General features: G+C 68.3%; 97 protein-coding genes (2 of these 97 running past the window's edge). 73 read left to right on the forward strand and 24 right to left on the reverse strand.

Annotation, left to right across the window (positions count from 1 at the left end):
- Positions 1–1,199, forward strand: partial view of an AAA family ATPase gene (locus tag ALI44B_RS01670; protein WP_077053047.1) — the 3' portion only. Its footprint begins 2,023 nt before the window's first position; the window shows 1,199 of its 3,222 coding nt (coding positions 2,024–3,222); the start codon falls outside the window, past its left edge; the stop codon is at positions 1,197–1,199.
- Between the two features lie 427 nt (positions 1,200–1,626).
- On the opposite strand, the gene ALI44B_RS01675 is transcribed toward ALI44B_RS01670, so the two are convergent.
- Positions 1,627–3,072, reverse strand: a complete 1,446-nt coding sequence (locus tag ALI44B_RS01675) for an MDR family MFS transporter (protein ID WP_077053048.1) — start codon at positions 3,070–3,072, stop codon at positions 1,627–1,629.
- A gap of 306 nt (positions 3,073–3,378) precedes the next feature.
- Between ALI44B_RS01675 and ALI44B_RS01680 the strand changes: the two genes are divergently transcribed.
- Positions 3,379–5,019 carry an MDR family MFS transporter gene (locus ALI44B_RS01680; RefSeq protein ID WP_083709401.1) on the forward strand — a complete coding sequence of 547 codons (1,641 nt, stop codon included), beginning with the start codon at positions 3,379–3,381 and terminating at the stop codon, positions 5,017–5,019.
- 92 nt (positions 5,020–5,111) lie between these two features.
- On the opposite strand, the gene ALI44B_RS01685 is transcribed toward ALI44B_RS01680, so the two are convergent.
- Complete coding sequence (locus ALI44B_RS01685) at positions 5,112–5,798, reverse strand: pyridoxine/pyridoxamine 5'-phosphate oxidase (RefSeq protein ID WP_077053049.1); 687 nt, start codon at positions 5,796–5,798, stop codon at positions 5,112–5,114.
- Between the two features lie 101 nt (positions 5,799–5,899).
- On the opposite strand from ALI44B_RS01685, the gene ALI44B_RS01690 reads away from it, so the two are divergent.
- A complete protein-coding gene (locus tag ALI44B_RS01690) occupies positions 5,900–6,169 on the forward strand; it encodes a hypothetical protein (protein WP_077053050.1) in 270 nt (89 codons plus the stop codon).
- 13 nt (positions 6,170–6,182) lie between these two features.
- On the opposite strand, the gene ALI44B_RS01695 is transcribed toward ALI44B_RS01690, so the two are convergent.
- From ALI44B_RS01695 to ALI44B_RS01720, 6 genes are all read right to left on the reverse strand, one after another.
- Positions 6,183–6,854: a GAP family protein gene (locus ALI44B_RS01695; protein WP_077053051.1), complete on the reverse strand. Its 672-nt coding sequence runs from the start codon at positions 6,852–6,854 to the stop codon at positions 6,183–6,185.
- Between the two features lie 191 nt (positions 6,855–7,045).
- Positions 7,046–8,722, reverse strand: a complete 1,677-nt coding sequence (locus ALI44B_RS01700; protein WP_077053052.1) for a glycosyl hydrolase family 18 protein — start codon at positions 8,720–8,722, stop codon at positions 7,046–7,048.
- Between the two features lie 153 nt (positions 8,723–8,875).
- Complete coding sequence (locus ALI44B_RS01705; RefSeq protein WP_083709403.1) at positions 8,876–10,888, reverse strand: helix-turn-helix domain-containing protein; 2,013 nt, start codon at positions 10,886–10,888, stop codon at positions 8,876–8,878.
- Between the two features lie 211 nt (positions 10,889–11,099).
- Complete coding sequence (locus ALI44B_RS01710; RefSeq protein WP_077053054.1) at positions 11,100–11,633, reverse strand: metallophosphoesterase family protein; 534 nt, start codon at positions 11,631–11,633, stop codon at positions 11,100–11,102.
- Positions 11,630–12,616 (reverse strand): carbohydrate ABC transporter permease, encoded by a 987-nt coding sequence (locus tag ALI44B_RS01715; protein WP_496507421.1) that lies wholly within the window; start codon positions 12,614–12,616, stop codon positions 11,630–11,632. Before ALI44B_RS01715 ends, ALI44B_RS01710 begins: the two co-directional genes overlap by 4 nt.
- Positions 12,613–13,629, reverse strand: a complete 1,017-nt coding sequence (locus ALI44B_RS01720; protein ID WP_083709404.1) for a carbohydrate ABC transporter permease — start codon at positions 13,627–13,629, stop codon at positions 12,613–12,615. The genes ALI44B_RS01715 and ALI44B_RS01720 overlap by 4 nt, the downstream gene beginning before the upstream one ends.
- A gap of 355 nt (positions 13,630–13,984) precedes the next feature.
- Here ALI44B_RS01720 and ALI44B_RS01725 point away from each other — a divergent pair, with 355 nt between their 5' ends.
- From ALI44B_RS01725 to ALI44B_RS01780, 12 genes are all read left to right on the forward strand, one after another.
- Positions 13,985–14,599 (forward strand): hypothetical protein, encoded by a 615-nt coding sequence (locus tag ALI44B_RS01725; protein WP_077053056.1) that lies wholly within the window; start codon positions 13,985–13,987, stop codon positions 14,597–14,599.
- A 2-nt stretch (positions 14,600–14,601) separates the two neighbouring features.
- Positions 14,602–16,578 (forward strand): serine/threonine protein kinase, encoded by a 1,977-nt coding sequence (locus ALI44B_RS01730; protein ID WP_077053057.1) that lies wholly within the window; start codon positions 14,602–14,604, stop codon positions 16,576–16,578.
- A 142-nt stretch (positions 16,579–16,720) separates the two neighbouring features.
- Positions 16,721–17,845, forward strand: a complete 1,125-nt coding sequence (pstC, locus tag ALI44B_RS01735) for a phosphate ABC transporter permease subunit PstC (protein WP_083709406.1) — start codon at positions 16,721–16,723, stop codon at positions 17,843–17,845.
- Between the two features lie 2 nt (positions 17,846–17,847).
- A complete protein-coding gene (pstA, locus tag ALI44B_RS01740) occupies positions 17,848–19,242 on the forward strand; it encodes a phosphate ABC transporter permease PstA (RefSeq protein WP_238591978.1) in 1,395 nt (464 codons plus the stop codon).
- On the forward strand, positions 19,239–20,891 hold the full coding sequence (gene pstS / locus ALI44B_RS01745; protein WP_143458932.1) for a phosphate ABC transporter substrate-binding protein PstS: 1,653 nt from the start codon (positions 19,239–19,241) through the stop codon (positions 20,889–20,891). Before pstA ends, pstS begins: the two co-directional genes overlap by 4 nt.
- A 169-nt stretch (positions 20,892–21,060) precedes the next feature.
- Entirely contained in the window at positions 21,061–23,688 is a 2,628-nt protein-coding gene (locus tag ALI44B_RS01750; protein WP_077053058.1) for a hypothetical protein, read from the forward strand.
- 109 nt (positions 23,689–23,797) lie between these two features.
- Entirely contained in the window at positions 23,798–24,880 is a 1,083-nt protein-coding gene (locus tag ALI44B_RS01755; RefSeq protein ID WP_077053059.1) for a hypothetical protein, read from the forward strand.
- A 30-nt stretch (positions 24,881–24,910) separates the two neighbouring features.
- Positions 24,911–25,969: a hypothetical protein gene (locus tag ALI44B_RS01760; protein ID WP_077053060.1), complete on the forward strand. Its 1,059-nt coding sequence runs from the start codon at positions 24,911–24,913 to the stop codon at positions 25,967–25,969.
- A 188-nt stretch (positions 25,970–26,157) separates the two neighbouring features.
- The gene (locus ALI44B_RS01765) at positions 26,158–27,360 is read left to right on the forward strand and encodes a WxL protein peptidoglycan domain-containing protein (protein WP_077053061.1); all 1,203 of its coding nucleotides are present in this window, start codon (positions 26,158–26,160) and stop codon (positions 27,358–27,360) included.
- Between the two features lies 1 nt (position 27,361).
- Positions 27,362–28,339, forward strand: coding sequence for a hypothetical protein (locus tag ALI44B_RS01770; protein ID WP_077053062.1), 978 nt, complete (start codon positions 27,362–27,364; stop codon positions 28,337–28,339).
- A complete protein-coding gene (locus tag ALI44B_RS01775; RefSeq protein ID WP_083709407.1) occupies positions 28,336–29,397 on the forward strand; it encodes a sortase in 1,062 nt (353 codons plus the stop codon). Before ALI44B_RS01770 ends, ALI44B_RS01775 begins: the two co-directional genes overlap by 4 nt.
- 457 nt (positions 29,398–29,854) lie before the next feature.
- Positions 29,855–30,667: a phosphate ABC transporter ATP-binding protein gene (locus ALI44B_RS01780; protein WP_077053894.1), complete on the forward strand. Its 813-nt coding sequence runs from the start codon at positions 29,855–29,857 to the stop codon at positions 30,665–30,667.
- Positions 30,668–30,677: 10 nt separating this feature from the next.
- Here the strand turns inward: ALI44B_RS01780 and ALI44B_RS01785 are convergent, their stop codons facing one another.
- Positions 30,678–31,901, reverse strand: a complete 1,224-nt coding sequence (locus ALI44B_RS01785; protein ID WP_077053063.1) for a hypothetical protein — start codon at positions 31,899–31,901, stop codon at positions 30,678–30,680.
- A 197-nt stretch (positions 31,902–32,098) separates the two neighbouring features.
- Here ALI44B_RS01785 and ALI44B_RS01790 point away from each other — a divergent pair, with 197 nt between their 5' ends.
- Both ALI44B_RS01790 and ALI44B_RS01795 read left to right on the forward strand, forming a co-directional pair.
- Positions 32,099–32,521 (forward strand): MerR family transcriptional regulator, encoded by a 423-nt coding sequence (locus ALI44B_RS01790; protein ID WP_077053064.1) that lies wholly within the window; start codon positions 32,099–32,101, stop codon positions 32,519–32,521.
- On the forward strand, positions 32,518–33,510 hold the full coding sequence (locus ALI44B_RS01795; protein WP_077053065.1) for an aldo/keto reductase: 993 nt from the start codon (positions 32,518–32,520) through the stop codon (positions 33,508–33,510). The genes ALI44B_RS01790 and ALI44B_RS01795 overlap by 4 nt, the downstream gene beginning before the upstream one ends.
- Before the next feature lie 162 nt (positions 33,511–33,672).
- On the opposite strand, the gene ALI44B_RS01800 is transcribed toward ALI44B_RS01795, so the two are convergent.
- Both ALI44B_RS01800 and ALI44B_RS01805 read right to left on the reverse strand, forming a co-directional pair.
- Positions 33,673–35,538: a DUF2207 domain-containing protein gene (locus ALI44B_RS01800; RefSeq protein ID WP_143458938.1), complete on the reverse strand. Its 1,866-nt coding sequence runs from the start codon at positions 35,536–35,538 to the stop codon at positions 33,673–33,675.
- Positions 35,539–35,547: 9 nt separating this feature from the next.
- Positions 35,548–36,270 carry a DNA-3-methyladenine glycosylase I gene (locus ALI44B_RS01805; protein ID WP_077053066.1) on the reverse strand — a complete coding sequence of 241 codons (723 nt, stop codon included), beginning with the start codon at positions 36,268–36,270 and terminating at the stop codon, positions 35,548–35,550.
- Between the two features lie 88 nt (positions 36,271–36,358).
- Between ALI44B_RS01805 and ALI44B_RS01810 the strand changes: the two genes are divergently transcribed.
- The 12 genes from ALI44B_RS01810 to ALI44B_RS01865 all read left to right on the forward strand — a co-directional run bounded on the left by ALI44B_RS01810 (position 36,359) and on the right by ALI44B_RS01865 (position 53,178).
- Positions 36,359–36,751: a VOC family protein gene (locus ALI44B_RS01810; protein WP_077053067.1), complete on the forward strand. Its 393-nt coding sequence runs from the start codon at positions 36,359–36,361 to the stop codon at positions 36,749–36,751.
- A 256-nt stretch (positions 36,752–37,007) separates the two neighbouring features.
- A complete protein-coding gene (locus tag ALI44B_RS01815) occupies positions 37,008–37,796 on the forward strand; it encodes a DeoR/GlpR family DNA-binding transcription regulator (protein WP_077053068.1) in 789 nt (262 codons plus the stop codon).
- Complete coding sequence (locus tag ALI44B_RS01820) at positions 37,793–38,845, forward strand: 1-phosphofructokinase family hexose kinase (RefSeq protein ID WP_077053069.1); 1,053 nt, start codon at positions 37,793–37,795, stop codon at positions 38,843–38,845. The genes ALI44B_RS01815 and ALI44B_RS01820 overlap by 4 nt, the downstream gene beginning before the upstream one ends.
- A 13-nt stretch (positions 38,846–38,858) precedes the next feature.
- Complete coding sequence (locus ALI44B_RS01825) at positions 38,859–41,030, forward strand: PTS fructose transporter subunit IIABC (protein ID WP_077053070.1); 2,172 nt, start codon at positions 38,859–38,861, stop codon at positions 41,028–41,030.
- 63 nt (positions 41,031–41,093) lie between these two features.
- Positions 41,094–42,908, forward strand: a complete 1,815-nt coding sequence (ptsP, locus tag ALI44B_RS01830) for a phosphoenolpyruvate--protein phosphotransferase (protein WP_083709410.1) — start codon at positions 41,094–41,096, stop codon at positions 42,906–42,908.
- A gap of 46 nt (positions 42,909–42,954) precedes the next feature.
- On the forward strand, positions 42,955–43,224 hold the full coding sequence (locus ALI44B_RS01835) for an HPr family phosphocarrier protein (protein ID WP_077053071.1): 270 nt from the start codon (positions 42,955–42,957) through the stop codon (positions 43,222–43,224).
- Positions 43,225–43,364: 140 nt separating this feature from the next.
- Positions 43,365–45,215 carry a BCCT family transporter gene (locus ALI44B_RS01840; RefSeq protein WP_083709412.1) on the forward strand — a complete coding sequence of 617 codons (1,851 nt, stop codon included), beginning with the start codon at positions 43,365–43,367 and terminating at the stop codon, positions 45,213–45,215.
- 218 nt (positions 45,216–45,433) lie between these two features.
- Positions 45,434–46,381, forward strand: coding sequence for a J domain-containing protein (locus tag ALI44B_RS01845; RefSeq protein ID WP_077053072.1), 948 nt, complete (start codon positions 45,434–45,436; stop codon positions 46,379–46,381).
- A gap of 261 nt (positions 46,382–46,642) precedes the next feature.
- Complete coding sequence (locus ALI44B_RS16270; protein ID WP_238591987.1) at positions 46,643–49,030, forward strand: S8 family peptidase; 2,388 nt, start codon at positions 46,643–46,645, stop codon at positions 49,028–49,030.
- Positions 49,031–49,283: 253 nt separating this feature from the next.
- Positions 49,284–51,008 carry a long-chain-fatty-acid--CoA ligase gene (locus ALI44B_RS01855; RefSeq protein WP_077053074.1) on the forward strand — a complete coding sequence of 575 codons (1,725 nt, stop codon included), beginning with the start codon at positions 49,284–49,286 and terminating at the stop codon, positions 51,006–51,008.
- Between the two features lie 96 nt (positions 51,009–51,104).
- Positions 51,105–51,542, forward strand: coding sequence for a Fur family transcriptional regulator (locus tag ALI44B_RS01860; protein WP_077053075.1), 438 nt, complete (start codon positions 51,105–51,107; stop codon positions 51,540–51,542).
- A gap of 139 nt (positions 51,543–51,681) precedes the next feature.
- A complete protein-coding gene (locus ALI44B_RS01865) occupies positions 51,682–53,178 on the forward strand; it encodes a catalase (protein ID WP_077053076.1) in 1,497 nt (498 codons plus the stop codon).
- 103 nt (positions 53,179–53,281) lie between these two features.
- On the opposite strand, the gene ALI44B_RS01870 is transcribed toward ALI44B_RS01865, so the two are convergent.
- Together ALI44B_RS01870 and ALI44B_RS01875 are read right to left on the reverse strand one after the other, a co-directional pair.
- Positions 53,282–53,653 (reverse strand): RNA-binding S4 domain-containing protein, encoded by a 372-nt coding sequence (locus tag ALI44B_RS01870; protein ID WP_077053077.1) that lies wholly within the window; start codon positions 53,651–53,653, stop codon positions 53,282–53,284.
- Positions 53,654–53,657: 4 nt separating this feature from the next.
- Positions 53,658–54,551, reverse strand: a complete 894-nt coding sequence (locus ALI44B_RS01875) for an SGNH/GDSL hydrolase family protein (RefSeq protein ID WP_083709414.1) — start codon at positions 54,549–54,551, stop codon at positions 53,658–53,660.
- 72 nt (positions 54,552–54,623) lie between these two features.
- Here ALI44B_RS01875 and pgsA point away from each other — a divergent pair, with 72 nt between their 5' ends.
- The 5 genes from pgsA to ALI44B_RS01900 all read left to right on the forward strand — a co-directional run bounded on the left by pgsA (position 54,624) and on the right by ALI44B_RS01900 (position 57,660).
- Positions 54,624–55,235: a CDP-diacylglycerol--glycerol-3-phosphate 3-phosphatidyltransferase gene (gene pgsA / locus ALI44B_RS01880; protein WP_077053079.1), complete on the forward strand. Its 612-nt coding sequence runs from the start codon at positions 54,624–54,626 to the stop codon at positions 55,233–55,235.
- A 73-nt stretch (positions 55,236–55,308) separates the two neighbouring features.
- Positions 55,309–55,809 carry an FHA domain-containing protein gene (locus tag ALI44B_RS01885; protein ID WP_077053897.1) on the forward strand — a complete coding sequence of 167 codons (501 nt, stop codon included), beginning with the start codon at positions 55,309–55,311 and terminating at the stop codon, positions 55,807–55,809.
- Entirely contained in the window at positions 55,809–56,549 is a 741-nt protein-coding gene (gene ftsR, locus ALI44B_RS01890; protein ID WP_077053080.1) for a transcriptional regulator FtsR, read from the forward strand. The genes ALI44B_RS01885 and ftsR overlap by 1 nt, the downstream gene beginning before the upstream one ends.
- Before the next feature lie 230 nt (positions 56,550–56,779).
- Positions 56,780–57,262, forward strand: a complete 483-nt coding sequence (locus tag ALI44B_RS01895) for a MerR family transcriptional regulator (RefSeq protein ID WP_234991099.1) — start codon at positions 56,780–56,782, stop codon at positions 57,260–57,262.
- Positions 57,263–57,270: 8 nt separating this feature from the next.
- Complete coding sequence (locus tag ALI44B_RS01900) at positions 57,271–57,660, forward strand: VOC family protein (protein WP_077053081.1); 390 nt, start codon at positions 57,271–57,273, stop codon at positions 57,658–57,660.
- A 121-nt stretch (positions 57,661–57,781) separates the two neighbouring features.
- On the opposite strand, the gene ALI44B_RS01905 is transcribed toward ALI44B_RS01900, so the two are convergent.
- Complete coding sequence (locus ALI44B_RS01905; protein ID WP_077053082.1) at positions 57,782–58,600, reverse strand: ParA family protein; 819 nt, start codon at positions 58,598–58,600, stop codon at positions 57,782–57,784.
- Positions 58,601–58,686: 86 nt separating this feature from the next.
- On the opposite strand from ALI44B_RS01905, the gene ALI44B_RS01910 reads away from it, so the two are divergent.
- Both ALI44B_RS01910 and def read left to right on the forward strand, forming a co-directional pair.
- Entirely contained in the window at positions 58,687–62,094 is a 3,408-nt protein-coding gene (locus ALI44B_RS01910; protein WP_077053083.1) for a pyruvate carboxylase, read from the forward strand.
- Positions 62,095–62,167: 73 nt separating this feature from the next.
- Positions 62,168–62,659 (forward strand): peptide deformylase, encoded by a 492-nt coding sequence (def, locus tag ALI44B_RS01915; protein WP_077053084.1) that lies wholly within the window; start codon positions 62,168–62,170, stop codon positions 62,657–62,659.
- 125 nt (positions 62,660–62,784) lie between these two features.
- Here def and ALI44B_RS01920 read toward each other — a convergent pair whose 3' ends face one another.
- A complete protein-coding gene (locus ALI44B_RS01920; protein ID WP_238591989.1) occupies positions 62,785–64,635 on the reverse strand; it encodes an AMP-dependent synthetase/ligase in 1,851 nt (616 codons plus the stop codon).
- A 163-nt stretch (positions 64,636–64,798) separates the two neighbouring features.
- Between ALI44B_RS01920 and ALI44B_RS01925 the strand changes: the two genes are divergently transcribed.
- The 3 genes from ALI44B_RS01925 (at position 64,799) to ALI44B_RS01935 (ending at position 67,906) form a co-directional block, all read left to right on the forward strand.
- On the forward strand, positions 64,799–65,773 hold the full coding sequence (locus ALI44B_RS01925; protein WP_077053085.1) for an ROK family glucokinase: 975 nt from the start codon (positions 64,799–64,801) through the stop codon (positions 65,771–65,773).
- A gap of 10 nt (positions 65,774–65,783) precedes the next feature.
- On the forward strand, positions 65,784–66,473 hold the full coding sequence (locus ALI44B_RS01930; protein WP_077053086.1) for a lysophospholipid acyltransferase family protein: 690 nt from the start codon (positions 65,784–65,786) through the stop codon (positions 66,471–66,473).
- 65 nt (positions 66,474–66,538) lie between these two features.
- Positions 66,539–67,906 (forward strand): class II 3-deoxy-7-phosphoheptulonate synthase, encoded by a 1,368-nt coding sequence (locus ALI44B_RS01935; RefSeq protein WP_077053087.1) that lies wholly within the window; start codon positions 66,539–66,541, stop codon positions 67,904–67,906.
- A gap of 62 nt (positions 67,907–67,968) precedes the next feature.
- Here ALI44B_RS01935 and pknB read toward each other — a convergent pair whose 3' ends face one another.
- Positions 67,969–69,900, reverse strand: coding sequence for a Stk1 family PASTA domain-containing Ser/Thr kinase (gene pknB, locus ALI44B_RS01940; protein ID WP_202969352.1), 1,932 nt, complete (start codon positions 69,898–69,900; stop codon positions 67,969–67,971).
- 95 nt (positions 69,901–69,995) lie between these two features.
- Positions 69,996–71,348: a LysM peptidoglycan-binding domain-containing protein gene (locus tag ALI44B_RS01945; RefSeq protein ID WP_286140725.1), complete on the reverse strand. Its 1,353-nt coding sequence runs from the start codon at positions 71,346–71,348 to the stop codon at positions 69,996–69,998.
- Between the two features lie 188 nt (positions 71,349–71,536).
- Between ALI44B_RS01945 and ALI44B_RS01950 the strand changes: the two genes are divergently transcribed.
- Positions 71,537–71,878 carry an Rv2175c family DNA-binding protein gene (locus ALI44B_RS01950; RefSeq protein ID WP_077053088.1) on the forward strand — a complete coding sequence of 114 codons (342 nt, stop codon included), beginning with the start codon at positions 71,537–71,539 and terminating at the stop codon, positions 71,876–71,878.
- A gap of 109 nt (positions 71,879–71,987) precedes the next feature.
- On the opposite strand, the gene ALI44B_RS01955 is transcribed toward ALI44B_RS01950, so the two are convergent.
- The gene (locus ALI44B_RS01955) at positions 71,988–73,094 is read right to left on the reverse strand and encodes a polyprenyl synthetase family protein (RefSeq protein ID WP_077053089.1); all 1,107 of its coding nucleotides are present in this window, start codon (positions 73,092–73,094) and stop codon (positions 71,988–71,990) included.
- A gap of 101 nt (positions 73,095–73,195) precedes the next feature.
- Here ALI44B_RS01955 and ALI44B_RS01960 point away from each other — a divergent pair, with 101 nt between their 5' ends.
- The 24 genes from ALI44B_RS01960 to ALI44B_RS02075 all read left to right on the forward strand — a co-directional run bounded on the left by ALI44B_RS01960 (position 73,196) and on the right by ALI44B_RS02075 (position 101,293).
- Positions 73,196–73,597 carry an SCO2097 family morphological protein gene (locus tag ALI44B_RS01960; protein WP_077053090.1) on the forward strand — a complete coding sequence of 134 codons (402 nt, stop codon included), beginning with the start codon at positions 73,196–73,198 and terminating at the stop codon, positions 73,595–73,597.
- Between the two features lie 448 nt (positions 73,598–74,045).
- Complete coding sequence (gene mraZ / locus ALI44B_RS01965; RefSeq protein WP_077053091.1) at positions 74,046–74,477, forward strand: division/cell wall cluster transcriptional repressor MraZ; 432 nt, start codon at positions 74,046–74,048, stop codon at positions 74,475–74,477.
- Positions 74,478–74,576: 99 nt separating this feature from the next.
- Positions 74,577–75,533, forward strand: coding sequence for a 16S rRNA (cytosine(1402)-N(4))-methyltransferase RsmH (gene rsmH / locus ALI44B_RS01970; protein WP_077053092.1), 957 nt, complete (start codon positions 74,577–74,579; stop codon positions 75,531–75,533).
- Positions 75,530–76,144 carry a cell division protein FtsL gene (gene ftsL / locus ALI44B_RS01975; RefSeq protein WP_077053093.1) on the forward strand — a complete coding sequence of 205 codons (615 nt, stop codon included), beginning with the start codon at positions 75,530–75,532 and terminating at the stop codon, positions 76,142–76,144. Before rsmH ends, ftsL begins: the two co-directional genes overlap by 4 nt.
- A 140-nt stretch (positions 76,145–76,284) precedes the next feature.
- A complete protein-coding gene (locus ALI44B_RS01980) occupies positions 76,285–78,063 on the forward strand; it encodes a peptidoglycan D,D-transpeptidase FtsI family protein (RefSeq protein WP_077053094.1) in 1,779 nt (592 codons plus the stop codon).
- 120 nt (positions 78,064–78,183) lie between these two features.
- Positions 78,184–79,599 carry a UDP-N-acetylmuramoyl-tripeptide--D-alanyl-D-alanine ligase gene (locus ALI44B_RS01985; RefSeq protein WP_077053095.1) on the forward strand — a complete coding sequence of 472 codons (1,416 nt, stop codon included), beginning with the start codon at positions 78,184–78,186 and terminating at the stop codon, positions 79,597–79,599.
- The gene (gene mraY, locus ALI44B_RS01990; protein WP_077053096.1) at positions 79,593–80,696 is read left to right on the forward strand and encodes a phospho-N-acetylmuramoyl-pentapeptide-transferase; all 1,104 of its coding nucleotides are present in this window, start codon (positions 79,593–79,595) and stop codon (positions 80,694–80,696) included. The genes ALI44B_RS01985 and mraY overlap by 7 nt, the downstream gene beginning before the upstream one ends.
- Positions 80,681–82,225, forward strand: coding sequence for a UDP-N-acetylmuramoyl-L-alanine--D-glutamate ligase (murD, locus tag ALI44B_RS01995; protein WP_077053097.1), 1,545 nt, complete (start codon positions 80,681–80,683; stop codon positions 82,223–82,225). The genes mraY and murD overlap by 16 nt, the downstream gene beginning before the upstream one ends.
- Positions 82,188–83,426: a putative lipid II flippase FtsW gene (gene ftsW, locus ALI44B_RS02000; protein ID WP_077053098.1), complete on the forward strand. Its 1,239-nt coding sequence runs from the start codon at positions 82,188–82,190 to the stop codon at positions 83,424–83,426. The genes murD and ftsW overlap by 38 nt, the downstream gene beginning before the upstream one ends.
- A complete protein-coding gene (locus ALI44B_RS02005; protein ID WP_077053099.1) occupies positions 83,423–84,493 on the forward strand; it encodes a UDP-N-acetylglucosamine--N-acetylmuramyl-(pentapeptide) pyrophosphoryl-undecaprenol N-acetylglucosamine transferase in 1,071 nt (356 codons plus the stop codon). The genes ftsW and ALI44B_RS02005 overlap by 4 nt, the downstream gene beginning before the upstream one ends.
- Before the next feature lie 78 nt (positions 84,494–84,571).
- Complete coding sequence (gene murC, locus ALI44B_RS02010; protein ID WP_077053100.1) at positions 84,572–85,972, forward strand: UDP-N-acetylmuramate--L-alanine ligase; 1,401 nt, start codon at positions 84,572–84,574, stop codon at positions 85,970–85,972.
- 8 nt (positions 85,973–85,980) lie between these two features.
- Entirely contained in the window at positions 85,981–87,105 is a 1,125-nt protein-coding gene (locus tag ALI44B_RS02015; RefSeq protein WP_077053101.1) for a cell division protein FtsQ/DivIB, read from the forward strand.
- Between the two features lie 141 nt (positions 87,106–87,246).
- On the forward strand, positions 87,247–88,449 hold the full coding sequence (ftsZ, locus tag ALI44B_RS02020) for a cell division protein FtsZ (RefSeq protein ID WP_077053102.1): 1,203 nt from the start codon (positions 87,247–87,249) through the stop codon (positions 88,447–88,449).
- Between the two features lie 2 nt (positions 88,450–88,451).
- A complete protein-coding gene (locus ALI44B_RS02025) occupies positions 88,452–89,174 on the forward strand; it encodes a YggS family pyridoxal phosphate-dependent enzyme (protein ID WP_077053103.1) in 723 nt (240 codons plus the stop codon).
- Positions 89,175–89,210: 36 nt separating this feature from the next.
- Positions 89,211–89,702, forward strand: a complete 492-nt coding sequence (locus ALI44B_RS02030; protein WP_077053104.1) for a cell division protein SepF — start codon at positions 89,211–89,213, stop codon at positions 89,700–89,702.
- 7 nt (positions 89,703–89,709) lie between these two features.
- The gene (locus ALI44B_RS02035; protein ID WP_077053105.1) at positions 89,710–90,012 is read left to right on the forward strand and encodes a YggT family protein; all 303 of its coding nucleotides are present in this window, start codon (positions 89,710–89,712) and stop codon (positions 90,010–90,012) included.
- Between the two features lie 117 nt (positions 90,013–90,129).
- On the forward strand, positions 90,130–90,732 hold the full coding sequence (locus ALI44B_RS02040; RefSeq protein ID WP_077053106.1) for a DivIVA domain-containing protein: 603 nt from the start codon (positions 90,130–90,132) through the stop codon (positions 90,730–90,732).
- Between the two features lie 5 nt (positions 90,733–90,737).
- A complete protein-coding gene (gene lspA, locus ALI44B_RS02045) occupies positions 90,738–91,334 on the forward strand; it encodes a signal peptidase II (RefSeq protein ID WP_238591996.1) in 597 nt (198 codons plus the stop codon).
- Between the two features lie 7 nt (positions 91,335–91,341).
- Positions 91,342–92,265: an RluA family pseudouridine synthase gene (locus tag ALI44B_RS02050; RefSeq protein WP_077053107.1), complete on the forward strand. Its 924-nt coding sequence runs from the start codon at positions 91,342–91,344 to the stop codon at positions 92,263–92,265.
- Between the two features lie 115 nt (positions 92,266–92,380).
- Complete coding sequence (gene dnaE, locus ALI44B_RS02055; protein ID WP_077053108.1) at positions 92,381–95,896, forward strand: DNA polymerase III subunit alpha; 3,516 nt, start codon at positions 92,381–92,383, stop codon at positions 95,894–95,896.
- Between the two features lie 84 nt (positions 95,897–95,980).
- Complete coding sequence (locus ALI44B_RS02060; RefSeq protein WP_077053109.1) at positions 95,981–97,972, forward strand: hypothetical protein; 1,992 nt, start codon at positions 95,981–95,983, stop codon at positions 97,970–97,972.
- A gap of 263 nt (positions 97,973–98,235) precedes the next feature.
- The gene (gene hisD, locus ALI44B_RS02065; RefSeq protein ID WP_083709643.1) at positions 98,236–99,612 is read left to right on the forward strand and encodes a histidinol dehydrogenase; all 1,377 of its coding nucleotides are present in this window, start codon (positions 98,236–98,238) and stop codon (positions 99,610–99,612) included.
- 7 nt (positions 99,613–99,619) lie between these two features.
- Positions 99,620–100,105, forward strand: coding sequence for a transcriptional regulator NrdR (gene nrdR, locus ALI44B_RS02070; RefSeq protein ID WP_077053110.1), 486 nt, complete (start codon positions 99,620–99,622; stop codon positions 100,103–100,105).
- Positions 100,106–100,255: 150 nt separating this feature from the next.
- The gene (locus ALI44B_RS02075; RefSeq protein ID WP_077053111.1) at positions 100,256–101,293 is read left to right on the forward strand and encodes a quinone-dependent dihydroorotate dehydrogenase; all 1,038 of its coding nucleotides are present in this window, start codon (positions 100,256–100,258) and stop codon (positions 101,291–101,293) included.
- Between the two features lie 194 nt (positions 101,294–101,487).
- Here the strand turns inward: ALI44B_RS02075 and ALI44B_RS02080 are convergent, their stop codons facing one another.
- Positions 101,488–102,096, reverse strand: a complete 609-nt coding sequence (locus ALI44B_RS02080) for a DUF3043 domain-containing protein (RefSeq protein WP_077053112.1) — start codon at positions 102,094–102,096, stop codon at positions 101,488–101,490.
- 38 nt (positions 102,097–102,134) lie between these two features.
- Between ALI44B_RS02080 and ALI44B_RS02085 the strand changes: the two genes are divergently transcribed.
- The 5 genes from ALI44B_RS02085 to ALI44B_RS02105 all read left to right on the forward strand — a co-directional run bounded on the left by ALI44B_RS02085 (position 102,135) and on the right by ALI44B_RS02105 (position 107,311).
- The gene (locus ALI44B_RS02085; protein WP_077053113.1) at positions 102,135–103,559 is read left to right on the forward strand and encodes a dipeptidase; all 1,425 of its coding nucleotides are present in this window, start codon (positions 102,135–102,137) and stop codon (positions 103,557–103,559) included.
- Between the two features lie 99 nt (positions 103,560–103,658).
- Positions 103,659–104,045 carry an iron-sulfur cluster insertion protein ErpA gene (gene erpA, locus ALI44B_RS02090; protein WP_077053114.1) on the forward strand — a complete coding sequence of 129 codons (387 nt, stop codon included), beginning with the start codon at positions 103,659–103,661 and terminating at the stop codon, positions 104,043–104,045.
- 203 nt (positions 104,046–104,248) lie between these two features.
- On the forward strand, positions 104,249–105,151 hold the full coding sequence (ctaC, locus tag ALI44B_RS02095; protein WP_077053115.1) for an aa3-type cytochrome oxidase subunit II: 903 nt from the start codon (positions 104,249–104,251) through the stop codon (positions 105,149–105,151).
- A gap of 3 nt (positions 105,152–105,154) precedes the next feature.
- Positions 105,155–106,885 carry an aa3-type cytochrome oxidase subunit I gene (gene ctaD, locus ALI44B_RS02100; RefSeq protein ID WP_077053116.1) on the forward strand — a complete coding sequence of 577 codons (1,731 nt, stop codon included), beginning with the start codon at positions 105,155–105,157 and terminating at the stop codon, positions 106,883–106,885.
- 3 nt (positions 106,886–106,888) lie between these two features.
- Positions 106,889–107,311, forward strand: a complete 423-nt coding sequence (locus tag ALI44B_RS02105) for a cytochrome c oxidase subunit 4 (protein ID WP_077053117.1) — start codon at positions 106,889–106,891, stop codon at positions 107,309–107,311.
- Positions 107,312–107,376: 65 nt separating this feature from the next.
- Here ALI44B_RS02105 and ALI44B_RS02110 read toward each other — a convergent pair whose 3' ends face one another.
- Positions 107,377–107,688, reverse strand: coding sequence for a winged helix-turn-helix transcriptional regulator (locus ALI44B_RS02110; RefSeq protein WP_238592000.1), 312 nt, complete (start codon positions 107,686–107,688; stop codon positions 107,377–107,379).
- Positions 107,689–107,720: 32 nt separating this feature from the next.
- Between ALI44B_RS02110 and ALI44B_RS02115 the strand changes: the two genes are divergently transcribed.
- Positions 107,721–108,059 (forward strand): nuclear transport factor 2 family protein, encoded by a 339-nt coding sequence (locus ALI44B_RS02115; protein ID WP_202969353.1) that lies wholly within the window; start codon positions 107,721–107,723, stop codon positions 108,057–108,059.
- A gap of 257 nt (positions 108,060–108,316) precedes the next feature.
- Here the strand turns inward: ALI44B_RS02115 and qcrB are convergent, their stop codons facing one another.
- Genes qcrB through ctaE form a run of 4 tightly spaced genes read right to left on the reverse strand, consistent with a single transcriptional unit; the run spans position 108,317 to position 112,591 of the window.
- Complete coding sequence (qcrB, locus tag ALI44B_RS02120; protein ID WP_083709416.1) at positions 108,317–109,948, reverse strand: cytochrome bc1 complex cytochrome b subunit; 1,632 nt, start codon at positions 109,946–109,948, stop codon at positions 108,317–108,319.
- Entirely contained in the window at positions 109,945–111,018 is a 1,074-nt protein-coding gene (gene qcrA, locus ALI44B_RS02125) for a cytochrome bc1 complex Rieske iron-sulfur subunit (RefSeq protein ID WP_077053120.1), read from the reverse strand. Before qcrA ends, qcrB begins: the two co-directional genes overlap by 4 nt.
- Positions 111,019–111,066: 48 nt before the next feature.
- Positions 111,067–111,882 (reverse strand): cytochrome bc1 complex diheme cytochrome c subunit, encoded by an 816-nt coding sequence (gene qcrC, locus ALI44B_RS02130; RefSeq protein WP_077053121.1) that lies wholly within the window; start codon positions 111,880–111,882, stop codon positions 111,067–111,069.
- Positions 111,883–111,904: 22 nt separating this feature from the next.
- On the reverse strand, positions 111,905–112,591 hold the full coding sequence (gene ctaE, locus ALI44B_RS02135; RefSeq protein WP_079727668.1) for an aa3-type cytochrome oxidase subunit III: 687 nt from the start codon (positions 112,589–112,591) through the stop codon (positions 111,905–111,907).
- A gap of 96 nt (positions 112,592–112,687) precedes the next feature.
- Between ctaE and trpD the strand changes: the two genes are divergently transcribed.
- The 3 genes from trpD to dhaL all read left to right on the forward strand — a co-directional run.
- Complete coding sequence (gene trpD, locus ALI44B_RS02140) at positions 112,688–113,743, forward strand: anthranilate phosphoribosyltransferase (protein ID WP_077053123.1); 1,056 nt, start codon at positions 112,688–112,690, stop codon at positions 113,741–113,743.
- A gap of 109 nt (positions 113,744–113,852) precedes the next feature.
- The gene (gene dhaK / locus ALI44B_RS02145) at positions 113,853–114,854 is read left to right on the forward strand and encodes a dihydroxyacetone kinase subunit DhaK (protein WP_077053124.1); all 1,002 of its coding nucleotides are present in this window, start codon (positions 113,853–113,855) and stop codon (positions 114,852–114,854) included.
- 21 nt (positions 114,855–114,875) lie between these two features.
- Positions 114,876–115,343, forward strand: the 5' portion of a protein-coding gene (dhaL, locus tag ALI44B_RS02150) for a dihydroxyacetone kinase subunit DhaL (RefSeq protein WP_077053125.1). It continues 168 nt past the right edge of the window; 468 of the gene's 636 nt are visible here — the first part of the coding sequence; it begins with the start codon at positions 114,876–114,878; its stop codon lies off the right edge, out of view.

Below are 115,343 nucleotides of genomic sequence, written 5' to 3' on the forward strand. Positions count from 1 at the left end.
ACACCGAGGCAGCAGCCGCATCCGAACAGCTGCACCTCGAGCGGGCGGTCGTGGCCGACACGCTCGCCGGGCTGAAGAGCCGACTGGCCGAGGCTCGAGACCGCGTCACCAGCCAGCGCGGCAGCTTCGACACGGTCGCCGACCGTGCGGATAGCATCCGGCAGACCGTGTCGGTCGCCGCGCGGTTCCTCACGGCCGCTGAAACCGCCGAAGCCGCAGAACAGGCGCTCCAACAGGCCCGCGCCGCCGTGGCACGGGCACTGGCCGACAGCGACTTCTCCTCACTCGACGAGCTGCGCGCCGCGCACCTCGAACCGGGGGAGCAGGCCGCCCACACGGCAACGGTTCGTCAGCACGACGCCGGCCTGGCCGCCGCCGAAGCGACCCTCGCCGAGCCCGAGCTGCTGGGGTTGCCCGACGAACCGATCGATGTCGGAGTCGTCAACGAGGAACGGGACCGGGCTCGCGAACGCGTGGCTCAGGCATCCGATGTGCACGCCGCGGTGCGGGAGCGCCAGCGCACGCTCGACGCCATCGTCGCCGAAGCGAGCGAGACCCTGCGCACCGGGGGCGAGCAGCTCGCCGCCTACACCACCATCAGGGGCCTGGCCAACGCCGTCGAAGGCAAGGAGCCGAACGACAAGCGCATGCACCTCGAGGCGTATGTGCTCGCGGCCGAACTCGAAGAGATCATCGCCGCCGCCAACGCGCGCCTGCACACCATGACGAGCGGGCGGTTCCGGCTGGAGCACGACGACTCACGCGCCTACCGCGGGGCATCGTCCGGGCTCGGGCTCGCCATCCGTGACGAATACACCGGCAGGGCCCGGGCCACGGCGTCGCTGTCGGGCGGCGAGACGTTCCTCGCCTCCCTCGCCCTGGCGCTCGGCCTCGCCGAGATCGTGACGAGTCGCGCCGGCGGGATCACGCTCGAAACGCTCTTCGTCGACGAAGGGTTCGGATCGCTCGACCGCGAGACGCTCGACATCACGCTGTCCACCCTCGACAGCCTGCGCACGGGCGGGCGCACCGTCGGCCTCATCTCCCACGTCGACGCCATGAAAGAACAGATCCCGTCGCGGCTGCGCATCACGTCGGGGCCGACGGGCGCCAGCACCGTGCGGCAAGACGCCGTCGTCAGCCCGTTCGACAGCGCGATCGGTCTTGTTTCGGCTGAGCGGACGGCAGCCGGAGCGTGACCTCGCGCCGACGAGGCGGACTCCCCGGCGGGAAGCGGTCCGGGCCCGCGGACCCGCGGAGGGGACAGAGGGAAGGCGAGAACCGCAGAGCCGGCCCCGGGCACGTGAGAATCGCAGAGCCGGCCCCGGAAGGGCGAGAACCGCAGAGGTGACCCACCCCTGGGATGCGAGAACCTCCGAAGCGGCCCCGGGAACGCAAGAACCGCAGAAGCCAGGGCCCCTGCGGTTCTCGAAATGTGCGAAAGAGTCTTAGTCGGACTTGCTCTTCGACGCGGCCTTCGACTTCTTCTCGGTGCGCTTCTCTTTCAGAGTCTTTGCGGCGGCCGTCTTGGCGCCGGACTTCTTGGGGGACTTGTCGGCCATGGTGGACCTCTCCGTAGCGGAGCCAGAAAGGCTCGTCCCGCCAAGAATACGCGCAAACGCGTCCCTAAGCGGGATCGCCCGCCGGAATGTGCTCAATGTCCTCGACACGCGCCCTCGGCATCAACACGGCCGCCACGACGGTGGCCGCGGCGCACACGAGAACCGCGACGAACACGGCACCCGACGCCGACTCCACGACCGAGGGCACATTGTCGCCATTCGGCGTGGCCGCGAAGATCGCGTTCGCGATCGCCCCGAAGATCGCAACACCCACCGCGCTGCCGATCGAGCGCGCGAACATGTTCGTCCCCGTCACCACACCCCGCTCGTTCCACGGCACGCTCGACTGTGCGGCGATCAACGACGGCGTCGCGACGAGTCCGAGGCCGAGACCCACGACGAAGCATCCGACGGCCGTGACGATGAGGTTCGGTGCGCCCGCAAACGCGACCAGGACGGCCGCCCCGGCGACGGCGAAGACCATGCCGATGAGAACCGTGCGACGGAACCCGATGCGCAGATACAGGCGACCCGAGAGCGACGCCGAGATGGGCCATCCGATCGTCAAAGCAGCGAGCGCCAGCCCCGAGACGAGCGGCGAGACGCCGATCGAACCCTCGAGATAGGTCGGCACATACGACGTCAGCCCGATGAGGATGGCGCCCACGCCGAGCGACACGAACGTGGTCGTGAGCAAGAGGCGGCGCGAAAACACCCAGAGGGGCAGGATGGGTTCGGCGGCACGACGCTCGACGAGCACGAAGGCTGCGAGCAACACGGCGCCGAGACCGAACGCGGCGAGGCTCTGCGGCGAGTTCCACGCCCACGCCTGACCGCCCTCGAGAACCGCGAGGATGACGGCACTCAGGCCGAACGTCAACAGCACGGCACCGGCGTAGTCGACCCGGTGGCGACGGCGCTCGATGTTTTCGTGGAAGTGACGCCACAGCATCCACCCGGCGATGAGGCACAGCGGAACGTTGACGAAGAAGATCCAGCGCCACGACACGAACTCGCTGAAGACGCCGCCGAGCGTGGGGCCGACGACCGACGAGATGGCCCACACGCTCGCGAGGTAGCCCTGCGTCTTGGCGCGTTCGGCCACCGTATAGATATCGCCCGCGATGGTGATGGCCATGGGCTGCACGGCACCGGCGCCGAGGCCCTGCACGGCGCGGAACGCGATGAGGGCCGGCATGCTCCAGGCGAAACCGCACAGGATCGAGCCGAGCAGGAAAAGGCCGACGCCGATGAGGATGAGGGGTTTGCGGCCCACCGTGTCGGCGAGCTTCGCATAGAGCGGCACGCTGACCGCCTGTGCCAAGAGGTAGATCGAGAACAACCAGGGGAAGAGCGCGAAGCCCCCGAGGTCGCCGACGATGGACGGCACCGCGGTCGCGAGGATGGTCGAGTCGATGGCGACGAGACCCGTGCTCAGCATGAGGGCGATGAGGATTGGGCCGCGCTCAGACCGGAAGCCCACGCCCGAACGATCAACGGTGTGCGTCATGAAACTCCTCGGGTAGTGGACCGGCGACAACCTTTCTCGCAACATGCCGGGGCATGCGGTTCATTCCCGTTCGAGGAAAACCCGTGCGCTCGGCGCACCGTCACGAGAAGTTAATCCCGATGTCGGCGGAATAGAGCACACTGGAGAGAACGTTGACCATCCCTGACCGGTGTCCCACTGCCCCAGGCGGCGGAACGACGTTCGATTCTCCGCGAAGCTGCGCCCACGCCGGCTTCCCGAGCCGCGTGACGCGGCCCACCCCTCACCGTGAACACTTTGTGACACGCCGTTGACAGGAAAACACACATGACCGAACGCACACTCTCATCCGAGAGCGGCGCGACGCCCGAAAACGGCCCCGCCTCAAGCACCTCCGAACGCACCTCCGACCTCACCGCCGGCCAGGCCGGTTCCGCACCGGCGCCCGCCGGCCCCACCGATGCCGGCCCCGCCCGCGCCTCGGCCTCGGCTACCGCAACGTCGAACACGGATGATGCCGCCACCCAGGCGCGCAACCGCGTCGTCATCGGCGTGCTCATCGTCTCGGCCTTCGTCGTCATCCTCAACGAGACCATCATGGGTGTCGCGCTGCCGACGCTCGACCGCGACCTCGGCATCCCCGTCTCGACGGGCCAGTGGCTCACGACCGGCTTCATGCTCACCATGGCCGTCGTCATCCCGATCACCGGGTTCCTGCTGCAGCGTTTCAACACGCGGCCCGTCTTCATCGCCGCCATGACGCTCTTCAGCATCGGCACGCTCATCGCCGCGATGGCCCCGGGCTTCGAGATCCTGCTCGCCGGCCGCATCGTGCAGGCCACGGGCACGGCCATCATGATGCCGCTGCTCATGACCACGGTCATGACCATCGTTCCGCCCGCCTCCCGCGGTCGCATGATGGGCAACATCTCGATCGTCATCTCGGTCGCCCCCGCCGTCGGCCCCACGATCTCGGGCATCATCCTCAACACGCTCAGCTGGCGGTGGATGTTCATCATCGTGCTGCCCATCGCCGTCGCCGCCCTCATCATCGGTTCGCTGCTCATCAAGAACGTGACCACCCCGCGCAAGATGCCCCTCGACGTGCTCTCGGTCGTCCTGTCGGCCTTCGCGTTTGGCGGGCTCGTCTACGGCCTCAACGCCCTCGGCGAGGGTGCCAACGCCGAGGCCGCAGAGGGCGGTTCCGCCAGCGCCATGCCGTCGTGGCTGCCGCTCGTCGTCGGCATTGCGGCGCTCGGCCTGTTCATCTGGCGCCAGATCGCGCTGCAGAAGAAGGATGACGCGCTGCTCGACCTGCGCACGTTCCGCTCGAAGAACTTCACCATCTCGATCATCCTCATGGCCGTCAGCATGATGGCGATGTTCGGCAGCATCATCGTGTTGCCCATCTACCTGCAGAGCGTTCTGCAGCTCGAACCGCTCGAGACCGGTCTGCTGCTCCTGCCCGGTGGCCTCGTGATGGGTATCGCGAGCCCGTTCGTCGGCCGGCTCTACGACAAGTTCGGCCCCACGCCGCTCATCGTGCCGGCCTCGGCGCTCGTGAGCCTCGTGTTCTGGGGGCTCAGCATGGCCACCGAGAGCACGCCGTTCTTCCTCATCCTGAGCGCCCACATCGCGCTGAGCATCGGCCTCGCGTTCCTCTTCACGCCGCTGCTGACATCGGCGCTCGGCTCGGTGCGCCCGCAGCTCTACTCGCACGCCAGCGCGATCGTCGGCACCGTGCAGCAGCTCGCCGGTGGCGCGGGAACCGTGCTCTTCATCGGCATGATGACGGCTCAGACCATCGCGCTGTCGACGGCCGGAGCATCCGAGGTCGTCGCGGGCGCCGGGGGAGCGCGTGCCGCGTTCCTGACGGGCGCGATCATCTCGCTGTTCGCCGTCGCCGCCGCGTTCTTCGTGCGCAAGCCCGCCGATGTGATCGGTGACGACAAGCCGGTCATGCACTAAGCGACCAGTCACGAAGAGGGGGTCATCGCCGGAAAGGGCGGTGGCCCCCTCTTTCGTTGCACTAACGAGAGCTCAGGGCAGACACGCCCGCCTCAGGGCCAGAGCCGCTCCGTGTGGAACGCGTGGACGACGATTGCGTCGCCCGCGGCGCGGTAGCGCAGCCGCAGGTGTGAGCGGTCGCGGGACGCCTGCCAGAACTCGATCGTTTCGGGCACGACCCTGTAGATCGTCCACGTGGGTGAGACCAGGTCAGGGTCCTCCTCGATGCGCTGGCGCACCTCGTCGAGGGCGCGACGCGGCTCGTCGGGGTCGTCGATCACGTCGCTCTGGCGCCCGAGGAACGATTCGGCGCGGCCGCCCGTGCCGCGCGACAGGAAGCTCTCGGCGTTTTCCTCGGCCGAACCTTTGACCACCCGGCCGCGCACGCGCACCTGGCGCCCCCGGGCCGGCCAGTAGAACGTCAGTGCGGCCGCGCCTCTGGCCGCCAGCTGCTGGCCCTTGGGGCTCGACGAGCTCGTTCCGAACGACCAGCCCTCGGGCGTTGCGTCGCGCAAGATCAGCACGCGGGCATCGGGTGAGCCGTCGGCATCCACCGTCGACAGTGTCATGGCGTTGGGATCGGCGACACCCGCGTCGACGGCATCCGCGAGCCATTCGGCGAAGAGCTCGAGCGGGTCGGCGGGCGCGGTGCCGGGATCGAAGGCGGGCGGGGTTGCGCCGAACACGGTGACGCGGCCGAGGATCGATCGGATGTCGGGGCTACCCGGAGTCTTCGTCATCCCCTCACCCTGCCACAGACTGTGCCGAGCGAGCCGGAACCACTCGCCGACCGCCGTCAAGGGGGCTGACGCACGACACCCTGGAATGAGAATCTCTGAGCATGTCGATGTTCGAGCCCCTGCTTCCGAAGTCCGATGACCACGATTCCGCACCCGCGGCGGCGGAACCGGGCCCCGGTGCGCCGGGCGTTCCGGACGCGGAAGAGCCCGATGTCCTGCCCGAGAACACGGAGGACACGGAGCACGTGGAGGATAGCGAAAACGCGCTCGACGATGCCCCTGGCCCAGGCGGCGCACACGGCGATTCTCCCTTCCGCACGCCGCGACCGGGCGAAAGCCTTTCGGTCGACGAACTCGACGACCGGAACTGAGCACAACTCGCCGTCAGAACGACGAAATGCCCTTGCCCACCATGACGACGCCGATGACGAGCAGCAGCACGGCCATGACGGTCGAGTTGTTGTGCACGAGCCACGCGCGCAGTTTCTCGAGCGGGCCGGCCATGCGACTCGAGGCGACCAGATAGCCGATGACGGGCACCGCGACCGTACAGGCCGCGATGACGGTGAAGACGACGATCGCGACGGTCGATTCGCCGGCACCGAGCGCCGCGCCGCCGATGGTCACACCCGCCCCCACGCTCATCAGCAGGTTCTTGGGGTTGAGCGCCGAGAGCGCGAAGCCGAGCAGCAGCCCGCGCGCGGGCGTCATCGAGTCGATGGCGGACATCCACTTGGGCAGGGGCGGCTCGCCGTCGCCCGTGGGCCGCGAGCGCCACTGCTTCGTGGCGAGCAGCAGGAGCAGGAGGCCGAGGATGATCTTGATGACGCCGGCGATGGGCTTCGACGCATCCTCGTCGCTCTCGGGCAACAGCGACGACAGCAGCGTGAATGCGATGACGGCTATGACGACGCCGAGCACCCAGCCGAGCAGAAATCCGACGCTCGTCGTGCGCGCCTTGGGCGACAACAGCATGAGGATGGCGGCGATGATCGGCACGGGGCTGATCGCGATGCCGAGGGCCAGTGGCAGGATCTCGCCGATGACGGAAGCCATGTGTTTCTCCTCGCGGCCAGTGTGAACGTGACGTGGTGTGCACCAGTATGTCGCTGCGCCGAAGCGCGCACTAGGACGAATTCCGGCCGGCCGGTCGCGGGCCCGGAATGCCGCGGGTGCTACGAGACACGAGGATGCTGCCCGACGGCGTGTCGGGCAGCATCCTCAATCGGTGTCTTCGTGCGCGGCGGTTAGGAGATCACCTTCCAGGGACCCCATTCCTCGGTGCCGGGGATGTTGTTCTGCGTCCACCACTTCGCCTCGTACCGCACACCCTTGTAGGTGACGCGGTTGCCGGCGACGTAGACCTTCGTCGCATCCCACGCGTCGGTCGCGGGCGGCGTCGTCGGGGTGGGCGTCGGCGTGGGCGTCGGGTTCGTGGTCGAAGGGGCCGTCGGCGTCGGAGTCGGCGTGGGACTCGGTGTCGGTGTCACCGGGGGAGTCGTCGGCGTCGTCCCCCCGACGGGCCCGGCCGCCGCCTGACGCAGCGCGGTCGTGAGCGTCTGGATGAGGGTGCCGTCGCGGTTGCCCGACAACTCCCACCACATGCCGCCACCGAGTTTGTTCTTGACGATGTAGTCGGCCTTGAGCTTCACGGTCTGCGGGTTGTCGTAGCTCCACCACTGATTGCCGTCGGATCGCCAGGCGGCGCCGATGGCGGCGTCGTAGTGATCGGTGCCGAGGTTCTTCAGCTTGTCGTAGTCCTCGTTGCCGGCCTCGTAGGTTCCGGGGGCCGCGCCGGTCGCGGGGCTCCAGGGCTTGCCCGAGGGAACGCCCTGCCAGCCGCGGCCGTAGGTGGCGAGTCCGAGGCCGAGTTGGGCCGGTTTGATGCCCTTGGACGTGTAGGCCTTGACGGCTTTGTCGACGCTGAAGCGCTGGGCTGCCGGCCGGGGGTCTGCGGGGTCGTCGTAGAGGTTGCCCTGGTGGCCCGTGAGGGTCGGGTCCCAGGCGCCCCAGAGGTCATACCCTTGGATGTTGCCGTAGTCGAGGTAGGTGAAGTTCTCGGGGTTGTTCCATCCACCCGCGGCGATGTCGGCCGGGTTGGCGGGCAGGAAGGCGCTCAACGTGTAGTGCTTGCCGGTGGTCGAGCCGTAGGCATCCAGCTGCGTGCGGAACTCCTTCAGCAGCAGCCGGAAGTTGTTGGCGTCGTTGACGGTGTCGACGCCGTTGCCCTCGAGGCCGCTATATGTGCCCGGCCACTCCCAGTCGATGTCGATGCCGTCGAATACGCCGGCGGCTGCGCCCGGGCCTCCGCGCCCGTCGATGAGCGGCAGGTTGCCCTTGATGTAGAGATCGATGCACGAGGAGACGAGCTTCTGTCGGGATGCTTGCGTGGCGGCGGCGCGTGAGAAGTTCTTCGACCACGTCCACCCGCCGAGCGAGATGATGGGCTTCAGCCCGGGGTTCTTGGCCTTCAGCTGCTTGAGCTGGTTGAACGACCCGGCGAGGGGCTGGTCCCACGTGTCTGCCACACCGGCCACCGAGTTCTGGGCCGTGTAACCCATTCCGTAGTCGGCGTAGGCGTCGCCCGCGCCATCCGAACCGTTCGGCCCCGTGCCCTGGGCCTTGTTGGCCATGAAGCAGGTGAGGTTGTTGTTGTCGATGTTGCCGAACGAGTAGTTGATGGCCGTGAGGTTACCGGCGGCGCCCGAGTCCTGCAGGGCCTTGAGCTTGAAGTCGCGGCCGTAGACGCCCCACTGGGCGAAATAGCCGACGTTGCGGTATCCGTTGATGGTGCCGTTCGTGGTGGCGGCTTCGGCGGCGGGCGGTGCCGGAAGCGCGAACAGCGTCGAGGTGACGAGGAGGCCGGAGGCGAGTGCCCCCACCGCCCCGAGCACGCGTTTCAGGGTGGAACGTCGAGGTGTCATCGGTAAACCCTTTTCAGGTTGCGGGATGAGGGGTGGATGCACTGGGGTTCGGCCGCGCATCCGCCCGGGTTGTGATGACGATAGGTGGGGGCCGGTGCCGGGCACATGAGGGATTCCCGCATACTCGTCGGAGCCCGTGATCAAGTGGATGCCTCAGCTACGGGTTTCTACGTAGCCGCCCCGGTGCACGAGCAAACTGAGCTGCGTGCGCGAGTGCACGTTCAGTTTCTGGAAGACGCGGCCGAGGTGCACCTCGACCGTGCGCACCGAGAGGTGCATGCGCCCCGCGATCTCGCGGTTGCTGGCCCCGCCGACGACGAGCCGGGCCACTTCTGCTTCGCGAGCCGTGAGGGCGGCGAGCCAGGCGGGCTCGTCGTCGGGGAAGAGGCGCTGCACGGTGGCGAGAGGATGCGCCGTCTCACCGGCTTCATCGAGCGGTTGAGCGCCGGCGACCGCCCGACCGCCGCTGCGGGATGCGTGGGGTGATGTGTCGTCGAACCGCGTCGGATGTTCGGGCGTCGGCCCCGGCCGGCCTGCCAGACCCACACGCCGGGGAAGATGAAGAACGCTCGGTGTTGCGTCGTCGCCCGTGCGCTCTATCGGGGCCGAAGCGTCGAGCTGGCGCACGAAGGTTCCGCCGAAGGGCAGGTGCAGGGGCAGGCGGGACAGCAGGGGGTCACCCGGATCGGAAACCGGCCCCCGCCGCGGCGGCGCGTCCGACACTGCCGTATGGGGGGTGCTCTCGTTGCCGGCTTGCTCGACGATCCAGTGGGCCACCCGCAGGTGTGCTTCGACGAGCGGGGTGGCGCTACCGCGGGTTCCTCCGTCCCGGGCCGCTTCCCGGTCGAGCGGCGCCAGAGACAGGATGCTGTCGGCGAGCGCGTGCGCGGCATCCCGGGCACCGGCGGCCCCGCGCCTCGAGAGCGCGGAGAACGCGTCGACCAGCGAGAGGCCCGCCGCGACCGTCGGATCTGACGACCTCGCCGGGGCCTCGGACCAACCTGCCTCTGACCAACCTGCCTCGGCGCTTCCCGCAGCGCCCGAACCGGCCACACCGCACGCCGCCAACCACACCCAGACGCCCGAGACGATGTCGTTCGCCGGGCCGGCGCTCGCCGCATCCGTCGAGCCCATCTGCCGGGTCAGCTCGCGGGCGCGCTCGCCGAATGCCCGGGCAGACGCCGCGTCGTCCCGTTCGGCGTGCAGGGCGGCGGCCGTCGCGAGGCCGAGGACGATGCCGCGACCGTATGCCGGTGTGAGTCCTCGACCCGTTTCGGCTCTCCAGCGGGCTTCGAGGCGGTCGAGGTCGGCGTGCGGCACGTGCCCGTCGGCCGCGCCCACCGAGAAGATGAAGGCGGCGAGCGCGGATGCCTCGAGCATGACGTCGCCCGACCGCAGGACGGCGCCTAACCACTCGCGTGCCTCGCGGGCGTGCCCCGAGTGAAGCGCCGAGAGCCCGGCCCGCAGCTGCGCGATGGTGCGCAGGCGTCCGGGCTCCGACTGGCTGGCGGCCTCTCGGGCGACGCGGTAGGCGAAGACGCTGTCGCCGCGGCGCAGGGCCCGGCGGCTGAGGCCGAGGAGGCGCGGGACGACGTCGGGCAGCCCGCCGAGGGCGGCGAGGGAGCGATGCCAGGCGGCTTCGTACGGGGAGGATTCGGCGAGGGCCGCCGCGAGACGAGTGTGGGCGTCGGTGCGTTCAGCGACGTTTGCGGTGGCGTGGGCGACGATTCGCACGCGGGGATCGCTCAGGCGGTAGCGACGGGAGACGAACGAGACGAGGCCGTCGAACGTTCCGTCGAAGAGTCCGTCGAGCGTCAGACCGCTGGCGGCCGCGAGCACCTCCGTGCGGTCGGAGATCGACACGCTCGCAATGAGGAGGGCGCGGCGATGGGCGGCCGGGAGATTGCCCAGGCGCGGCGCCAGTCGGTCGGTCAGGGACTGCGCCGCGGGCAGGGGATCGGGGAGGGGCGCGTGGCCGGCGCGCTGCGCGGGTGTGAGAAGCGACCAGACTGCCGCGGTATCAGCGGCGCCGGTGAGGGTGCGGGTGCCGGTGCCAGCGACAGTCCCGGGCCCCGCGCCAGCGCCGTCCGTGTCGGTGTCTGCCTCGCCGCGCAGCGCGTGCGCCACGCAGGCCCGCACCCAGGCCGTTTCGGCGTTACTCGCCATCTGAGCCCCGATCGTGTCGTGAACCCGGTGCCCGCCACCGTTCCCGGTATGTTACCCATCCTTACAAACCCGTGTCACCCATTCGGGGGAAGCGTGTTGCAACCGAAACATCCGGCCCCGTCCGCACGACGAGCCCGCACGGCGAGGGCAACGGCGAGGGCAGCGACGAGGGCACCGGCGGCTGCGAGGGTGACGGCGACGGCGGCACCGATCAGGGTTCGGGCACCTCGGCGCTGAAATCCCGTTCGACGGTGCGCACCTCGACATCGGTCAGCACACCGTCCTCGACGGTCGCAATCATCAGCGTGCACCGCGGCTGCCGGCGACGATCGGTGGGCGACCCGGGGTTGAGCAGCCGCATACCGCGCGGCGACACCGAGTCCCAGGGGATGTGGCTATGCCCGAAGATGAGCACATCCACATCGGGGAACGCGACATCCGCTCGCTTCTCCCGCCCGGTCGTCGCACCGGTCTCGTGAATGACGGCGAACCGCAGCCCGTCGAGCTCGAAGCGCGCCACCTCGGGCAGTCGCTCCCGCAGCACGCCGTGGTCGTTGTTGCCGTACACGCCGACGAAGCGCGGCGAGAGGCGTTCGAGCACGTCGAGGGTCGCGACATCCACCCAATCGCCCGCGTGCACGACGAGGTCGACCTCATCGATGGCCTCGACGACCGCACGCGGCAATCGCGGGGCCCGGGCCGGGATATGCGTGTCGCTGATGAGAAGGATTCTGTGACGCGTCATCCCTTGCGGCCCTGTGTGGCGATGCCCTCGACGAAGTAGCGCTGCCCGAACGAGAAGATGATGAGCATCGGCAGGGTAATGAGCAGGGCCGCGACCATGACGTATTGGTAGTCGCCCTGGCCGCCGTTCGTGGGCGAGTACTTGGTCATGGCGTAGGCGAGGCCGAGGGGCGCCGTGAACTGCTCGACCGACCCGGCGTTCAGGTAGATGAGCGCGGCCTGCAGGTTGTTCCACGACGACTGGAACTCGAAGATGAACACGATGATGAACGACGGGATGCTGAGGGGCATGGCGATCTTCGTGAACAACTGCCAGTTCGACGCCCCGTCGAGCCGGGCGGCCTCGAACAGTTCGCGGGGCAGCCCCAAGTAGAACTGCCGCTGCAGGAAGATGTAGAACGCCGACCCGAAGAGGTTCATGCCGAAGAGCGGAACCCACGTGCCGATGAGGCCCAGCTCCTTCCAGATGAGGTACTGGGGGATCATGGTGACGGCGCCCGGCAGCATCATGGTGGCGAGCACCAGGCCGAAGAGCAGGCCGCGACCCGGGAAGCGGAAGTAGGCGAACCCGAACGCCACGGCCGAACTCGAGATCGCGACGAGGGCGGCGGCGAGCAGGGCGATGATGAGCGAGTTGCCGAGCCAGTTGAGCAGCGGCAGCTGGTTCCACACCTCGGCGTAGTTGTCGAACGTGAGGGTCTTGGGGATCAGCGCATTGTCGAACACCTCGCCGCGCGGCTTGAGGCTCGCGGCCAGCAGCCACACGAACGGGTAGAGGAACAGCAGCGCGAAGATGACGAGCACGGCGCCGAGCAGCAGGCGGCCGACGAGGGTCTGCGGTCCACTGCGGCGCGGGCCGGTCAGGCGGCGGCGACGGCCGTTTCGGGATGACTCGGGCCCCGCGTTCTGGGCGATGGCGGGATCGGCGAGCGCTCCGGCGGCGAGTTTCGCGGCATCCGGGCTGGACTGGGTGACGCTCATCAGCGGTCATCTCCCTCGTAGTAGACGAATCGGTTGCCGAATTTCACCTGCACGAGCGTGATGAGCAGGATGATGACGAACAGCAGCCAGGCCATGGCGGCCGCGAAACCGAAGTTGAATTGACGGAACGCCTGCTGGAAGAGGTAGACGGCGTAGAAGAGCGACGATTCGGGCGACGAACTCGACTGGTCGCGCCAGAAGAGCAGATACGCCTGGTCGAAGACTTGGAAGGCCGCGATCGTCAACACGATGACGTTGAAGAAGATGGCGCCCGAGATCATGGGCACCGTGATGCGGAAGAACGTGCGGATGGGGCCGGCGCCGTCGAGCGAGGCCACCTCATAGAGTTCGCGCGGCACGTTCTTCAGCGCGGCGAGGAAGATGACCATGGTTCCGGCCACGCCCCACAGGGTCATGATGACGATGGACGGTTTCACCCAGGCGGGGTCGATGAGCCACTGCGGCCCCTCGATGCCGAAGATGCCGAGGAACTGGTTGATGGCGCCCGTGTTGCCGTTCAGCAGGAGGAGGAACACGGCGGCCGTCGCCACGGTGGGCGTCATCTTGGGCAGGTAATACAGGGTGCGGAAGAACCCGGCGCCGCGGCCGACCTTGTCGAGCAGCAGGGCGAGCACGAGCGCGAAGGCGATCTCGAGCGGCACGGCCATGACGGCGTAGAAGAGCGTGTTGGCGAGCGAGACGCCCACCTTGGGGTCGGTGAAGAGGGCCTCGTAGTTGGCGAGCCCGACGGGGGTCGAGGTGTTGGCCGCCAGGTTGTAGCGGCTGAACGAAATGACCAGGCTGTAGGCCATGGCGCCGACCGTGAAGATGAGGAATCCGATCACCCAGGGGGCGATGAACAGATAGCCCGAGATGGCTTCGCGGCGGTTGAAGCGATCGCGGTGCGGTTTGGGTTTCTTGCCCGCGCGGCGACCGGCGCTCTGTGAGGTTTTCTCACTGTCCGGGCCGTCGGGTTCTTTTCCTGTCGGGCTGGTCTTCGGTGTGACGACCGTCATGGGTTCTCCTGGGTGTGCTGTGGCGGCGCTCAGGCGCCAATGCCGATTCAACGAATGTAGAAGCGCTTCTCCTCGGTGACAAGGGAGTGCTTCTCCGGAGAAGTCGTTCTAGACTGTTGCTCCCTAACGGGGGGCAAGCCTCGTGCCAATCCGTGATAGCCCCGCTCCCGAACGGGTGACACGGCCGCACGACCGCTCATATTCCGGACACGTCGCCTTCACCTTTCGGATGTCTATGCGCAACCTGTGAGCCCGAGAGTGCGAACACGGGCCGAAGCGCAGCCGCTCCGGCCGGTCATCCACCGCGCGCCCGACGCCCGGATCCTCGTTCGTTCCCACTCGCCCCGGGGGAGTCATGGCGCCAGGCGCTCGCATCGTGTTCACCTCGTTCGCCGCGCGTACCGACCCCATGCTGGCCGCCTGGTCGAGGTTCCAGGCAGAGCTCGACGGCGTGGATGCGCGAGGCCGGCGTTCCGGCGACACCCCAGAGCCCTTCGGCACGACGTCCGCACGAGTGATGGCGGAACCCGACGTCCGCGCCCCGATCGATGCCCGCGCCCACGCCGACACCCGCACGCAGCTCGATGCCCGCTCGCAGACCGATGCCCGGACGAAAGCCGCCCGCGGGCTCGCCGAACCCGCCGTCGTCTGGCGCCTCCTCGCACCCAACAACCGCGAACTCGCGCGCAGCGCGCACCTCTACCGCACCATCGTCGACGCCGAGCGTCACGCCGTGCAGCTGCAGAACTCGTCCGAGGACCTCGAGGTGTCCCTCGTGCTCGGCCCTCGGCCCGGCATGCGCGGCTGGGTAGCCTCGCACCGCGGGGTCGTCGTGCTCACGTGCGGCCGGTGGTACGGGGGAGCAGCCGCCAACAGTGAGTCCGCGGCCGCCGCCGTGCAGCTCGTCGCCTCGGCCGCCATCGCGCGCTCGCCGGGGTCCGCTGCGGCCACCCTGGTCGGATCGGCCTAGGCGTGTTGCTGTCGGGGCGCTGGAAGCTGGGGGAGTTGCTCGGGACGGGCGGCTCGGCATCCGTGTATGCCGCCACCGTGTATACCGGCACCCAGGAGGTCGGCACCGAGGAGGCCAGCACCGTTGCGACCGGCACCGTTGCGACCGGCACACCGAACCCCGCAGCCCGCGTTGCCATCAAGGTGTTACACCCGCACCTCTCGGCCGACGAAGCGTTGCGGGAGGCATTCTTCGCCGAAGCCCGCGCGACAGAGGGGCTCACACACCCGGGAGTGGTGTCGGCCATCGCAACGGGCGTGCACCGCTCGGACGACGAGGAGCGCGCCTGGATCGCCTTCCCGTTCCGAGAGGGACGTTCGCTCGCCGAAACCGTGACCGAGGGCGGCCCCCTCACCGTGCCCGACGCCCTGGCGCTCGCCGCCGACCTCGCCCGCGCCACCGCCGCGGTGCACGCCACAGGCCTCGTGCACCGCGACATCTCACCCGCCAACGTGCTCGTGCACCGCCGCCCCGACGGCACCCTCGACGTGAGCCTCATCGACTTCGGCCTCGCCGACACACCGGGCAAGCCCTCGACGGGCAGCGACGTGCTGCGCTCGACGGCCGACCCGGATGCCCCGCACGGCGTGCTCGGCAACGCCGACTACGTCTCACCCGAACAATCCATCGCCGCCCCCGTCGACGAACGCGGCGACGTCTACCAGCTCTCGGCCGTGCTCTTCTTCGCCCTCGTCGGACACGCGCCCTACGTCAGGCCCACCCCCGAACGCACCATGGCCGCCCACCGCGAGGCGCTCCCACCCGTGCCCTCGGCCGAGAACAGCCGCATCCCCGGCGAGGTCGACCGCGTCGTCGTGCGCGGCCTCGCCAAACATCCTGACGACCGGTGGCAGAGTGCGACGGCGCTCGCCGAGGCCCTCGAGCGCATCCGGGTGCGGCGCGGCTGGGCGGCGGCTGGCGCGGCTGGCATGGCTGGCGCTACGGGCGCGGCGGATGCCTCGGTGACGAAGCGTCTGCCGGCTGCCGTGGCCGGGCTGGGCGGCGCTGCTCTGGGTGCCGCCGCTGCGACGACCGTTCTCGGCACGAACCGCGGCCTTCCCGGTGCGCCGACCACCTCCCTGCGGCCGGCCACGGCGACCGGCTCGACTGCTGCCTCGACTGCCGCCTCGACTGCCGCCTTCCGAACGCCCGTCCGACCCCTCGACGCGACGACCGCCGCCGCCGAACCGGACGACTCGGGCCGCCTGCTCTGGCCTTGGGTGGCCGGGCTCGTGGTGCTGGCCACCGTCACGGCCATCTGGGTGGGCGCGGCCACGGGGGCGCCATCGTCCTCCGAGGCCGGGGAGTCGCCGGCCCCGAGCGCCACGGCAGCCCCCGCACCCGCGCCGACGGCATCGACGCCCGCGCCCCTGCCATCCGATGTGCCCGCCCCGGCGCCCGCAGCCACGGCGACCGTGCCCGAACTCGCGGGTGTCTCGCTAGCCGCCGCCGAACGCCTGTTGACGGCGGCCGGGCTGCTGCCCGGTGCCGTCTCTCGTCAGGATTCGCCGCTCGCCGCCGACGCCGTGCTGTCCACCGGATCGCCGGCGGGTGCCGCCGTGCCCGAGGGAACCGCCATCGATCTCGTCGTGGCCTCCGGGTCGAACGCCGTCCCGCCCGTCACGGGTCTCACCTCGCAGGCGGCCGTCCAGGCTGTGCAGGCCGCCGGTTTCGCGGTGCGCCTCGACAGCCGCGCCGTGACCTCGCCGTCGCAGGCCGACATCGTGCTCGAGGCGTCGCCGGGCGAGGGATCTCGCCAGGCCACCGGGTCGGTCGTCAGCCTGGTCGTCGGGCACAGTGCTCCGCAGCCCGGAACGCAGCCGGGCACCTCTCCGACGGCACCCGCAAACCCGGGCAACCCGAAACCGGCGAACCCGCCCGCCACGACGGCCCCGACATCCGGCGCCCAGGCACCACCCCAAAGCGGGGGACGAGGCTGATGTTTCCGGGCCTCGCGCGCCTGTTCCTCGTCTCGGGGCAATGGCTCCTTCACCTTGTCGATGCCCGCCGTTCACCGAACGACCGGATCGTGTGCTTGCGGCGCGATGCCGGAACACCGAACACCCCCCACCGAAAGTGCTCATGAAACGAGACGACGACTTCGTCACCATCGAAGAGGTGCTGCTGGCCGACGCCCGCACCGACGTGCTGGTGGCCGGCGCGAACGAGAAGCCCGCCTCGGATGCTGCGGCTCAACCTGCCGCGACCGGCACGCCGACCGGCGAGCCCGGTAAATCCTCCGGCCGCCGCTCCCTCGCCACGGCGCTCTCCGGCCCCGACCAGGCGCTCCGCATCGTCGGCTACTCGGCCGGTGCCACGACCGTCGGCATCATGCTGCTCGTGGGCCTCTTCCTGGCCGTGCGCGCCGGTGACGCCCTGCGCGTGGCGGGCCCGTCGTTCCTCGTCGAGCAGGCCTGGTCGCCCGAGACGCAGAAGTTCGGCATGGCGGCCATCCTCTTCGGCACGTTCTCGATCGCCCTCGTCGCCATGGTCATCTCCGTGCCGCTCGCGCTCGGAACCGCCCTGCTGATCTCCGAGATCGTGCCGCCCAAGGTGCGCCAGTTCCTCGTCACGATGGTCGACCTCATGGCCGCCGTGCCGAGTGTCGTGTTCGGATTGTGGGGCGCCTTCTTCTTGCAGGCCGCGATCATCCCGGTCTCGCAGTGGATCTCGACCTACCTCGCGTTCATCCCGATCTTCCGCGTGGATGACGCGTCGGGCAACACCCTCACCGAACCGGCCGCGTTCACGGGGTCGGCGTTCATCGCCGGCATCGTGGTGGCGTTCATGGTGGTGCCCACCCAGACGTCGGTGATGCGCGAAGCTTTCTCGCAGGCACCGCCGGGGGAGCGCGAAGGTGCATTCGCGCTCGGTTCCACCCGCTGGGGGATGATCAAGGCCGTCGTTCTGCCATTCGGGCGGGGCGGCATGATCGGTGGCACGATGCTCGGCCTCGGCCGCGCGCTCGGCGAAACGATCGCGGTGTACATGATCATCTCCCCGGTGTTCACCATCAACTGGGAGGTGCTGAAGACGGGCACCAACTCGGTGTCGGCCCTCATCGCCCTGCGCTACGGCGAGTCGAGCGAATTCGGGCTGTCGGCGCTCATGGCCGCGGGTCTCGTGCTGTTCCTCATCACGCTCGTCATCAACTTCACGGCGTCGTCGATCGTCGCCCGGTCGCGCTCCGGCGCAGAGACGAGCTGATCGTGAGCGATCTTCTGACCAGACCCTCGGATGCTCTCGCCGACGACGCGGGCCACGAACCCGTCGCCGCGCACGCACGCACGTTCATCCCCGACGCCACGGGTGTCGAGATCGGCGAGCGCCGCCGCATCCGCCAGTCCACGATCGACGACAAGTTCAACCTGCTGGGGTCGCTCCTCGCGGGCGGCGCCATCGCGAGCCTGCTCTTCGGCTGGTTCACCCCCATGACGGGTGCGATCGGCTGGGGCGTCGTCGCCTTCCTCGCGTTCATCGGCCTCTACGCGCTGCTCGTCTCGCTGCGCGCCGACCGCCAGCAGGTGCGCGACCGCGTCATGACCACGCTGCTTTACAGCGCCGGCATCACGCTCTTCGCCGTGCTCGTCTTCATCGCCGTCTACACGCTGGCGCGCGGCAGCGAGGCCCTGCCCCACCTCAACTTCTTCACGCAGACCATGGAGCTCGCCGGGCCGCTCGATCCGCTGAGCATGGGTGGAATCATCCACGCCATCGTCGGCACGCTCATCCAGATCAGCATCGCGCTGGCCATCACGGTGCCGCTCGGCGTGACCACGGCCGTGTTCCTCAACGAGGTCGGCGGGCCCTTCGCGCGGTTCGTGCGCACCATCGCCGACGCCATGACGGCCCTGCCCTCGATCGTCGCGGGCCTCTTCGTCTATGCCGCCATCATCACCCTGATCACGCACCAGCGCTCGGGTTTCGCCGCGTCGCTCGCCATCACCGTCATGATGCTGCCCATCGTCATCCGCGCCTCGGATGTCGTGCTGCGCCTCGTCGCGGGCAACCTCCGTGAGGCGTCCTACGCTCTCGGCGCGTCGCGCGTGCGCACCATCTGGCACGTCGTGCTGCCGACCGCGAAGTCCGGACTCGTCACGGCCGTCATCCTCGGCACCGCCCGCGGCATCGGCGAGACCTCGCCCGTGCTGCTCACGTCGGGCGTCACGGCCGTCATGAACACGAACCCCTTCGAGGGCCCGATGATCTCGCTGCCGCTGCAGGTCTTCGACTTCGTGCGCTCGCCCGAGCCCAACATGATCGCGCGTGGCTTCGGCACGGCGGCCGTGCTCATCGTGCTCGTGCTGGCGCTGTTCTTCGTGGCGCGCATCATTGGCGGGCGCGGCCCGGGCGTCTTGACCGATCGGCAGCGACGCGCGGCGGCCGCGGCATCGGTGCGCGACACGCAGCGCATGGCCCACCAGATGGCCGACCGCGAGATCGAGCGGCGCGCGGCGTCGCCCGTGTACACGTTCGTGCCCGAGATGGTCGACGAGCAGGCGCCGCGCGCCCACACACCCCGCACGTTCGTCAACCCGAACTTCCCGGCGGCCACTCCGGCCGCCGCCCCGCAGAACCCCGAGCAGAAGGAGTCGTCGCTGTGACGCGCTTCACCCGCACCATCCGCATTCTCGTCGCCGGCCTCGCCGCCGCCTTCCTCCTCATCGGGCTGATCGGCGGGCAGGGTGCCGCCCCGGCCCTCGCCGCCTCCTGGACCCCCATCACGGGTTCGGGTTCGACGTGGTCACAGAACGCCCTCGACCAGTGGCGCAAGAACGTGGCCTCGAACTACAGCATGACCATCAACTACTCGGGTGTCGGCTCATCGGCCGGCCGCCAGGACTTCATCAACCAGCGCGTCGACTACGCCGTCTCCGAGATCCCGTTCCAGTCGAAGCCCGAGGATGGCTCGGCCCCCGAGAAGCCCACGACCGGGTTCGCCTACATGCCCATCGTGGCCGGCGGAACATCCTTCATGTACAATCTCAAGATCGCGGGCAAGAAGGTCACCAACCTGCGCCTCGGCGGCGAGACCGTCACCAAGATCTTCACGGGCGTCATCACCAACTGGAACGATCCGCAGATCGCGCAGGACAACCCGGGCCTCGCCATGCCCGACAAGAAGATCATCCCCGTCGTGCGTTCCGACGGCTCCGGCTCGACCGCGCAGTTCACGCTCTGGATGTCGAAGCAGTACCCGGGCCTCTGGGATGCCTTCTGCAAGGTCGCCGGTCGCACGACGCCCTGCGGCCTCACGTCGCAGTACCCCGTCACGGGCAACGCCAAGGGCCAGAACGGTTCGCTCGGCGTCTCGGGCTTCGTCAAGCAGGGCTACGGCGAGGGTGCCATCACCTACGTCGAGTACTCCTATGCCATGAAGTCGGGCTTCCCCGTGGCCAAGGTGCTGAACAAGGCCGGCTACTACGTCGAGCCCACGGCATCCTCGGTCGCGGTCGCCCTCATGCAGGCGCAGATCAACACCAACCAGGGTTCGGCCGACTACCTCACGCAGATCCTCGACGGCGTCTACAACAACGGCGACAAGCGCACCTACCCGCTCTCGAGCTACTCCTACATGATCGTGCCGACGGCGACCACCAACTCGGTCACGGTCGAGAAGGGCAAGACGCTCGGTGCGTTCGCCAACTACATGCTGTGCGAGGGCCAACAGCAGGCCTCGGCGCTCGGCTATTCGCCGCTGCCCATGAACCTCGTGCTCGCCGGTTTCGAGCAGATCAAGCGCATCCCGGGTGCGGATGCCTCGGGCGTCGACATCAACAAGTGCAACAACCCCACCTTCAAGCCCGGTGACTCGCCGGGCAACAACCAGCTCGCGGCCACCGCGGCCCAGCCGGCGGACTGCGACAAGCAGGGCCCGAACCAGTGCACGACGGGCACGGCGGGCGCCAAGGAAGACACCGCGACGACGGGTGGCGGAACGGGCGGCTCGGCAACGGGCGGCGCGGGCGGCACCACGGGTGCGGGCGGCGCGGGTGCGGCCACCGACGGGGGAGCGGGAGCCGGCACGGATGCCGGAACCGCGGGTGGCGCGACGGGTGAAGTCGTCTACGACGCCAACGGAGCCCTGGTTTCGGGTGGCGGAACGGGCGGCTCGGCCGTAGCGACGGCGTTCGACCTGCCCGACGAGGGCTGGGGCTGGGCCCAGAACGGCATGCTGGCGGCCGGCATCCTGCTGCTCGGCGCCATCGTCCTGCCGCCGTTCCTGTCGCGCCGGTTGAAGCGCGCCCGCTAGGCCCTACGACGCTGTCGCGGGTGTGCCCCCTGGTCGGGGGGAGGCACCCGCGGCAAGCGTCAGCCTGCGGAGATGGCTCGTTCCGCACGCGTTCATCTCGCGGACACGAACCGCCCATAATTTCGTTCTCATCGGCCCCGTTCTGGCCACAGCATCTGGAGTACACCCCGTGACACACACCCGCATAGCCGCCGCCCGGCGCCTCGTCTCGCGCCGCACCCGCGCCGCTCAGACATCCCCGCGCACGGGTCTCTTCACCCGAGGATCGCTCGGTTTCGGAGCGGTCGTCGGCCTCGCGGTCACGGGTGTGCTGCTGCTGTCGAACACCATCGCGCCGGTCTCGAGCGCCCACGCCGACGCCAAGGGCCCCGTGACCATCGCGGCCGCCGAGCAGGACATCGACATCGCCAACGCGCCGTTCCCCGACCTGAAGGTCACGGTCTCGCAGACCGACGAACTCGTGGCGCAGGGCGTGACCGTCAGCTGGACCGGCGGCAAGCAGTCCACGGTTCCCTCGGGCGACACGGGCGGCGAGAACTTCCTACAGATCATGCAGTGCTGGGGCGACGACCCCGCGTCGAGCATCCCGGTGCCCGACCGCACGACGTGCCAGTACGGCGCCTTCAACGCCCCGGGTGCCACGCGCGACAACGCCATGGACGACAAGAACGTCGACGCGGCCGATCAGCAGTACACGGTTCCCGGCCAGGGCGTCCTCCGCCCCGCTTACTCGTCCATCCCGTTCCGCTCGGTCGACGGCAAGGTCGTGTCGAGCATCGTCGACGGCAAACAGGTCGACGTCAACGTGAACCAGAACGAGTTCTTCGGTCCCTACACCTCCAACGAGGTCAAGTGGGCCGGCTCGGGTTCGGGCGGCAACGGCTCGGCCAAGTTCGAGGTGCAGACGGCGCTGCAATCATCCGGTCTCGGCTGCGGTAACCCCGTCGCGCAGGCCGACGGCTCGAAGAAGGGCAAGGCCTGCTGGCTCGTCGTCGTGCCGCGCGGAACCCACGACGCGGGCGAACAGCACGTCACCAAGTCGGGCCTCTTCGCCGACAACTGGAAGCACCGCATCGCGTTCCGCATGGACTTCAAGCCCCTCGGCATCTCGTGCGAGCTCGGCCAGGCCGAACGCCAGCTCTCGGGCTCGGAGCTCGTCGCGGGCGCCGTGGCCTCGTGGCAGCCGACCCTCTGCGGTGCGCAGGGTGGCGCGACCTACACGATGAGCGCGGGCACCGAATCCGATGCCCTGCAAGCGGCCAGCCTGTCCCCGGATGCCTCGGCCCTCGCCCTGACCTCCCGCCCCCTCGCCGGGCCCGACGGTGAAAAGGTCGAAGATTCACTCGCCTATGCGCCCGTCGCCCTCGCCGGCGTCTCGGTGTCGTTCGCCATCGACCGCCAGCCCGTCGACAACGGCACCACGCCGCCCGCCGCCCTGGCCAAAACGGGTCTGCCCTACGACAGCATGAAGCTCACGCCGCGCCTCGTGGCCAAGCTGCTCACCAACTCCTACCTCGACGCGTTGCCGACGCTCGCCGACAAGAAGCACCTCGGTTTCGAGAGCACCGCGAAACCCGGCAAGAACGCGCGCAACCTCACGTTCGACCCCGACTTCCTCGCGATCAACGACGCCGACTGGAAAAACGAGTCGCTCGTCAGCCCGTCGCTCTCCGACCTGCTCGTACCCCAGGGTCGATCGGATGCCCTCTACCAGCTGTGGCGCTACGTGATGGCGGATGCCGACGCCCGGGCCTTCCTCGAGGGCACCCCCGACCCTTACGGCATGGTCGTCAACCCCTACAGCTCGACCTCCAGCACGAAGAACCCCACGGGCACGGGTCTCAGCTACCCGCGCGACGACGCGCCGAAGGCCGACCCCGTCGAGCAGCCCGCATCGCCGACGACGGGTGGCGTGGTCAACCTCGTCACGTGGCGGCCCTACACGAACGACCTCGACACGGGCGCCTACCTGACGCTGCGGGGCGACGGTCAGACGCTCGGGGCCTGGGACCCGCAGTCCGCTCCGCCGAAGTACGGCAAGAGCATCCGCAACCTCACGGGGTACCAGCGCGTGCTCGGGCTGACCGACACGGCGTCGGCCGCCAAGTACCAAGTGGTGCAGGCATCCCTGCTGAACCCCGCCGGCCAGTTCGTCTCGCCCACGAGCGAGTCGCTGACCGCGGCCGCCGCGGCCATGACGCCAACGGCCACGCAGGCGCAGGTCTACGAATACGACCCCGCCGGCGAGCAGGCGAAGGGCGCGCCGACGGCCTACCCGCTCGCGATGCCGGTCTACGCCGCCGCGGCCCCGTCGATCGCCGACGAGGCCCAGCGCGCCGACTACGCCGCGTTCATCCGCTACGCCGCCACGACGGGTCAGAACCCCGGCACCGACAACGGAACGCTCCCCGCTGGCTACGCGCCCATCCCGGCCGGGTGGCAGGATCAGGCCGTGCGCGCCGCCGCCGCCATCCAATCGGGTGGGTGGCCGCCCGCCGAAGCCCCTACCGGTGCCGGCTCGGACGGCAGCCCGACCCTCGACGGCTCGGGCCTGGGGGATGGCGCACCCACGGGTTCGTTCGCCAACACCGGCTCGACGGGCGGCTCGGTCGATGCGGCCTCCGCGAGCACCGACCCCTCCGCCACGGGCGACCTGGCCGCCGACCTGCGCGGTCCCATCACGCCCGACGACCCCGCCCTCGGCTCGATCGGCTTCGCCGTTCCCGTCGGCGTGCTCACGGGGCTGGCCTCCGCTCTCGCGGTGCCGCTCCTCTCCCGCCTCAGACGTCGGTTCTGATGCCCACACTCTTGGACCCCGTCGAACAACCCGCCGCCGGCGGAATCGACGCCGAGTCGGCCCTGCTTCTCCGAGCATCGGTCGGTAAACCCTCCCGAAAGGAAACGCAGTGAAGACGAAGAAGGCTGTTGCGCTTTGCGCAGCCCTGGGCGTGGCCGTCGCTGGTCTCGCGCTCGCTACACCCGCCAACGCCGACCCGGTGTCGAACAGCTACGTGCTGGCCGGCTCGGACACCCTGCAGGATGCCGGTAACGCCCTCGCCAACGGCACCACGATCACGGGTTCCAACGTGCGCGTCACCGCCGGTGGCAACACGATCGGATCGTTCGACGCATTCGGTTCCGCCGCCATCCAGGCCAAGTCGGGTGGAGCCTACTTCGCTCGTCCCGCCGGCTCCGGTGACGGCGTCAAGGCGCTCAGTCGCTCGATCGACGGTGGCAACTTCAGCGTCTCGGGCAACACCACGCCCGCTGTCGCTATCCCCGGCCAGGTCGACATCGCTCGTTCCTCCTCGGGCCCCGGCGCGCTGGCGAACAACAACGGCGCCCTCGCCTACATCCCGTTCGGCCGCGACGCCGTCTCCTACGCCTACCAGGGTGCCGGCCTCGACCAGCTGAGCGCCGCGACGCTCAAGCAGGTCTACGAGTGCACCGTCACGTCGGTCGGCGGCGTGCCCGTCACACCCGTTCTTCCGCAGGCCGCCTCCGGCACGCGCAAGTTCTTCCTGACCGCCATCGGAAACCCCACGCTCGGCTCCTGCGTGCAGCAGCCCGGTTTCGCCGAGAACGACGGCACCGTACTCACCGGCGACGGCCAGATCATCCCCTTCTCGGTCGCCAGCTGGGTGGCCCAGAAGTCGGGCGCCGGCCAGAACCGCACCGGCAACGCCGTGCTCGGTTCGACGCAGGGCTCGGTCGCACCGACCACCGGCACCGGTGCCGCGATCGCCCCGAACGCCCCCTTCTACGCCAACACCACGTGGGGTCGTGACACCTACGTCGTCGTCGAGCAGGCCCGCATCGACTCGACGAACGCCAAGTACGACGCAAACCTCGCGGCCCTCGTCGACAGCACCAAGACGAAGAGCCTCACCAACTTCAACTCCGGCGCGGCCACCTCGGGCGCTGTCAAGAAGAAGTTCGGCTTCCTCGCTCCTTCCAGCACCGTCCCCCTGCGCGCCAACCTCTCCTAACCCGCTCCACCTCTGCCCAGAAAGGCAATCATGTTGAACAAAACCGCCATCCGCGTCGCCGCGGTGGGCGTCATGGCCGCGTCGCTCATCGGAGCATCGGTCACGGCAGCTTCGGCTGCACCCGGACTCAACGGCTCCGACGCCGAGGTCTACATCTACGACGCCGGTGAAGAGACGCGTTTCGCCCCCGGCACCGTCCACGACTGGGATGCCGAGCTCATCGGTGTCGGTTCCGCCACCGACGCTTACGGCCGCTTCCAGTGCTCGTCCGACACCGAGACCACGCGCACGTTCATCGCGCCGCGTGGCCAGGAGCGCACCATCAGCGCCTGGACCGCCTACGCCGACGGTGGCTTCATCCCCGGCAGCAACAAGGAAGTTCAGCAGTTCGCGGCGAAGCTGAGCGGCCAGGTCCTCGGCTCTGCCGCTCAGGTCAAGGCCAACGGTGGCGAGTACTCGCTCGGTATGGCGTGCCTCATCTACAACGGTGTCGCCCTCGCCAAGTCGGGTGTGTTCTACGCTCCCATCACGGTCGAAAAGGGAACCGGCAACTGGACGGTCCAGGAGCCCACGGGCACCACGACCCCCACCGAGCCGCCCGCCGGCGCCCAGACCGGTGACATCGACCTCGAGGCCGTCGTTCCGGCCCCGACCGATGGCGCCCTCAGCCTGAACGTTCCCGCCGGCGCCAAGGCGACCATCGGCAACGCGACGGTCGTCGACGGTGTCTCGACCGCCACGGGCACCCTGCCCGCCTTCACGGTGGCCGACGCCCGCGCGGCATCGAAGCCCGGCTGGGACCTCACGGCGACGGTCGCGGACTTCACCAACGCCGCCGCCAACGCCACGATCGACAAGAAGCAGCTCGGCCTCAAGCCGTCCGCGTCGGTCGCAGCGCCCGCCGGCATCTCGCTGGGCGCCGAGCAGAAGGCCGGTTCGTCGGTCTACCCCGCCGCCTTCGCGACGAGCGCAGCCGGCACCGCCGTGGCCAACCTCACGCTGGGAGGCGAGCTCACGTTCGTCGCCCCGAGTGACAAGCCCGCGGGAACCTACACCTCGAAGATGACGCTCACGCTCGTCTCGAAGTAGCCCCACCGGGGTGCGGGGGTGGCTCTTGGAGCCGCCCCCGTACCTGCGTTTCTAGCACCCGCGCATTCCGCGCATCCCGCACCTCCGCCCCCGCACTGGGGGCACCTTGTAGCCTCCGGCCCGTGGCCGTTAACGTCTGGTTCAACATCCGGCCAGACCGAGGCCAACTCCGTTTGGACGAATGTACTGTGCCCATTTTTGCCCGTAGCCGACGCACGTCACGCGCCGCCTCCACGATCGTTCTGCTGCTCGCGCTGCTGGGCGGTTCGCTGTCGACGGGGGTCGTCTCAGCTCACGCCGATGACACCGACGGCATCTCCGGAACGCCCTCCGACGGGCAGGGTCAAGACGACCGCTCACGTTTCAGCTACCAGGCATCCCCGGGGCAGCACCTCGAAGACTCGTACCTCGTGCGCAACACGGGCACGACACCGCAGACCATGCAGGTGTTCGCGACCGACGCCTACAACACCGAGGACGGCTCCTACGGGCTGCTCGACACGGATGCCGCGGTGACCGACGCCGGCAACTGGGTCACGTTCGAGGGCGGCCAGAAGAAGATGAGCATCCCTCTCGACCCCGGCGCCTCTCAGGTCGTTCCGTTCACGGTCGACGTCCCCGCCGACGCCCGCCCCGGAGACCATGCCGCGGGCATCGTCATCTCGGTGCAATCCGCCGAGGGCCAGGTGCTCGTCGACCGCCGCGTCGCCACCCGCGTCTACGTGCGCGTGCCCGGCGACCTGCAGCCCGCCCTGACGATCTCGTCGCTCGAGGCCCGCTACAACCCATCGATCAACCCCTTCGACGGCAGCACCACGCTCACCTTCACGCTCAAGAACGCGGGCAACGTGGCCCTCGGAGCGAACCTCGTCATGGGCGTCAACGGCCTCTTCGGCATGACCCTCGGCGAGGTGAAGCGGCAGGAACTCACCGAGATGCTGCCGGGTTCGACCCGCACGGTCACGGTCGACGTGAAGGGTGTCGGGCAATACGCCTACCTCAACCCCTACGTGAAGCTCGCGGCCGTCATCGACGCGGATGCCCTGAACCCCGGTCCCTTGCCCGCGACCAGCCGCGACACCGTGACGATCGCGTGGCCCATCTGGCTTCTCGTCCTGGCCGCGATCGCGCTGCTCGTGTGGCTGTGGCTGCGCTGGCGCCGACGCAGCGATGCGAAGAATGCCGCCGCCTGGATCGCCTACACCGAAGAAGAGGCGCGCCGGAAGGCCGAGGCCGACCGCGGCGCCGCGCCGGCGGCTGGCGGCACGCCCGCGTCACCTCCCGCCACGGCACCCGCCGCTTCTCAGGCCGCTTCTCCCGCCGCTTCTCATGCCGCCTCGAGCACCGCGGGTCCGCCCGCCAGCCCGCTTCACCCGGAAGGACGCCGCTGAGATGCGCACGCCCCAGACCTCGACATCGCGTCGTCTTTCTCGCACCCGCATGGGCGGAGTGCTCACGAGACGCGTGACCGTGTCGCTGTCGGCCGCCGGCTTGGCGACGGCGCTGCTCGTCGCTCCGGCGGTGTCGGCGACCGCCGCGACCGCCGCGACCGCTGTGTCCTCGGAGGAAGTGTCCTCGACTGCAGTGTCGCCTATGGCCCCGTCCGCAACGAGCCTGCGCGCGCTGTCCGTGCCCACCCCGACGCCCAGCCCGGGCAGCGGTATCGGCCTGCAGGTCGACCTCCCGGCGCCCACGCAGCCCCCCGCGACCGATGCCCCCGGCAACACGGGAGGCGAGGGCACCTCGGGCGACGGCGGGCTCGGCACGGGCTCGGGCGACGGCACCGGCACGGGCGGCGGCTTCGGCGGCGGCTCGTCGGGCTCCGGCTCCGGCGGAACGGGCGGCGCGACATCCGATCTGCCCGGTTCGACCGCGCCCACCAGCACCGACCCCGTGACCGCGGCCGACGAGGTCGACCTCGGCGGCGGCCTCTTCGCGGGCGGCATCTCGACCTCGTACATCCCGTCGCTCAACCCCTTCACGGGCGAGGTCGACGTGAAGGTGGGCGTGCGCAACGCCTCGAAGAGCACCATCGACCTGTCGGCCGACTTCTGGCTGGGCGGGCCGTTCGGCAACCGTCTCGGCGCAAGCGGACAGGTCACCGTCACGGGCCTCAAGCCGGGGGAGAAGCGCATCGTCTCGGCCGTCGTCCCGGGAGCCGGTCAGTGGGGCATCGTCAACGCGCACGCGACCATCACGCCGCCGGCTCAGATCGACGGTGTCGACACGAAGAAGGTCCAGCGCGACGCCATGGTCGTCATCCCCCCGCTCTATCTCATGGGCCTCGCCCTGTTCGTGCTGCTCGGCCTCGCCGCCTGGCGCATCGTCGGCTACATCACCACCACCGTCGCGGAGAAGAAGTTCGCATGACCATCGCCGAAGAGCGCCCCGACGCCATCGAAGCCCCGCGCACCGACCTGCTGATCGGCCCGGGCGGGCCGCTGGGGGCCGGTGACGACATCCACGACCGATCGGGCGCCGCTGCCGGTCGTGCGCCGAAGGCTCCGCGCGCGGCCCGGCCGCCCCGGCCGCCCAAGCCCCCGCGTCGCGCTCCGCGGCCCCCGCGCCAGCTCGCGCCCCTCAGCCGCAACCAGGCGATCGCGCGCGGTGTCCTCTCGATGCTCGCCGCGCTCCTCCTGGGCTTCGCCATCAACCTCATGATCCTGAGCCACCTGCAACACCAGGTGAACCAGCAGAAGCTTCAGGATGCCTTCCGCGTGCAACTCTCGACATCGGTCGCGCCCGTCTCCGAGGGCGACTCCGATGGCGCGCTGCTCGCGGACGGCGCTCCCGTCGCCCGCATCGACATCCCGGCGCTCGGCCTGAGCGAGGTCGTCTCCGAGGGTTCCTCATCGGGTGTGCTGCAGTCGGGGCCCGGCCACCGCCGCGACACCGTGCTGCCCGGCCAGCAGGGCATCAGCGTCGTCATGGGCCGCGCCAGCTCCTACGGCGGCCCGTTCGGCGGCATCCAGCGTCTCGCACCGGGCGACCGCATCACGGTCGTCACGGGCCAGGGCGCCAACATCTTCGAGGTCATCGGCACGCGCTACGCGGGCGATCCCGCACCCGCGCCGCCCGCGGCCGGCCAGAGCCGACTCATCCTCGAGACCGCGCGCGGGGCCGCCTTCATTCCGTCGGGTGTCGTGCGCGTCGACGCACAGCTCGTGGGCGATGCGCAGCCCGCCGGAAAACGCCAGACCACAGCGATCTCGCTGCCGCCCAGCCACAAAGAGCTCGCGACCGACACGTCCACGGTGTGGGCCCTCGTCTTCGCGGGCCAGTTCTTCCTGGCGATCTCGCTGGGCGCCGTGTGGTCGTTCCGCCGCCTGGGTGCCCGCAAGACCTGGGTCGTGGCCGCGCCGCTCTTCGTGCTCGGCGGCCTTCTCGTCGCCGACCAGGTGACGCGCCTTCTTCCCAACCTCCTCTGACGAGTTCGACCCGAGAGAGAAACGCATGACAGACAACACGCCCGACCAGCAGCGCACCGAGATCCTCCCCACCCGCACGAGCCGTTCGCGGCGAGCACGGTCCTCGGATGTCGCGGCCTCCGTCGCGCCGCAGCCCGTGCCCGTTGCGCCACACGCCGCGCCGCAGGCCGTGGGCGTGGCGTCAGGGTCCGCGCCGTCGGGGGCGCAGCCCGGCTCGCCCTTCGCTCCTCAGCCCACGGGTTCGGCGCCCTACGCCTCCGGTGTGGACTCGGTGACGACCGTGCACCCGGCCACCTACGAGGCGTCCAACCCGTTCCTGGCCAACACGCCGTTCGGCGGCCCGTCGGCCACGCTGACTACGCCCCACGGTGCGGCCCCGGGAGCCGCACCGGCTTACGCCCCGGCCTACACAACGCCCGGCGCCCCGCCCATCCCGGCCGGTTTCGAGCAGACCGCCCTGCACCCCTTCGCGGGTCTCGACCCCGCCCGCGCGCCCCTCGCCGAACTCGACGCCCGCAACATCTCGGCGTGGTTCGGCGACCACCAGGTGCTCGATCGCGTATCCCTCACGATGCCCGCGGGCGTCGTCACGGCACTCATCGGCCCGTCCGGATGCGGCAAGTCCACGTTCCTGCGCATCCTCAACCGCATGCACGAGCTCATCCCGTCGGCCAGCCTCGCGGGCGAGGTGCTCATCGACGGTGAGGACATCTACGACACCGGACGGCGCCTCGTCGATGCCCGCAAGAGCATCGGCATGGTGTTCCAGAAGCCCAACCCGTTCCCGGCCATGTCGATCTACGACAACGTCATCGCGGGCCTCACACTCACGGGAACACGGTCGAGCCGTGACGAACGTGACTACCTCGTCGAAAGCTGCCTCACGAAGGCGGGCCTCTGGAAAGAGGTTCGCGACCGTCTGCGCGCGCCCGGCGGCGGCTTGTCCGGTGGTCAGCAGCAGCGCCTCTGCATCGCGCGTTCTCTCGCCGTGAAGCCCCGCGTGCTGCTCATGGACGAGCCCTGCTCGGCCCTCGACCCCACGTCGACGCGCGTCATCGAAGAGACCATGCTCGAACTGGTCAACGACGTCACCATCGTCATCGTCACGCACAACATGCAGCAGGCGCAGCGCGTCTCGGGTCAGTGCGCGTTCTTCCTCGCGACACAGGGCCAGCCCGGCGCCATCGTCGAGCACGGCGACACCGAGGCCATGTTCGACAGCCCCCTCGACTCGCGCACGTTCGACTACGTCAACGGCCGCTTCGGATAACCCCGGACGATCAGGCGGCGTTTTCGTCGCCGCGATCTCGCCGCCGCGGCCACGCGACGTCTGCGACGAGCGCAACGAGAAGAAGCGCCTGCACCCAGACGGTGTCCGTGCTGCTCGTGACGATCTTCGTCACGAGCAGCACGGCGCTGAGGGCGACGAAGATCAGCGCCGCCACCGCGATGTACGCCCCGGATCGCCGCTGCCGGTGCCCCACCCATCCGGTCGGGGGCTGCGGTGCCGCGGGTGACGAGCGGTCGCCCGACAGTTCCTCGCTCATAGCGCGGCGGATGGTCGACCAGGTCGAGGATGGCTGGGTGATCGTCGCACCCGGCAACTCGTCGACGCCGGTCCGCCCCTCGGCCACGTCGGCAAGCGCCGGGGGAGTAGACAGGATCTCGGCCAGCCGTGCGAAGGTGCGCTCGTCGCTCTCGTCCCGGCGAAACAGGATGCGCAGCTGCTGGGCGCGGTCGGCGTCGAGGCGCAACGCATCTGACCAGTCGGCGGCGTCGAGGTCGGTGTCGTCGAGCCGGTCGAGGTAGTCCGTGACCGCGAGGCCGTCCACGTCGCGCAGATGCGGCGCGGGGTCGAGGCGGCGCCAGTTTAGGTCCCACGTGTGCAGCAGCACATCCCGTTTCACGCCGATGGCGGCCACGCGGCTGCCGCCCTGCCGCCACATGGCCACCGAGCCGGCGGCCGCCCAGACGCCCGATTCGAAGACGTCGTCGGCCGAGCCGGTCGGGGCGAACAGCCCGGTGTCGCCGTCGCGCACGAGGTGCAGCGGCTGTCCGGCACGGCGCGCCAAGATGCCGCCTATCTCGCCGAATTCGGGGGTCCACCAGACGAAGTTCTCGAGCACGCCCGTGGCGGGCGGGCAGGTCCGCTCGTCGTCCTCGCTTTCGTCGCCCAGGTGGTACTCGACCTCGTCGAAGTACACCGTGCCGCTCAGGGCCCGTGCCAGCGCGATCTTCACGGTCGTCGCCGAGACGGGCCGCCACGTCAGCGTCACGCCGTCGGCCACCGCCTGCAGCGGTTCGTCGTCCTCCGACACGAGGATGGTGCCGTGCACGAATCCGGTGCCGTTGCCGTTCACCTCGTCGGTGACGCGCGCGGGCAGCCGCAGGTCCGTGAGGGCGGCCACGAATCGGTCGAAATCGGATGCCTGCTCGATCGGTGCGCGCAGCGTCAGGGGTCGCGCCGGGGCGATGTTCGGTGCCGAGGCCGGTTCGTCCGTCATCCGGGCCCCCTCCGTCGTCGTGCCGTGCGCACCCGCGTGGTGCCCGTCTTCCAGCCTAGGTCGGCGGCTTGTCGCGGGCGCCCCGCGGACTACCCCCAGTAGACGGGCTACACACGGGAGGCGTCGCTCTGAGTGCCAACCGGGAATGTTCGACCCCGGCTTGACCTGGAGCGCACTCCAGGGAGCAAGCTGGACCCGTGAGCACAACTGAACTGGCCCCTCCCGCGGCCGATCTGGACGCCGACATCCCCAGCGAGGGTTTGACGATCGGCCAGGTCGCCGCCCGCACGGGGCTCAGCATCGACACCCTGCGTTACTACGAGAAGGAGGGCTTGACGCTCTCCTCGCCGGAGCGCTCGGTGTCGGGCCAGCGCCGCTATTACGCGGCCGACCTGCGGTGGATCGGCAGCCTCGTGATGCTGCGGCGCACGGGCATGCCCATTCGCGACATCCGGCGTTTCGTCGCCCTGTCGCGCGTGCCCGACAACGAGTCCGAGCGGCTCGAGATGTTAGAGGGCCACCGGTTGAGCGTGCTCCACGAACTGCGGGAGGTTCAGAATCACCTCGCCGCCATCGAACGCAAGATCGCGTTCTATCGAGAGAAAGTAGATCACGCATGAAGACTGTTGCACTGGGAAGCCAGGGCCTCGTCGTTCCCGTCGAGGGTTTCGGCGCCATGGGGATGAGCGCGTTCTATGGGCCGCGCGACGATGTCGAGTCGATCGCCACCCTGAACCGCGCCGTCGACTTGGGCGTCACGTTCATCGACACGGCCGAGATCTATGGCCCGTTCCTCAACGAGCAGCTCATCGCCACAGCGCTGGGTTCGCGCCGCGACGAGATCCAGATCGCCACGAAGTTCGGCAGCGAGGTGGTGGTGGGCGAGAACGGCCCCGAGCGCCGCGCCGTCAACGGTTCGCCCGAGTATGCGCGCACGGCTCTCGAGCGTTCGCTGAAGCACCTGAACACGGATGTCATCGACCTCTACTACCTGCACCGCGTCGACCCGAACGTCCCCATCGAGGACACTGTCGGTGCCATGGCCGAGTTCGTGGCCGAGGGCAAGGTGCGTTACATCGGCCTGTCCGAGGCGGCGCCCGACACGATCCGCCGCGCCCACGCCGTGCACCCGATCACGGCGCTCCAGACCGAGTATTCGTTGTTCGAGCGTGAGCCCGAGGCCAACGGCGTGCTCGACACGGTGCGCGAATTGGGCATCGGTTTCGTCGCCTATTCGCCGCTCGGACGCGGTTTCCTGTCGGGTCAGATCCGCAGCGTCGCCGACTTCCCGGACGACGACTTCCGCAAGAACCTGCCGCGTTTCAGCGAGGAGAACATCCAGGGCAACCTGCGGGTGGTCGATCGCCTGACCGAGCTGGCAGAGGCCAAGGATGTCACGCCGTCGCAGCTGGCCCTGGCGTGGTTGTTCGCGCAGAACGTCGTGCCGATCCCGGGCACGAAGCGCCGCACGTTCCTCGAGGAGAACGCCGCAGCGGCCGAGATCGTGTTGTCGCCGGAGGAGCTGAAATCCATCGAGGATGTCGCGCCGCGCGGTGCGGCGGCCGGCACCCGTTACGACGCCGCCGGTATGGCTTCGACCTACCGCTAGCCCCGGCGCGCCCCAGCCCAGCGCAGCTCGGTCCGGCCCGGCGCCGCCCTGCGGCGCGATACAGGCCACGCGTTAACCCTCACCGGCCCCGCTCTTCGATACATCGCCGAAGAGCGGGGCCGGTTTGCGCGTGGTCTGGACGGACGGGGGAGAATGCGCGGTTTAGCGCCCGCCTCCGCCTCCGCCGCCCCCGCCACCCCCGGCGAAGCCTCCGCCCATGGAGCCGCCGAACGAGCTGCTTCCTCCGGACGACGACCAGGCGCTCGACCCGGCGACCGTGGTGGCGCTCATGCTGGCGATGTTGGCGTGGAACAGGGCGGCGTTGAATCCGGCGTTCGAGGCATACCAATCGGGTGCGTAGCCGGCCTGGGCGTAGTAGGCGCTGAGCGCGTCGGCCCAATTTTCTTCGACATCCCACAGCACGGCATAGGGCAGCAGCTTCTCGTACACCTTGAGCACCTGCCGGTTGTCGCCCACGTCGACGCGCTCGGCTCCCTGCGGGCTCTGCAGCACACGGAACCGGTCGGCCTCGGCGAGCGTCAGGTACTCCTTCATGCCGAGCAGGTAGTCGCGGCGTTCGGCGCCTTCGGCCGTGAGCGCTTCGCGCGGGGAGGTGAGCACGATCGTGAGGATGAAGAGGATGACACCGCCGAACCCGCCAATGACGGTCCATGCGTTGCTGCCGTAGCTGGCGAGACCGGCGATCATGATGACCGCGCCCGCGACGGCGATGATTCCGGCCCCGATGCGGAGGAGCGCCGCCCCGGCCACGTGGGCGCGGCGCCGATAACCGGCGGCCTTGGCCTTCGAAGCGGCTTTCGACTGCAGCGCGTTGAGCGCGGTCGTCAGCGACTCGCTCTTCACCCCGAGATCGCACACGGCCCCGGGCACGAGGTCGCCGAAGAGGATGCGCAGGGTGGTGAGGTCGGTCTCGGTCGCCCCGTCGGCGCCGATGTATTCGACGAGGAACCCGTCGCCCGTGCCGTGCTCGTTCTGCGCGTCGCGGTCTTGGATGATGCGCACATTGCGCCGCACGGCCAGGCGGATGATCTGGGCCGACGTGGCCTTGGATTCCTTGCCGATGAGGTTGCTGGCGGTGTAGAGGTCGAGATCTTCGGGCTCGCTGTACTGCGGGATGATCGTGCCGCGGCCGGCGTTGTCGCGCGTGCTGCGACGGCGCAGCAGACCGGCGATGCCCGCCACGACCACTCCGATTCCGGTGACGGTGCCCGGAACGACGGTGAAGACGGGCAGCGTGGCCGGGCGGACGGGCTGCGTGAACGTGCCCTTGTCGAAACCGATGGCCACGGTGAATGTGCTCGACGGCTGAAGCTGCTGGGGTGCGATCGTGAAGGTCGTGCCACTGCCCGTCGCCTGTTCGGTGAGCGCGCAGTCGTCGGTCGAACCCTGGTTGCCGACGTAGCAGGCGCTATTGCCCGTGAGGCTGTCCACGAGGCCGGGAGCGATTTCCACGGTCGCGGATGCCTCGGCGAACGGTTGCGCGAATCCCGTGCCCGGCATATCCCAGTAGAACTCGTCGGCGTCGGTGTTCTCGAAGGTGCCGACCACGTTCTTCTGCGTGTAGTGGATGACGTAGGTCTGCTGTCCGCGCACATAGTCGTCGGTGCCGAGCGCGAGCGTGACGAACCCGTCTTCGCTGTCGAGCTCGTAGGGCACGTCTTGGCCGCTCGCGTCGACCACGGATTCGACGGTCGTATCGAGCGGCACGCCCTCATACGTCTCGGGGATCGCTCGGATGATGCCCTTGTTCTGGTCGAAGTCGGGGAATTCGGCGACGAAGGTCTCGGTGGCGTCGAGCGTGGAGTACCCGTCGGCGTCCTGATCGACCAGATATCGCGCGTCGAACTGGGAGAACGTGAAGTTCGAGACGTTGTCGTCGTCATCGGAGGCGTGCAGGCCGCCAGCCATGGCCGATGTCGCGCCCGCCAGGGCGAGCACACCGCCGGCGGTCACGGCGATGAGGGCGGTCAGGCGGGCACGGAATCCGGTTTCACGTCGTCGTCTCACGCTGTCAGCCTAGGTCGGGATGGCGCTCGTGTGCGGAGTTGCAGCGCTCTCAGGCCCAGATTTCCCCCTCGCGGGGGAGTCAGACGCCGGGAGCCAGACGCCCGAGCTCCCTCGGCGGTGGGAGTCGACGAGGTGGGTGTCGACGATGCCCACGGCCTCCATGAGGGCGTGCATGGTGGTGGGGCCGACGAAGGCGAAACCCTTCTTCTTGAGCGCCTTCGACAGGGCGATGGATTCGGCCGACGTCGTGGGCACCTCGGCCATCGTGGCGGGGCGGGGAGTCTCGGCGGGCCGGAACGACCAGACGAAGTCGACGAGCCCTCCCTCGTCACGCAGCGCGATGGTCGCCCGCGCGTTGGTGATCGCGGCGAGAATCTTCAGGCGGTTGCGCACGATGGATGCGTCTTGCATGAGCCGTTCGACATCGTGCTCGTCGTAGAGCGCGACCGCGTCGGGGTCGAAATCCTCGAAGGCCGCCCGAAAGCCCGGCCGTTTGCGCAGGATCGTCGCCCACGACAGCCCCGACTGGAACGCCTCGAGCGTCAACCGCTCGTAGAGCCCGCGCTCGTCGCGCACGGGCATGCCCCACTCGGTGTCGTAGTACTCGCGCATGAGCGGATCGACCGACGCCCAATAGGGACGGAGCAGCCCATCCTCACCCGCAACGACACCGGCTCGCGGCGAGCTGGCGGGTGGGGTGGACGGGGCGGCAGACGATTCGGCGGAGGGCATGTTTCGAGCCTAGGGCGAACCCTCGACATCCCGACCGGTGAGTGCCAATCTGTGGATAACCAGGAAGATTTCGAGCGAGGGAGAACCCATGTTCACTACCGAGGCGGCTTTCAGTGGCTTCAGCGTCGACGACATCGACGCCGCCGAGACGTTCTATCGCGACATCCTCGGCCTCGCGGTCGAACGCACCGAGATGCACACCCTCATGGTGCAACTCCCGGGTGGCGGCGAGCACGTCATCTATCCCAAACCCACGCATGTGCCCGCCGAGTTCACGGTGTTGAACTTCGCCGTGCACGACGTCGACCGGGCGGTGACCGAGCTCAACGACCTCGGCGTGGTGACGAAGATCTATGCCGACGACGAGTTGTCCGGCGTCCGCACGGACGAGCGCGGTGTGGCAAAGGGTTTCGGCCCGGACATCGCGTGGTTCCGCGATCCCGCCGGCAACGTGCTCTCGGTCATCAAGGCCGACCGTTGAGGCGCCCAGAAACGCCCCGTCGAGCGCGGCCGGTCTGAGCCGCCCGGCACCTCGCGCCCCGGCCCGTCGTCTTCGGATGGCGGGCCTTTTTCGATCCCGGTGATGTGGGTTTATGTCTGACTATCTGTGTTTGTGTTGCATTCGAGGAATCTTCGTGCCTACAATCATCCCCAACGCAGATCGAGCGGCTCGGCCCATCGAAACCGCCCGGTCACCCGCAGCTCCGACGCACACGACACACCGTCAAGGACGACACATGTATCAAGCAGAGCGACACGCACTCATCACCGACGTGCTGCACACCGCGGGCCGCGTCTCGGTCTCCGGTCTCTCCCGCCGCTTCGACGTCACCGCCGAGACCGTGCGTCGCGACCTCGACCAGCTCGAAGCCGCCGGCCTGCTGCGCCGCGTGCACGGGGGAGCCGTCACGGCCGACCGCACGACCGTGGCCGAGTCGAGCATCGCCGTGCGGCAGGAGCAGCGGAGCGAAGCCAAGGACGCCATCGCCCACGCCGCCTTCCGCATGCTGCCGCCCACGTTCTCGGGTTCGATCGTGCTCGACGCGGGCACGACAACGGGCCGCCTCGCCGAACTTCTGGCCGAATGGACCCCCGTCTCCGAATCGCAGACCCTCACGGTCATCACCAACTCGGTGCCCATCGCGGCCGTGCTGCACCAGAGCCCGCACCTCGAGCTGCACCTCGTCGGCGGTCGCGTGCGCGGCATCACGAGCGCCGCGGTCGGCACGTCGACAGTCGACGAGCTGTCGCGCATCCGCCCCGATATCGCCTTCATCGGCGCCAACGGTCTGAGCGCCGACTTCGGCCTCTCCACGCCCGACGAACTCGAGGGTGCCGTCAAGGCCGCCATCGTCCGCGGCGCCCGACGTGTCGTGGCGCTCGTCGACTCGACGAAGGTGGGCGAGGAGGCGCTCTTCCGTTTCGCCGACCTCGACCACCTCGACACCCTCATCACGGATGCCGCGCTGCCCGCCGATCTCGACGACGCGCTGGGCCTCGCCGACGTAGAAACGGTGCTCGCATGATCGTCACGCTCACGGCCAACCCGTCCCTCGACCGCACGGTCGAGTTGGGCGCCCCCCTCGCCCGCGGTGACGTGCAGCGCGCGCTGACCTCGCACCAGGAGCCGGGCGGCAAGGGCGTCAACGTCTCCCGCGCCGTGCAGGCCTCGGGCCTCGACACCGTCGCGGTGTTGCCGGGCGACGACGACGATGCGCTCGTCGTCGCCGTGCGGGCGCTCGGCATCGAGGTCGCGAACGTGCCCGTCGGCGCGCCGCTCCGTTCCAACCTCACGCTGACCGAACCCGACGGAACGACGACGAAAATCAACGAGCCCGGGCCGCGGTTGAGCGTCGAGGCGCGCGCCGAGCTCGTGGCGCTCGTGGCCGGGCACGCCGCATCCGCTCGCTGGCTCGTTCTGGCCGGCTCGGTGCCCCCCGGTGCGGGCGACGACTTCTATGTCGACGTGCTGAGCGCCGTGGATGCCGCGCCCACCCGTCCCTTCGTCGCGGTCGACGGCTCGGGCGCCCCGTTCGAGGCGCTCGTCTCCTCGGGCCACCGCATCGACCTCATCAAACCGAACGCCGCCGAACTGGCCGAGGTCACGGGGGAGGGCGACGAGGACTCCTTTGAGGCCGACCCCGCCGCAGCGGCCGCCGCCGCCTGGCGACTCATCGAATCCTCGGCGTCGGCACCGTCCCGCGACGGTCACGTGCACACCCCCGGATTCTCGCCCGACGGCACCCCGCGCTGCGACGACCACGGGGGCGTGCGAGCCGTCCTCTGCACGCTCGGTTCGCGCGGCGCCGTGCTCGTCACGCGCGACGGCTCGTGGTTCGCCCCCGCCCCGCGCATCACGGCGCGCTCGACGGTCGGCGCCGGCGACTCGTCGCTGGCCGGTTTCCTCTACGCCCTCACGAACGGCGCCTCGGCCCCCGAAGCGCTCGCCCAGGCGGTCGCGCACGGCGCGGCGGCCGCATCCCTGCCCGGTTCGACCGTGCCCTCACCCGAACAGACCCACCCCGGCGACATCGTCGTCAGCCCGATTCCGCGCATCGCCGCCGGACTCCAGTAAGGAGATTGTCCCCATGTCCGATCTGATCACACCGTCCCTGGTGCTGCTCGACGTGAACCTCGGTGCCGAGCGTTCCGAGGTCATCCGCGCCCTCGCCGCGCTCGTCGTCGACGCCGGTCGCGCGTCCGACGTCGACGCCCTCTACGCCGATGCGTGGGAGCGCGAGGGCAAGACCGACACCGGCATCCCGGGCGGCATCGCTATCCCGCACTGCCGCTCGACGGCCGTCAATACGCCGACCCTCGCCATGGCCCGCCCGAACCCCGCCGTCGACTTCGGCGCCAAGGACGGTCCCGCCGACCTCATCTTCTTCATCGCGGCGCCCGACGGTGCCGACCAGACCCACCTCGCGCTGCTGTCGAAGCTGGCCCGGTCGCTCATCAAGAAGGACTTCACGGCAGCCCTGCGCCAGGCCGAAACGCCCGCCGAGATCGTGTCGCTCGTCGAGGGTGCCGTCGCTGACAAGCCCGCAGCGAGCCCGGATGCCGCAGCCGCGGCATCCGCGTCACCCGCTGCCGCATCGACCGCCGCCGCATCGAACTCGGGACCGGCGCACGCGGCCCCCGCCGCGGCCGCCACCTCGACCGACCAGGCCGCGCCCGCTTCTGCCCCGGCGGCTGCCACGACGGCCCCCGCCGAGAAGCCCCTCCTCGTCGGTGTCACGGCCTGCCCCACGGGTATCGCGCACACTTACATGGCCGCCGACTCCCTCGTCGCCGCGGCCGAACGCGCGGGTGTCGAGTTGCACATCGAGACGCAGGGCTCGTCGGCCGCCACGCCGCTCGACCCGAAACTCATCGAGCGCGCCTCGGCCGTCGTCTTCGCGGTCGACGTCGACGTGCGCGACCGGGCTCGCTTCGCCGGCAAACCGGTCATCCAGGCGCCCGTCAAGCGCGGCATCGACGAACCCGACGAGATGGTCGCAGAGGCTCTCGCCGCCGCCACCGACCCGAACGCGCGACGCGTCCCGGGTGCCGGCGCCGGTGCCGCCGGTTCCGACGCCTCCGCCGACCAGGGCGGCATCGACGAGCACTTCGGCCAGAAGCTCAAGCGCTGGCTGCTCACGGGTGTCAGCTACATGATCCCGTTCGTCGCGGGCGGTGGCCTGTTGATGGCCCTCGGTTTCCTCTTCGGCGGATACCAGATCAGCGATGTCGCGAAAGACATCATCGTGCAGAACAGCGTCTTCAACCTGCCCGAGCAGGGCCTGCTCTACTACCTGGGCGCAGTCTTCTTCGCCATCGGCAACGCGTCGATCGCGTTCCTCGTGCCGGCCCTCGCGGGTTACATCGCCTACGCCATCGCCGACCGTCCGGGCATCGCGCCCGGTTTCACGGCCGGTGCCGTATCGCTCCTCATGGGCGCCGGTTTCATCGGTGGTCTCGCGGGTGGTCTGCTGGCCGGTGGCATCGCCTACGCCCTCGGACGCCTCAAGGTGGCCCGCTGGCTGCGCGGCCTCATGCCCGTCGTCATCATCCCGCTCGTCGGTTCGATCGTGGCGTCCGGCCTCATGGTCGTGGTGCTGGGCGGCCCGATCGCCGCGCTCACGACGGGCCTGAACACGTGGCTCAGCTCGCTGACCGGTGCGTCGGCCGTCGTGCTCGGAATCATCCTCGGCGCCATGATGGCCGTCGACCTGGGTGGCCCCATCAACAAGGTCGCCTACTCCTTCGCCGTCGCGGGTCTCGGCGCCGGCAGCCTGTCGAACGAAGCCCCCTGGCAGATCATGGCCACCGTCATGGCGGCCGGTATGGTTCCGCCGCTCGCTCTCGCTCTCGCCACTGTGCTCGACCGCAAGCTCTTCACGGCCGTCGAACGCGAGAACGGCAAGGCGGCCTGGGCGCTCGGTCTGGCCTTCATCTCCGAGGGCGCGATTCCGTTCGCGGCCGTCGACCCCCTGCGCGTCATCCCGGCCTCCATCCTCGGGGCGTCGACCACGGGTGCCATCATCATGGCCACGGGTGTCACATCGCAGGCCCCCCACGGCGGTGTGTTCGTGTTCTTCGCCATCGGCAACTTCGGCATGTTCCTGGTCGCCGTCCTGGTGGGCATGATCGTCTCGGCGCTGGCCGTCATCGCGCTGAAGCGGTGGGTGCGCAAGCGTCCCACGGTGGCAGCGGATGGCACGGGCGCGGGTGTCTCGGCCGCCTCCGGCTCCGTGCGCGAACCGGCCCCCGCGGCCTAAACTCCTAGGGCGGATGCCGCGAGCCGCTGCATCCGCCCGCACCACTCTTGCGAGGACCCGACTATGAGCAACACGACCATTCCATCCGCGGCATCAGCGTCGGCATCCGGCGCCGCCGACGCAACCGCCGCCCCCGAGTCCGCCGCGTCGGGCTCCGAGATCACGGGTGTGGGCGTCAGCCCCGGCCGCGTCATCGGTCCGGTCGCCCGCATGGCCCCTCCCGTCGAGGCCCCCGATCCGGCCGAGAAGGCCGCTCCGGGTCGCAGCATCGACGACGAATACGCCCGCATCACGGATGCCGCAGCCACCGTCCAGGCCGAGCTCACGGCCCGCGCCGCCACCGTCTCGGGCGACGCGCGCGACGTGCTCGAGGCGACGGCGCTCATGGCCTCCGACCCTACGCTCGCCAAGGCGGCGAAGAAGTTGCTCGACGACGGCCGCAGCGCCGAACGCGCCGTCTGGGAGGCGGGAACGTCCATCGCCGAACAGTTTGCGGCCCTCGGCGGCTACATGGGGGAGCGCGCGCAAGACGTCTACGACGTGCGCGCCCGCCTGGTGGCGGCCCTCCGCGGAGTCTCGGCACCCGGCCTGCCGAACCCCGGCCACCCCTACGTGCTCGTCGCCGTCGACCTCGCCCCGGCCGACACGGCAACGCTCGATCCGGCCCAGGTCATCGCGCTCGTCACGAGCGACGGCGGCCCCCAGTCGCACACCGCCATCCTGGCGCGCGCCCTCGGCATCCCCGCCGTCGTCGCGGCGTCGCAGGCCACGACACTGGCCGACGGCAGCGAGGTCTACGTCGACGGAACCCGTGGCCGCGTCATCCTCGACCCGTCCGATGCCGAACGCGCCGACGCCGAGCTCGCGGCCCGCCAGTCCGAGGCCCTCGTGCCCTTCGACGGTACGGGCCGCCTGTCCGACGGCCACGAAGTCGCCTTGCTCGCCAACATCGGCGGCGTGAAGGATGCGGCGGCGGCGGTCGACGCCAACGCGCAGGGCGTCGGCCTGTTCCGCACCGAGTTCCTCTTCCTCGGCCGTGACACCGAACCCTCCGTCGAGGAGCAGGTGTCCGACTACCGCGCCGTCTTCGCCGCGTTCCCCGGCAAGAAGGTCGTGTTGCGCACGCTCGACGCGGGCGCCGACAAACCCCTCGCCTTCCTCACGAACGACGACGAGCCCAACCCGGCGCTCGGCATCCGTGGCTACCGCACCTCGCTCGAGAAGCGTCAGGTGCTCGTCAACCAGTTGCGCGCCATCCAGACCGCGCGCGAGGCCGAGAACGCGGATGTCTGGGTCATGGCCCCCATGATCGCCACGGCCGATGAGGCCGCCGACTTCGTGGGTCTCTGCCGCGAGGCGGGGCTCCCCACCAACGGCGTCATGATCGAGGTTCCGTCGGCCGCTCTGACCGCCGCGCACATCTTCGCCACCGCCGACTTCGTGAGCCTCGGCACCAACGACCTCACGCAGTACACGATGGCCGCCGACCGTCAGCTCGGCTCCCTCTCCGCGCTCAACGACCCGTGGCAGCCCGCCGTTCTGCAGCTCGTGCAGCACGTGGGCCAGGCGGGTCGCGCAGCGGTTGGCACCGCAACGGGTGCGGGCTCGGCGTCAGATTCCGCCCCCTCGGGCAAACCGGTCGGCGTGTGCGGCGAGGCCGCGGCCGATCCGGCCCTCGCGGTCGTGCTCGTTGGGCTCGGCGTCACCACGCTCTCGATGACGTCCCGCGCCATCCAGGCCGTCTCCACGGTGCTGCGCTCGGTCACGCTCGACGAGGCGCAGACCATCGCGGCCGCCGTCGTCGGCGCGCCGACAGCCGCCGAAGCCCGCCGCATCGCGCGCGAGCACCTCCCCATTCTCGAGACGCTCGGTCTCTGACCACTCGTCCGCAGCATCCGCACCATCCGCACCTGAGGAGAACACCATGGCCGAACGCCAAGCCACCATCGCCAGCCGCGTGGGACTGCACGCCCGCCCCGCGTCGCTCTTCATCGACGCCGTCAACCGCCAGCCGGTCGAGGTCACGATCGCCGCCAAGGGCAGCGACGACCTCGACGCGTCGAGCATCCTCTCGATCATGAGCCTGGGCGCCGCCAACGGCGACGTCGTCACGCTGAAGGCCGAGGGCAACGGCGCCGAAGCCGCACTCGAGGAGCTCGCGCAGCTGCTCGAAACCGACCTCGACGCCGAATAGCCCGTTCCGCCCCGGACTCTTCGCAGTCCGGGGCGCTCCCGCACCGCCGCGAAGCCCCCACGCCGCACGCCCCACTCGCGACGCGCCGCGGCATCCCGCCCCGATGTGACGTGCGCCGCCCCGATTGTTAGGCTCCTCTGATGCCCTCGAACACGACGACTCCTGACCAGAAGACGCCGCCCTCGATCCATCGGTGGGTGTTCTGGCCCGCCGCGGCGATCGTGATCGTGTTCGTGGCGTTCGCCATGCTCGCACCGACCGCCGCCGAATCGGCTTTCGGGGCCATCCAGTCGAGCATCGTCGCCAACTTCGGTTGGTACTACGTGCTCATCGCCACGATCTTCGTGGTCTTCAGCCTCTGGGTCGGTTTCTCCCGCTACGGCGACATCAAACTGGGTCAGGATGACGACAAACCCGAGTTCTCGCTCGGCTCCTGGTTCTCGCTCCTCTTCGCCGCCGGTATGGGCATCGGCCTCGTCTTCTACGGCGTCAGCGAGCCACTCAGCCACTTCGCGAGCCCGCGCCCCGGAGTCACCGGCACCGAGACGCAACTCGCTCAGTCGGCGATGTCCCAGACGTTCTTGCACTGGGGCGTGCACGCGTGGTCGATCTACGTCGTGATCGGCCTGGCGCTGGCCTACGCCATCCACCGCCGCAAGCGCCCCATGTCGATCCGGTGGACCCTCGAACCGTTGCTCGGCAAACGCGTGCGCGGCGGCTGGGGCAACGCCATCGACGTGGTCGCCCTCGTCGGCACGCTCTTCGGTGTCGCGACGTCGCTCGGCCTCGGCGTGCTGCAGATCGCGGCGGGTCTCGAGAGCACGGGCGTGGTCGAACCGTCGCAGCTGCTCGAGATCGGCCTCATCGTCGTCATCACGGGCGTCGTGTTGTTCTCGGTGCTGTCTGGTGTGAACAAAGGTATGAAGTGGTTGTCCAACTTCAACCTCATCCTGGCGGCCCTCCTCGTGCTCTTCCTCCTGATCGTCGGGCCGACCCAGTTCCTGCTGCGCGATTTCGTGCAGTCGATGGGTGGCTACATCCAGAACTTCGTGGCGCTGTCGTTCAACACGAGCGCCTATTCGGGTGCCGAGGGCGAGGCTTGGCAGGCCGCGTGGACCACGTTCTACTGGGGCTGGTGGATCTCGTGGGCGCCCTTCGTCGGCATCTTCATCGCGCGCATCTCGCGTGGCCGCACCGTGTGCCAGTTCGTCGCGGGTGTCATCCTGGTGCCCACGATCATCACGTGCCTGTGGTTCAGCGTCTTGGGCGGCACGGCCATCTACTCCGAGCTGCAAGGCCCCGGTGGTCTCGTCGGTGCCGACGGCCAGGTGGATGTCGAGGGTTCCCTCTTCGAGATGCTCGGCCAGTTGCCCGCGGGCTCCGTCCTGACGGTCGGCGCCATCCTCCTCATCGGAATCTTCTTCGTCACGTCCGCCGACTCCGGCTCCCTCGTCATGGGCATGATCGCCTCGGGCGGCCAGGTCGAGCCGAAGCGCTGGGTGCGCGTGTTCTTCACGCTCACGACCGCCCTGCTCGCCATCGCCCTGCTGCTCTCGGGCGGGCTCAACGCGCTCAAGACGGCGGCCATCATCATCGCGCTGCCGTTCAGCGTGATCATGCTCCTGATGTGTTGGTCGACCGCTCTGGCCTTCGGTCGCGAACAGCGCGCCTACGAGCGCGCGCGCCGCGCCCAGTTCGTCGACCACATCGGCGAGTACTACGGACTCGAGGTCGAGGCGCCGATCGAGCGCGAGCCGGCCGGTTTCTTGAGCGGGTTACTCCGACGACTCCCGGTGCCCGGGCGCGGCAGCGTGCACGGTGCGGGTTCGGCTCCTGCCCCCGTTCCGAGTGGCTCGGACGTCGTTTCGGCCGCGAGCCCACACGCCGGCGGCGAGAGTGCTCACGACAATGTCGATGCGGGGGACGCCTCGCCGGCCGACGCCGCCGCTTCGGGGGCGTCCGATCCGGATAACTCGCCGCACCGCGACTAGGCATCCCGCAACCGCACGTTCGCTGCAAGCATCCTGAGAACCGGATGCCGAGGGCCCTCCTGTCACCGGGCCGCCAGTTTCGCCCGGTATCGTTTTTCGCGAGCGCCGCGGCGGCCGAGCGGCTCTCACGGCCCCCGTCTCTGCGGCACGCACCGCGCGCATCCTCGACGAAGCCCATCCGGAAAGCCAGCCGCGCACCCACCCCGGAGGACGACCTGATGCCCGAGTCACCCGCTCAGGTCACGCCCTACCAGGTGCTCGGCGTCGCGCCGACGGCCGACCACGACGAGTTGCGCCGGGCCTACCGCCGCAAACTGCGCGAGACACATCCCGACACCGGGGGAGACGCCGTGCGGTTCGCGGCCGTGCAGCGCGCCTGGCAGAAGGTGGGCGACCCCGCCGATCGCGCCGCCTACGACCGCGGTGCCTCGTCGCCGAGCGGTTCGGCCGCTTGGCCAACCGACGGTTCGTCGTCCACGTGGGCGTCGGGCTCGGGCAGCACCAGCCGCCAGCAGCACACGCGTCCCCGGGCCCGCCTCTACGGCCACCCGGGCGGCGCCGCGCGCGAGACCTACCTGCGCCTCATCCGCGAGTGGGCCGGCCGTGGGCCCGACCTCCCCGACCCCTACGATCCCGCGCTCGTGCGCTCGGCGCCGCTCGAGATCCGCCTCACACTTGCGAAGGCGATCGCCGAGGAGGAGACCTCGGTCGTGCTCGCCGACCTCGGCATCGGGTTCACCGTGTGGAACGATGTCGACCCCGGCCGCGACGAAGACAAGATCGACCACGTCGTGCTCGGCCCCACGGGTCTCTACGCCCTGCGTTCGGAAGATCGCGGCGGCAGCGTGTCCGTATCGCGCGGAGAGGTCACGGGCGAGAACTTCGGCGACCGAGAGCAGCCTGTGCGCTCCCTCGTGCGCTCGGCGCGCGCGCTCGGGCGCACGGCCCGGGTCAAGTTCACGGGCGTCGCCATCATCGTGCCCGACGGCTCGCTCGAGAGCGAGTTCGAAGAGGTCGGCCGCGCGCGTTCTCCCGAGGCCTTCGTGCTCGGTCGGTCGCGCCTCCCGCATTTCCTGCGAGCCGGATCGGCCGACACGCCGATCGTGGGCGGCACCGAATCGTTCGAGGTGCGCACGCGCCTGCAGGCGGCCGTGCGCTTCGTCTGATCGTCGGCGAGGTCGCCAGTCGCCCGACCGACGGTCGGATTCCGAGCCGCTCCCACCCGACATCCGCGGGCTCCCGCGGGGCTCGCATGAGCGGAATTCGCTGGTTCGTCGCAGCATCCGAGCATCATTCCGGTATGACACCCAACCGGGGGTGAACATCCGTCTCGCTTCGTGAAGAATTCGCAACACATCCGTAACACGATGCCCCCTATTGTGGGGGGATGCCGCGCACGGTGTGCGGCTCTTCCGAGGGGAACATCAGTGAAGATTGAACGAAAATCTCGGCTCGCCTCAGGCGCGCTGACTTTTGCGGTGGCGGGGGCCCTGTGCCTGGCACCGGCAACGGGCGCCTTCGCCGGCACGGCGACCACCGGCGCACAACTGACCACCACCGCAGCCGCCGCCCCGACCGCCGTCGCGGTCAAGGACGGCGAACTCATGAACTACGTCGTCAACACCGCGACGGGGGCTGAGGGCATCGCCGCCGCAACAGCCGCCGTCACGGCAGCCGGCGGCACGGTCGTCATGACCTATCCCGAGATCGGCGTCACGGTCGCGCAGTCGACGAGCGCCGCCTTCCAGGGCACGGTGCAGGCCGCGGCCGGCATCGAGTCCGCCGGTCCCACGCGCACGGCCCCCGTTACCGAGGGTGCCGCTACCGGCACGCCCGGAACGCTGTCGATCCACCAGCCGAGTGTCGAAGACGCCATTCCCGGCATCCCGACCGAGGGCAACCAGTGGGATCAGGTCGCCATCGGCTCGATCAGCGCCCACGGTGCCGAGACGGGCGACGGCGTTCTCGTCGGCGTCGTCGACTCCGGCATCGACATCACCAACCCCGACCTGGCCAATCAGGTGGATGCCGCGGCATCCGTCGGCTGCACCACCAACGGTGTGCCCAACACGGCGCAGTCCGCCTGGGTCCCCACCACGAGCGACCACGGAACGCACGTCGCCGGCACCATCGCGGCCGCCGACAACGGCGCGGGTGTCGTGGGTGTCGCCCCCGGCGCCAAGCTCGCCTCAGTGAAGGTCGTCAGCGATGACGGCTTCATCTACCCCGAATACGCCATCTGCGGCTTCATGTGGTCCGCAACCCACGGCATCGACGTGGCGAACCACAGCTACTACGTCGACCCGTGGCAGTTCTGGTGCACCGACGCCGCCGACCAGAAGGCCGGCCTCGAGGCCGTCCGTCGCGCGGTCGAGTACTCCACCGACCAGGGCGTCCTGAACGTGGCCGCCGCCGGCAACTCGGACTACGACCTCGCCAATAAGACGATCGACACCGACAGCCCCAACGACACCACGCCCGTGCCCGACCGCCCGATCAACGCCGGGTGCCTCGACATCCCGACCGAGGTCGAGGGTGTCGTCTCGGTCGCGTCGCTCGCCCTGACGCCGTCGACCGGCGCCATCTCGAAGTCCTCCTTCTCGAACTACGGCCGTGACAAGATCGACGTCGCCGCCCCCGGTTCGGGCATCTGGTCGACCATCACCGAGAACGCGGCCGGCGACATCTACGGCAGCAAGAACGGCACGTCGATGGCATCCCCGCACGTCGCCGGTGTCGCCGCTCTCCTCGCGGCCACCAACCCGTCCGCGACGCCCGCCCAGCTCGAGCAGCTGCTGAAGAGCCAGGCCACGCCGCTCGCCTGCCCCACGGGTGACGCGCGCTGCGCCGAGCCCCGCGACTTCTACGGTGCGGGCATGGTCAACGCGTCCGCCGCCGCCGGTGTCGCACCGGGTGCGGCCACCGAGGCGAGCATCGGCGTCCAGTCGAAGCGCGTCAAGCCCGGCACGCTCTTCGGTGTCGTCGCCGACGGCTTCCAGCCCGACGAGCAGGTCACCTTCACGGTCGGCACGCAGGTCGCCAAGACCGTCGCCGCCGATGCGCTCGGTCGCGTCAACACCTCGGTCAACCTGCCCGCGGGTGCGGCCGACGGCGAATACCCGCTGACCGCAACGGGCACCTCGGGCAAGACGGCGACCGTCACCATGACGGCGTTCACGCTCGCGGCTCCCACGCTGGCCGCCCCGACGGTCGACCAGGTCGTCACGGCCGATTCCGTCACCGTGACCGGAAAGGGTGCCCCCGGCGCCACGGTCCAGGTCGAGCTGTACGACTCGGTCAAGTTCCCCGAGGGACCCGTCACGCGCAAGGCCCAGGCCACTCCGGCCGCCGCCAAGAGCTCGTCGTCGACCTCGGCCGACCAGGCCGCCGCCGACGTCCCCTTCGACCCGGCAGCCGGCTGGGTCTTCGGGCAGACGACCGCGGGTGCCGACGGCTCCTTCTCGGTGACCTTCACGGGTCTCCCCGACGGTGACTTCCTGGCCTACGCCCTGCAGACCGACGGTTCGCAGGTCTCGGCCTACTCGGCGGGTGTCGCCTTCTCGGTCGACACGGCCGTTGTCGCCCCCGAGCCCACGCCGGTGCCCACCGACGGTGCCACGCCTCTGCCGACCGCCCCGGGTGTCGACCCGGCGCCGGCAGCCGGCACCCCGGTGGCCTCGAACGGCTCGGGCTCCCTCCCGGCAACGGGTGCGGATGTCTCGCTCCTCGTCGGGGGAGCGGGCCTGCTCGCCGTCCTCGGCCTGCTGTTCGCCGGTTTCGCGCGTCGCCGTTCCGCGGAGCGCACGAAGGCCTGACCACGAACGCCCGAGAGGGGCGGCGGTCGCGGAGACCCTGACGTCGTGCTGACTCCGCAATCGCACCCCACTCGAGGCTGATCACCGAAGGGGTGTTCCGGATTCTTTCCGGAACACCCCTTCGTCGTGTCACCCCGCCCACAAACCCTCGCCGCGCAACCCCCCTGTGGCGCACAGGGTTCGGCCAGCCGATACCCAGATAATTGGCGAAGCGCATCCCCTGGCGCGACCCGACCCGCAAGGAGGCCCGTCCGTGTCCGATTGGTTGAGCGAAAAGCCCTGGCTCTCGTCTTATGCACCCGACGTCCCGCATCTCATCGACGAGCCCGACGGTTCCCTCGTCGACATGGTGTTCCGCAGCGTGCACCGTTACGACCAGGCCACGGCGCTCGAGTTCTTCGGCCGCACCACGAGCTATCGCGAACTCGGTCGCCAGATCGATCACGCCGCCGAGGGCCTGCGCCGACTCGGCGTGCAGAAGGGTGACCGGGTGGCCATCATCCTGCCCAACTGCCCGCAGCACGTCGTCGCCTTCTACGCCATCCTGCGCCTCGGCGCCATCGTCATCGAGCACAACCCGCTCTACACGGCGCGCGAGCTGCGCCACCAATTCGAAGACCACAATGCCCGCGTCGTGATCGCGTGGCAGCAGGTCGTCGACACGCTCGCCACGTTCCCCGCCGACCTGGCCCTCGACGCCGTCATCTCGGTCGACATCACCACCGAGATGCCGCAGTCGCAGCGCCTGGCGCTCAAGCTGCCCATCAAGAAGGCGCGTGAAGCCCGGGCCAAGCTCGGCACGGCGCCCACCACCAAGAACCACATCGCGTGGGATCGGCTGCTGTCGAAGGGGTCGCTGAAGCGCAAGCATCCGAAGCCCGCCGTCGACGACCTGGCGGTGCTGCAATACACCTCGGGCACCACGGGCCGCCCCAAGGGCGCCATGCTCACGCACCGCAACCTGTACTCGAATGCCATGCAGGGCCGCGCCTGGGTGCCGGGCCTCACCGAGGGTGGCGAGGTGTTCTACGCCGTGCTGCCCATGTTCCACGCCTACGGACTCACTCTGTGCCTCACTTTCGCCATGAGCATCGGCGCGCGACTCGTTCTCCTGCCCACCTTCACGACCGATCTCGTGCTCGAGGCCGCCAAGAAGAACCCGCCCACGTTCCTGCCCGCCGTGCCGCCCATCTACGATCAGCTGGCGCGCACGGCCGAGCACCGCGGCATCGACCTCTCGAGCGTGCGCTTCGCGATCTCGGGCGCCATGAGCCTGCCCGTGCAGACCGTCGAGCGCTGGGAGAGCGTCACGGGCGGCCTGCTCGTCGAGGGTTACGGCATGACCGAGACGTCGCCCGTCGCGCTCGGCAACCCCATCGGCCCGAGCCGCCGCCCCGGCACGGTCGGCGTGCCTTTTCCGAGCACTGAGATCCGCGTCGTCGACCCGGCCGATCCGAGTGCCGACCGGCCGCAGGGCGAGGAGGGCGAGCTGTTGCTGCGCGGCCCCCAGGTCTTCCAGGGCTACTGGAACCGCCCCGACGAGACGGCCGAGACGCTCCTGGCCGACGGCTGGCTGCGCACGGGTGACATCGTGCACGTCTCCGACGACGGTTTCGTCACGATCGTCGACCGCGTCAAAGAGCTCATCGTCACGGGTGGCTTCAATGTGTCGCCCTCCGAGGTCGAAGAGGTGCTCATACAGCATCCCGACGTGGTGAAGGTGGCCGTGGTCGGCCTGCCGCGCGCCAGCGGTGGCGAGGATGTCTCGGCCGCCGTCGTGCTGAAGCCCGGCGCCGTGCTCGACACGGGTGGGTTGCGCGACTTCGCCCGCCGCACACTCGTGTCCTACAAGGTGCCCAAGCGCATCGTGCAGGTCGAGGAGTTGCCCACGTCGCTCATCGGCAAGGTGCTGCGCCGCAAGGTGAGAGAAGATCTCATCTCCGCGGGCAAGCGCTCGAAGGCCTCGCGCGACAGCTGATCCTGTTTCATCCCCGGCGCTGGTCGGGACGGCACCGACACGCCGCCCCGACCAGCGCTTTTTTGAATCATTCAAAATAACTGTTAGCGTCGTCTCATGACCGATTCGGAGCGACTGCAACAGGCTGGCCTGCGTGTCACCGCCCCGCGGCTCGCCACCCTCGAGGTGCTCCGCGAGCCGGGCCACCTCACGGCCGAAGAGGTCTACCAGCGCGTCGCCGAGACGCTGCCGGGCACCAGCCTGCAGGCCGTCTACAACGTGCTCGCGGCCTTCACCGAGGCCGAGCTGGTGCGGCGCGTCGAATTCCCAGGTTCGCCCTGGCGCTACGAGTCCCGCGTCGGAGACAACCACCACCACGTGGTCTGTTCGGGCTGCGGAGCCGTGGCCGACATCGATTGCGTCGTCGGGCACGCACCGTGCCTCACACCCTCCGACGCGAGCGGCTTCGTGCTGACGCGAGCCGAGGTCACCTTCGAGGGCCTGTGCGCCGCGTGCGCCGCCGCCACCGATCGAGAGTCGCTCGCCTCGGCGTGACGCGAAGCATCCTCGATTCAGTGGTTCTTCACCGCAACCCATCAGCTTGCGGCTACCGCCCGCTGACAGCCTGAAATCACCCGAAACCTTCCACGCCGCCATCTGGTCGCGCGTGCCACCCCACACACAAGGAGAATCCGTGACCGAGAAGTTCACCACCACGAATTCCGGAGCCCCCGTCGCCAGCGACCAGCACTCGCAGGCTGTCGGCGCCGACGGCGTCATTCCGCTGCACGACCACTACCTCATCGAGAAGCTCGCCCAGTTCAACCGCGAGCGCGTCCCCGAGCGCGTCGTGCACGCCAAGGGTGGCGGCGCCTTCGGCGTCTTCGAGACCACGCACGACGTGAGCGCCTACACGCGGGCCAGCCTGTTCCAGCCCGGTGCCCGCACCGAGATGCTCGCACGCTTCTCGACCGTCGCCGGCGAGCAGGGCAGCCCCGACACGTGGCGAGACCCCCGCGGTTTCGCGCTCAAGTTCTACACCGACGAGGGCAACTACGACCTCGTCGGCAACAACACGCCCACGTTCTTCCTGCGCGACGGCATCAAGTTCCCCGACTTCATCCGCTCGCAGAAGCGCCTGCCGGGTTCGCACCTGCGCGACCACAACATGCAGTGGGACTTCTGGACGCTGTCTCCCGAAACCGCCCACCAGGTGACCTGGCTCATGGGCGACCGCGGCCTGCCCGCCTCGTGGCGCAACATGGATGGCTTCGGCTCGCACACCTACCAGTGGATCAACTCCGCGGGCGAGAAGTTCTGGGTCAAGTACCACTTCCGCACCAACCAGGGCCACAAGGTGTTGTCGCAGGCCGACGCCGACCAGATCGCGGGCGAGGACGCCGACTTCCACATCCGCGACCTGCACACGGCCATCGAGGCCGGCGACTTCCCGAGCTGGACGCTGTCGGTGCAGATCATGCCCTACGCCGATGCCGCGACCTACCGGTTCAACCCGTTCGACCTCACGAAGGTGTGGCCGAAGGGCGACTACCCGCTCATTGAGGTCGGCACCATGACGCTCAACCGCAACCCCGAGAACTACTTCGCGCAGATCGAGCAGGCCACCTTCGCGCCCTCGAACTTCGTGCCCGGCATCGCGGCGAGCCCCGACAAGATGCTCCTCGCGCGCATCTTCAGCTATGCCGACGCGCACCGCTACCGCGTGGGCACCAACCACGCGCAGCTGCCCGTGAACGCGCCCAAGTCGCCCGTGCACACCTACTCGAAGGAAGGCGCCATGCGCTACGACTTCGCGTCGGCAGACACCCCGGTCTACGCGCCGAACTCCTTCGGTGGCGCCCACGCCGACCCGGCCCGCGCGGCCGAGAGCGACGGCTGGCAGAACGACGGCGTGCTCATGCGTTCGGCCGCCACGCTGCACGCCGAGGACGACGACTTCGGCCAGGCCGGCACCCTTGTGCGCGATGTGATGGATGACGAGCAGCGCGAGCGTCTCGCCCACAACATCGCGGGCCACGTGTCCAAGGTCACCATGCCGGGTCTGCGCGAGCGCGTGCTGCAGTACTGGACGAACGTCGACCAGAACCTGGCCCGTCGTGTGGCGACCCTGCTCGAGCCGAGTGCACCCGGTGCCGACGAGACGCCCGAGAGCGCTGGCATCCCCAACTAGCACTGCCGTGGCGCGCCCGCCGCGCCGCATCCCGATCTCCTGTGCAGGAGCGAAGCCCGGGCCGACCTCGTCGGCTCGGGCTTCTGTCGTCCTGCCGCGCCGCCTAGTGCCCGCGCAACCGCTCGATCTCGCGCCGATCGCGCTTCGTCGGGCGCCCGGCCCCGCGGTCGCGCTCACCCACGCTCGCGCGCTCTTCGCGCGGCAGCGGGGGAGGCGTGCGGTCGATCATGGCCTCCTGCGCAACGGGCGCGCCCACGCGCTTCACGAGCAGGCGCTGCACGATGACGGTGCGGTCGCCCTCGCCCGTGCGCACGCGGATCTCGTCGCCCGGGCGCACGAGCGCCGCAGCCTTGGCCCGATCGCCGTTCAAACGCACGTGTCCGGCCCGGCACGCCGTCGTCGCGGCCGATCGCGTCTTGAACACGCGCACGGCCCACAGCCACGCGTCGATGCGGGCGCTCGTGAGCTCGGCCATCCGATCAGCCCTCGGAGGGGTCTTTGATGGCGTTCAGCACGGTCGCCGCGGTCAGCGCCGAACCCTCGAGCGAGGGATGCAAGTGGTCGGGCAGCAACAGCCCGATAGCGTTGCCCGTCGCCTCGTAGGCGCTGTGCACGTCGATCGCGAGCACGGTCGGGTTGGCGTGCAGCCAGCCGGTGACCGTGTCGATGACCTGCGCGTGTGCCGAAGCCCACTCGTCGAAGCGCGGGTTCTCGAGGATGGCCGCATACCCGACGCTCGTGGGCCACTGCCGGTTGATGGTGCCGAGCAGCTCGGTCAGCTGCGGGCCCACATCGGCCGGGTTGCGCACGTTGTTGAGCCCGTGGTTCACGATGACGACATCGGGTTTCTCGGGCGCCATGACGGCGAGATGTGCGAGCGAGTAGGCGGGCGTCTTGCCGCGTGCCGAACCGTTCCAGACGATGAGCGGCGCACCCGGCGCTCCGGCGTTGTGCAGCACCTCGGGCAGGTAGCCGACGAGCTGGTTGTCCCACGGGTGCACGATGAGCGGGCGACTCTGTTCGGTCGCGATCTGGCGCATGGCGACATCCACCCATTCGCCCGGCTCGTCACCCGTCGAATCGCCCAGCACGGTCACCACGAAGGGGCGGTCGGTTTCGGCGATGCGGTTCCAGGCCTGGCCGAAGCCGATGGTCTGCAGGGCGCCCTCGGATGCCGCCACCACGGCGTCCGGCCCACCCGCCGCCGTCGTTGCCGCCGGCCCCTTCGCCGCGACGCCCACGAGCACGCTCGCGACGAGCCCGGCACCCAGGATGCCGAGTGCGGTGGCCTTGAAGACGGGGGTGCGCGTCGCCCAGCGCGACGCCAAGCGAGGAAGCACCCGTCGGGTCGGGCGCTCGGGAGTGCGGGTCATTCACACAGAGTACGTCGCGCGTGGTGCGTTCGCGACCTGAGCACACACGCCTCAAGGCTCTACAATCGAGGGATGGCTGAGGGCGAGAAGTTCGAGCAGGGGACCACCGAGGTGGGTGACCGCATCCTCACTCTCCCCAACCTCCTGAGCTTCCTTCGGTTAGCTCTCGTTCCGGTCTTCCTCCTGCTGCTCGTCGAGGGCGAAGACATCTGGGCTCTCGTCGTGCTCGCGGTCTCGGGCATCACCGACTTCCTCGACGGCTTCCTGGCCCGCAAGCTCAACCAGGTCTCGCGTCTTGGGCAGTTGCTCGACCCGGCCGCCGACCGCCTCTACATCCTGGCTGCGCTGCTCGGCTTGGCCATCCGTTCGCTCATTCCCTGGTGGCTCGTCGCGGTCATCCTGGCTCGGGATGTCATGCTCATCGTCGTCGCCATCCTGCTCGCCCGGCGGGGTCACGGTGCCTTCCCTGTGAACTGGGTAGGAAAGTTCGCGACCGCCTGCCTCATGGTCGGGTTCCCGGTGCTCATGCTCGCGGCGGCTCTGCCCGATGTGGCACCCTGGGTTCAGCCGTTCGGCCTGATTTTCTCCATCGTCGGAGCAGTGCTTTACTGGTGGGCCGGGCTGCTTTATCTCAGGCAGACCATCGCACTCTCCCGAAATCCGCAGACACGAACGACAGTCTGATCGGATACGCTTGAATCCGAGGAGGTTCCAGGTGTCACATCACGAGGATAAGAACCCGCAGACCAGTGTTTACCTGCGCGTGCCCGCCCCCGAGGGGCGTTCCGGGCAGGGCGTAGACGGCGACACGACGGCGAGTTTCAGCGCTGAGTTCGGCGCGGCACTGGCCGCCATCGACGCCGGCGTCACCTCAGAAGAGACAGAGGCCATCGCGGCCCTTCCGGCCGGTTCGGCTCTGCTCATCGTGCGCCGCGGTCCCAACGCGGGGGCACGCTTCCTGCTCGACGCCGATGTCACGACGGTCGGCCGTCACCCCGACGCCGACATCTTCCTCGACGATGTCACGGTCTCCCGCCGTCACGCCGAGTTCGTGCGTCACGAGGGCAAGCTCGAGATCCGCGACCTCAACTCGCTCAACGGCACTTATTACGACGGCAAGCGCATCGACTCCGCCATCCTCGTTGATGGTGGCGAGGTGCAGGTCGGCAAGTTCCGCCTCACCTACTACCCGTCGCGACTGGATGTCATCAAGGGCGATGCCAACACGTCCGGCGCCGCCCATACGTCGGACGCTTGATGTCGGCCGCCCCGGCAGCGCAGGGGAAGCCGTCGCCGCAGGGCAAGCCCGCGTCACCGTCGAAGGCGGCCGGCGGGCCTCTGCTCAGCATCGGCCAGGTGCTCGCGCGCCTCACGACCGAGTTTCCCGACCTGACGAACTCGAAGCTGCGCTTCCTCGAAGAGCAGGGTTTGGTCTCGCCGTCGCGCACCAAATCGGGCTACCGCAAATTCTCGCCCGTCGATGTCGAGCGGCTGCGACTCATCCTGTCGATGCAGCGCGACCACTACTTGCCGCTCAAGGTCATCCGGCAATACCTCGCCGACCTCGATGAGGGCCGCGCACCCGTCTTCCCCGGCGGCACGCCGCTCGCGCCCGTCTCGACCATCATCCCGGCCGGCCGCCGTTACAGCCGTGAAGATCTGCTGCGCGACACGGGCGCCTCGGCCGCGCTGTTCACCGCCGCGGTGAGCGCCAACCTTATCCAGCCCGCCGAGTTCCACGGCGAAGAGGCCATTTCGGTGCTGCGCGCGCTCGTCGCCCTGCAGCGCTATGGCATCGAGCCCCGCCACCTGCGCGGCTATCGCGGGGCTGCCGAGCGCGAGGTCGGCATGGTCGAAAGCGCCCTGCTCCCGCTCTCCACGCGCCAAGACGCCGCCAGCCGTGCCAAGGCGCAAGAGCTGTCGGGCGAGATCGCCGGGCAGCTCGAGGTCGTGAGGTCGAGCCTCATCCGGGCGGCCCTCACACGCTTCGATCGATAGCGATTTATCACAGAAGCATCACGGTGACTCGACACGCCGGAACGCAGAATGCGGATGTCGTTGTACTCGGGTGCCCGCATGGGTAGCGTTGTCTCAGCGGAACAAACCCCGCGACATCTTCAGAAGGGCTCACGGTGATCGATATCAGCGCCAACGGCGACCGTGCCGACGACGGCGGGTCGTCGAACGACGACGCTCGCTACGGTCTCGGGCTGCTCTTCACCGACGGCATGCCCGAGCGCGACGATCAGGCGGGTTACCGCGGCGCCGTTGCCGCCCGCGCCGCCGGCATCAGCTACCGTCAGCTCGACTACTGGGCACGCACGGGACTCGTCGAGCCCACCATCCGCGGTGCTGCGGGTTCGGGTTCACAGCGGCTCTACGGCTTCCGCGACATCCTCGTGTTGAAGCTCGTCAAGCGCCTGCTCGACACGGGCATCTCGCTGCAGCAGATCCGCACGGCCGTCAACCAGCTGCGCGAGTCCGGCGTCAACGACCTGGCCCAGACCACGCTCATGTCCGATGGCGCCAGCGTCTACCTGTGCACGTCGAACGATGAGGTCATCGACCTCGTCAGCCGCGGCCAGGGCGTTTTCGGCATCGCGGTCGGCAAGGTGCTGCGCGAGGTCGAGACGACGCTCGTCGAGTTCGACCCGCAGACGCTCGATCCCTCCGACGAGCTCGCCGCGCGCCGCGCCGCCCGGAGCGCTTAGGCCTCACGATGTCAGCGGATGCCTGGCCTCCCGCCATCTCCGCCATCACCCTGTTCGTCGACGACCTCGTCGACTCGATCGAGTTCTATCGCACGGCCTTCGGCCTCGAGGTCATGTTCCTCGACGACGACTCGGCCGTCTTCTCGTTCAACAACACGCTCATCAACCTGCTCAAGGTCGAAGCGGCCGAGGAGCTCGTCCATCCGGCCGAGGTGGGCACGTCGAACGACAACCCACGCATGCAGTTCACGATCCCGGTCGACGACGTCGACGAGCGGTGCGCTGAACTCGTGTCGCGGGGAGTGGTACTCCTCAACGGGCCCATGGATCGCCCCTGGGGCATTCGCACGGCCAGCTTCCGCGACCCGAGCGGTTACGTCTGGGAGATCGCGCGCTAAGCAGACTCAGGCTCTCAGCTAGATCTGTGCGGGCCGTCGATGCGCTCGACTGAGCAGCCCCACCCGGTCGAGCAGACTCCGCGCAGCTGAGCGAGCCGACCGTGTTGGCGGGGCGCTGTGGTTACTTGGCCGAAGCGGGAAGCTCGGCGTATTCGCCCACGCGGCCGGTGCGCAGCACGCGGTCGAGCAACAGGTCGAAGTTGTGCGCCATCTCTTGAGCGCTGTCGCCGGGCCAGATGTGCAGCGGCTTGGCCGCGCCCTGGGCCTGCTGCAGCGAGGTGCGCTCGGGCAGCTGCGGGCTGAGCACGAGCGGGCCGAACATGTCGCGCAGCTCTTTGATGCGGAACTGGTGCTCGAGCGACTGCGAACGCACGCGGTTGACGATGATGCCGAGGGGCTGAAGGCGCGGGCTGAGGCCGCGGCGGATCTCTTCGATCGCGCGCAGGGCGCGGTCGGCGGCGGCCACGGAGAAGAGGCCGGGCTCGGTGACGACCGACACGCGGTCGCTCGCGGCCCAGGCTGTGCGCGTGAGCGCGTTGAGAGAGGGAGCGCAGTCGATCAGCACGAGGTCGTAGTCGGCTTCGACGTGCGCGAGCGCCTCTTCGAGCTTCCAGATGTCGCGGATCGAGGGGTGCGGGCCGTCGAAGTTGATGGCCGACGGGCTGCCGATCATGACGTCGATCGTGCCGGGGTGGGTCTTCGTCCAGCCGGAAGGGGCAATGGCCTGACGGACCACCTTCTCCTTGGGCGAGGCGAGAACGTCGGCGACGTTCAGGCGGCCCGCGAGGGCGATATCCATGCCCGTGGACACGTCGGACTGGGGGTCGAGGTCGACGACAAGGGTTCGCACGCCGCGCGCGAACGCCGCGGAGGCCAAGCCGAGGCTGACCGTAGTCTTGCCGACGCCTCCCTTGAGGCTCGATACGCTGAGTACATGCACAATCGTCTACGTTACCTTTACTAGGCTGAGAGAACCTAAACGTTCGCTGTGCGCTGTCGCCCCCGGAAGCCCCCCGAAAGGTCTGCATGTTTAAGAAGATTCTTGTCGCCAACCGCGGAGAAATCGCGATCAGGGCATTCCGTGCGGCCTATGAGCTGGGCGCCGGCACCGTCGCCGTCTTCCCCTACGAAGACCGCAACTCGCTGCACCGCTTGAAGGCCGACGAGGCCTACCAGATCGGTGAGCCCGGGCATCCCGTGCGTGCCTACCTCGATGTGGCCGAGATCATCCGGGTCGCCAAGGAGTCGGGCGCCGACGCCATCTACCCGGGCTACGGCTTCCTCTCCGAGAACCCCGACCTGGCCGAACAGGCCGCGGCCAACGGCATCACGTTCATCGGTCCGGGCTCCTCCGTGCTCGAGATGGCCGGCAACAAGGTCACGGCCAAAGAGCACGCCATCGCCGCGGGCGTTCCCGTGCTGGCATCCACCCCTGCCTCGAAAGACATCGACGAATTGCTGGCCGGTGCGGATGCCGTGGGCTTCCCGCTCTTCGCCAAGGCCGTCGCGGGTGGTGGCGGGCGCGGTATGCGTCGCGTGGCCACCAAGGACGAGCTGGCCCCCGCCCTGGCCGAGGCCATGCGCGAGGCCGACAGCGCGTTCGGCGACCCGACCATGTTCCTCGAGCAGGCCGTTCTGCGCCCGCGTCACATCGAGGTGCAGATCCTGGCCGATGCCCAGGGCGGTACCGTGCACCTGTTCGAGCGCGACTGCTCGGTGCAGCGCCGCAACCAGAAGGTCGTCGAGATCGCTCCGGCCCCGAACATCTCCGAAGAGCTGCGCCAGGCCCTCTACCGCGACGCCGTGGCCTTCGCGAAGTCCATCGGCTACGTCAACGCCGGCACGGTCGAGTTCCTCGTCGACACGGCGGGGGAGCGCGCGGGCAAGCACGTCTTCATCGAGATGAACCCCCGCATCCAGGTCGAGCACACCGTGACCGAAGAGATCACGGATGTCGACCTCGTTCAGTCGCAGATGCGCATCGCCTCGGGCGAATCGCTCGTCGACCTCGGGCTGACGCAGGACCAGATCCACATGCACGGCGCGGCGCTGCAGACGCGCATCACGACGGAGGACCCGTCGCAGAACTTCCGGCCCGATACGGGCAAGATCACCACCTACCGTTCGCCCGGCGGCGGCGGCATCCGTCTCGACGGCGGAACGATCAACCCGGGTGCGCAGATCAGCCCCCACTTCGACTCCATGCTGGCGAAGCTCACGTGCCGTGGCCGCGACTTCCCGGCTGCCGTCACGCGGGCCAAACGCGCCCTGGCCGAGTTCCGCATCCGCGGCGTGTCCACCAACATCCCGTTCCTGCAGGCCGTGCTCGAAGACCCCGACTTCGTGGCGGGCGACCTGAGCACCTCGTTCATCGAGGAGCGCCCGGGCCTGTTCAAAGGCCACGAGTCGAAAGACCGCGGCACCAAGATCATGAACTGGCTGGCCGACGTCACGGTCAACCAGCCGAACGGCGCGCGGCCGACGGGTGTGAAGCCCATCGACAAGCTGCCGAAGGTCGACCTGTCGGCGCCCGCCCCGGCCGGCTCTCGCCAGAAGTTGCTCGAGCTCGGCCCTGTCGCCTTCGCGAAGTCGCTGCGCGAGCAGACCGCCCTGGCCGTCACCGAGACGACCTTCCGCGACGCCCACCAGTCGCTGCTCGCCACGCGCGTGCGCACCAAGGACCTGCTCGCGGTGGCGCCCTACGTCGCCCGTCTCACGCCCGAACTCCTGTCGGTCGAAGCCTGGGGTGGCGCTACGTACGACGTAGCGCTGCGCTTCCTCGGCGAAGACCCGTGGGAGCGCCTGGCGAGCCTGCGCGAGGCCCTGCCCAACGTCAACATCCAGATGCTGCTGCGCGGCCGCAACACGGTCGGCTACACGCCCTACCCGACCGAGGTGACCGACGCCTTCGTGCGCGAGGCCGCGGCCACGGGTGTCGACATCTTCCGCATCTTCGACGCGCTCAACGACGTCGAGCAGATGCGCCCGGCCATCGACGCCGTGCTGAAGACGGGGACGACCATCGCCGAGGTGGCCGTCTGCTACACGGGCGACCTGCTCGACCCGGCGGAAGACCTCTACACCCTCGACTACTACCTCAACCTGGCCGACCAGATCGTGGCGGCCGGCGCGCACATCCTCGCCATCAAGGACATGGCCGGTCTCCTGCGCCCGGCCGCGGCCGCCAAGCTCGTCGCGGCGTTCCGTGAGCGCTTCGACGTTCCGGTGCACGTGCACACGCACGACACCGCGGGCGGTCAGCTGGCCACCCTGCTCGCGGCCAGTGCCGCGGGCGCCGACGCGGTAGATGTCGCGAGCGCACCCATGGCCGGCACGACGAGCCAGCCCTCGGCCTCCGCTCTCGTCGCCGCACTGGCCCACACCGAGCGCGACACGGGCCTCTCGCTCGCTGCCGTCTCGGACCTCGAGCCCTACTGGGAGGCCGTGCGCCACGTCTACAAGCCGTTCGAGTCCGGCCTGCCCGGCCCCACCGGCCGCGTCTACAAGCACGAGATCCCCGGCGGCCAGCTGTCGAACCTGCGCCAGCAGGCCATCGCGCTCGGGCTCGAGAACGACTTCGAGAAGATCGAGGACATGTACGCCGCCGCGAATAAGATCCTCGGCCGCATCCCCAAGGTCACGCCCTCATCGAAGGTCGTGGGCGACTTGGCCCTGCACCTCGCGGCCGTCAACGCCGACCCGGCCGACTTCGAGCAGAACCCGAGCAAGTACGACATCCCCGAGTCGGTCGTCGGCTTCATGGCGGGCGAGCTGGGCGAACTGCCCGGCGGCTGGCCCGAGCCCTTCCGCTCGAAGGTGCTCGAGGGTCGTCACGTGAACATCGATGTGGCCCCCGTCAGCGCGGATGACCTCGCGGCACTCGACGGCGACTCCCTCGAGCGTCGTTCCACCCTCAACCGCCTGCTGTTCCCGGCGCCCACGCGCCAGTTCGAGCAGATGCGCGAGCTGTTCGGCGACCTCTCGATCATCGACACCGTCGACTACCTCTACGGCCTCGAGCCCGAGGGTGAATACGTGGTCGAGTTCTCGAAGGGCGTGCGCCTGTACGTGGGCCTCGAAGCCATCGGTGAGCCCGACGACAAGGGCATGCGCACCGTCATGACCATGGTCAACGGCCAGTTGCGCCCCGTCTTCGTACGCGACCGCAGCGTCGCCATCGAGACGAAGGCCGCCGAGAAGGCCGACACGTCGAAGCCCGGCCAGGTCGCCGCGCCGTTCTCGGGTGTCGTCACGCTCAAGGTCGAACCCGGCACGAAGGTCACGAGCGGGCAGCCCGTCGCGTCTATCGAGGCCATGAAGATGGAGGCCGCGATCACGGCTCCCGTCGCGGGCAAGATCGAGCGTCTCGCCATCTCGACCACGCAGCAGGTCGAGGCCGGCGACCTGCTGGTCGTCATCACCCCCAGCGAATAGTCCTCATCCCGGGGCGGTTCGGTCTGCACCGACCGCCCCGGGCGAGGGACCAGTACGACAACAGAAAGACATCGTGACAGAACGACAGATCCGCCTGTTCGGCGACCCCGTGTTGAAGACGCCCTCCAAACCGATCGGCGATATCGACGACGGCATCCGCGGTCTCATCGACGACCTCGTCGACAGCGTCAAGTTGCCGGGTCGCGCGGGTGTCGCCGCGAGCCAGATCGGCGTCAACCTGCGCGCCTTCAGCTACAACATCGACGGCAATGTGGGCTACGTCATCAACCCCGTGCTGGTCGAAGTGTCGGGTGAGCCCGAACCGGTCGACGAGGGATGCTTGTCGGTGCCGGGCCTCTGGTTCCCGACCCCGCGCTACCCGTTCGCGCGCGTGCGCGGCATCGACGTCGAAGGCAACGAGATTGAGGTCTCGGGCGAGGGACTCATGGCGCAGGCCCTGCAGCACGAGACCGACCACCTTGACGGCATGCTCTACCTCGAACGGCTCGAGAAGCAGCACCGCCGCGAGGCCATGAAGCAGGTGCGCGAGAGCGACTGGTTCTGAACCGAGCCGCGCGCCCCGCATGACACTGGGCGATCCGGCAGCGCGACCCCGCCGCGCATTCCGCGCCACTCATGACGAAGGCCCCGACCACTCACCGGTGATCGGGGCCTTCGTCATGTGCGCCACTAGTGCAGGATCGAGTGGCCCTGCGTGTTGGGCGAGCCGGCGTAAAGGCTCTCCACGGTGTCGGCGAAGTCCTTCATGATGACGTGGCGCTTGATGCTCATCTTGGGTGTCAGGTGCCCCGACGCCTCGGTGAACTCGGTCGTGAGGACCACGAATTTGCGGATGGACTCGGCGCGCGAGACCCGGGCATTGGCCGCGTCGATGGCGCGCTGGATCTCGCCGAGCACCGCGGGATTCGAGGCCGCCTGCTCGAGGGAGAGTGAGCCATCCTCACCGTTGTTGGCCAGCCAGGTAGGCAGCATCTCGGGGTCGAGCGTGATGAGCGCCGAGATGAAGGGCTTCTGATCGCCCACGACGACGACCTGACCGACGACGGGGTTCGAGCGGATGGGGTCTTCGAGCGCGGCCGGCGCCACGTTCTTGCCGCCCGCCGTCACGATGATCTCCTTCTTGCGGCCCGTGATGGTCAAAAAGCCGTCCTCGTCGAACGATCCGATGTCGCCCGTGCGGAACCAGCCGTCGTCGAACGCCTCGGCCGTGGCCTCGGGGTTCTTCCAGTACTCCTTGAAGATGTTGATGCCCGAGACCTCGACTTCGCCGTCCTCGGCGATGCGGATGCCGACACCGGGCATCGCGGGCCCGACCGTGCCGATCTTCGACTTGGTGCTCAGGTTGACGCTCGCGGGCGCCGTGGTCTCGGTCAGGCCATACCCCTCGAGGATGACGATGCCGAGGCTGTGGAAGAAGTGCCCGAGTCGCGGCCCGAGCGGAGCCGAACCCGAGACGGCGTATTTGACGCGACCGCCCATGGCCGCGCGCAGCTTGCTGTAGACGAGCTTGTTGTAGAGCGCGAACTTGACCTTCATGCCGAAGGTCACCTCGCCCTTCTCGCCGGCCTTCGAGTACTCGACCGCGAAATCGGCGGCCGCGCGGAAGATCTTGCCCTTGCCGCCGCCTTCGGCCTTCTGCTCGGCCGAGTTGTAGACCTTCTCGAAGACCCGGGGCACGGCCAGCAGGAACGTCGGCTTGAAGGAGCCGAGCGCCGGCAGCAGCTGCTTGGTGTCGGCCTGGTGCCCCGTGCGCACGCCGGCGTGCACGTTGAGGATGGAGATGAAGCGCGCGAACACGTGGGCCGTGGTGATGAAGAGCAGGGTGGACGCGCCATCCGGGTCTTCGAGCACATCGTTGAGCGCGACGTAGGCGTTGCGCGAGAGTTCGACGAAGTTGGCGTGGGTGAGCACGCATCCCTTCGGCTTGCCGGTGGACCCCGACGTGTAGATGAGGGTGGCGATATCGTCTTCGTTGGCGATCGAGCGGCGTCGTTCGATTTCGGCGTCGGGCACGTCGACGCCCTGCGCCGCGAGCTTCTCGAGGTCGCCCAGGTCGATCTGCCACACCTTGTCGATGCGGGGGAGCTCGGGGTGCACCTCGTCGAAGCGCGAGAAATGCTCGGCGGTCTCGAGGATGACGGCGTCGGCCTCGGAGTCGCTCAGGTTCCACTGCACCTGGCTGGGGGAGGACGTCTCGTAGACGGGCACGAGAATGGCGCCGGCGAACCAGGCGGCGAAGTCGATGAGCGTCCACTCGTAGCGCGTCTTGCACATGAGGCCGATGCGGTCGCCGGGCTCGATGCCGGCCGCGACGAAGCCCTTGGCGAGGGCCGTGACCTGGTCGAGGAACTCGCGCGCCGTGATGTCGCGCCAGCCGGACGGGACCGCCGCGTCGGGCACGGCGAACAGGGGGCGGTCGGGCGTCGCCGCAACCCGGTCGACCAGCAGGTCGGTCGCGTTCGCGTCGGGGTCCTTCGGGACGACGGCGGGCGTGACGAACGTTGTGGCGATCTTTTCCACGGCAACTCCTTCGGTACCAGGTAATCGGGTGCCTCTACTCTACGGGTGTTCCACGGGTCGGACTCCAAATGGCGCGCGCGGGGCCGCGGGTTTACACTCGGGGAGTGCTGCTGCCCCTGGCCGCCACACCATCACCACCCCTCGACGACCCGGAGGTCAGCGCGTGCACGCGATCGGAATCGATATCGGCGGAACGAAGATCGCGGGAGCGGTCATCGACCCCGACGGCACGATCGTCCGAGATCTGCGCACGCCCACCCCGGCCGGTGCGCCCCAGCTCATCGAGAACGCCGTCGTCGAGATGGTCACGGCCCTGTCGGCCGAGCACGACGTCGTCGCCGTCGGCGTCGCGGCCGCGGGCTTCATCGACGCCGCACAATCGACCGTCTACTACGCGCCGAACATCAACTGGCGCAACGAGCCCTTCCGCGCCAAGCTCGAGGCGCGCATCGACCTGCCCATCGTCATCGAGAACGACGCCAACGCCGCGGGCTGGGCCGAGTTCCGTTTCGGGGCCGCGCGGCTCGTCAGCGATATGGTCATGCTCACCATCGGCACGGGTGTCGGCGGCGCCATCGTCGCCTCCGACACGCTCTTCCGCGGCGGCTTCGGAGCCGGCGCCGAGCTCGGCCACCTGCGCCTCGTCCCGGGCGGCCTCCTGTGCGGCTGCGGTGCACACGGATGCCTCGAGCAATACGCCTCGGGCCGGGCGCTGCAGCGCATCGCCAACGAGCTGGCCGACGCCGGCGGAATCGGCCAGAACCTCGCGCGTGTGCGGGCCGAACGCGGCCGTCTCGACGGCTCGGACATCGCCGAGCTCATCGGCGATGGCGACTTGGGCGCGCTCACGGCCCTCCGCCAGCTCGGCACCGTGATCGGCGAGGCCTGCGCCACCTTCGGCGCCGTGCTCGACCCGCAGATGTTCGTCATCGGCGGGGGAGTGGCCCAGGCCGGAGACCTCTTGCTCGACCCCATCCGACACGCCTATGAAGAAAACCTCTCGGCGCGCGGCTATCACCCCGAGCCGGAGTTTAGGATTGCGGAACTGGTCAACGACGCGGGTGTCGTGGGCGCAGCCGATCTGGCGCGGCATTTCGCCTCGCGCCTGCCCGCGGGTCCCTCAGCCCCGAGAAAGTAGTGGAACGCCGATGTTCTATTGGTTGATGAAGCAGGTGGTCGTCGGGCCCCTCGTCAAGGCGCTCTTCCGCGTGTGGGTCGTCGGCGAGGAGAACGTTCCGCGCCACGGTGCTGCCATCCTGGCGAGCAACCACCTGTCGTTCATCGATTCGGTGCTCCTGCCGCTCTACCTGCGCCGACGCATCGCCTTCCTGGCCAAGAGCGAGTACTTCAGCGGCCGCGGCCTCAAGGGGTGGGCCACCAAGACGTTCATGAGCGCGACGGGCCAGCTGCCCATCGACCGCTCGGGCGGCAAGGCATCCGAGGCATCGCTGCGCACGGGTCTCAAGGTGTTGTCGCGCGGATCGCTCCTCGGCATCTACCCCGAGGGCACGCGCAGCCCCGACGGCAAGATGTACCGCGGCCGCACGGGTGTGGCGCGCATGGTGCTCGAGGCCGGGGTCCCCATCATCCCCGTCGCCATGATCGACACCGAGAAGGCCATGCCCACCGGTCGCCGGTTGCCGCGCATCCGTCGCATGGGCATCATCATCGGTGAACCCCTCGACTTCTCGCGTTTCGAGGGCATGGAATCCGACCGCTTCATCCTGCGCTCGGTCACCGACGAGCTCATGTACGAGATGCAACGCCTCAGCCGCCAGGAATATCGGGATGTCTACGCCACGAGCGTCAAGGAGAAGGCCGCCGCCCTTTCGCGATAGGCTGAAGCACCGTGCCTCATGCCCCTGGTGTGAGGCATTTCCCTGCGAAAGAAATAGGAAAAACTGTGGTGAATCCGACTGAGCCGGTTGTGTTGGCAGACGAGTCCGTGATTGCCGGTTTGGACTATTGGCGTGAGCTCGAGATCAAGCAGCAGCCGCAGTGGCCCGACGCCGAGGCCGTGCAGAAGGCATCCGCTCAGATCGCCGCGTTCCCGCCCCTCGTCTTCGCGGGCGAGGTCGACCTGCTGCGCGAGCGCCTCGGCCGTGCCGCGGCCGGCGGAGCCTTCCTGCTGCAGGGGGGCGATTGCGCCGAGACGTTCGCCGGCGCGACGGCTGACCAGATCCGCAACCGGGTCAAGACCATCCTGCAGATGGCCGTCGTGCTCACCTACGGCGCCTCCATGCCCGTCATCAAGATGGGTCGCATGGCCGGCCAGTTCGCCAAACCGCGTTCGAGCGACACCGAGACGCGCGGCGGCGTCACGCTGCCCGCCTACCGTGGCGACATCGTCAACGGTTACGACTTCACGCCCGAATCGCGCCGCGCCGACCCGCAGCGCCTCGTCGAGGGCTACCACATGGCCGCCTCGACGCTGAACCTCATCCGGGCCTTCACGCAGGGCGGTTTCGCCGACCTGCGCGAGGTGCACAGCTGGAACAAGGGCTTCGCCTCGAATCCCGCCAACCAGATGTACGAGCAGCTGGCCAAGGACATCGACAAGGCCATCAAGTTCATGGAGGCGGCGGGCGCCGACTTCGACGAGCTCAAGCGCGTCGAGTTCTACACCGCGCACGAGGGCCTGCTCATGGACTACGAGCGCCCCATGACGCGCATCGACTCCCGCACGGGCACGCCCTACAACACGTCGGCCCACTTCATCTGGATCGGGGAGCGCACGCGCGATCTCGACGGCGCGCACGTCGACTTCCTGTCGCGGGTGCGCAACCCGATCGGCGTCAAGCTCGGCCCCAGCACCACGCCCGAGACCATGACGGCGCTGATCGAGAAGCTCGACCCCAACCGCGAGCCCGGGCGCCTGACGTTCATCACGCGCATGGGCGCGGGCAAGATCCGCGATGCCCTGCCACCCCTGCTCGAGGCCATCAAGAAGACCGACGCCACGCCGCTCTGGGTCACCGACCCGATGCACGGCAACGGTCTCACCACGCCCACGGGCTACAAGACGCGGCGTTTCGACGACGTCGTCGACGAGGTCAAGGGCTTCTTCGAGGCGCACCGCGCGGCCGGCACCCACCCGGGTGGCATCCACGTCGAGCTGACGGGCGACGATGTCACCGAGTGCCTCGGCGGTTCCGAGCACATCGACGAGGCGTCGCTGGCTACGCGCTACGAGTCGCTGTGCGACCCGCGCCTCAACCACATGCAGTCGCTCGAGCTGGCGTTCCTCGTGGCCGAGGAGCTCGCGAAGTAGCATCTGAACCAATGCAAGAAGGGCCCCGCTTTCGAGCGGGGCCCTTCTTGTTTGTCTGGCGGTTAGATGTTGGCCGTGATGGTGACGGTGCTGCCGCGCTTGATGGCGGTGCCGCCGGCCGGGTCGGAACCCGTGACCGTGAGGCCCGGCAGGTTCCAGGCGTTCTCGGGCACGATCGTCGTGACCTTGACGGTGAAGCCGAGCTGCTCGAGGGCCGCCTTGGCTTCGGCGATGTTCTTGCCGGCGAGGTCGGGAACCGTGACGACATCCGGCCCCTTCGACACGATGAGCGTGATCTGGCTGCCCTCGGTGATGGTCTGGTCGGCCGCGGGGGGAACGATTCCGATCACGTCGCCGGCCGCGACGGTGTCGCTGAACTGGCTCTGCTTCTTCTCGCCCACTCCGAGGTTGACGGTGGCGAGTGTCGTGGTGGCGTCCTCGAGCGTCTGGCCCGCGACATCCGGAATCGGGCCGGCCGACACGACGAGGTCAATCGTCTGGCCTTGCGCGGTGTCACCGCCCTGGGACATGTCACCGCCGTCGGACTGCCGCGACGCCGAGATGACGGTGTCGGCGGGCACATCGGCGACGAAGTTCTTGGTCACGGCGCCCAGGGTGAGCTTGTTCTGATCGAACTCGGCTTGCACGTCGGGTAGCGGTCGACCAGCGAGCACACCGAGCGTGACGGGCTGCGGTCCCTGCGACACGGTGAGTGTCACGGTGGTGCCGCGAGCCACGGATGCTCCGGCCCCGGGCTTCGCATCCATGACTGTTCCGGGCGCAACCTCGAGGCTGTAGACCTGCGCGTGTGCCGGGACCAGCTCGAGCTCCTCGAGTGCCGCGTCGGCATCCTCGACACTCGAACCGACGACGGTGGGGATGGCGACCTGGGCGCCGGGCCCGGCACCGAAGTAGAGACCCGTTCCCACCGCTCCCGCAGTGAGGAAGAGCACGAGCGCGAGCAGCCAGTAGCCACGTCGGCGACGGGCATTGCTCTGGCGGCCGAGCACGGTGGGCGCATCATCCGCATCGACGGGGCCCGTGGCGACGGCCTGCGAGGTGAGCACGCGCGTGAGCTCGGCCGGCGACTGCGATTCGAGTGGCGCGGGCATGAGCATGGTGGCGTGCGACGTGTTGGTGGCGGGCATGCCGAGAGTGTTCTCGACCTCGCGCAGGCGCTCGAGCAGTTCGCTGGCATCGGCGGGGCGCTCGTCGGGGTTGCGCTCGGTCGTCCACAGCACGAGGTCGTCGAATTCGTCGGGGATGCCGGGAACCAGTGCACTCGGGCGCGGAACCGACTCGTTGGCGTGCTGGTAGGCGATCTGCATGGGCTGCTCGCCCTTGTAGGGCTGCTCACCCGTGAGCATTTCATACATCATGATGCCGAGTGCGTAGATGTCGCTGCGCTTGTCGGCGATGCCGCGCGTGACGAGCTCGGGGGAGAGGTAGGCGATGGTGCCGAGCAGCGCCTGGCCGGTGGCCGTGTTGGCGCTGGCGGCGCGGGCGAGGCCGAAGTCGCCGATCTTGATGCGGCCATCGTCGGCGAGCAGCACGTTCTCGGGTTTGAGGTCGCGGTGCACGATGCCCGCGCGGTGAGCGGCGGCCAAACCGGTGACGACGGCATCCATGATGTCGACGACCTGGCGCGGGGTGAGCCGGCCGTGGTCGCGCAGCAGCTCACGCACGGTGATGCCGGGGAGGTGTTCCATGACCAGGTAGGTCATATCGGAGTCTTGACCCTGGTCGAAGACGCTCACGACGTGGGGGTTGGCCAGACGGGCCGCCGAACGGGCCTCTTGCACGAAACGTGACGTGAAGTTGGAGTCGTCGGACAGGTGCCCGTGCATGATCTTGATGGCCACCCGGCGCTCCAGGCGCAGGTCGGTGGCCAGGTAGACCGTCGCCATGCCGCCACGGGCGATACGCGAGCGAACCTCGTATCGATCGTCGATGAGACGCCCGATCATGGGGTCGGTCTGCTGGCTGGTGGTCACGAAGAGAGTCTATGGAGTGGCGTCACCGACGGCCTGGCAAAACACCGATGAGACACGCACCGGTTCGATATTCGTAACCGGATCGTAAGAAACCTCTAGCCGAGCTGCGCCAGCCACGAGCGGGCGGATGCTTCCCACTTGGCGTATTCGTCGGGGTGCGCCGACTTCTGCACGGCCTGTGCCGCCTGCGTCACCGAGAGATTCTCCCAGCCCGGAACGTCGAACAGACCCGAGGTGACGCCCTTATTTGGGTTCGTCTTTCCGCCGAAGAAGGCGAGGATGGCTCGCTGCCGGTCGCGCACCTGATCGGGCGTTCCCCATCCCTGGCTCGGCCTCTGCTGGAACAACCCGAGCGAATCGCGGTCGCCGTGGTCGATGTTGCGCATGCTCGACTCCTGCATGGCGGCGGCTAGCGCGATGACGATGGCCTGGTCGCTGGCGCCGATACTGCGGCCGGTGGCGATGATGAGGCGGGCGTTCTCGGTCATGGGGGCGTCGAGCGTGGCGATGACCTGCGGCGCGGGCTGCGGAGCCGGTGCGGGGGCCGGGGCCGGAGCCGGAGCGGTTGCCGGGGGAGCGGGCTGCGCGGCGGGCGGGGCCGGAGTTGTGGCGGCGGCCGTCTGCAGGCCCGGAAGCGCGATGGTCTGCCCCGGGTAGATGATGTCGCCGCCGTGCAGGCCGTTGGCGGCGAAGAGTGCCGCTGTCGTCACGCCGTGTGTCGCCGCGATGCCACTGAGGGTGTCACCGGAGACGACCGTGTACGACGCGGATGCCGACGGGGCCTGCCCGGAGGGCGCAGACGGGGCAGGGGCTGGCGCGGGCGTCGAGGGGCCCGCCGCTGCTGCGCGCAAGGTCAACTCTTGCCCGGGGAAGATCGTGCTCGACCAGCTCAGGCCGTTGAGTGCCAGAACGGATGCCGTCGCCACTCCGTGCTTCTGCGCGATATCCGACACGGTGTCGCCGCTCTGGACGGTGTAGGACGATGCGCCGGCGACCGAAGCGACCGAAGCGACCGAAGCGACCGAAGCGACCGAAGCGACCGAAGTGACCGACGTGACCGTGGCGACCGATGCGCCCGGAGCGACCGGGGTGGCCGAGGCGACCGAGGGAACGCCCCCTTCGGGATCGCCGCCGAAACCGAGTGTGGGCAGGGGACGGGTGCTCGAGATGTCGCCCCACGTCGGTGCGTCGGCCGCGTCGTGGGCCGTGGTATGAGCCGTGACATCCGCCCGGGCGGCAGCTGCTCGGCCCGTGCCCGTCGCGTCACCGGTACCGGTACCGGTACCGGAAGCGTCGTCGGGGATGCGATCGTCGGGTGCCGTGTGCGGAACGCCGTGCGCGGCCAGCGGCGCCGTGAGCGCGAGCCCGAGCATGATGCCGCCCGTGCTGGACAGAACCGCGCCCGTGTTGGACAGGGCGGCGGGGGTGGTCAGGGTGCGTCGGCGCATGATGTGCCCATCTTTCGTGACCCCCGTTTGAGTGACATTGCGTACCCACGGTGGCACAGTCGAGAGAACCTCGTCAACACGGGGTGGCCGGACGGCGGATGTCCCGGGGTGCACGATGCCGCGTCATCCGACGTCGTTTTGCCGGCCGCCTGCTTTTCCGAGTCCCGGGATCGTGGCAGACTCGGGGTGTGACTGATGCGTTTTCCCACCACGAGTGGCTCACCGTTCCTGACCTCGTCGAGCTGCTCGACCTCAGCCAGAGCCGGGTGCGCCGTCTGATCGAAGACAAGCACCTGCTCGCCGTGCGCCGCGACAACATCCTGAGCGTTCCCGCCGTGTTCCTGCGCGACAACGAGCCGCTGCAGGAATTGCGCGGAACCCTGTTCGTGCTCTCCGACTCGGGTTTCTCCGACGACGAGGCGATGGACTGGCTGCTCACCGAAGACGAGAGCCTCGGCGTCTCGCCCATCGAGGCGTTGCGTTCCGGCCGCAAGACCGAGGTCCGCCGCGTCGCTCAGGCGCTCGGCTAAACCACACTTCTCGGCGGGCTCGTCTCGCCGAGCGGCACACCCGCCGATGCGGCACGGCCGGACGCGCAGTGGTGCGAAGCGGTCGCCCGCAGAGCCGACTCGGCTGGATCTAGTAGTTACGTCGCGTGACGGTTTCGGCGAGTTCGCTCAAGCGCTCGATCGCTTCCGCTCCGAGGGGCGCTCCGTCGAGGGCTGCCCGCGCAACGCGCACGTTCTCGGCGATGATCTCCTCCGAGCGGTCGACCGCGCCGCTCTCGGTGATGGTCGCCTGCAGTGACGCGATCTGTTCGGGCTCGAGCGTCGGATCGCCCAGCAGCTCGTCGATCAGGTTCTTGGTCGGCGCGGGCACGGCTTCACGCGTGAGCGCGATGAGCACCGTGCGCTTGCCCTCGCGCAGGTCGTCGCCGCTCGGCTTGCCGGTGACCTTCTCGTCGCCGAAAACGCCGAGCAGGTCGTCGCGCAGCTGGAAGGCCACGCCGAGCGGAAGGCCGAAGGAGCGCAGCGCCTCGAGCTGATCATCGCTGCCGCCGGCGAGCAATGCGCCGAGAGCCAGCGGTGCCTCGATGCTGTATTTCGCCGATTTGAAGACGACCACGCGCTGGGCTCGCTCGCGGTGTTCGCTCTCGGGCCGGCTGCGCCACGCACGCTCCTCGAGGATGTCGAGGTATTGCCCGGCCGTCACTTCGGTGCGCATGCGCATGAACTCTGCACGCACCCGAATGGATGTCGCGCGATCGACCAGCGCCAGCGCCTCGTCGAGGATCTCATCGCTCCAGCCGAGCAGCAGATCGCCCAGCAGAATGGCGGATGCGCGGCCGTAGTCGTCGCCGTCGCCATCCCATCCGCCGTCGGTGTGCAACTTCTCGAAGCGACGGTGTGCGGCCGGGGCCCCGCGACGCGTATCGGAGTTGTCGATGATGTCATCGTGCACGAGCGCTGCCGCGTGGAAGATCTCGAGCGATGCCGCCAGTGTGACGACCGCCCTCAGCTCATCGGATGTCGGCTGCCCGACGTCGCCCGCGGCGCTGCGAACGCTCTGCCACCCCCAGTAGGAGAAGCTTGCCCGGAACCGCTTGCCACCGCTGAGAAACTCCCGAGAGAACGCGGAGAACGGAAGGAGGTCATCGCCGAGGTGAGCGAGAATTGACGCACGGGTTTCGAGGAATTCTTCGATCCGATCATTGACCAGTTCGGCAAGGTTTCGGCTTTCGGTCACAAGACCACCCTAGCGGGATGCCTGGCCTAGCCTAGGTGTCGATGGCGGGGTTAGAATTCGTGACATACATGCCCCGTGTTGAGCGAGTTGGAGGGTAAGACATGCCGCTTTCCGAGCAGGAGCAACGGCTCCTTGACGAGATGGAGCGCAACCTCTACCGCAACGATGCCGATTTCGTGTCGACCGCCGGAGATCAGCGCGGCCGCCCGAGCTACCGCAGCATCGCGATCGGTTCGGTCGTCGGCATCCTGGGCGTCGGCGCCCTCGTCACGGGCGTGGTTCTGCAGCAGCCCGTCGTGGGCATTATCGGCTTCGTCGTGATGTTCGCCGGCGTGATGATCGCCATCACGCCCCGCAAGCACCACGGCACGCTCACGGCTGAAGACGTTTTGAAAGAAGCGCAGCGCCCGTCCGCCTCGAAGAAGAAGGCCGCATCGGGTGGCACGTTCATGAATCGAATGAACAGCCGCTGGGATCGTCGCCAGGACGACCGCGGAGAATAGCCCCGGTCCCGGGGGCTGGCCAGCTTTCCCCGGTCGCATCCCGCTCCACACACTCAAGCAGTCGCACTTCGGTGCGGCTGCTTTTTTGTTGCCCGCCGGCGTACTCCGCCCGCGCTCTCCGCCCGCGCTCTCCGTCAGTGCTCTCTGCCAGCGCTCTGCGCAGGCGCTCCCCGCTGAAGCGACGCCGTTCTCCATTTTCCTCCCCGCCGCCGCGGACCTTTCCTCCACTCTGCGTGTCCTCGCGGGTCGCGCTGTCTAGCGCGCCACGAAACGGTCCCGAGCGCACCCCATTGCTCTCCCTGTCCCTCCACCCGCGCGTCGCCTGCAATGGCGCGGATTTATTCCCGATTCGGCCGAGAAAAGAGGTGGATGTCATAGGTTTGTGGTGCGAAGTGGAGTAAAGTGGAGACATCCCGAAAGTTGGCCGGAACGAGAAGGGGGATGACACGTGTTTCTTGGCACCTACGCCCCCAAGCTCGACGAGAAGGGACGCATCATCCTGCCGGCCAAGTTTCGCGACGAGCTCGCCGGGGGAGTGGTGATGACGCGGGGCCAAGAGCACTGCATCTACGTCTTCTCCACCCGCGAGTTCGAAGAACTGCACACGAAGATCCGTCAGGCGCCCGTCACCTCGAAACAGGCGCGCGACTACCTGCGTGTGTTCCTGTCCGGCGCCAGCGCCGAGACGCCCGATAAGCAGCACCGCGTCACGGTCCCCGCATCCCTGCGTGCCTACGCCGGCCTCAGCCGCGACCTCACGGTCATCGGCGCCGGCAGCCGCGCCGAGATCTGGGACACCGAAGCGTGGGAGGCCTACCTGGCCGAACAAGAAGCAGCATTCGCCGACACCGCCGAGGAGGTGATTCCGGGACTTTTCTAGTCCCTGCGTTCTGACTCCCAGCCGTCCACTCCCTGGCATACTTCCCCGTTGCCAGGTCGGGTCGGATGGGGATCAGAGTCCAGGGGCCACCCGGTTCATATGGCCCTGAACGACATCCACACCCCGGTTCTGCTCGAGCGTTGCGTCGAGCTGCTGGCACCCGCCCTCGCGGCCGACGGTGCCGTGCTGGTCGACTGCACGCTCGGCATGGGCGGCCATGCCGAGGCGTTCCTCGAGCGTTTTCCGAACATCACGCTCGTGGGTCTCGACCGCGACCTCGATGCCCTCGCCATCTCGCGTGAGCGCCTCGCCCGTTTCGGCGATCGCGTCAAGCTCGTGCACACCGTCTACGACGGCATCGACGAAGCACTCGAGGGTCTCGGCATTCCCGAGGTGCACGGCATCCTGTTCGACCTCGGCGTCTCGTCGCTGCAGCTCGACGAGGCCGAGCGCGGCTTCGCCTACTCCAAAGACGCACCGCTCGACATGCGCATGGATGCCACGAGCGAGCTCACGGCCGAGACGGTCATCGCCACCTACACCGAGCACGAGCTGCGCAACATCTTCCAGAAATACGGCGAAGAGAAGCTTGCGCAACGCTACGCCCGCAAGATCGTCGAGGCTCGCGACGCCCGCCCCATCACCCGGTCGGCCGAACTCGTCGAGATCATCCAGGCGGCCACCCCCGCGGCCGTGCAGCGCGCCGGCCACCCCGCCAAACGCGTCTTCCAGGCCCTGCGCATCGAGGTCAACCAAGAACTCTCGGTGCTCGAAGACGCCATCCCGCGCGCCCTCGACTCGCTCGCAGTCGGCGGCCGCATCGTCGTGCTGGCTTACCAGTCCCTCGAAGACCGCATCGTCAAGAAGGACTTCCAGAAGGTCATCGCGTCGACGGCCCCCGCGGGCCTACCCGTCGAGCTGCCCGAACACGCCCCCCTCTTCCGCGCCCTGGTCAAGGGTGCCGAACTCGCCTCCGACGACGAAAAAGCTGAGAACCCCCGCGCCACCCCGGTGCGACTGCGGGCCATCGAGCGCGTGAGAAAAGGAACCCGATGAGCGCCCAGACCGCCTATGACCTGCCGCTGACCGCATCGGCACTGCCCGCACCGTCGTCGCCCACGCAGCCGGGCCGCAAGAAGGCCCCTTACATCGAGGCCGTTCCCAAGGACGCGCGCCGCGCGCGGCCCAAGACGGCCTACGCGCTCGTCACGGTCGGCGGCGTGCTCGTCGTCGTCATCGCGCAGCTGCTGCTCGGTGTGGGGCTCAGCCAGGGCGCCTACGAGATCTCGTCGCTGCAGGCATCCGAGCGGTCGTTGGGGCTGCAGCTGCAGACGGTGTCGAACGACGTGAAAGAGATCTCGTCTCCGCAATACCTCGCCGCCAACGCCGAATCGCTCGGCATGGTCATCAACGGCACGCCCGCCTACCTGCGCCTGAGTGACGGCTCGGTCACCGGCAACGCCACCGCCGCCACGACCGACACGCCGGTTCCCCTGATCTCGTCCAGCGCCATTCCCAACTCGCTGATCGCCGGAGACCCGCTCGCCGTCGCGCCCGACGCCACGGTCGGCGACCCCGACGCAACCGCCGAGGGCGCGCCTACCGATGAAGCCGCGCCGCCGACCGTATCGTTGGAGAACGGTCTGCCGTCCCCGAGCACTCACTAGCCCGGGGCGCGCTTCCGCCCCGGTGAACGCCCCGCGATCACCGAGACAGAGAGCGTCGCGACGGGTGCAGCCCGACCAGGCGCTGACAGACCGGATGCCGAGAGGCGTCAGCCGAGAACCCGAGCAGAGAAGGACGAAGCGTGGCCTCACACACCGTCTCGACCAAGCGGCGCATCGTCTTCGCCGTCGCAGCCGTCATCGTGGTGGTGGCCGTCTTCGTCGTCCGACTCGTCGACATCCAGCTCGTGCGCGCCGACGCACTGGTGTCCGACTCGCTGACGAAGACCACCGCCAACGGCACCATCTACGCGCCGCGCGGCGAGATCCTCGACACCAACGGCAACATCCTCGCCAGCACGGTCGCGCTGTTCGACATCACGACATCGCCCCGCGACGTCAAAGAATTCGACCGCACCGTCGACGGCAAGAAGCAAGAGGTCACGGTCGAGCAGGCCCTCACCGAGGTGGGCGCCATCACCGGGCAATCCGCCTCCGACCTGCAGAAGATCATCGACGATGCCCTCGCCGCCGATTCCGCGTCCAACTACGCGCTCCTCATCAAATCGCAGAGCGCCGACAGCTACCAGAAGATCCGCGACCTCAACATCCCGTGGATCTACACCGAGCAGAACCCCGGCCGCACCTACCCCAACGGGTCCGTCGCGGGCAACGTCATCGGGTTCGTCGGCAGCGATCAGAAGGGTCTCGCCGGCATCGAGCTGCAGCAAAACGCCTGCCTCACGGGCGAGAACGGCACGCAGAGCTACCAGCGCTCGAAAGACGGTGTGGCCCTGCCCGGCACCACCGAGGTGACGACGGCCGCCAAAGAGGGCGGCAACGTGAAGCTCACGATCGACGCGGACCTGAACTGGTACATGCAGCAGCTCGTGGCCTCGCAGATCGCCGCGACGGGCGCGACCTCGGGAACGGTCATGGTCACCGAGGTCAAGACGGGCAAGATCCGTGCGCTGGCCGAATGGCCGAGCGTCGACCCCAACGACATCAACGCGACCGCCCCCGAAGACCGCGGCTCGAAAGCCTTCACGGCGCCCTTCGAGCCCGGGTCGATCTTCAAGCCACTGACCGCGGCATCCCTCATCGACGCGGGGCTCGCCACGCCCACCTCGCAGGTGCTCGCCGAATACCGCTACAAGCCTGAAAACGGCGCCAGCATCAAAGACGCCCTGCCGCACGACCCCGAGCGCCTCACCCTGACGGGCGTGCTGCAGCAGTCGTCCAACACGGGTCTGAGCAAGCTCGGCGAGAAGATGAGCGCGCAAGACCGTTACAACTACCTGAAGAAGTTCGGCATCGGCGATGCGTCGGCCATCGGGTTCCCCGGCGAAGACTCCGGCATCCTGCACCCGTGGGAGAAATGGGACAACCAGACCGATTACGTCACCATGTTCGGCCAGGGCGTCGCCGTCACCGCCATCCAGATGGCCAACGCCTACCAGGCGATCGCCAACGGGGGAGTCGAACTGCCCATGCAGCTCGTCGAGGGGTGCGAATACTCCGACGGGACGACGACGGAAGTGCCCGCCGCATCCAGCGGAAAACGGGTCATCAGCGAGGAAGCCTCTAAAGAGGTCCTCGGAATGATGGAAACCGTGGTCACGAACGGGTTCCTGGCGAAAGACCTCACGATGCCCGGTTACCGCGTAGCAGCAAAATCGGGCACCGCAGAACAGTCCGACGGCGCGGGTAAACTGAAGAAAACCTATGTCGCCTCGATGGCCGGAACCGTTCCGGCAGAAGACCCCCAATACGTGATCACCGTGCACCTGAAAGACCCGCTCACCCTCATGTCGTCGGCAGCGGCGGCACCGGTCTTCAAACAGGCCGTCACGCAAGTGATCAAACGCTACGGAATTCCGCCCTCCACGGGCACGCCGGCGAACTACCCCGGCGAATACTGAGTCATGACAACGCCTGTTTCGCTCGACCCTGCAGCGAGTGAAACGGGCGTTGCCGTGCGCACCGCATCACGCACCGCATCACACTGGCCCGCACACCGACCGGCCAAGAACTGAGAACTGATGATTGAACTGACACTCCGAGAGATCGCCGACATCACGGGCGGCACGCTCGCGACCCGCGAGGCGGGCCTCACGGCCGACAGCACCGTGTCCGGCCTCGTCGACACCGATTCCCGGGAGATCGCGCCCGGCGGCATCTTCGTCGCCAAACCCGGCGAAGAGACCGACGGCCACCTGTTCGTCGGCAAAGCCGTCGAGAACGGCGCCGTGCTCGCGCTCGTCGAGCACGAGGTCGACGAGAACGTCGCCCAGATCGTCGTCGACGACGTCGTCGAAGCGCTCGGAACGCTGGCCCGCGCCGTGGTCGACCGCGTGCGCGCCGGGGGAGACCTGCGCGTCGTCGGCATCACGGGCTCCAACGGCAAGACCACGACCAAGAACATGCTGCGCGCCATCCTCGAGCCCCAGGGCGAGACCGTGGCCCCGCGCGGCTCCTTCAACAACGAGGTGGGCGCACCGCTCACCATGCTCCGGCTCACGCCCTCCACGCGCTACCTCGTCGCCGAGATGGGTGCCAGCAAGCAGGGCGACATCACGCGGCTCGTGGTCATGGCGCATCCCGAGATCGGTGTCGTGCTGAAGGTCGGCCTGGCCCACGCCGGCGGCTTCGGCGGCATCGAGGCCACGCAGAAGGCCAAGAGCGAGATGGTGACCGACCTGCCCGAGACGGGCGTCGCCGTGCTCAACGCCGACGACCACCGCGTGCGACAGATGGCGGATGTCACGCCCGCGCGCGTGCTCTGGTTCGGCCAAGAAGACTCGGCCGACGTGCGCGCCACCGACATCGTCTCGTCGCGCACCGGCACCACCTTCGTCGTCACCATCCCCGGTGGCGAGAGCCGCACGGTGCACCTCAAGGTGCTCGGCGAACACCACGTCATGAACGCGCTGGCCGCGCTGGCCGTCGCCACGACGCTGGGCGTGCCGCTGGGCGAAGCCGTCACCGCGCTCGAGGGCGTCGCCCGCGCCGAACGCTGGCGCATGGAGGTGCTCGGCGGCCGCGATGACGTCACCATAATCAACGACGCCTACAACGCCAGCCCCGACTCCATGTCGGCGGCCATCAAGACGCTCGCCCAGATCAGTCCCGAGGGGTCCCGCACGGTCGCCGTGCTGGGCGCCATGTCCGAACTCGGCGAGTTCGCGGGCGAAGAACACGACCGCATCGGCCTGCAGCTCGTACGCCTCAACATCTCGCAGCTCGTGGTCGTGGGCGCCGAAGCCCGGCGCATGCACATCACCGCGATCAACGAGGGGTCGTGGGACGGCGAGTCGGTATACTTCGAAACGCAAGACGAGGCCTACGACTATCTGGCAACGGAGCTCCGAGCGGGCGACACCGTTCTGGTGAAATCGTCCAATTCCGCGAAGCTCCGCTTTCTCGGTGACCGGTTGGGAGAACTGTTCGCGTGGTAGCCCTTCTGACCGCCGCCGCTCTGTCGATGGCCTTCTCGCTCTTCCTCACGCCCGTCTTCGTGCGGCTGTTCCGCAAGCTCAAGTGGGGCCAGTTCATCCGTGACGATGGCCCGCAGTCGCATCACGCCAAGCGCGGCACCGCCACCATGGGCGGCATCGTCATCATCGTGGGCACGCTCTTCGGCTACTTCGTCGCCATGCTCATCACGGGCGATCGCATCACCATGTCGGCGCTCCTCGTGCTCTTCATGATGGTCGGGCTCGGCGTCGTCGGCTTCATCGACGACTTCATGAAAACGCGCAAACAGCGCAGCCTGGGTCTCGGCGGCTGGGCCAAGGTGCTCGGCCAGGTCATCGTCGCCACGGCGTTCGCCATCATGGCCATGAACTTCCCCAACCAGGCCGGCATCACGCCCGCGTCGACGGCCATCTCGTTCACGCGCGACCTGCCAATCAACTTCTTGCTGATCGCCCCCGCCATTCCGCTGATCGGCGTCATTCTCTACCTCATCTGGACGAGCTTCCTGGTGGCCGCGGCTTCCAACGGCGTCAACGTGACCGACGGTCTCGACGGCCTGGCGACGGGCGCGTCCATCCTGGCCATCGGCTCCTACGTCATCATCGGTTTCTGGCAGTCGAACCAGTCGTGCTTCAGCCCGAACCTCGCCGAGGCCGTGCGCTACAAGTGCTACGACGTGCGTGACCCGCTCGACCTCGCCATCGTGGCCGCCGCCATCTCGGGTGCGCTCATCGGGTTCCTCTGGTGGAACACGTCGCCCGCCCAGATCTTCCTCGGCGACACCGGTTCGCTCGCGCTCGGCGGCGCCCTGGCCGCCCTCGCGATCCTCACGCACACCGAGCTGCTCCTCGTCTTCATCGGTGGCCTCTTCGTCATCGAGACCGGCTCGGTCATCGTGCAACGCGCCTACTTCAAGATCACCCACGGCAAGCGCATCTTCCGCATGAGCCCCATCCACCACCACTTCGAATTGAAGGGATGGGCCGAGGTCACGGTCGTCGTGCGCTTCTGGATCGTCGGCGGCCTGTTCGTCGCCGCTGGCGTCGGAACCTTCTACCTGGAATGGATCACCCGCTAGTGCCGCAGCAGAATCGCCTCGACGGCCTCACGAGTTGGCACGCCGACTGGAAGGGCCTGAAAGTGGCCGTTCTGGGCCTCGGCGTGACGGGCTTCTCGGTGGCCGACACGCTCACCGAACTGGGGGCGGATGTCCTCGTCCTCGCGTCGAATGTGGCCGACGAGCGCGCGCAGCTGATCCCCGTCATCGGTGCCCGCCTCGTGCAGGCGTCCCTCGACGAGGTGCCGGCCGAGCTTGCCGACCAGCAGCCCGATGTCATCGTCGTGTCGCCGGGCTTCGTGCCCACGCATCCGATTCTCGTGTGGGCCGCTGAGCAGGGCGTCGCCGTGTGGGGCGACGTCGAGCTGGCCTGGCGTGTGCGCGACAAGGTGGGCACGCCCGCCGAGTGGATCCTCGTCACGGGCACCAACGGCAAGACCACGACCGTGCAGCTCACGGCCACCATGCTGGCCGCGGCCGGCCTGCGCGTCGCTCCGTGCGGCAACATCGGCGTGCCCGTTCTCGACGCCGTGCGCGACCCCGCGGGCTTCGACGTCTTCGTCGTCGAACTCTCGAGCTATCAGCTGCACTACCTCAGCGCGCAGACGGGGCCCGACCCGGTCACGCCGTTCTCGGCCGTGTGCCTCAACATCGCCGACGATCACATCGACTGGCACGGCTCGCTCGAGGCCTACGTCGCCGCCAAGGCGCACGTCTACGACCGCACGCGCGTCGCCTGCGTCTACAACAAGGCCGACGAGCGCACGATGCGCATGGTGCAAGAGGCCGAGGTCACCGACGGTGCCCGCGCCATCGGTTTCGACCTGGGCGTCCCCGGCCCGAGCGACTTCGGCGTGGTCGACGGCATCCTGTGTGACCGCGCGTTCCTCGACGAACGCCACTCCTCGGCGCTCGAACTGACCACGGTCGACGAACTGCACGAGCTCGGCCTCGCGGCGCCGCACATCGTGCAGAACGTGCTCGCCGCCGCGGCCCTCGCGCGCTCCTACGGCGTCACGCCTGAACAGGTCCGCCTGGCGCTGCAGGGCTTCGCGCTCGACGCCCACCGCATCGAGGTCATCGCGAGCGTCGGCGAAATCACGTGGGTCGACGACTCGAAGGCCACCAACCCGCACGCCGCCAACGCGTCGCTCGCGTCATACCCCTCGGTCGTCTGGGTGGTCGGCGGGCTGCTGAAGGGTGTGCAGATCGACGAGATCGTGCGCCGGCACGCCGACCGTGTGCGCGGTGTCGTCATCATCGGCGTCGACCGCCAGCCGATCCTCGAGGCATTCGGGCGACACGCGCCCCAGGTGCCGCTGTTCGAGGTCGAGACATCCGACACTGAACAGGTGATGAGCGCGGCCGTCGATTTCGCGGCCGGCATCGCCGAACCGGGCGATGTGGTCTTGCTCGCTCCCGCGGCGGCATCGATGGACCAGTTCGCCAACTACGCAGAACGCGGCCACAAGTTCCAGCAGGCCGTGCGCACCTATCTGGGAGGTCAGGCAGATGAGCGCTCCACCGACCGACCGACCGACGACCGCTGAGCACAGCTCCGGCTCGAAGGCCACCCGCATTTCGCTCGGGCGCATCTTCACGCCGGAGTCGAGCAACTACTACCTGCTTCTCGGCACGACGGTCTTTCTCGTGCTCATCGGCCTCGTCATGGTGCTGTCGGCCTCGTCGGTCGACTCGTTCCTCGACGACTCGGGCTTCTTCGGCGGCTTCTGGAAGCAGGCGACGTATGCCGTGATCGGCATCCCGCTCATGCTCGTCATCAGCCGCATCCCCGCGACCTTCTGGAAGCGTTGGGCGTGGGTCGTCCTCGGCGGTGCGCTGCTGCTGCAGGCGCTCGTCTTCACGCCGCTCGGATTCGCGGTCGGTGGAAACCTGAACTGGATCGCCATCGGGCCCATCTCGGGTCAGCCCTCCGAGCTTCTGAAGCTCGCCCTGGCCATTTGGCTGGGCGCTGTGCTCGGCCGCAAGATCGCGCTGCTCGGCGACTGGAAGCACGCGCTCATCCCCGCCGTTCCCGTCGCCGTAATAGCGCTCGGCCTCGTGCTGCTCGGGCACGACCTCGGCACCGTCATGATCATGGGCATGGTCGTGATCGGCGCGCTCTACTTCGCCAACCTCAAGCTGCGCTACCTCTCGCTGCCGTTCATCCTCGGCATCGTCGTCTTCCTGGGGTTCGCGATCACGAGCCCCAACCGGATGGCGCGCATCACGTCGTTCCTCGACGAGGACTGCGTCGACTACGAGAACCTGTGCTGGCAACCGCTGCACGGCACCTGGGCGCTGGCCAACGGCGGCCTCTTCGGCCTCGGCCTCGGCAACTCGCGTGAGAAGTACTCCTGGTTGCCCGCGGCATCCAACGACTACATCTTCGCCATCATCGGTGAAGAACTCGGCCTCATCGGCGCCGTCGTCGTTCTGCTGCTCTTCGTCCTGTTGGCCGTGGCGTTCGTGCGCATCATCCGCTCGAGCACCGACCCCTTCGCCCGCATCACCACGGGCGCCATCATGGTGTGGGTCATCGGCCAGGCCTTCGTGAACATCGCCGTCGTGCTGCGCCTGCTGCCGACTCTCGGCGTCCCCCTTCCCCTGATATCCGCCGGAGGCACAGCCCTGCTGACCTCCCTGGTGTCGATCGGTATCGTCCTCTCGTTCGCCCGCACATCGGGCCGCGAGAAGGCGACGGGCCTCAGGGCCCCCGCGTTCGGCACCCCCACCCGAGGAATTCGATGACCACCTATCTGCTCGCCGGCGGAGGCACCGCCGGACATGTGAACCCCCTGCTGGCGGTCGCCGACACTATCCGCGAGAACGAACCGGATGCCGAGATCGTCGTGCTCGGAACGAAGGAGGGCCTCGAGGCCCGGCTCGTGCCCGCGCGCGGCTATGAGCTGTCGACCATCGAGCGCCTGCCGTTCCCGCGCAAGCCCAGCAAGAGCGCCATCACGTTCGGGTCGCGTTTTCGCAAGGCCGTCAACGATGTCGTCGCCCTGATCGCCGACTGCAAAGTCGACGTCGTGGTGGGTTTCGGCGGGTATGCCTCGGCCCCGGCCTATCTAGCGGCGCGACGCAGCAAGGTTCCCCTCGTCATCCACGAGGCCAACGCCAAGGCCGGTTTGGCCAACAAACTCGGTGCTCGATACACCCCCTTCGTCGGCGTGGCCTTCCACGGCACCAAGCTGCGCGGCGGCCGTTTCGTCGGCATGCCCCTGCGCCCCGAGATCGAACGCCTCGATCGGGATGCCGCCCGGGCCGAGGCCCGCGATCTCTTCGGCCTCGACGCCGATCGCCCGACGCTGCTTGCGACCGGCGGCTCGTCGGGCGCCCGTCGCCTCAACAACACCATCTTCGAGTCGCGCGACGACATCGTCGCGGCCGGCTGGCAGATCCTGCACATCGTCGGTCGCAACTTCGACCAGACCGACCCCGGCGAGAAGCACTACCGCCTGCTCGACTACTGCGACCGCATGGAACTGGCCCTCGGAGTCGCCGACGCGGCCGTCTCGCGCGCGGGCTCGGGCACGGTCTCCGAACTCTCGGCACTCGGCGTCCCCGCCGTCTACGTCCCCTACCCCGTCGGCAACGGCGAGCAGCGGTTCAACGCCGCCGACTCGGTGCGCGCCGGGGGAGCGATCCTGGTGCTCGACGCCCAATTCACCCCGTCGTGGGTGCGTTCCGACCTCATCCCGCTGCTCACCGACACCGTTCGGCTGCACGATATGGCCATCCAGGCGCGCTCGATGGGCACGCCGCAGGGCTCGCAGCGCATGTACGAACTGATCCGGGAAGCGCTGAACTAGCCTCCCCGGCCACCCAGCCCGATGGGTTATAACTGAATCGGCCTTCAGGGCCACCGATTTCGAAAAGAGTGCGAACCCGTGACGATCAAACCTGACTTCTCCGTGGCGATTCCCGAAAACCTGGGCCGCCTGCACTTCGTGGGCATCGGCGGTTCGGGCATGAGCGGTATCGCGCGCCTGTTCGCGAACGCCGGTTACACCGTCACCGGGTCGGATGTGCGCGAATCGGGTGCCGTCGACGCCATGCGTGCTCTCGGCATCCCCGTCGCCATCGGCCACGATGCCGCCAACGTAGGTGACGCCGACACGCTCGTCGTGACGGGCGCCCTGTGGGAAGAGAACCCCGAATACCAGCTGGCGCTCTCGCTCGGGTTGCCCGTTCTGCACCGCTCGCAGGCCCTCGCCTGGCTCATCAACCAGCAGCGTCTCGTTGCCGTCGCGGGTGCGCACGGCAAGACCACGTCGACGGGCATGATCGTCACCGGCCTACTGGGCCTCGGCGAGGACCCGAGCTTCGTCAACGGCGGCGTCATCGAGTCGCTGGGTGTCTCGAGCGCGCACGGCGAGGGCGATCTCTTCGTGGTCGAGGCAGACGAATCGGATGGTTCGTTCCTGCTCTACGACACCGCCGTCACGCTCATCACCAACGTCGACCCCGACCACCTCGACCACTACGGTTCGCTCGAGGCCTTCGAGCAGGCGTTCGTCGACTTCGCGCAGAAGTCATCCGAGTTCGTCGTCATCTCGGCCGACGACCCCGGCGCGGTGCGCGTGACCTCGAAGCTCGAGGGCAAACGCGTCATCACGTTCGGCGAGAGCCCCGACGCCGATGTGCGCGTGCACTCGATCACGACCGAAGGCCCCGTGTCGTTCATCGTGTCGTTCGAGGGCCAGGACAACGGCGCCACGCTGACGGTGCCCGGGCGCCACAACGCCCTGAACGCGGCCGGCGCCTTCGCCGTGCTGGTCGGGCTCGGCTTCGGTGCGAGCGAGTCACTGCGCGCCATCGCCCAGTTCGGCGGCACCGAGCGCCGCTTCGAGCTGCACGGAACCATCGACGGCGTGAGCGTCTATGACGATTACGCGCACCACCCCACCGAGGTCGCCGCGGCGCTGTCTGCCGCCCGCACGGTCGTGGGCGAGGGGCGCATCATCGCCGTGCACCAGCCGCACCTCTACAGCCGCACGCGCCTGTTTGCGCGCGAGTTCGCCGAAACCCTCGAGCGCTACGCCGACCAGACGGTCGTGCTCGACGTCTACGGCGCGCGCGAAGACCCCGAGCCGGGTGTCACGGGCGCTCTCGTGAGCGAGAAGTTCTCCGACCCGTCGAAGGTCGCGTTCATCGCCGACTGGCAGCAGGCGGCCGACTACACGGCATCGATCGCGCGCGAAGGAGACTTCGTCATCACCCTCGGCTGCGGTGACGTGTATCGCATCGTGCCGCAGCTGCTCGGGTCGCTCACCGACCACCGCGGCTGAGGCATCCGATGAAACGACCGTCAGGTTTCACACCACCGCCTGAGGGCCGCCGACCCGCGCGCGGTTCTGCGGCGAACGGTGCGGAAGACGCGACGCCCGACGCCTCCGAAGCGGGCTCGCCGCGCCGCTCGACGTCCGACGCCCCGCGCGCGACGCCCCGCGCGGGCTCGGGCTCGGGCTCGGGAAAGTCGTCGCGTGGGGACAGCCCTTCCGCGGGCGATAAGAAGTCCCGTGGGGCCGAAGTATCGTCCAGCCCACACTCCACGCCCGCCGGTGCGCGTGGGAAGAAGGCCGGTTCGTCCGCATCCTCGGCGGGCACGCGCACGCCGCAGCCCCGAGACGACGACGCCCGGGCATCCTCGGGTTTCCTCCCGAGCGTTCGGCAGGCCCGTCGCGAACGCAAACGCGTCGAACGCGCCGAGGTCAAACGCTTCACGGCCCGCTCGCGTCGCCGCCGCCGCACCTGGTTGATCGCGGGTGGCTCGGTCGTCGGCATCGGCGTGCTCGCGGCCGCTCTGGCCTTCAGTCCCATCCTCTCGGTGCGCACAATCGAGGTGGATGGCGCCATGCGCGTCTCCTCCGACGCCGTCGTCCAGGGCCTGCAGCCCATCGTCGGTTCGCCGTTCCCCCTGATCGACGAGAGCGCGATCAAGGCCGAGCTCGTGAAGTATCCGCTCATCGAGTCCTACTCGGTCGAGAGTCGCCCGCCCGACACCCTCGTCGTCAAGCTCGTCGAGCGCACTCCGGTCGGCGTCATCGACACGGGGGAGGGCTTCACGGTCGTCGACGCGGCGGGCGTCGTGATCGAGGCATCCAACACGCAGCCGACGGGTTACCCGCTTATCGAGGTGCCCGACGGCGTCTCGAGCGAGGGCTTCCAGTCGGCCGCGGGCGTCCTGCGCGCCATGCCCGACGAGCTGCGCCAGAAGGTAGCCTCGGTCACCGCCAAGACGCACGACGACGTCACGCTGAAACTCCGCGACACCGACGCGACGGTGCTCTGGGGCAGCGCGGATGACGGCGCGTTCAAGACCCTGGCACTCGAACGTCTCATGGCGGCAACCGATCCGGCTACGGTCGCGCAGTACGACGTGTCGTCGCGCAAAACCGTCGTCGTGCGCCAGCAACCCTAATTTCTGCTCGGATATTCGCGACACGCGGCGCGGCGGTCGAGGTCGGGTGGCCTCTCGCCATAACGTTCAGATCAGGAATTGCATACTCAGCATAACTTTAAGCCTTAACTTGAGGTTGAAAGTTCGCATCGGAGGCCGGACGTGACAAACAACCAGAACTACCTTGCCGTGATCAAGGTCGTCGGCATCGGCGGTGGCGGCGTCAACGCTGTCAACCGCATGATCGAGCTCGGCCTCCGCGGGGTCGAATTCATCTCGATCAACACCGACGCCCAGGCGCTCTTGATGTCGGATGCCGACGTCAAGCTCGACGTGGGACGCGAGATCACCCGCGGCCTCGGTGCCGGCGCCGACCCCGAGGTGGGTCGCCGCGCTGCCGAGGACCACGCCGAAGAAATCGAAGAAGCCCTCGCCGGCGCCGACATGGTGTTCGTCACCGCCGGTGAAGGTGGCGGAACGGGAACGGGTGGCGCACCCGTCGTCGCGCGCATCGCCAAGTCGATCGGCGCCCTCACCATCGGTGTCGTCACGAAGCCCTTCGGCTTCGAGGGTCGCCGCCGCCAGGCGCAGGCCGAGCTGGGCGTCGCCAAGCTCAAAGAAGAAGTCGACACGCTCATCGTCGTGCCGAACGACCGCCTGCTCGAGATCAGCGACCGCGGCATCAGCATGCTCGAGGCCTTCTCCACGGCCGACCAGGTGCTGCTCGCCGGTGTGCAGGGCATCACCGACCTGATCACCACCCCCGGCCTCATCAACCTCGACTTCGCCGACGTCAAGAGCGTCATGCAGGGTGCCGGTAGCGCCCTCATGGGTATCGGTTCGTCGCGTGGAGCCGACCGTGCCATCAAGGCCGCCGAACTGGCCGTCGCGTCACCGTTGCTCGAAGCATCCATCGAGGGTGCGCACGGTGTGCTGCTGTCGATCCAGGGTGGATCGAACCTCGGTATCTTCGAGATCAACGACGCCGCGCGTCTCGTGCAAGAGGCCGTCCACGCCGAGGCGAACATCATCTTCGGTGCCGTCATCGACGACACCCTGGGCGACGAGGTGCGCGTCACGGTCATCGCCGCCGGTTTTGACGGAGGCGAGCCGCCGTCGCGCGACGCCATCGCCAACCGCGACGCCGTCATCGGAACGGGTGGCGTCGTCACCGCCAAGAACGATTCCCCCGAATCGGTCCAGGCTCCTGCCGCGGCTCCCATCGCCCCGGCCACGCCCGCGCCGGCCGCCGAGAAGAACGACACCTGGTCCATCTCTGAGGAGCGTCACTCCGTGCCGACCCCCGCCGTCGACCCGGCGTTCTCTGACGAGGACGAGCTCGACATCCCCGACTTCCTGAAGTAGCAATGGGCTCCACCGGGACCGTGCCCTCCGAGCACGGCCTCGCGGACCGACTGGCCGCCGTCTCTGCCTCCGTGGCCGAGGCGGCGGCCAGTGCCGGTAGAGACGCGAGCGAGATCACGACGATCGTCGTCACCAAGTTCCACCCCGCGAGCCTCGTTCGCGAGCTCTATGCCCTCGGCGTGCGTGACATGGGGGAGAACCGCCATCAGGAGGCTCGAGCGAAGGCCGCCGAGCTCGACGACCTCCCCGACCTGCGCTGGCACTTCGTCGGGCAGTTGCAGAGCAACAAGGCGCGTCAGGCCAGGCGTTATGCGCACGCCATCCATTCGCTCGATCGCCTGAGCCTCGTGGATGCTCTCGCGGCCGCTCCCGGGGACGACGACGTCCAGGCATCCATCGTCGACGGTTTCGTGCAGGTCGCCCTCTCCGAGAGCGACACGCGCGGCGGCGTGCAACCCGACGCCGTCGAGGCCCTGGTCGAGCGCGTACTCGCGGGCGACGGCATCCGACTGCGCGGTGTGATGGCCGTCGCACCCCTCGGCGAAGAACCCCGGGCCGCCTTCGCTCGCCTGCGCGCCATCTCAGAACGCGTGCGAGCCATCGATCCGGGTGCCGACCGCATCTCGGCCGGAATGTCAGGCGATTTCACAGCCGCGCTGAAAGAGGGCGCGACACACCTACGAATCGGCACCGCAATCACGGGTAACAGACCCGCGACCGGTTAATGTCGAAGAGGAAGAACCGCACAAACGGAGGTAGCGATGTCCAACCCGCTGAAGAAGACAATGGTTTATCTTGGCCTCGCCGACGAGGACCTTGAGTACGAGCAGCAGCAGCAGAACGAGGCGCCCCAGAAGGCCGCCCCGCGCGCCGAGAGCGCCGCTCCTCAGGCCGCCCCGACCCCCACGCGCGCCCCGGTAACGCCGCTGCGCCGCCCCACGGAGGTCAAGCAGGCCGCACCCGCCGAGCTCAACGAGATCCTCACGGTGCACCCCAAGCAGTACAAGGACGCGCAGATCATCGCCGAGACCTTCCGCGAGGGCGTGCCCGTCATCATCAACCTCTCGCAGATGTCCGAGGGCGACGCTCGTCGCCTGATCGACTTCGCTAGCGGCCTCTCTCAGGGCCTGCAGGGAAAGATCGAGCGCGTCACCAGCAAGGTCTTCCTGCTGTCGCCCTCGCACGTCGCCGTGCTCGGCGACACGGTCGCTCAGCCCGTCGAGGGCGAGTCGACCTTCTTCGCTCGGCAATAATTAACGGGTGAGCACAACCTTCGCCATCATCGGCGGCATCCTTTACTTCCTGCTTCTGCTGTACTTCTTCGCGATGTGGGGCCGTTTCGGTCTCGACCTCGCGCGGAGCTTCAAGCCGAGCTGGCGCCCCCGCGGCGCCGGCTTGGTGGCAGCCGAAACCGTCTACGTCGTCACCGATCCTCCGATCCGGTTCTTCCGGCGGATTCTTCCCCCGCTGCGGGTGGGCCCGGTGGCGCTCGATTTCGGATGGAGTATCACGATGCTCTGCGTGATCATCGCCATGACGCTCGTGAACTCGTTCCTGCGCTGATCTACCTGCGCTGATCACGAAAGTCCAGCGGGCGCGCGACGAGGTTTGCTAGCGTAGGCACGTCATCGAGATCTCGCTCGAAAACAACACAGTCGAAATAACAAAGGTGGGAAAGCCATGGCGCTAACTCCGGAAGATGTAGTCAACAAGCAGTTCCAGCAGACGAAGTTCCGCGAGGGATACGACCAGGACGAGGTCGACGACTTCCTCGACGAGGTCGTCGTCGAACTGCGTCGCCTCGTTGCCGAGAATCAGGAGCTCCAGGAGCGCCTCGAGAAGGCCGGTTCTTCCACTGAGAAGACCGAAGCCACACCCGTCGCTCAGGAGGCCCCCAAGGCCGCCGCGCCCGTTGCCGCCGCGCCTGCCGCCCCGGCCGAGAGCGTGGACGAGTCCGAGTCGTCCTCCAGCCTGCTGCAGCTCGCCCGTCGTCTGCACGACGAGCACGTGCGCGAAGGCTCCGAGAAGCGCGACGCACTGGTCGCCGAGGGTCACGCCGCCGCCGCCCGCATCGTTGCCGAGGCCGAGGCCAAGCAGCGCGAGCAGGCCGCCATCCTCAACGAACAGAAGGCCGGCATCGAGAAGAAGATCGATGAGCTGCGTGTCTTCGAGCGCGAATACCGTCAGAAGCTCCGCGGCTACATCGAGAGCCAGCTGCACGAGCTCGACCAGAACGCCGGCCCGTCCGGCGCGAAGGTCGGCGCAGACGCGTCCAAAGCGTAAATCCCTTGCCGAATGAGTCCGGTGCCCCCCGGGGCACACGGGCGCTGATCGTACTCGCCTCCGTCGCGATTGCGGCGTACGCGCTCGATCAGTTCAGCAAGTTCCTCGTCGAGAGCAATCTCACGCTGGGTGAGCAGGTCCGGGTTCTGGGCGATGTGCTGGTTCTGCACTTCGTCAAGAACCCGGGCGCTGCCTTCTCCCTCGCCGCCGGCAGCACCTGGATTTTCTCGATCCTCGCGGCCGTCGTCACGGTCGTCATCATCGTGTTCGCGCGCAAGATCCGCTCGGTCGGCTGGGGCGTCGTCTTCGGCCTGCTGCTCGGGGGAGTCCTCGGCAACCTGACCGACCGCCTGTTCCGCGAGCCGAGCTTCGGCCTCGGACACGTGGTCGATTTCATCAGCACCCCGTGGATGCTTCCCGCGATCTACAACGTCGCCGACATCTGCATCGTCACCAGCATGGGCCTGTTCATCCTGCTCACGCTGCGCGGCATCAACATGGACGGCACGCGCAGCATCTCCGCCAAGCGGGCCGCCGCCGAGGCGAAAGACCTGGCCGATGCCGAGCCGGCCGCCCGTTCCACCGACGAACCCCTTCGATAGAGACCTCATGGAATCACGCAGCCTCCCCGTTCCCGACGGGCTGGTGGGCTCTCGGGTCGACGCAGCCCTGGCCAAACTCCTCGGCTTCTCGCGCACGTTCGCGGCCGAGGTCGCCGAAGCCGGGGGAGTGAGCGTCGACGGCGTCGTCCTCGGCAAATCCGACCGCCTGCCCAAGGATGCCTGGCTCGAGGTGTCGTGGACACCCCGCGCCGAGCCCACCATCGTCCCCGTCGTCATCGACGACCTCACGATCGTGCACGATGACGACGAGTTCGTCGTCATCAACAAACCCGCCGGTGTGGCCGCGCATCCGTCGGTCGGCTGGAACGGCCCCACGGTGCTCGGGGCCCTCGCGGGCGCTGGTTTCCGCGTCAGCACATCGGGCGCCGCCGAGCGCGCGGGCATCGTGCACCGCCTCGACGTGGGAACGTCCGGCCTCATGGTCGTTGCGAAGACCGAGCGGGCCTACACCTCGCTCAAGCTGGCTTTCCACGACCGCGAGGTCGAGAAGATCTACCACGCCGTCGTGCAGGGTCACCCCGATCCGCTGACGGGCACGATCGACGCGCCCATCGGGCGGCACCCGCGCCACGACTGGAAGTTCGCGGTCACGGCCGAGGGCAAACCGTCGGTCACGCACTACGAGACCGAAGAGGCGTTCCGCGCCGCGTCGTTCCTCAAGATCCACCTCGAGACGGGGCGCACGCACCAGATCCGCGTGCACATGGCGGCGCAGCGGCATCCGTGCGTGGGTGACACGCTCTACGGGGCCGAGGTCGCCCTCTCGGAGCGCCTGGGGCTCACGCGGCAGTGGTTGCACGCCGCCCAGCTCTCGTTCGATCACCCGGCCACGGGCGAGTGGGTCACGTTCACGGCGCCCTACCCGGCCGAGCTCGACCGCGCCCTCGAGATCCTGCGCGCCGAAGGCTGAGCACGGCTCACGCCGCCGCGCCCGAGGCTTCCTCGACCGGCGTCCTGCGAGGCGCCGATGTCACACGTCGGGGTTAGTCTTTAAGTTCATCCCCACAAGGTCAGTCGGAGAAGTCTTGCCCTCATCAGACGACTCGTTCGTTCACCTGCACGTCCACAGCGAGTACTCGATGCTCGACGGCGCGGCCCGCGTCAAACCCCTCATCGAGAAGGCCGTCGCCGAAGGCATGCCCGCCGTCGCCGTCACCGACCACGGCAACGTCTTCGGCGCCTTCGACTTCTGGCGCACGGCCACCGAGGCGGGCATCAAACCCATCATCGGCACCGAGGCCTACATCACGCCCGGCACTCACCGCAGCGATCGCACGCGCGTGCGCTGGGGGGATGGCGGGGGCGACGACGTCTCGGGTGCGGGCTCCTACACGCACATGACGCTCCTCAGCGAGAGCACCGAGGGCATGCACAACCTCTTCCGGTTGTCGTCGCTCGCCTCGCTCGAGGGCTACTACTTCAAGCCCCGCATGGACCGCGAACTGCTGAGCACCTACTCCAAGGGGCTCATCGCTACGACCGGATGCCCGTCGGGCGAGATCCAGACGCGACTGCGACTCGGGCAGTACAAGGAAGCCGTGCAGGCGGCATCCGATTACCGCGACATCTTCGGCAAGGAAAACTACTTCTGCGAGATCATGGACCACGGTCTCGGCATCGAGCGCCGCATCATGTCCGACCTGATCAAGCTCGCGGGTGAGCTCGACCTGCCGCTCGTCGCCACCAACGACCTGCACTATACGCACGCCGAAGATTCGACATCCCACGCCGCCCTGCTGTGTGTGCAGTCGGGCACCACGCTCGACGACCCCAACCGGTTCAAGTTCGACTCGAACGAGTTCTACCTGAAGTCGGCATCTGAGATGCGGCACCTGTTCCGCGACTACGAGAGCGCGTGCGACAACACACTGCTCATCGCCGAGCGCTGCGATGTGGCGTTCAACACGAGCGCCAACTACATGCCGCGTTTCCCGGTGCCGGCGGGCGAGACCGAAGAGACCTGGTTCATCAAAGAGGTCGAGACGGGGCTGCACGAGCGCTACCCCGCCGGCATCCCCGACGATGTGCGCAAACAGGCCGACTATGAGGTCGGCGTCATCAGCCAGATGGGCTTCCCGGGCTACTTCCTGGTCGTCGCCGACTTCATCAACTGGTCGAAGAAGAACGGCATCCGCGTCGGCCCCGGCCGTGGTTCGGGCGCCGGCTCCATGGCGGCCTATGCCATGAAGATCACCGACCTCGACCCGCTGCGACACGGCCTCATCTTCGAGCGGTTCCTCAACCCCGACCGCGTCTCCATGCCCGACTTCGACGTGGACTTCGACGAGCGTCGGCGCGGCGAGGTCATCCGCTATGTCACCGAGAAGTACGGCGACGAGCGCGTGGCCCAGATCGTGACCTACGGCACCATCAAGGCCAAGCAGGCGCTGAAAGACTCCTCGCGCGTGCTCGGCTTCCCGTTCGGCATGGGCGAGAAGCTCACCAAGGCCATGCCGCCGCCCATCATGGGCAAGGACATCCCGCTCACGGGAATCTTCGACAAAGACCACCCGCGTTACAAGGAGGCGTCCGACATCCGTTCGGTCGTCGAGTCCGACCCCGAGGCGCAGACCGTGTTCAACACGGCGCTCGGCCTCGAGAACCTGAAGCGCCAGTGGGGCGTGCACGCGGCCGGTGTGATCATGTCGAGCGACCCGCTGATCGACATCATCCCGATCATGAAGCGCGAACAAGACGGCCAGATCGTCACGCAGTTCGACTACCCGGCGTGCGAGTCGCTCGGGCTGATCAAGATGGACTTCCTGGGGTTGCGCAACCTCACGATCATCGACGACGCGCTCGACAACATCGAGGCCAACCGCGGTTTCCGTCCCGTGCTCGAAGACCTCGACTTCGACGACCAGGGCGCCTACGACCTGCTGTCCCGCGGCGACACGCTGGGCGTGTTCCAGCTCGACTCCGGGCCCATCCGGTCGCTCCTGCGCCTCATGCGCCCCGACAACTTCGAAGACATCTCGGCCCTCATCGCGCTCTACCGGCCGGGGCCCATGGGCGCCAACTCGCACACCAACTACGCGCTGCGCAAGAACGGGCAGCAGCCCATCACGCCCATTCACCCCGAGCTCGAAGAGCCGCTCAGCGAGGTGCTCTCGACCACCTACGGTCTGATCATCTACCAAGAGCAGGTCATGGCCATCGCGCAGAAGGTCGCCGGTTTCTCGCTCGGTCAGGCCGACATCCTGCGGCGCGCCATGGGTAAGAAGAAGAAGTCCGAGCTCGACAAGCAGTTCGCGGGCTTCTCGGCGGGTATGACGGCCAACGGCTACTCCATGGCCGCCGTCGAAACGTTGTGGGCCATCCTGCTGCCGTTCTCCGACTACGCGTTCAACAAGGCGCACTCGGCGGCCTATGGCGTGCTCTCCTATTGGACCGCCTACCTCAAGGCACACTTCCCCGCCGAGTACATGGCCGCGCTGCTGACGAGCGTGGGCGACGCGCGCGACAAGCTCGCCCTCTACCTGAACGAGTGCCGCCGTATGGGCATCCAGGTGCTGCCGCCCGATGTCAACGAGTCGATCGGCTTCTTCGCGGCCGTCGGCGAAGACATCCGCTTCGGTCTGGGCGCCGTGCGCAACGTCGGCAGCAACGTCGTAGAAGGCATCCGCCAGGCGCGCACTGACAAGGGGCGCTTCGAGAGCTTCCACGACTACCTGCGCAAGGTTCCGCTGCACGTGGCCAACAAGCGCACGACCGAGTCGCTCATCAAGGCCGGGGCGTTCGACTCGCTCGGCAACACGCGGCGCGCGCTCGTCGAATGCCACGAAGATGCCGTCGAGTCGGCCGTCAACGACAAGCGCAACGAGGCCAAGGGCCAGGTCGGTTTCGACTTCGACAGCCTCTGGGACGAGCCTCAGGCCGCCCAGCAGGTGCCCGAGCGGCCCGAGTGGTCGAAGCGCGACAAGCTCGCCTTCGAGCGCGACATGCTGGGGCTGTATGTCTCCGACCACCCGTTGGCCGGCCTCGAGATCCCGCTGGCCAAGCACGCGTCGACGACAATCACCGACCTCATGGCCGCCGATTCCACCGAGGATGGCGACACCGTCACCATCGCGGGGCTCATCACGAGTGTGCAGCACCGCGTGGCCAAGGCATCCGGAAACCAGTACGGCATGATCCAGGTCGAGGACTTCGGCGGCGAGATCACCGTGATGTTCATGGGCAAGGGCTATCAGGAGTTCCAGTCCGCGCTTATCGCCGACACGGTCGTGGTCGTGCGCGGTCGCGTCAGCATGCGTGACGACGGCATGAACCTGCACGCCTACTCCCTGTTCGCCCCCGAACTCGAGCAGGCCGACGAAACGGGTCAGCTGACCCTCGTCATGCCCGACTCCCGGGCGACCACCGAGATCGTCGGCGCCCTGCGCGACATCCTCGTTCGCCACCCCGGCGAGGCCGAGGTGCGATTGAAGCTCGTGCGGGGCGACATCGCGCGCGTGTTCGAAGTGCCCAAGCCCGTCAAGGTGACGGCCGATCTCTTCGGCGAGCTCAAGTCATTGCTCGGTCCGAATTGCCTCGGCTAGGATCGCGCTGACCTTCCCCGGGCGATTTGCTCGCCCGACGGCCATGCCGGCCGGCCCCATCCCACTCCCACAGAAGGAGCAACAATGACGGATTCCACTCCGCGCAACGACCAGTGGGGGCCTCCGCCGTCGCCGCACCAGGGCGCACCGGGCGCACCACAGCCCGTCGCGGGCCACTACGGCACGGGTCAGAACGGTGGGCAGCAGCCGTACGGCGCTCCCGGTCAGCCCTATGGCACGGCCCCCGGCCAGCCCTATGGGGCGCACGCCACGGGTCCGTTCGCGGTACCGCAGAAGAACGACACGCCGAAGGCACCCAAGAAGCGCACCAACGATCAGGGTCTGGCCTTCGGCATCGGCCCGTTCACGCTGCGCGAGATCATCATCCTCGGCCTCACGGTGCTGCTCATCGTCGCGTCCTTCCTGCCCATCATCTCGGGCGGATTCATCGACTACTACTCGGTGTGGGCGCCGTTCACCTGGCTCGTCATCCCGGGTCTCCTGCTCGTGCTGGCCTCGGCCGTGCTCATCACGCTGCGCCGTCTGGTGCCGTCGCTCCGCACGAAGCTGCGCGTCGGCTCGCTGTCGGTCGACCAGTTCGCATCCGTGTCTGTCATCGTCACGGGCTCGTTCTACCTGGGCCTCCTCATCATCGTCGGCACCGCCAGCGCGGCCATCTCGCCGTTCGGCGCGGGCTTCTCGGTCGGCGCGGGAGTCATCCTCGGCTTCCTCGTGAGCCTGGCACTGCTCGTCGTCACCACGCTCGGCAGCATCATCCCGCCCTTCAAGGCCGATTTCGCTGATCGCGGTGAGTCGAGCGCGCACCCGACCGCGCGTCCGGCTGCGGCTCTCGCCGCCCGCCCGAAGGCGGAGAAGAGCAACGCCTTTACCGGGCAGCAGGGTCAGCCCGGCCAGCAGGGTCAGCAGTATGCCGCTCCCGGTGCCCAGGGCAACACGGGCGCCTACCCGGCGAACGGCTGGAACGGTCAGGCACCGCAGAACCCCGGCCAGGGTGGAACGGGCCAGTACGGCGCCGGCTTCGGCGGCGGCTACAACGGTGGCGGCCAGAACCAGACGGGGCAGTTCGGTGCCGGTCACTTCGGTGCCGGTCAGAACGGAGCCGGTCAGAACGGTGCCGGCCAGAACGGTGCCGCCCCGTACGGTCAGCCGAACAACGTCGAGCACAACGCACAGGCCGCGAGCGATGCTGGGCGTTCGGAAAGCGACAACGCGACGTCGTCGTACGCCTCCGGTTCGTTCGCGCCGCCGTCGACCGATGATCAGCCCACGAGCCAGTTCGGTTACGCCCGCCTGGGTGATTCAGCCGTGTCGGGCTCTCCGCTCGCTGGCGGTGACGGCGGCGCCGCACGCGAGTGGGCTGCGGATGACTCCGCGGCCGGTCCGCAGTCGCCCGTGCTCGACAACGCGGCACCTCAATCCGAGCCGACGGCCTTCGAAACCCTCGGCCTCGAAGACTCGGACGACGTGCGCACGACGCCCTCGAGCGACGACACCGCGCACGGCGAGCCGGCCCCCGGAGCGAACACTGGCTCCTACCGGTCCGACGAGAACGCACACGGTTCGGCGGCTTCGCCCGTCGCGGCGCCGCCCACGGCCGGGCAGTCCGACTCCGACGCGTTGTCCGACGCCACCGATTCCGCGACCGACGCTCCGAGCGAAGCGTCGACCGAGACCGTCCTGCGCTCCGACATCCCGTCGTTCGCGCCCAACGTCGACTTCGGTTCGTCGCCGCGTTCGACCGACCCGCAGGACGATGACGACGACCCGGACGACGCGATCCCCGCGGCCGACCCGACGCCCGTCTCCGCTCTGCGACACGTCTCCGAGCACGAGAGCGAGGTCGAACCCCCGGCCGCCGTCTCGACGCAGCCGTTCTGGGTGTACTCGCCCGTCCCGCGGCCCGTCTACGACGAGCACACCGGCGTGACGGTCTTCGAGATCGGCCCGTCCGCGTGGGCCCTCGCGGTCGTCGACCGTGGCACCGAACTCGTCATCCGACACGACGACGGTCGCGTCGGCGTGTTGCGCGACCTCGAGAACCTGACGCGAGGCTAGTCCGAACGGGCGGTCGCCGATGTCGATCGCCTACTGATTCAGCGCAGGGAGCGGGCCTCGGGCTCGCTCCCTTCGTCGTGTCGCCCCGGCTTTTCTGAGGATGCCTCGAATCCTTAGGCACTTCGGGGCCAGATGCCCGGCAGGAGCGCTGCGCGGCACACTCGCAGACGGATCCCGCTCACGCCATCCGAGGTTTGACGGACCGCGCTCAGTCTCAGGTGCGCGGCCGGGCCGACGCCGTGAACCCCGGTAAACTCGTGCTCATGGTGAACACAATCGATCTTCGCGGCCGCTCTCTCACACCCTCGGAGCTCGAAAACCTCATCCCGCGACCCGTTGTCGATGTCTCGGTCGCCCAAGACGCCGCGGCAACCCTGATCGCCGAGGTCCGTGCCGAGGGCGCGGCGGCCCTCACCCGACACGCCGAGCGCTTCGACGGGGGAGCGCCTGCCTCCTTCCGGGTGCCCGCAGCCGATCTCGACGCCGCACTCGAGGGCCTCGACCCGGCCGTCCGCGCCGCGCTCGAAGAGACCATCCGCCGGGTGCGCATCGCGACCGCCGCGCAGGTTCCCCCGCAGCTGACCACCGACATCGCCCCCGGCGCCCGCATCGTGCAGCGCTGGCAGCCCGTCGGTCGGGTCGGCCTCTACGTTCCCGGCGGCAAGGCCGTCTACCCCTCGAGCGTCATTATGAACGCCGTCCCGGCGCAGGTCGCGGGTGTGCGTTCGATCGCCCTGGCCTCGCCCGCGCAGCGCGAGTACGGCGGCAACGTGCACCCCACCATCCTGGCCGCCGCTCGCCTCCTCGACATCGGCGAGGTCTACGCCATCGGCGGCGCCAGCGCGATCGGCGCCTTCGCCTACGGTGTTCCGGATGTCGGACTCGAGCGTGTCGACGTCGTCACGGGCCCCGGCAACATCTTCGTCGCTGCCGCGAAGCGCCTCGTGCGCGGACAGGTGGGCATCGACGCCGAGGCGGGCACGACCGAGATCCTCGTGATCGCCGACGACAGCGCCGACCCCGATTTCGTCGCGGCCGACCTCATCAGCCAGGCCGAGCACGACGAGGCGGCGGCATCGCTCCTGGTCACCGATTCCGCGGCCTTCGCGCAGGCGGTCGAAGCCTCACTCGAGAACCTGCAGCAGCTCACGCAGCACCGTGCCCGCGTTGCCGAGGCTCTCTCGGGCCCGCAGTCGGCGATCGTGCTGGTCGACGACCTCGACCGGGCCGCCGCGTTCAGCAACATCTACGCTCCCGAGCACCTCGAGATCCAGACCCGACGCAATGACGACGTGCTCGCGCGCATCACCGACGCGGGCGTCGTCTTCCTCGGCGCATCGTCGCCCGTGAGCCTCGGCGACTACATGGCCGGTTCGAACCACGTCCTGCCCACGGGAGGCCAGGCGCGTTTCTCGTCGGCCCTCGGCGCTTACACGTTCCTGCGGCCGCAGCAGATCGTCGAATACGACCGCGCGGCCCTGGCCGATGTCGGCGATCGCATCGTCGCCCTGTCCCGCGCCGAAGCCCTGCCCGCCCACGGCGACGCGGTGTCACAACGCTTCTCCACAGGCGGCTCGGATGTCGCATCCTCCACAGGCTCATCCGACCAGGTCTCCGCCTCCGTCGAGCCGGTATCCTGACAACACCATGTATTGCCCCTTCTGTCGCCACCCCGATTCCCGTGTCATCGATTCGCGCACGAGCGACGACGGTCTGTCGATCCGCCGCCGCCGACAGTGCCCCGAATGCGGCCGCCGCTTCAGCACCACCGAGACGTCGAGCCTCAACGTCATCAAGCGCAGTGGCGTCGTCGAGCCGTTCAGCCGCGAGAAGGTCGTCAGCGGCGTGCGCAAGGCCTGCCAGGGCCGCCCGGTGACCGACTCCGACCTGGCCCTGCTCGCGCAGAAGGTCGAAGAGAGCATCCGTCAGACGGGGGCCTCGCAGATCGAGGCCAACGAGATCGGCCTCGCCATCCTCACGCCGCTGCGCGAGCTCGACGAGGTCGCCTACCTGCGCTTCGCGAGTGTCTATCAGGCCTTCGATTCACTCGAAGACTTCGACGCGGCGATCGGGCAGCTGCGCGCCGAGCACGCGGCAGGGCACGAGGCGGCTGGCGCCGGCGCCGAGGCCTGATCCTCGGGGCCTGACCGCCGAAGCCTGATCCTCGGGGCCTGACCGCCGAAGCCTGACCGCCGAACACCCCGATACCCCCGACATCACGAATCCCCGACCTCCTGGGTGGGCCACAGCTGGTTCGTCCGACACCCGACCGCTGGAGCATCCATGTACCGCCTGCTGTTCGACCACGTCCTGTCGAAGTTCGAACCCGAACGCGCACACCACTTGGCTGCGCTCGTCATCCGCGCGATCCCGGCGGTCGGGGCCGCAACGGCGGTCAAGCGCTACACCGCGCCCACCGGTGACCTCAGTGTGCACACGCTCGGCCTGACGTTCCCGACGCCGTTCGGCATCGCGGCCGGGTTCGACAAAGACGGCACCATGTTCGCGGGGCTCAGCGCCCTCGGCTTCGGCCACGTCGAGGTGGGCACGCTCACCGCGCACGCCCAACCGGGCAACCCGAAGCCGCGCCTGTTCCGGCTCGTCGACGACAAGGCGCTCATCAACCGCATGGGCTTCAACAACGGGGGAGCGCAGGCCGCCTCTCGCCGGCTCGGCCGCGAACGTGGCCGCTCAGGCCGTGCGGTTCTCGGCATCAACATCGGCAAGAGCCGCGTGGTCGACGTCGACCGCGCCATCGACGACTACCTGACGAGCACGGCTGTCCTGGCGCCCATCGCCGACTACCTGGTCGTCAACGTGAGCTCGCCCAACACGCCGGGCCTCCGCGGGCTTCAAGAGCTCGACAAGTTGGCCCCCCTGCTCGAAGCGGTAAAGGCAGCCGCGGGTCGCACGCCGCTCCTCGTCAAGATCGCGCCCGACCTGGCCGACGACGAGGTCGTACGCATCTCGGAACTCGTTGTGCGTCTCGGCCTCGACGGCATCATCGCTACGAACACGACCATCTCCCGCGAGGGCCTGCGCTCGAAGCCCTCCCTCATCGAAGAGGCGGGCGCGGGCGGCCTGTCCGGAGCCCCGGTCGCCGCGCGCTCCCTCGAGGTGCTGCGCATCATCCGCGGTGTCGTGCCCGCCGAGCTGTGCGTCATCTCGGTCGGCGGCGTTGACACGGCCGACGATGTGGCGGCTCGTCTCGACGCCGGCGCCACGCTCGTCCAGGGCTACACGGCGTTCCTCTACCGCGGCCCGCTCTGGGCCCGCCAGATCAACCGCGGCCTCGCGCGACTCCGCTCCTCCGCGGCGTAGCTCGCCCCAGGCGTGGTCGACCGCCGCGTCGCGCGACTCCGCTTGCCCGCGAGGTGGCTCGACCCGGACCCAGGCAACAGTGCCCCGCCCCGCGCGACTCGGTCTCGCACGCCGGCGCACAAAGCAGAAAGCCGCCGACGATTGCTCGTCGACGGCTTAAGATCTGCGGCGCCTGATCGCGCCGGGTTCCCGACCTACTTGACCTTGTCGGGGAACTGCCCGCGCTTCACCTGCGGCTTCGGCAGGCGCAGGGCGCGCAACTGCAGGGCCCGGATGGCGGCATACCACCGCACACCGCGCTCGACGTTGTCGACGCCGAACTTCTCGCCCAGTTTGCGCTTCACGCGGTAGGCGAGGAAGAAGGAGTCGATCACGGCGAGGGCGAAGAACAGCCACAGCGCGAGCATGCCGTAGAGCTGCACGGCCGGGTCGGGGAAGAACGTCAGCACGATGACGACGAACATGAGGGGGATGAGGAATTCACCGATGCTGAAACGGGCGTCGACGTAGTCGCGCACCCAGCGCTTCTGCGGACCCTTGTCGCGCACGGGCAGGTAGCGGTCTTCACCGGCGGCCAGGCCGACGCGGGCCCGCTCGCGCTCGACGGACAGCTGAGCACGGGCCTGACGCGTCGCTTCTTTGCGATCGTTCGGCACCAGGGGGCGCTTGTTGGCGGCCTCGCGCTCTTTACGAGTCGGCGTCGGGCGCCCCTTGCCGGCGTTGATGCGGGCCTGGGTCTCTTCGGCGGTCTCGATGTGAGCCGATGTCTCGGCCGCGTTTCGGGTTTCGGTGTGCTTGGTCACGTGGGGTCCTTGAGTCGGTTGCTCTTAAGATTACCTGTATGACCGAAACCCAGGAGAATTCATCCAGCTCATTGTCCGGAACGGATGCCGGGATCCGGCAGGCCGTCCGTGACCGGCTTCCCTCGACCATCGCCGATCTGTCGCAGCTCGTCCGCCTCCCGAGCGTCTCGTGGAACTCATTCGACCCCGAGAACGTGGTGAAGAGCGCTGAGGCCGTCGCCGAACTCGCGCGCGGAACGGGCATCTTCGACACGGTCGAGATCAAGCGTGCGGCCATCGAGGACACCGACACGCTCGGTCGCCCCGCCGTGCTCGCGAAGCGTGCCGCCAAGAACGGCCGCCCCACCATCCTGCTCTACGCCCACCACGACGTGCAGCCTCCCGGAAACGCGGCCGACTGGGACACCCCTCCCTTCGAGCCGACCGTCAAGGGCGACCGCCTCTACGGCCGCGGTGCTGCGGACGACAAGGCCGGAGTTATGGCGCACATCGGCGCCATTCGCGCTCTGACGGATGCCGTGGGCACCGACCTCGACCTCGGTATCGCTCTCTTCGTCGAAGGTGAAGAAGAATCGGGCTCGCTGTCCTTCTCCAACTTCCTCGTCGACAACCGCGAGGCGCTGCAGGCCGACACCATCGTCGTCGCCGACTCCAACAACTGGGACACCGAGACCCCCGCCCTCACGGTCGGCCTGCGCGGCAACGTCAAGTTCACGCTGACCGTCTCCACGCTCGCGCACGCGTCGCACTCCGGCATGTTCGGGGGAGCGGTGCCCGACTCGATGCTCGCCACCATCCGTCTTCTGTCCACGCTGTGGAACGAGGATGGCTCGGTCGCCGTCGACGGCTTGACCACCTACGACGGCGAAACCCCCGACTACGACGAAGAACAGCTGCGTCAGGAAGCCGGAATTCTCGAGGGCGTCACGCCCATCGGGCGCGGCAGAATCCTGAGCCGCATCTGGGGTCAACCCTCGATCACGGTGACGGGCATCGACGCCCCGTCCACCGACGCCGCGTCGAACACGCTCGCGCCCACCACATCGGTCGTGCTCAGCATCCGCATCGCCCCCGGCCAGAACGCCGAGGACGCTCTGCAGGCGGTCGAGGCCCACCTGCGTGCGCACGCCCCCTTCGGCGCGCACATCTCGCTCGCCAAGTTCGAACTGGGCAACCCGTTCCTCGTCGACACCTCGGGTGAATCGGTGCGCGCGGCCAAACAGGCCATGTCGGATGCCTGGGGCGTCGAGCCCGTCGAGCTCGGTATCGGTGGCTCGATCCCCTTCATCGCCGACCTCGTGCGCGAGTTCCCGAACGCCGAGATCTTGGTGACGGGCGTCGAAGACCCCGACTCGCGCGCACACAGCCCGAACGAGTCGCTGCACCTCGGCGTCTTCGAGAAGTCGCTGCTGGCCGAAGCCCTGCTGCTCGGGCGCATGAACGCGCAGACCAGCGGGGAATGAACCGAACCGAATGCCGGTTGCAGAGCTTAGACTTGATCTAACAGCTTCGATTGCGGCTCCTGTAGCCGGCATTCGGGCCCCGAAACCCCAAGGAGAGTCATGACAGACACGATGTCACCGGCGGCGACCACCGCCGCTCCCGCAGAGACCACTGCCCCCGCCCACGGCGTCGGGCTGTCCGACGGTGCCGCACAGAAGGTGCGCAACCTGCTCGAGCAGGAGGGCCGCGACGACCTGCGTCTGCGCGTCGCCGTCCAGCCGGGCGGATGCTCGGGCCTCATCTACCAGCTCTACTTCGACGAGCGCATGCTCGACGGCGACGCCACGGTCGACTTCGACGGCGTCGAGGTCATCGTCGACAAGATGAGCGTGCCCTACCTCGATGGCGCTTCGATCGATTTCGAAGACACCATCCAGAAGCAGGGCTTCACGATCGACAACCCCAACGCCCAGGGCAGCTGCGCATGCGGGGACAGCTTCCACTAAAGCTGAGTGTGTTTCGCGCCTGAGGCGCGATGGCACGAATACGTGAGGACGAGGGGTCCGGCCGCGACAGGCCGGGCTCCTCGTCTTTTGTTTTGCGTCGGGAACAGCACAAATGCCGTTTCCTGCCCGTAAATGGTCACGACCTCTCGGCACTATCGGGATAGACTGACAGGGAACTAACAGTGTCTTCTGAAAGGTCCCAGGTGCGTTCGAAACGTCGACTCCGATGGGCTGTAATTCCGGTCGCGATCACTCTCGCAGTGGTCCTCGCCGGTTGTACCCAAGCCGAGCTACACGGTTATCTCCCCGGTTTTATCGAGGGTGAGGCACCGGTTACCAACCACACCGAGCGGGTCGCAGGCCTCTGGGTCACGTCCTGGATCGTGCTTCTCGCGGTCGGTGTCGTCACCTGGGGTCTCCTCATTTGGGCGATCGTGGTCTACCGCCGTCGCAAGGGCCAGACCGGCCTCCCGGCGCAGCTGCGATACAACATGCCCATCGAGATCTTCTACACGGTGATCCCGCTGATCCTGGTGCTGGGCTTCTTCGCCTTCACCGCCCGCGATCAGGCTGCCATCGAGCAGCCAACGGCCAACCCCGACGTCAAGATCGAGGTCTTCGCCAAGCAGTGGGCCTGGGACTTCGTCTACCCCGACGCGGTCGAGGGCGAAGACGTGTGGTCCACCGGTGTGCAGGCTCAGGACGAGCCCAATGCCGACCGTGGCACCGTCAACCAGGAGCTGCTGCCGACGCTCTACCTGCCCAAGGGCCAGACCGTCGAGATCGCGCTCCAGTCCCGCGACGTCATCCACTCCTTCTGGGTCATCGACTTCTTGTACAAGAAGGACATGTTCCCCGGCAAGATCAACTACATGTACTTCACGCCCGAGCGTGAGGGCACCTACGCCGGCAAGTGCGCCGAGCTCTGTGGTGAATACCACTCGCTCATGCTCTTCAACGTGAAGGTCGTCTCGCCCGCCGAATACGAGGACTACCTCGAGTCGTTGGCAGACCAGGGCAACGTGGGTGATTTCGGCGAGGAATACTCACGAAACAGCAACCTCCCGGGCACTACGCCCGCGTCGGCCGAGGAAGAAGGCAAGTAGGCCATGGCTACCACCATCGAACTCCCTTCGGGCCAGGCGAGCGTCATCGACCGCTCGTCGGTCGAGCACAAGGGAAACATCCTGGTCAAGTGGATCACCTCCACAGACCACAAGACCATCGGGTACATGTACCTGATCTCGTCGTTCATCTTCTTCTGCATCGGCGGCGTGATGGCCCTCATCATCCGCGCGCAGTTGTTCGAGCCCGGCCTCGCGCTGCTCTCGACCAAGGAGCAGTACAACCAGCTCTTCACAATGCACGGCACGATCATGCTCCTCATGTTCGCGACGCCGCTGTTCGCCGGTTTCGCCAACGCGCTCATGCCGCTGCAGATCGGTGCTCCCGACGTGGCGTTCCCGCGTCTGAACGCGTTCGCCTTCTGGCTCTACGCCTTCGGCAGCATGCTCGCCGTCGGCGGGTTCCTCACCCCGCAGGGTGCGGCCTCGTTCGGATGGTTCGCCTACGCGCCGCTCTCGAGTACCACGTTCTCACCGGGCGTCGGAGGCAACCTCTGGGTCCTCGGCCTCGCGCTCTCGGGCTTCGGCACGATCCTCGGTGCGGTCAACTTCATCACCACGATCATCACGATGCGTGCCCCCGGCATGACCATGTTCCGCATGCCGATCTTCACGTGGAACACGCTCGTCACCTCGCTGCTCGTCCTGATGGCCTTCCCGGTCCTCGCGGCCGCGCTCTTCGCCTTGGGCGCCGACCGAGTCTTCGGGGCACACATCTATGACGCCGAGAACGGTGGCGTCATCCTGTGGCAGCACCTGTTCTGGTTCTTCGGTCACCCCGAGGTGTACATCATCGCGCTGCCGTTCTTCGGCATCGTCTCCGAGATCTTCCCGGTGTTCAGCCGCAAGCCGATCTTCGGATACAAGACCCTCGTCTACGCGACGATCGCCATCGCCGCCCTGTCCGTGACCGTGTGGGCTCACCACATGTACGTCACCGGATCGGTTCTGCTGCCGTTCTTCTCGCTCATGACGATGCTCATCGCTGTGCCGACGGGTGTGAAGATCTTCAACTGGATCGGCACCATGTGGCGCGGCTCGGTCACCTTCGAGACCCCGCTGCTCTGGTCGCTGGGCTTCCTGGTCACCTTCGTCTTCGGTGGCCTCACGGGTGTCATCCTGGCCTCCCCGCCGCTCGACTTCCACGTGTCGGACACGTACTTCGTCGTCGCCCACTTCCACTACGTCGTCTTCGGCACCGTCGTGTTCGCGATGTTCGCCGGGTTCTACTTCTGGTGGCCCAAGTGGACCGGCAAGATGCTCAACGAGAAGCTGGGTTACTGGCACTTCTGGTTGCTCTTCATCGGGTTCCACACCACGTTCCTCATCCAGCACTGGCTGGGCGTCATGGGCATGCCGCGTCGTTACGCGACGTACTCGCCCGAGGACGGTTTCACCTGGATGAACCAGCTGTCCACCATCGGCGCCATGATCCTCGCCGTGTCGCTCATCCCGTTCTTCCTGAACGTGTACCTGACGGCTCGCAAGGCTCCGAAGATCACGGTGAACGACCCCTGGGGTTACGGCGGATCGCTCGAGTGGGCAACATCCTGCCCGCCCCCGCGCCACAACTTCACGTCGATCCCGCGTATTCGTTCCGAGCGTCCCGCGTTCGACCTGAACCACCCCGAAGCCGGCCTGCCGGTCGGTGTGGGTCCGGCCAAGGATGCTCCCGAGACGCCCACTGTCGACCTCGGCGCCGGAGAGGTGAAGTAACCCATGAAAGCTAACGTCGTCCTCTTCTGGATCATCGCCGTCTTCTGCTTCCTCCTCGCGGGTGTCTACACCTTCTGGAACCTGGTCGACCCCTTCCACGGCTACGTGGAGTGGGTAGGCACGGTTGCGCTCACGCTGAGCGGTGCGCTCGGTGCGTTCCTCGCCTTCTACTTGGGCCGCGTGCACAAGCAGCAGGGTGCAGAGCTCCCCGAAGACACGCTCACCGCCAACATCGACGACGGCGACCCCGAGATCGGCTTCTTCAGCCCCTGGAGCTGGTGGCCCATCATCCTCGCCGGTGGTGGCGCCCTGGTCATGCTGGGCCTCGCGGTCGGCATCTGGATCGCCTTCGGCGGTGTCGCCCTCACAGTCATCGCGATCACGGGTTGGACCTACGAGTACTACCGCGGCTACCACGCGCGCTAAGCGCCTCTGAGAGCCCACGAATGCCGTTCCCTTACTGGGAGCGGCATTCGTCGTTTAAGGCGGTGTCAGAGCCGGCGCTCGGCCACCTCGTCGAAGTTGTCCCGCGCCTGCATGACCTGTTCGATGTGATCCTCGGCCCACGCGCCCAGGGCTCTCAGCGGGTCGTGCAGCGTCTGGCCGAGCGGTGGGAGCTCATATTCGACGCGGGGCGGCATCTCGTCGTAGGCGGTACGACTGACGATGCCATCGCGCTCGAGATCCCTCAGGGTGGAAGACAGGACCTTGCCGCTGATGCCCTCGACGCTTGAGCGGATGTCTCCGAAGCGCACGGGGCCTGAGCTCAGCGTGATGACGATCATGGCCGTCCACTGCGGCACGGAACTATTTCGCGGCCCTGAGCCGCGGTGACGTGCCGACGGTCATGGCGCAGTTCGGCGAAGCCGTCGTGTGGCACCAGCCGGGGGAGAACCGTTTCTCCGGCGTCCATCGCGGAATCGACGGCGTGGGATCGCTCATCGGCGGCATGATGGAGATCAGCGAGGGGTCGTTCGCCCTCGAGGTTTCGGGGCCCCTCATGGTAAACGGCGACCTGGTGGCCGTGCCGGTACGATTCACGGGGCGACGCACGGGCGCGTCCATGGATATGGCGGGGCTGGATCTGCTGACCGTGCGCGACGGAAAGATCGTCGAGATGCACCTCTTCTCGGAGGACGGCAACGCCGAGGACGCGTTCTGGGGCACCGTCTAGCGTCCCGGTGGGGGACGGAGGACAAACTCCCGGCCGGCAGCTGGACCGCTCGCTAACAGAGGACAGACGCCCGGCCAGCAGCAGGACCGCTCGCTGGATTCGCCCGCTCACGAGTCGGAAAGGCCTCCGCAGCGCCGGCCCGGATCGGTCGCGACGCGATGAGGGTAACCCGCCGGGAGAGCCCGGGGGATCGCTGTGGAGAAACGACGAAGGCCCCGTCGCAGAAGCGGCGGGGCCTTCGTGGCGTTCAGTGGAGACTAGTGGTCTCCGTGCGAGCGCTCGATCTCGTTCTTGGTGGTCGGCGCGATGCGGTCTTCGAAGAACCAGCGGGAGAGCGATCCGCGCACGCGCTGCGTGGTGGTGATCTTGCCGCGCGAGTTGGGGCGGATCATGAGGGGCTTGTAGTCCTCGTAGCTGACCAGTTCCCAACGCTCGTACTCGTCGACGGGTTCGTGGACCTCGATGTACTCGCCACCGGGCAGGCGCACGATGCGGCCCGACTCGAAGCCGTGCAGAACGATCTCGCGATCCTTCTTCTGCAGGCCGAGGCAGATGCGCTTCGTGATGAAGTACGCGATGAACGGCCCGACGATGAGGCAGAACTGCAGCGTGTGGATGACACCCTCCATCGTCACCATGAAGTGCGTGGCGATGATGTCGGAGGAGGCCGCAGCCCAGAGCGCCGCGTAGAACGTGACACCGGCAGCACCGATGGCGGTGCGGGTCGGGGCGTTGCGCGGGCGGTCGAGGATGTGGTGCTCGCGCTTGTCACCCGTGACCCAGGCCTCGATGAACGGGTAGATCAGAACCGTGAGGATGAACAGACCCAGAACGCCGACGGGGATGAGGATGTTGAACGAGAACGTGTGGTCGAACAGCATGAACTCGAGGTGCGGAGGCACGAGACGCAGGGCGCCGTCGGCGAAACCGATGTACCAGTCAGGCTGCGTTCCCGCGGACACCGGCGACGGGTCGTAGGGGCCGTAGTTCCAGATCGGGTTGATCGTGAAGAAGGTGGCCATCAGCATGATGACGCCGAAGACGATGAAGAAGAACCCACCGGCCTTGGCGGCGTACACCGGGAGGACCGGGTAGCCGACGACGTTCTGCTGCGTGCGGCCGGCACCGGGGAACTGCGTGTGCTTGTGCACGACGACGAACACCAGGTGCAGCGCGATGAAGGCGACGACCAGGGCCGGCAGCAACAGGATGTGCAACGTGTAGAGGCGGCCGACGATGTCGGTGCCCGGGAACTCGCCGCCGAAGAGGAGGAACGAGATCCACGTTCCCACGATCGGGAAGCCCTTAATCATGCCGTCGATAATGCGCAGACCGTTGCCGGAAAGCAGGTCGTCGGGAAGCGAGTAACCCGTGAAGCCCTCGGCCATCGCGAGGATGAAGAGGACGAAGCCGATCACCCAGTTGAGCTCGCGCGGCTTGCGGAACGCACCTGTGAAGAAGATGCGCAGCATGTGCAGGCCGATGGACGCCACGAACAGCAGGGCTGCCCAGTGGTGCACCTGGCGCATGAGCAGACCGCCACGGATGTCGAACGAGATGTCGAGCGTGGAGGACATAGCCGCCGACATGGCGACGCCCTTGAGCGGCACGTAGGAGCCGTCGTAGTGGACCTCGGCCATGGAGGCCTGGAAGAAGAACGTGAGGAAGCTGCCCGAGAGCAGGATCACGACGAAGCTGTAGAGAGCAACCTCGCCGAGGAGGAACGACCAGTGGTCGGGGAAGATCTTGCGACCGAACTCCTTGACGACGGCCGAGATGCTCGTGCGCTCGTCGAGGTAGTTGGCTGCGCCGGCCGTGAGGCCGCCGCTCTTCTTCGCCACGGGCGCCGACGACTCAGTGGCCGTGGGCGGGGCGGTTACGGTACTCAATGACGCTCCCAGAAGCTAGGCCCGACAGGTTCGTGGAAGTCGCTCTGGGCGATGAGGTAACCCTCGTCGTCGATCGCGATGGGAAGCTGCGGGAGGGGACGAGCGGCCGGTCCGAAGATGACCGCGCAGTGGTTGGTGACATCGAACTGCGACTGGTGGCAGGGGCAGAGCAGGTGGTGGGTCTGCTGCTCATAGAGAGCCACCGGGCAACCCACGTGGGTGCAGACCTTCGAGTAGGCAACAATGCCATCGTACGACCAGTTTTTGCGCTCGGGAAGCTCTACGAGGTCTTCGGGCTTGAGGCGCATGAGCAGCACGATCGCCTTGGCCTTCTCCTCGAGCATGTGCGGCATGTCGCCGAGGCCCTCGGGGATGACGTGGAAGACAGAACCGAGGGTGACCTCGGAGGCCTTGATCGGCTGACCGGAGGGGTCGCGCGCCAGGCGCGTGCCCTTCTCCCAGGCGGTCTCGTTGAGCAGGTGCACGGGGTCTTCGCCCTCGGGGGCGAGGCCGCGGAACAGCACGACGGCGGGCAGCGGGAACGCGATCAGCGCACCGATGAGGGAGTTGCGGATGAGGGCGCGGCGGCCGAATCCGGACTCTTCATTGGCCTCGGCGAAGATCTCGACGGCGCGCTCACGCGTGGCGTCGGTGCCGCGGACGGGGTGACGCAGGTCGACGCCCTCGTGGTCGGCCATGAGGGCCTTGCCCCAGTGGACCGCACCGATGCCGATGCCCATGAGCGCCAGCGTGAGGCCGAGCCCGATGAACAGGTTGTTCGCGCGGACCGACATGAGGTCTTCGGGGTTGATCGGCCAGGCCATGTAGGCGGCGATCGCGAAGACGCTGCCGGCGATCGACAGGTAGAACAGCGTGTAGACGACGCGCTCGGCCCGCTTGTTCTTCTTCGGGTCGAGGTCGGTGACACGCTTACGGTGCTCCGGCAGACCGGGGTCGGTGACTCGGTCGGAGGTCACCACAGCGGTGCCGGGCGAACCGACACGCTCGTGGCCGTGATCCGACTGGTCGGCAGCGGCGAGCTCTCTGCCGCTGTTACCGTCCTGTGCCATTGTGCTCCTTCGTGATGCGTTCGGGGGAGAACGCTGTTGCTAAATCTGTTAGTTGGACTTCGCCGTGATCCACACGGTCAGGGCGACGATGGCGCCCAGGCCGAAGATCCAGAGGAAGAGGCCTTCGGCCACCGGGCCCAGCGCGCCGAGCGGGTTGCCGCCGACGGTGGATGCATTCTCGGTGTACTTCAGGGCCGTGATGATGTCGCGCTTGTCTTCGGGCGTGAGGTTCATGTCGTTGAAGACGGGCATGTTCTGCGGGCCGGTGACCATGGCCTCGTAGATGTGCGCGGGGGTGACGCCCGTGAGCGGGGGAGCGAACTTGCCCTCGGTCAGGGCTCCACCGGCACCGGCCACGTTGTGGCACATGGCGCAGTTGATGCGGAACAGCTCGGCGCCGTTGGCGGCATCGCCCTGCGCGTCGAGGTACTGCTCCTCGGGGATGGCGGGGCCGGGAGCCACGGAAGCCACGTAGGCCGCGAGCGAGGAGATCTGCTCTTCGGTGAACTGCACGGGCTTCTCGAGCGCCTGCGGGCCCTGGGCCTGCATGGGCATGCGGCCCGTTCCGACCTGGAAGTCGACGGATGCTGCACCGACGCCGATGAGGCTGGGGCCGTCTTCGCTGCCGTCGAGGGCCAGGCCGTGGCACGTGGCGCAGTTGGCCTGGAAGAGCTTCTTGCCCTCTTCGACCGAAGCCTGCGAGTTGGCGGCGGGAGTCTCGGCGTTGGCCGTGGTGGCGCTGAAGGCCGCGTAGGCGCCGCCCGTGAAGAGCAGCCCGACCGCGATCAGAGCGACCGTGGCCAGCGGGGAACGCCGACCGTTCTTGCGGGCCGTGCGAGCGGACGTGTTGCGTTTCCTAAGCATGGAGATGGCTCAGCTCCGATTTCTATTTGAGAACGTAGATGACGAAGAACAGGCCGAGCCAGACGACGTCGACGAAGTGCCAGTAGTAGGACACGACGATTGCGCTAGTTGCTTCTTTGTGGGTGAAGGTCTTGACCGCGTAAGCGCGTCCGATGACCAGCAGGAAGGCGATGAGACCGCCCGTGACGTGGAGGCCGTGGAAACCGGTCGTCAGGTAGAACGCGGAGCCGTAGGCATCCGAGCTGAGGGAGATGCCCTCGCTGACGAGCGTGGCGTACTCGAAGATCTGGCCGACGACGAACATGGCGCCGAGCGTGTAGGTGAGGAAGAACCACTCGACCATGCCCCACTGCGAGGGCTTGGGCCCCACGGAGCGCGGCTGCATGCGCTCGGCCGCGAACACACCGAACTGGCACGTGAACGACGAGGCCACGAGGATGATCGTGTTGACCGTCGAGAACGGGATGTTCAGTGTGGCCGTGTGGGTGGCCCACAGATCGGGCGCCACAGAGCGGAGGGTGAAGTAGATGGCGAAGAGGCCGGCGAAGAACATGACTTCGCTGCCCAGCCACACGATTGTTCCGACCGCTACTGAGTTCGGTCGGTTGATCTTGGGGGCTCGCGCCGCATAGTTGAGGGAGGTGCTCGTCACCCCTCCATTATGTCCGATGTTCGGGCGCGATTTTGTCACGACGTGCGGAAAAACCATCACTGTTTGACTTAGGCGGGCCTTACCATCCCCTGTGAAAAGCCTGCCGATTCAGGGGTTATGCGGCGAACTGGCGGGCGCAGATAGGATTTGGGCATGTTCGAAACGACCTCTTGGCCCGCGATTCTCACCACCCTGCTCGACGGCGACGACCTCAGTGTGGCCGAGGCTACGTGGGCCATGCAAGAGGTCATGGTCGGAAACGCGACCGACGCGCAACTGGCGGCGTTCCTCGTGGCGCTGCGCGCGAAGGGCGAGACGGTCGACGAGATCGTCGGATTCCGTGACGCCATTCTCGACAATGCGGTGGCCCTCGACGTGAACCCCATGGCGCTCGACATCGTGGGCACGGGCGGGGACCGGTTCGGAACCGTGAACGTGTCGACCATGGCATCCATCGTGGCGGCGGCATCCGGTGTGCCCGTCGTAAAACACGGCAACCGCGCGGCGTCGTCGGAGTCGGGGTCGAGTGACGTGTTGGGGGCGCTCGGCATCGATCTGACGCTCGAACCGGCGCGCGTGGCCGAGATCTTGGATGAGGCGGGCATGACGTTCGCGTGGGCGGCCGCCTTCCACCCCGGGTTCAAGCACGCGGGGCGCACGCGGTCGGAGCTCGGCATCCCCACCGTCTTCAATTACCTCGGGCCGCTGTGCAACCCGGCGCGGCCCGAAGCGTCGGCCGTGGGCGTGGCACAGCTCGACCGCGTGCCGTTGATCGTGGGGGTTTTCCAGACGCGTGGCGCGACGGCGCTCGTGTTCCGCGGCGACGACGGGCTCGACGAGCTGACCACCACGGGCCACAGCCACATCTGGGAGGTGAGCCGCGGGCTCGTCACCGAACACGACCTCGACCCGCGCGACCTCGGCATCACGCGCGCCACGATGCAGCAACTCGTGGGCGGCGACCCCGAACACAACGCGCGCATCGTGCACCGCGTGATGTCGGGGGAGACCGGTCCCGTGCGCGACATCGTCGTGCTGAATGCGGCCGCCGGGCTCGTGTCGTTCCGTCTGGCGGAGGATCCGGGCGAGGTGCAGGTGCCCATTCTCGATCGGTTCCGGGCGCAGATGCGCATTGCCGAGGAGACCATCGACTCGGGGGCCGCGGCATCGCAATTGGAGCGCTGGGTGGCCGCAGCATCCCGCTCGTAACGGGGCCGGTGTCAAGGGTTCGATTGCGTCTATGCACCGCCGCGGCGGACGGATAAGTTGAGGGTGCGGGCCTCCGATGCCCGCACGGCCCCGAGCCCAGGAGGATTCAATGAAGAAACTCATCAACGACCCGAAGAACGTGGTCGACGAGTCGGTCGCCGGCTTCGCGCTGGCGCACGCCGACCTCGTCACACTGTCGACCGAACCGCTGTTCATCGCCCGATCCGACGCGCCCGTGAGCGGCAAGGTCGGCCTCGTCTCGGGCGGCGGCAGCGGGCACGAACCGCTGCACGCCGGCTTCGTCGGGTTCGGGATGCTGGACGCCGCCGTTCCCGGTCCCGTCTTCACCTCGCCCACCCCCGACCCCATCATCGCCGCGACCCAGGCGGTCGACGGAGGCTCGGGCGTGCTGCACATCGTGAAGAACTACACGGGCGACGTGCTGAACTTCGAGACCGCCGCCGACCTGGCCGAGGCCGAGGGCATCACCGTGCGCACGGTCATCGTGGACGACGATGTCGCGGTCAAGGACTCGCTCTACACGGCGGGCCGACGCGGCGTCGCGGGCACGGTCCTCGTCGAGAAGATCGCGGGAGCCGCCGCCGAACGCGGGGATTCGCTCGACGAGGTCGCCGCGGTGGCCGAGAAGGTGGTCGCACAGGTGCGGTCGATGGGCGTCGCGCTCACACCATCCGTCGTGCCGCACGCTGGCGAGCCGAGCTTCACTCTGGCCGATGACGAGATCGAAATTGGCATCGGCATTCACGGCGAACCCGGGCGAGCCAAGATCTCGCTCGAACCCGCCGACCAGATCGTCGACCGGCTGCTCGAACCGATTCTCGAAGACCTGCCCTTCGCGAGCGGAGACGACGTGCTCCTCTTCGTCAACGGCATGGGCGGCACGCCGCAGATCGAGCTCTACATCCTGTACCGCCGTGCGGCCGAGGTGCTCGCCGAGCGTGGCATCACCGTGACGCGTTCGCTCGTGGGCAACTATGTGACGGCCCTCGAAATGCAGGGTGCCTCGCTGACCGTGCTGAAACTCGACGACGAGCTGACGACCCTGTGGGATGCGCCCGTGCAGACGGCCGCGCTGCGCTGGGGTCGGTAGGACCCGGACGAAAGGAACATCATGACCGTTGGAACCGACTGGGCGACCGCGTGGGTGCGCGGAACGATCGACACCGTCTCGGAACACCGCGCCGAACTCATCAACCTCGATCGCGAGATCGGCGACGCCGACCACGGGGAGAACCTCGACCGCGGGTTCCAGGCCGTCGCGGCGAAGCTCGACGCGCTAACGCCCGAGACGCCGGCCGATGTGCTGAAGATGGTCGCCTCGACGCTCATCTCGACGGTCGGCGGGGCATCCGGACCGCTTCTCGGCACCGCCTACCTCAAGGCGGCCGGTGCCATTGCCGGCAAGACCGAGCTGAGTGCGTCGGACATCGTCGCGCTGCTCACGGCGGCGCGCGATGGCGTGGTGCTGCGCGGTAAAGCTGAGCCGGGCGACAAAACCATGATCGATGCGTGGACGCCCGCCGTGGAGGCCGCCGCCGCTGCCGAGGCCGCCGGCGCCGATGTGCCGGCCGTGCTCTCG

It is taken from the genome of Leifsonia sp. ALI-44-B, from assembly GCF_001984125.1.
GTDB lineage: Bacteria > Actinomycetota > Actinomycetes > Actinomycetales > Microbacteriaceae > Okibacterium.

Excerpts from the sequence above, each read along its gene's own strand:
- ALI44B_RS01675 (WP_077053048.1), bottom strand. The coding sequence starts at position 3,072 with ATGACGCACACCGTTGATCGTTCGGGCGTGGGCTTCCGGTCTGAGCGC.
- ALI44B_RS01680 (WP_083709401.1), top strand. The coding sequence starts at position 3,379 with ATGACCGAACGCACACTCTCATCCGAGAGCGGCGCGACGCCCGAAAAC.
- ALI44B_RS01685 (WP_077053049.1), bottom strand. The coding sequence starts at position 5,798 with ATGACGAAGACTCCGGGTAGCCCCGACATCCGATCGATCCTCGGCCGC.
- ALI44B_RS01690 (WP_077053050.1), top strand. The coding sequence starts at position 5,900 with ATGTCGATGTTCGAGCCCCTGCTTCCGAAGTCCGATGACCACGATTCC.
- ALI44B_RS01695 (WP_077053051.1), bottom strand. The coding sequence starts at position 6,854 with ATGGCTTCCGTCATCGGCGAGATCCTGCCACTGGCCCTCGGCATCGCG.
- ALI44B_RS01700 (WP_077053052.1), bottom strand. The coding sequence starts at position 8,722 with ATGACACCTCGACGTTCCACCCTGAAACGCGTGCTCGGGGCGGTGGGG.
- ALI44B_RS01705 (WP_083709403.1), bottom strand. The coding sequence starts at position 10,888 with ATGGCGAGTAACGCCGAAACGGCCTGGGTGCGGGCCTGCGTGGCGCAC.
- ALI44B_RS01710 (WP_077053054.1), bottom strand. The coding sequence starts at position 11,633 with ATGACGCGTCACAGAATCCTTCTCATCAGCGACACGCATATCCCGGCC.
- ALI44B_RS01720 (WP_083709404.1), bottom strand. The coding sequence starts at position 13,629 with ATGACGGTCGTCACACCGAAGACCAGCCCGACAGGAAAAGAACCCGAC.
- ALI44B_RS01725 (WP_077053056.1), top strand. The coding sequence starts at position 13,985 with ATGGCGCCAGGCGCTCGCATCGTGTTCACCTCGTTCGCCGCGCGTACC.
- pstC (WP_083709406.1), top strand. The coding sequence starts at position 16,721 with ATGAAACGAGACGACGACTTCGTCACCATCGAAGAGGTGCTGCTGGCC.
- ALI44B_RS01760 (WP_077053060.1), top strand. The coding sequence starts at position 24,911 with ATGTTGAACAAAACCGCCATCCGCGTCGCCGCGGTGGGCGTCATGGCC.
- ALI44B_RS01770 (WP_077053062.1), top strand. The coding sequence starts at position 27,362 with ATGCGCACGCCCCAGACCTCGACATCGCGTCGTCTTTCTCGCACCCGC.
- ALI44B_RS01775 (WP_083709407.1), top strand. The coding sequence starts at position 28,336 with ATGACCATCGCCGAAGAGCGCCCCGACGCCATCGAAGCCCCGCGCACC.
- ALI44B_RS01785 (WP_077053063.1), bottom strand. The coding sequence starts at position 31,901 with ATGACGGACGAACCGGCCTCGGCACCGAACATCGCCCCGGCGCGACCC.
- ALI44B_RS01795 (WP_077053065.1), top strand. The coding sequence starts at position 32,518 with ATGAAGACTGTTGCACTGGGAAGCCAGGGCCTCGTCGTTCCCGTCGAG.
- ALI44B_RS01805 (WP_077053066.1), bottom strand. The coding sequence starts at position 36,270 with ATGCCCTCCGCCGAATCGTCTGCCGCCCCGTCCACCCCACCCGCCAGC.
- ALI44B_RS01810 (WP_077053067.1), top strand. The coding sequence starts at position 36,359 with ATGTTCACTACCGAGGCGGCTTTCAGTGGCTTCAGCGTCGACGACATC.
- ALI44B_RS01815 (WP_077053068.1), top strand. The coding sequence starts at position 37,008 with ATGTATCAAGCAGAGCGACACGCACTCATCACCGACGTGCTGCACACC.
- ALI44B_RS01820 (WP_077053069.1), top strand. The coding sequence starts at position 37,793 with ATGATCGTCACGCTCACGGCCAACCCGTCCCTCGACCGCACGGTCGAG.
- ALI44B_RS01825 (WP_077053070.1), top strand. The coding sequence starts at position 38,859 with ATGTCCGATCTGATCACACCGTCCCTGGTGCTGCTCGACGTGAACCTC.
- ptsP (WP_083709410.1), top strand. The coding sequence starts at position 41,094 with ATGAGCAACACGACCATTCCATCCGCGGCATCAGCGTCGGCATCCGGC.
- ALI44B_RS01835 (WP_077053071.1), top strand. The coding sequence starts at position 42,955 with ATGGCCGAACGCCAAGCCACCATCGCCAGCCGCGTGGGACTGCACGCC.
- ALI44B_RS01840 (WP_083709412.1), top strand. The coding sequence starts at position 43,365 with ATGCCCTCGAACACGACGACTCCTGACCAGAAGACGCCGCCCTCGATC.
- ALI44B_RS01845 (WP_077053072.1), top strand. The coding sequence starts at position 45,434 with ATGCCCGAGTCACCCGCTCAGGTCACGCCCTACCAGGTGCTCGGCGTC.
- ALI44B_RS01860 (WP_077053075.1), top strand. The coding sequence starts at position 51,105 with ATGACCGATTCGGAGCGACTGCAACAGGCTGGCCTGCGTGTCACCGCC.
- ALI44B_RS01870 (WP_077053077.1), bottom strand. The coding sequence starts at position 53,653 with ATGGCCGAGCTCACGAGCGCCCGCATCGACGCGTGGCTGTGGGCCGTG.
- ALI44B_RS01875 (WP_083709414.1), bottom strand. The coding sequence starts at position 54,551 with ATGACCCGCACTCCCGAGCGCCCGACCCGACGGGTGCTTCCTCGCTTG.
- pgsA (WP_077053079.1), top strand. The coding sequence starts at position 54,624 with ATGGCTGAGGGCGAGAAGTTCGAGCAGGGGACCACCGAGGTGGGTGAC.
- ftsR (WP_077053080.1), top strand. The coding sequence starts at position 55,809 with ATGTCGGCCGCCCCGGCAGCGCAGGGGAAGCCGTCGCCGCAGGGCAAG.
- ALI44B_RS01895 (WP_234991099.1), top strand. The coding sequence starts at position 56,780 with ATGCCCGAGCGCGACGATCAGGCGGGTTACCGCGGCGCCGTTGCCGCC.
- ALI44B_RS01900 (WP_077053081.1), top strand. The coding sequence starts at position 57,271 with ATGTCAGCGGATGCCTGGCCTCCCGCCATCTCCGCCATCACCCTGTTC.
- ALI44B_RS01910 (WP_077053083.1), top strand. The coding sequence starts at position 58,687 with ATGTTTAAGAAGATTCTTGTCGCCAACCGCGGAGAAATCGCGATCAGG.
- ALI44B_RS01930 (WP_077053086.1), top strand. The coding sequence starts at position 65,784 with ATGTTCTATTGGTTGATGAAGCAGGTGGTCGTCGGGCCCCTCGTCAAG.
- ALI44B_RS01945 (WP_286140725.1), bottom strand. The coding sequence starts at position 71,348 with ATGCGCCGACGCACCCTGACCACCCCCGCCGCCCTGTCCAACACGGGC.
- ALI44B_RS01960 (WP_077053090.1), top strand. The coding sequence starts at position 73,196 with ATGCCGCTTTCCGAGCAGGAGCAACGGCTCCTTGACGAGATGGAGCGC.
- rsmH (WP_077053092.1), top strand. The coding sequence starts at position 74,577 with ATGGCCCTGAACGACATCCACACCCCGGTTCTGCTCGAGCGTTGCGTC.
- ftsL (WP_077053093.1), top strand. The coding sequence starts at position 75,530 with ATGAGCGCCCAGACCGCCTATGACCTGCCGCTGACCGCATCGGCACTG.
- ALI44B_RS01985 (WP_077053095.1), top strand. The coding sequence starts at position 78,184 with ATGATTGAACTGACACTCCGAGAGATCGCCGACATCACGGGCGGCACG.
- murD (WP_077053097.1), top strand. The coding sequence starts at position 80,681 with ATGGATCACCCGCTAGTGCCGCAGCAGAATCGCCTCGACGGCCTCACG.
- ftsW (WP_077053098.1), top strand. The coding sequence starts at position 82,188 with ATGAGCGCTCCACCGACCGACCGACCGACGACCGCTGAGCACAGCTCC.
- ALI44B_RS02005 (WP_077053099.1), top strand. The coding sequence starts at position 83,423 with ATGACCACCTATCTGCTCGCCGGCGGAGGCACCGCCGGACATGTGAAC.
- ALI44B_RS02015 (WP_077053101.1), top strand. The coding sequence starts at position 85,981 with ATGAAACGACCGTCAGGTTTCACACCACCGCCTGAGGGCCGCCGACCC.
- ALI44B_RS02025 (WP_077053103.1), top strand. The coding sequence starts at position 88,452 with ATGGGCTCCACCGGGACCGTGCCCTCCGAGCACGGCCTCGCGGACCGA.
- ALI44B_RS02030 (WP_077053104.1), top strand. The coding sequence starts at position 89,211 with ATGTCCAACCCGCTGAAGAAGACAATGGTTTATCTTGGCCTCGCCGAC.
- ALI44B_RS02040 (WP_077053106.1), top strand. The coding sequence starts at position 90,130 with ATGGCGCTAACTCCGGAAGATGTAGTCAACAAGCAGTTCCAGCAGACG.
- ALI44B_RS02050 (WP_077053107.1), top strand. The coding sequence starts at position 91,342 with ATGGAATCACGCAGCCTCCCCGTTCCCGACGGGCTGGTGGGCTCTCGG.
- ALI44B_RS02060 (WP_077053109.1), top strand. The coding sequence starts at position 95,981 with ATGACGGATTCCACTCCGCGCAACGACCAGTGGGGGCCTCCGCCGTCG.
- hisD (WP_083709643.1), top strand. The coding sequence starts at position 98,236 with ATGGTGAACACAATCGATCTTCGCGGCCGCTCTCTCACACCCTCGGAG.
- nrdR (WP_077053110.1), top strand. The coding sequence starts at position 99,620 with ATGTATTGCCCCTTCTGTCGCCACCCCGATTCCCGTGTCATCGATTCG.
- ALI44B_RS02075 (WP_077053111.1), top strand. The coding sequence starts at position 100,256 with ATGTACCGCCTGCTGTTCGACCACGTCCTGTCGAAGTTCGAACCCGAA.
- ALI44B_RS02085 (WP_077053113.1), top strand. The coding sequence starts at position 102,135 with ATGACCGAAACCCAGGAGAATTCATCCAGCTCATTGTCCGGAACGGAT.
- erpA (WP_077053114.1), top strand. The coding sequence starts at position 103,659 with ATGACAGACACGATGTCACCGGCGGCGACCACCGCCGCTCCCGCAGAG.
- ctaD (WP_077053116.1), top strand. The coding sequence starts at position 105,155 with ATGGCTACCACCATCGAACTCCCTTCGGGCCAGGCGAGCGTCATCGAC.
- ALI44B_RS02105 (WP_077053117.1), top strand. The coding sequence starts at position 106,889 with ATGAAAGCTAACGTCGTCCTCTTCTGGATCATCGCCGTCTTCTGCTTC.
- qcrA (WP_077053120.1), bottom strand. The coding sequence starts at position 111,018 with ATGGCACAGGACGGTAACAGCGGCAGAGAGCTCGCCGCTGCCGACCAG.
- qcrC (WP_077053121.1), bottom strand. The coding sequence starts at position 111,882 with ATGCTTAGGAAACGCAACACGTCCGCTCGCACGGCCCGCAAGAACGGT.
- ctaE (WP_079727668.1), bottom strand. The coding sequence starts at position 112,591 with ATGGTTTTTCCGCACGTCGTGACAAAATCGCGCCCGAACATCGGACAT.
- trpD (WP_077053123.1), top strand. The coding sequence starts at position 112,688 with ATGTTCGAAACGACCTCTTGGCCCGCGATTCTCACCACCCTGCTCGAC.
- dhaK (WP_077053124.1), top strand. The coding sequence starts at position 113,853 with ATGAAGAAACTCATCAACGACCCGAAGAACGTGGTCGACGAGTCGGTC.